The sequence below is a fragment of the Methylobacterium gossipiicola genome, assembly GCF_900113485.1.
In the GTDB taxonomy this organism is placed as follows: Bacteria; Pseudomonadota; Alphaproteobacteria; order Rhizobiales; family Beijerinckiaceae; genus Methylobacterium; species Methylobacterium gossipiicola.
The window spans coordinates 170,763-286,105 of record NZ_FOPM01000001.1 but is presented as its reverse complement, the minus strand read 5'-3'; the positions used below and the strand labels follow the sequence as shown (position 1 = coordinate 286,105).

The window sequence follows — 115,343 nt, the reverse complement described above, 5'->3', positions numbered from 1 at the left end:
GGCCACCACGACGCCGGGCAGCGCCGGCGCCAAGGGCCGCTTGCCGACCAATGCCCACGCCTACGCTCCGGCCGCCGCCGTCGCTCCGTTCCCGATGGCTGGAAAAAGCCCGGCGCGTCTCGCTTCCGTCGACGGTCCCCGCACGGAATCGGCGCCCAAGACCGTGTCGGGCGCGAAGGTGACGCCCACCGCCTGGGTGATCCAGCTCGGCGCCATGGACGACGAGGACAAGGCGAAATCCATGCTGGCCGAGGCCCGCAACCGGGCCGGCGGCTCCCTGTCGAAGGCTGCCCCCTACACGGTGAAGGTCGAGCACGGCGGGGCCACCCTGTACCGCGCCCGTTTCTCGGGCTTCTCGGAGCAGGACACCGCGCAGGATGCCTGCAACGCTCTGAAGCGCAGCGGCTTCTCCTGCTTCGCGACGCGGAGCTGAGCGGCTGGCCGATCTCGTACGGGTCGGCCCGCACGGTCCCTGCCCGTCCGGCGGGGCGCCCCCACCATCCGTAAGAATTTCCCCTGGCACGCGCGTGGAGTATCAGCGATGTCGGTTCGTCAGCCTGTCCCGGGCCGCGTTGACGCGCGCCGCCTGCTCGGCAGTTCCCCCCTGGTCGGGGTGGAACCGCTTCATCAACCCTCGGTGCGCCGCGCGGATACTCTCCAGGGACGCCCCGCGCTCAAGCCCCAGGATCTCATAAGCCTGCTCCTGCGTCATCGCCCCTGGGTCCGCCGGGCGGCGCGGCCGCGGGTCGGCATCCGCATCAGCGTCTACACGCCCGCCGGGCGCCCGGCGGTGGAAATTCGTCTGTAGCCGCGCCCTCACCCGAACCCGGTCGACGAGGGCACGCCAGCGACGGCGTAGCCCCGTCTCGCCTTCGAGGCACCACAATCCGGCGGCCGCCAGGATCACCCCGAGTTCGGGGCGGCCCCGGATGAGGACGAGGCCGGCGACCGCCAGGGTCGCGTAACCGCCGATCCGCAGAATCAGGCGGCCCTGCGCGGCCGGCGCGCGTCGCAGGGCATTGCGCCAGAGCCACCAGAGCAACAGAAGGCCGAAGCCCGCGAGAAGCAGGGTCATCGGCCGAAGCCGTAATCGGCGCTCACCCGGCCACCGACCCTAAGGCGGACGCCGCCGACATCCCGGAACCCATTCGTCTCACGCGCCTCTGGTCGCGGACGCGCCGCGCAATCCGGCCGGTCGGGAAAGCGCACGCCCTCGGGCGCATCCTGCGGACAGGGATAGGCCCGGCGCGAGGCCGTCCCCTCGCCCGCCTGGGCGGCCGTGACCAGAAGACCGGCCAAACTCATCAAGATTCGCAGGTCCGGGTGCATCGGTCGCTCTTGCGTGCGCGTGGGGCTTTCGGCCCGCAGACCCGATCGCCGACTGGTTTCGCGAGATGTTACGCGATCCCGCTGGTGTGGAAAACATCCAGCGCCTCTTGGCTGGATCGGCGCCCGACGTGGCCGCAGGTCTTCCCGATCGATCACGGTCCTGCCACCGACGTGAAACGCCTCGATGCCGCTGAGCACGATTTCGTCGATCGCCCCCGCGTACCCGGCCTGACGAGACGTAGCGTCTCGCTCCTACCGTCCCCCCTGATGCATGGGACCCCTGATCCGTGGGCGGCGATCCCGATGAACGATGCGGCTCAGCGCCGGGCTTCGGCGACATCCGTGGTGGTCACGCGCACCCGCCGGGTATGTCCGTCACGCTCCACGGTGAGATCCAGGGTCGCGTCGACGCCGGCCGTCGCCAGGGCGGCGGTGAGATCGGCGAGGCGGTGAACAGGCCGGTCGCCCGCGGCCACGATGATGTCGCCGAGGGTCCCGGTCTGGAGATCGACGCCGCGCAGGCCCGCTTGCGCGGCCGGCGAGCCCCGCAGCACCCGCATCACCACGACGCCGTCGATGCCCAGGCGCGCGGCGATGGCTTCCTGCCCGGCGATGATGCCGATGCCCGGATTGCGGGTGCGTCCGTTGCGGATGAGTTCTGGCACGACGCGGTTGACCACGTCGACGGGGATCGCGAAGCCGATGCCGGCGCTCGCGCCGGAGGGCGAGAAGATCGCCGTGTTGACGCCGATGAGGCGTCCGGCCGAATCGAGGAGGGGGCCGCCGGAATTGCCCGGATTGATCGCCGCATCGGTCTGGATGACGCCCGAGAGCTCGCGGCCCTCGGCGGTGGGCAGGCGGCGCTGGAGGGCGCTGACCACGCCGGTGGTGAGGGTGTGGTCGAGGCCGAACGGATTGCCGATGGCGTAGACGGCCTGCCCGACCTTCAGATCGGCGGACGTCCCGATGGCGAGGGGCGGCGGCGGCGTGGTGCGGCCGAGTTGCAGCACGGCGAGATCGTAGCTCGGGGCCGTGCCGACGATGCGGGCCGGGACCACGGCCCCGGTGGCGAGGCGCACGGAGACGGTGGCACCGCCCTGAGCGGCGGAAGCCACGACGTGATTGTTGGTGACGATGTGACCCGCCGCGTCCCAGACGAAGCCCGTACCCGTCTGGGATCCGCCGCCCTCCTGCTCGGCCCCCTCCTCCGCCTCCGCTCCGAACGGGGAGCGTCCTTCCGTGGCGGCCTGCACGAAAACGTGAACGACGGACGGGCTCGCCCGGGCGAACAGCGCGACGGTGGCGGCCTCCGCCGGCGCCAGCTCGCCCCGCGCGGTGATCGCCCTCGGGGCCCGCGCGGAGAACAGAAATGCCGTCACGTAGGGCTGAGCCACGAACAGCGCGAGCAGGAGCAGCGCCGCCCCCAAGGCGATCCGCGTAAAACGGTCCCGCATCCCCATCCTCTTCCACACATTGGGATAAATCTTATGTTGCACCGCGGCATTAACCGCGCGGTGACTCTTATCCCCTCAACTGAAGCCAAGGGCGGAGCCGAAGCGGGTGCGACAGCACACCGTTCAATCCCGAAGCCGAGGCTAAAACCCGCCTCCAGGACGAGCCACGAAAAGACCCGTTACACGACAAGTCAGAAGCGCTGAAGCAGATCATGGCAATTCGATGAAATTTCCATCGTCTTTGCTCGCACCACGACGGACGCAAGCTTCTCGATTGCGTCCGAAATAAGCACCGATCCGCCTCAGTGATGCTGGCATTCCCGACCATCGTCCCGCTGCGGCCGTTCAGGTTCACCTGTCTATCACAGGCCGACCGGACAGCCGGTATCGCGGGGAACCTCCCCTCTCGATCAAGGACAAGGACCCATGGAAACCGAAGCCCTCGAACGCCCGGCCGACCTCACCATCTGGCGGACCACCCCGGTCTCGTCGCCGGTGGCCCAACCGTTGCGTTACGACACCCTGCGCGAGGCCATCAAGGCCGCCGCCGGCGCCCTCACGGACCCCGCCAAGCAGCCGTGGATCATCACCGAGGAAGGCGAGATCCTCTCCCCGAACTGGATCCGCACTTATCTGAACTGAGCCCGTTCGATGCGGTCCCGGCCGACATCGACCGGCTGGCCCTCCCCGCGAGCCGACCACCGGATATCCCGTGGCCGGCTCACGAGGGTGACGAGGACGTACGAGACGATCATCAAGAGATACCACGAGCCGAACTTGCCCCATGCGACCATTGCCCAGGCGGCGTGCTGGTTGGGGTAGAGCCAGATGCGGCTCGCGGTACCGATATTCTCAGCGATCCAGATGAAGAGGGTCACGAGCAGGAAGCCGATGACGAGCGGCATCCGGCGATGAACGTGCCAGATCTTGAAGTACACGGTCGTTCGCCCGAACAGCAGGCCGGACAGGGCCATGAGCGGCAGGCGCATGTCCCACATCACGTGATGCGTGAAGAAGTTGAGGTAGATCGCCCCGGCCAACGGTAGGGTCAGGCGAAGGGGCGGATGCCGGGTGAAGCGGAAATCGAACAGCCGCCAGACTCGCGCGATGTAGGAGCCGATGCTTGCGTACAGGAAGCCGGTGAAGAGCGGGACCCCGGCCAGGCGCAGGACGCTCGCCTCGGGATAGACCCAGGATCCGACGGCGGTCTTGAACACCTCCATGATCGTGCCGACCCCGTGATAGAGGGCGATGACCTTCGCTTCCTCCCAGGTTTCCATCCTGAGCCACAGCAGGGCAATCTGAATCCCCACCACCGCGAGGGTGAGGGCGTCGTAGCGGCTGACCCCAGCGTCTTCGGTATAGAACAGATAACTCGTGATGAGGAGGGCGCAGATCAGGCCGCCGAACAGGCAGGCCCAGGCCTGTTTCACGCCGAACCGCAGGAATTCGTAGAGCCCGGCGACATACGGACCACGGGTGAGAGCCCAGGCGCCGAGCCGTTCCTCCGCCGCGACGAAGTGAGCGAGCGGCGGCCAAGTCCGTGCGGCGCTGCCCTCCATGACCGGCCCCTCGCGTCTTGGTGTCTCCCACAAAACTCCCGCCGGACCGTCGTCTTCGGGGCGAGAACCGTCCCTGGGCGGGAGTTTTGTGAGGCACTCTTATTCGGGCGCCGTCCCTACAGATGGAAATCGAAGGGTCGAGCCCCATCCCTATCCTGCCTGACGGACACCGCGCAGAAAAAAGGCCGCTCCTGAGAGCGGCCCGAAGTCTAGGGAGGAAACGCCCAAGAAGGGCAACGGGAGCGCGACGCCATCGCGTCCCCGCAATGCACAATCTAGTGTGCATCGCACAAAGCGCAAGCGCTAAAATGGCCGAGCTTCGCTTTTCGGTCCATGGAAGCGCAGCGCCGATCCGTTTCACGCCTGCGCGAGCAGCCGGGCGATCTCGGCCCGCAGGGGGGCGCCGAGGTCCTCGCGCTCAAGGGCATAAGCGATATTCGCGGTGAGGAAGCCGAGCTTCGAACCGGTGTCGTAGGTGCGCCCCTCGTAGCGCATCCCGAAGAAATCTTGCGTCTTGGCGAGTTCGATCATCGCGTCGGTCAGCTGGATCTCGCCGCCGGCGCCCTTGCGGCCGTGGGACAGCACCTCGAAAATTTCCGGCTGGAGGATGTAGCGGCCCGAAATGATGAAGTTCGACGGCGCCGTGCCCTGCTTGGGCTTCTCGACCATCCCGTTGATCTCGAAGGTCTGGCCAAAGGTCTGGCCGACACTGACGATGCCGTACTGGTGAGTCTCCTCGGGCTTCACCTCTTCGACGGCGATGACGTTGCCGCCGTGACGCCCGTAGGCGCCGAGCATCTGCTCCATGCAGCCGCGGCTGAGCATGTCCGGCAGGAGCACGGCGAAGGGCTCGTCACCGACGATCTCGCGGGCGCACCATACGGCGTGACCGAGGCCGAGGGGTTCCTGCTGGCGGGTGAAGCTCGTCTGCCCGGCGGCCGGCAGGTCGCGTTTCAGATCCTCGTAGGCCGCCTGTTTTCCACGCTCCTGCAGCATCCGATCGAGTTCGAACGAAATGTCGAAATGGTCCTCGATGACCGCCTTGCCGCGCCCGGTCACGAAAATGAAATGCTCGATGCCGGCCGCGCGGGCCTCGTCGACCACGTGCTGCACCACGGGGCGGTCGACGACGGTGAGCATCTCCTTCGGCATCGCCTTCGTTGCCGGAAGGAAACGGGTCCCGAGGCCCGCGACGGGAAGGACGGCCTTGCGAATCGGTTTCATCGAACGGGATCCGGAATTGAGGAGTGTGGAGCGAGCCTGGAAGGCGACACACGATCGCATTCCGGGACGGATGACACAGCGTGACAGTAAGACGGCATAACTGATGCAAAGAATTTTCGATATATCGTCCTCGGGCGGCGCAAGGGATAACGATCATGGCGGTTCTGGTGACGGGTGGGGCCGGTTACATCGGCAGCCATATGGTCCTCGCGCTCCTCGACGCCGGCCATGATCGGGTCGTCGTCCTCGACGACCTCTCGACGGGGTTCGATTGGGCCCTGCCGCCGGAGGTGGAGCTCGTTGTCGGCGATGTCGCCGACCAGGCCCTGGTGGCCGAGACCATCCGCCGCCATGGCATCGATGCCCTGGCGCATTTCGCCGCCCGTATCGTCGTACCGGATTCGGTGGCGGACCCCCTCGGCTACTATTTCGCCAATACGGTGAAGACTCGTGCCCTCATCGAGACGGCGGTTCGCGAGGGCGTGCGCCACGTGATCTTCTCGTCGACGGCCGCCGTCTACGGCGAACCCGATGTCGTGCCGGTGCCGGAGGATCTCGTCGCCGCCCCGATCAATCCGTATGGCCGCTCGAAGCTCATGAGCGAGTGGATGATTGCCGACGCCGCGAAGGCTCACGGCTTCACCTACGTCATCCTGCGCTACTTCAACGTGGCGGGCGCCGATCCACGCGGGCGCACGGGGCAATCGACGCCCAACGCCACCCATCTCATCAAGGTCGCCACCCAGGCGGCGCTCGGGCAGCGCAGCCATCTCGACGTCTACGGCACGGATTACCCGACGCCCGACGGTTCGTGCCTGCGCGACTACATCCAGGTCTCGGACCTCGCCGACGCACACCGTGTCGCCCTCGACCATTTGCGCAACGGCGGCGAGAGCCTGACGATGAATTGCGGCTACGGCCAGGGCTACTCCGTCCTGGAGGTGATCGACGTGGTCAAGCGCGTCTCGGGGCGGGATTTCGAGGTGCGGCTGTGTCCCCGCCGGCCCGGCGACCCGGCGCGGATCGTCGCCCAGGCGGACCGGATCCGAAACCTCGGGTGGACACCGCGCCATGCCGATCTCGACGGCATCGTCGCTCAGGCGCTGGCCTGGGAGGATGCCCTGACGAAGCGCAACCGCCTGTGAAGGTCTCTTTCCTCGGTTTCGCCCTCCTCTTGGCCACGGCGGGCGCCGCCACGGCCGAGACGGCCCGGCCCGCCCCGGCGGCGCGGTCCGCGCAGGATCTACGCGCGTTCATCGCGGCCCTGCGCCCCGATGCCCTCGCGCGCGGCGTTTCACCCGCGACCTTCGCGGCGGCCTTCGCCGGGATCACCACCGCCGATCCCACCATTCTGGCCCGGACCCGGGGCCAGGGTGAGTTCGCCCGGCCGGTCTGGGATTATCTGGTCGGGGCCGTCTCGACTGGCCGGATCGCCCGCGGGCAGGCCCAGGCAGCGCGGCTCTCCCCGACCCTCGCTGCCATCGAGGCGCGTTTCGGCGTGCCACGCTGGGTCGTTCTGGCCTTCTGGGGCGTGGAATCCGATTTCGGCGCCAGCGCCGGCACGGTGCCGACGGTCCGGGCGCTCGCGACCCTCGCGCAGGCCGGTTTTCGCGGCACCCTGTTCCGCGAGGAGTTGCTCGCCGCCCTGACGATCCTCGAACGCGGTGATATTACGCCGGGCGCCATGAAGGGGTCCTGGGCCGGGGCCATGGGACAGGTCCAGTTCCTGCCGTCGAGCTTCCTCGCCCATGCCGTCGATTTCGACGGCGACGGGCATCGCGACATCTGGAACTCTCAGGCCGACGCCCTCGCGTCCATCGCCAACTATCTGAAGTCCCTCGGCTGGAATCCAGCGGTCTCCTGGGGCTACGCCGTCACGCTGCCCCCGACCTTCGACCTTACCGCCTACCGCGCCGACCTGTCGGACTTCGCGGGCCGGGGCGTGCGGCGGACGGATGGAAAACCCCTTCCAGCCTCGGGCAATGCCAATCTGTTCCTGCCGGGCGGCCTCGGCGGCCCGGCCTTCCTCATCACCGACAATTTCGAGGTGATGCGGGCCTACAACACATCCGATTCATACGCCCTCGCGGTCGGCCATCTCGCCGATCGCCTCGCAGGTGGCCCGCCTCTCGCCGCGCCCTGGCCGGCTGGAGCCCGCCTCGACAAGGCCGGGCTCCAGGCTCTGCAGACGGGTCTGTCGGCCCGCAACCTCTATACCGGCGACGCCGATGGCCGGGCCGGGCCGAAGCTGCGCGAGGCCGTGCGCCGCTATCAGATCGAACAGGGTTTACCGGCGGACGGCTACGCGACACCCACCCTCCTCGATCACCTCCGGGGACGTCCCTGACGTCCCCGGCGCGTCCTCGCCCCGTCCGAACTGCGTTTGCTTCCCTTTGGACGGACGCAGTTCGGTTGTCCTCAAGCGCCGCGCAGCCTTCGTAGTGCGGTTTTCGCTCCGATCGTGGGGAGGCCGTATCAGGCCGCGCGAACGGAAGCGAGGAAGCGGCGCACCTCGGCGGAGAGGTGTTCCGACTGCCGCGACAGGCCCGAAGCCGAGGTGAGGACGTGAGCGGCGGCGGCCCCGGTGGCTTCGGAAGCCCGCGCCACGTTCGTGATGTTGCCGGTGACTTCAGACGTGCCGTGGGAAGCCTGGGCGACGTTGCGCACGATCTCCTGGGTCGCGGCACTCTGTTCCTCCACGGCCGCCGCGATGCTCGCCGCCACCGCGTTGATCTCACGGATTCGTCCCGTGATGCTGCCGATGGCCGAGACCGCCTGATGGGTCACGCCCTGGACCTGCCCGATGCGCTGGCCGATCTCCTCCGTGGCCCGCGCCGTCTGGTTGGCGAGTTCCTTCACCTCGGACGCCACCACGGCGAAGCCGCGCCCGGCCTCCCCGGCCCGCGCCGCCTCGATGGTGGCGTTGAGCGCCAGGAGGTTCGTCTGGCCCGCGATGTTCGAAATCATCCCCACCATGGCACCGATCTGCTCGGCGGCGTGGCTGAGTTCCTGCACGAGGCGCGTAGTCTGGTCCGCTTCCGCCACGGCCGCCTGGGCCAGCCCCGCCGAGCCGGTCACCTGCCGCCCGATCTCCTGCACGGAGGTTCCGAGTTCTTCCGCCGCCGCCGCCACGGTGCCGACATTGGCGGCGGCCTGCTCCGCCGCCGCCACGACCGTCGTCGAGGTCTCTGCCGTCTGGCTAGCATTGGCGGTCATCTGCTGCGCCGTGCTCTGGAGTTCCGCCGACGAAGCCGACACCGTTCCGACGATCCCGCCCACGGCCCGCTCGAAGCCATCGGCGAGTTCGACCATCGTGCGGCGACGCTCCGCCGCCGCCGCAGCTTCGGCGATGTGATGGCGCTCCGCCTCCTCGGCGGCCTTCTGGGAGACCATCGTCTTGATCTTGTCCACGGCGCGACCGAGGGCGCCGATCTCGTCGCCGCGCCGTGCCTCGGGAATCGCGGCATCGATGTCGCCACCGGCCATGCGCTCGAGCACCGCCACGAGGCGGCCGAGGGGCCGTTGGATGTTCAGCATGAGCAGGACCGCCGCTGCGAGCAGGCTCAGCAGCATGGCGACACCCGCGGCGAGGCCGAAGCGCGTCGCAGCGTCGACCTGATCGGAGGTCGTCTGCATGGCTTTGCTGGTGAAACCATGCGCGTTGGCCACGGCTTCGTCGATCATCGTTTCGGTCTGACCGATCCGATCGACGATGGATTTCCGCAAGGTTCCGGCGGCAGCCGCATCGACATCCCGCCCCCGCAAGTCGGCTCGGCCGAGCTCGGCATAGTTTCCGACGGCCGTGGCGAGGTCCTGAAGGGCTCTGGCGCTATCGCGCAGAACCTCGGGCTTCAACGCCAGGGCGATGGGCCGATCGAGGCCACGAACCGCCGCTGCGGCGACCTTACCGGCATCCGATACGGCCCTGTCGGCTTCGGCGCTCGTCCGGGCCAGATCGATACCGCGCAGGTCGATCTGGAGACGGCTCAGGGCGACCTGCGCCTGCGAGATCCCCGAGAGGATCGTCTGTTCGCGCGCCACGGCCTCCGTCGCCTCGGCAATCCGGTGATTGCTGCTCCATTGATTATAGACGACGCCGACCGCGAAGACGGCGGTGATGGCCGACGAGAGGATGAGCTTGCGGCCAATGGTCAGACTGTTGGGCATGGCGATCAGAAACCCATGGGGCAGAAATTACGCCCAAATATCTATGGATCACCTCAGAACAAATCGTTAATATCTTAAACGCTTCCCTATTTATAAGTCTAAATCTATTTTCGATTTGGTCAGGCAATGAGAAATTTTCCGATCTGAGCAGATTTTCTCAGATCGAATCGGTTGAAGGAATGACGAAGTCTCACGCGTTTGATTCGAATTGCGATGGCGAGCGATCCGTCGAGGGCGAGCACGGGATGGCTTCGAAAGTCCGATCCCCGAAAGAAGTTCCCGACCGATCTGAGATTTTCGCGTGGCGACACCGCCGGGCGACACCGGCCTACGCTGCATGCTCCTATCGGGCGGAGACCGCGGCGCGTACGCTTAGACCTCCGGACGTTCCTCGGTTAAGATACGGGCAACCGCCGGCTCGGTCCGGCATCAGGCAAAGGCTTTCCATGACGGTGCCGGCTTCGCGCGCGGTTAGGTCCGCCCTGACCGGCCTCATTCTGGCCTTCGGCGCGGCGGCTCCCGCCGCGGCGCAATGGGGCGATTCCTACGATGCGCCCTCGCGCCGGTCGCGGGACTATTATCGCGATGACGGGGGCTATGCCTATGGCGGGCGCCCCGCCAATCGCCGCTATGCCCCGCCGCCGCAGGAGGCCCCCCGCCAGTTCTACTGGCCGTGGGAGGACCGCCCGCAACAGGCCCAGCCGATGCCGTCACCGTCGCGGCGGCTGTCGCCCCGTCCTCGGACGCCGGTCTACGCCGATGAGCCGCGTCCGGCGCGGCGCAAGCCACACCCGGCCCCCGTCATCGCCCAGCCGAAGCCCGCCGTTCCAAAGGTCGAGCCGAGGACTCGGATCGCCGTGTTTGGCGACTCCCTCGCGGGCTCCCTGGGCACCGGCCTGTCCGACGTGTTCGAGGACAACACCGAGATCGGTGTGGTCGACCGCTCGCGCGCCGATAGCGGCCTCGTGCGCAGGGATCTGGTCGATTGGCCGAAAGCCGTCGAAGACTACCTCAAGACCACCCCGAAGGTCGCCTATGCCCTCGTGATGGTGGGTGCCAACGATCGCCAGCCCATCCGCGACGGAGACCAGACCGTCGAGCCCCTGAGCGAGCGTTGGCGCCAGCTCTACGGCGAGCGGGTCGAAGCCTTGGTCAAGGTCTTCACCGATCACGCGATCCCGCTGGTCTGGGTCGGCGTACCGCCTATGCGCAGCGAAAGCCTGACCAAGGATCTCGCCGAAATCAACGATATCGCCCGTAAGTACGTCACCAAGGCGGGCCAGACCTACGTCGATATCTGGCCGGGCTTCGTCGACGACCGCAACCGTTACGCCGCCACGGGGCCGGACCTCGAAGGCCAGGAGGCGAAACTGCGGGCCGGGGACGGCGTGCATTTCACCAAAGCCGGTGCCCGCAAGCTGGCGCATTTCGCCGATGTCGAACTCAAGCGTCTCATGGGGACGGGCGCGCCGCCCGCCGCCCCCGTGGCGACGGCGCCGACGGCTCCCCCGGAAGGTGAAGCGCCGCGCCTCGACGATGCCGCCGCCATCGATCGGCAGATCACCGCCATGCTGCCGAGCCTGCCCGAACCGCCCGGCATTCCGGCCCTGCCGGTCAAGCCAGCCGCAGGTCCCGTGGTGCCCCTGAGCCGGGGCGAAATGACACCCGGCGGCACCCTGGTGAGCGGACGCCCCCGTGATGCCGACCCATCTGGCAACGTGGAGCGCGCCCTCCTGCGTGGGGCGGCACCCACCACGCAACCGGGCCGGGCCGACGATTTCCGTTGGCCGCCCGGTTGATTGAATCGCCGGACCCCGGCCTTTGTGCTGCGTTCAGCGCGGCAGGACGCTGGCGCCCATGAGCGCCTCGTCGATGGCCCGCGCCGCCTGCCGGCCCTCGCGGATCGCCCAGACCACGAGGGATTGACCCCTGCGCATATCGCCGGCGGCGTAGATCTTCTCGTTGGATGTCCGGTAATCGACGGTGTTGGCCGTGACGTTGCCGCGCTTGTCCATGGCGACGCCGGATTCCTCCAGCAGGCCCTTGCGGACGGAGCCGGCAAACCCGATGGCCAGGAACACGAGGTCGGCGGGCAGCACGAATTCGCCGCCCGGGATCGGTTGACGCTTCTCGTCGACGCGGGTGCAGACGACGCCGGTGACCTTCCCCTTCTTGCCCTCGAGCCGAAGGGTCGCCGCCTGGAACTCGCGCTCGGCGCCCTCGGCCTGACTCGACGAGGTCCGCATCTTGGTCGGCCAGTACGGCCAGACCGAGAGCTTGTCCTCGCGCTCCGGAGGACGCGGACGGATATCGAGCTGGGTCACCGACAGAGCGCCCTGCCGGAACGAGGTGCCGACGCAATCGGAGGCCGTGTCGCCGCCGCCGATGACCACAACGTTCTTGGCGGTGGCGAGGATCGGCTGTTCGCCGTTGCCCGGCATCGGCTCGGCGCCGACGCGACGGTTCGACTGGACGAGGAACGGCATGGCGTAATGCACGCCAACGAGATCCTGCCCAGGCAGTTGCGGGTTGCGCGGATCCTCGGCACCACCAGCGAACAGCACGGCGTCGTGCTCGGCCGTGAGTTCGTCCAACGGCTTCGTCACGCCGACATTGACGCCGTAATGGAAGCGGACGCCTTCGGCCTCCATCTGCTTCACGCGCCGGTCGATGTGGCGCTTCTCCATCTTGAAATCGGGAATGCCGTAGCGCAGCAGGCCGCCGGCCTTCGGCTCCCGCTCGAACACGTGGACCTCGTGACCGACGCGGGCGAGCTGCTGCGCGGCGGCGAGGCCCGCCGGGCCGGAGCCGATGATGGCGACCTTCTTGCCGGTGCGGTGCGAGGCCGGCTCGGGCTTCACCCAGCCGGCGTTCCAGGCCCGGTCGGCGATGGCCTGCTCAATGGTCTTGATCGCCACCGGCTGGTTCTCGAGATTGAGCGTACAGGCTTCCTCGCAGGGGGCCGGGCAGACGCGGCCGGTGAATTCCGGGAAGTTGTTGGTGGAGTGCAGATTGCGCGCCGCCTCTTCCCAGTCCGACTGGAAGACCAGCTCGTTCCAATCGGGGATCTGATTGTGGACCGGGCAGCCGGTATCGCCGTGGCAGAACGGGATGCCGCAATCCATGCAGCGGGCCGCCTGCTTCTTCAGGTCATGTTCGTCGAGGGGCAGCGTGAACTCGCGAAAGTGCCGCACGCGGTCGGCGGCGAGCTGATACTTCTGCTCCTGCCGGTCGAATTCGAGAAAACCCGTAACCTTGCCCATGACCTAAAGCCCCACTTGACCCAAGCGCTCCACGCGAAGCGGAGATCGAATTTTCTTTTCGCGAGCGCGCCCGCGCTGACCTCAGTCCATTCATCGACCGCGAGCATCGACGATCCCGCAGGCCGCTCGCAGCCCGGGCCCGTCACCGGACACCGCCGCGTGCGGCGGGAGCCTGCTCCTGTCCGAGGACGATCCGACTCCGATCTGCCTCGGGTCGTCCCGCGCGCCGGATCGAAGATCCGGCGCGCCTTGTCTTACTCCGCAGCCACCGGCATCCGGGCCTGTTCCATCTCGCGCAGGGCCCGGCGGTACTCCACCGGCATCACCTTCACGAATTTGGTGCGGTAGCCGGCCCAATCGTCGAGAATCGCCTTGGCACGCGGGGAGCCCGTGTACTTCAGGTGATTGGTGATGAGCTGGCTCAGGCGCTCTTCGTCGTGTCCCGACATATCGGCGAGGATGTCGACCCGCCCCTTGGTCTCGAGGTCGCCGTCCTGGTGGAAGCGACGCATGATATCGTCCTCCTCCTCGATGGGTTCGAGATCGACCATGGAGAGGTTGCAGCGGGCGGCGAAGGAGCCGTCCGCATCGAGCACGTAGGCGATGCCGCCGGACATGCCGGCCGCGAAGTTGCGGCCCGTCTCGCCGATGGACACCACGACGCCGCCGGTCATGTACTCGCAGCCATGGTCGCCCATGCCTTCGACCACCGCGATGGCGCCGGAGTTGCGGACGGCGAAGCGCTCGCCGGCCGAACCGCGGATGTAGCACTCACCCGCGATGGCTCCGTACAGAACGGTGTTGCCGGCCATGATCGTGTGCGTGGCCGGCGCCTTGAGGGCGTCGGACGGGCGGATGATGAGCTTACCGCCCGACAGTCCCTTGCCGACGTAATCGTTGGCGTGGCCCGTGAGCACCACGGTGACGCCCGCCGCGAGCCAGGCGCCGAAGCTCTGGCCGGCGGTGCCGGAAAGATTCACCCGGATGGTGTCGTCGGGCAGGCCCTCGTGGCCGTAGCGCTTGGCCACTTCACCCGACAGCATGGCACCGGCGGTGCGGTCCGAGTTCTTGATCACGTCGTCGACGACGACGGCCTCGCCGCTCTCCAGGGCCGCCTGCGCTCCCGCGATGAGGCGCCGGTCGAGCACGTCGTCAATGGGATGCTTCTGGCTCTCCATATGCCGGATCGCCACGTGCTCCGGCACCTCGGGGCGGTGGAACAGCTTCGAGAAGTCGAGTCCCTTGGCCTTCCAATGCGCGATGACCTCGAGGGTGTCGAGGTAATCGGCCCGACCGATGAGGTCTTCGAGCTTGGTGAAGCCCATGGCCGCCATCAGCTCGCGCAGCTCCTCCGCCACGTAGAAGAAGTAGTTCACCACGTGCTCGGGCGTGCCCTTGAAGCGCTTGCGCAGCACGGGGTCCTGCGTCGCCACCCCCACCGGGCAGGTGTTGAGGTGGCACTTGCGCATCATGATGCAGCCCGCCGCGATGAGCGGCGCGGTCGAGAAGCCGAATTGGTCGGCGCCCAGCAGGGCGGCGACGAGGACGTCGCGGCCCGTGCGGATGCCGCCATCGGCCTGCAGCACCACGCGTCCGCGCAGGTGGCTGAGCACCAGGGTCTGCTGGGTCTCGGCGAGACCCGTCTCCCACGGACCACCGGCGTGCTTGATGGAGGTGAGGGGCGCCGCCCCCGTGCCGCCGTCGAAGCCCGAGATGGTGATGTGGTCGGCGCGAGCCTTGGCGACGCCCGTGGCCACGGTGCCGACACCGACCTCCGAGACGAGCTTCACCGAAACGTCGGCCTGCGGATTCACGTTCTTCAGGTCGAAGATGAGCTGGGCCAGATCCTCGATGGAGTAGATGTCGTGATGCGGCGGCGGCGAGATCAGGCCGACGCCCGGGGTGGCGTAGCGGACCTTGGCGATCTTGGCATCGACCTTGTGGCCGGGCAGCTGGCCGCCCTCGCCGGGCTTGGCGCCCTGCGAGACCTTGATCTGCATCATGTCGGAATTGACGAGATATTCCGTCGTCACGCCGAAACGGCCCGACGCCACCTGCTTGATGGCCGAGCGGCGCGAACGCCCGTCGGCCATGGGCTTGAAGCGCTCGACCTCCTCGCCGCCCTCGCCCGAGTTCGAGCGACCGCCGAACGAGTTCACGGCGATGGCGAGCGTCTCGTGCGCCTCCTTCGAGATGGAGCCGTACGACATGGCGCCCGTGGCGAAGCGCTTGACGATGTCGGCGGCGGGCTCGACGGCGTCGATGTCCACGGGCGCGCGGCCGAGTTCGGCCGCCTGCTTGATGCGGAACAGGCCCCGGATGGTCTTGAGGTGGCTCTCCTGCTCGTTCACCAGGCGGGCGTATTCGCGGTAGCGCTCGGGCAGGCCGAGGCGCACGGCGTGCTGCAGCGTCGCCACGGAATCCGGCGTCCAGGTGTGGCTCTCGCCGCGCAGGCGGTAGGCGTACTCGCCGCCGACATCGAGGGCGTTGCGGTACACCGGCGCGTCGCCGAACGCGTCCTTGTGCCGACGCGCCGTCTCCTCCGCGACCTCGGCCATGCCGATGCCCTCGATGGTGGTGGCCGTGCCGAAGAAGTCCCGCGCCACGAAGGCGGAATTCAGCCCGATGGCGTCGAAGATCTGCGCGCCGCAATAGGACTGATAGGTCGAGATGCCCATCTTGGACATGACCTTCAGCAGGCCCTTATCGATGGACTTGATGTAGCGGTAGACGATCTCGTCCGGCGTCAGGTCCGGCGGGAACTCGTCCTTCATGGCGATCAGCGTCTCGAAGGCGAGATACGGATTGATCGCCTCGGCGCCGTAGCCGGCCAGACACGCGAAGTGATGGACCTCGCGCGGCTCGCCCGATTCCACCACGAGACCGACGGACGTGCGCAGGCCCTTGCGGATCAGGTAATTGTGCACGGCGGCCGTGGCGAGGAGGGCCGGGATCGCGATGCGATCCGGGCCGACGCCGCGATCCGACAGGATGATGATGTTGTAGCCGCCGCGCACGGCGACCTCGGCCCGGTCGCACAACCGGTCGACGGCTCCCTCCATGGCGGCCGCTCCGGTCTCGGCCGGGAAGGTGATGTCGAGGGTGCGGGTGTCGAAACGGTCCTCGAAATGCGAGATCGAGCGGATCTTCTCGAGGTCGCCGTTGGTGAGAATCGGCTGACGCACCTCGAGGCGCTTGCGGCGCGACGCACCCTCCATGTCCAGGAGGTTCGGGCGCGGCCCGATGAACGAGACGAGGCTCATGACGGCCTCCTCGCGGATCGGGTCGATGGGCGGGTTCGTGACCTGCGCGAAGTTCTGCTTGAAGTAGGAATAGAGCGACTTCGGCTTGTCCGAGAGCGCCGAGAGGGGCGTATCGGTGCCCATGGAGCCGACCGCCTCCTGGCCCGTCACGGCCATGGGAGCCATGAGGAGCTTGAGGTCTTCCTGGCTGTAGCCGAAGGCCTGCTGGCGATCGAGGAGCGACACGTCCGAGCGCGAGGCGCGGGGGATGACGGGCTTCAGGTCCTCCAGCACGATCTGGGTGTTCTTCACCCACTCGGCATAGGGATGGGCGGCGGCGAGCTCGCTCTTGATCTCCTCGTCGGAGACGATGCGGCCCTTCTCCAGGTCGATGAGCAGCATGCGGCCCGGCTGCAGGCGCCAGGACTCGACGATCTTCTCGTCGGGGATCGGCAGCACGCCCATCTCGGAGGCGAGCACCACGAGGCCATCATCGGTGACGAGGTAGCGGGCCGGACGCAGGCCGTTGCGGTCGAGCGTCGCGCCGATCTGGCGTCCATCGGTGAAGCACACGGCGGCCGGGCCGTCCCACGGCTCCATCAGGGCGGCGTGGTACTCGTAGAAGGCGCGACGCTCCTCGTTCATGAGCGGGTTGCCCGCCCACGCCTCGGGGATCAGCATCATCATGGCGTGGGCGAGGGAGTAGCCGCCCTGCACGAGGAATTCGAGGGCGTTGTCGAAGCACGCCGTGTCGGACTGACCTTCGTACGAGATCGGCCACAGCTTCGAGATGTCGTTGCCGAACAGCTCGGAATCGACGCTGGCTTGGCGTGCCGCCATCCAGTTCACGTTGCCCCGCAGGGTGTTGATCTCGCCGTTATGCGCGACCATCCGGTAGGGGTGCGACAGGCGCCAGGTCGGGAAGGTGTTGGTGGCGAAACGCTGGTGCACGAGGGCGAGACCCGAGACGTAACGCTCGTCCTGCAGGTCGCGGTAATAGTCGCCGAGCTGGGTGACCAGCACCATGCCCTTGTAGACGATGGTCCGGGTCGACAGTGAGACGGGGTAGTAGATGTCGGCGCGCGGGTCCTTCAGACCGTAGACCTTGTTGGAGATCACCTTGCGGGCGATGAACAGGCGGCGCTCGAACGCATCCTCGTCGGGGATGGCGGCCGGGCGGCCGATGAACACCTGCCGGTGATGCGGCTCGGTCTCCTTGACCATGACGCCGAGGTCGCTCGGGTCGACGGGCACGTCGCGCCAGCCGAGCAGGGGCAGCCCCTCCTCGAAGAGCGCCTTCTCGACGATTTCTTCGATGAGTCGACGGACCTCGGCGTCCTTCGGCAGGAAGAACTGGCCGACCCCGTAATGGCCGGGCTCCGGCAGGGTGATGCCGAGGCCCTCACACTCCGCCTTGAAGAAGGCGTGCGGGATCTGGGTGAGGATGCCGCAGCCGTCGCCCATCTTCGGATCGGCACCGACGGCGCCGCGATGGTCGAGGTTCTTCAGGATCTCGAGACCCTGGGCGACGATGGCATGGGTCCGCCGGTCGTGCATGTCGGCGACGAAGCCGACGCCGCAGGCATCGCCCTCGCGGGCCGGATCGTACAACCCCTGCGCCTTCGGCAGGGCTCCATCACGCACGATCAGCGGCGCACCGCCGTCGCGGGTGGCGGGAACCGACGCCTGAAGCGCCCCGAACTCAGCAGATGCGACCACGCTTTCCATCCCTCGCCTCCGACGTGCTCGCTCGCGAGCATGTTTCGTGCCCAAGCGCCAAACGGCGCCCGGGTGCATCACTCGCCAGCGTCGGCTCTCGGCGGGTCTTCGTCGTGAGGGGACTTCGGTGAGGAAGCGCCCGTGACCCGCGGGCGCGACGCCGGCTTGAACTCAAGCCGTGCGGGCCCAAATCACCCCACGGGTGATCGCTTTGGAATCTCGTTTGTTCGCCGGAAACGTCACCCGCGGAGATCCTTGGCCGTCCGGGAAGCCAGCGTCCCGGGAATGGGACAGCCTTGCTGTCCTAACGATGGAAAGTGACAGATTTTAAACGCTCCAGCAAGAGGCGTACCGCAATCGTGCCCCGCATTTTCCGCGCGCGCGCACGTTTCCGTGGACGTTTCGTTGCCGCAGCCGAAAACGATCCACGGACGGCATGACAGAAAGCCGCCCCGAACGCCCCGCAATCCCGCCCCAATCCGGGGTTTAACAAACCCTTGCCGGACACAAGCGGCATGCGGGGCGAGGCCCTCGCGGAGATCCACCGGAGGACCCGCGCCAACAGCGGGCCTCCGGTTTCGAAGACATTGAACGAGGGGCCATGCGAGGTTTGATGAACGCGCGCGGCGACATTCGAGCCCGCCGTCTCCGAGGCGCGACATTGGCATGCGGTCTCGCGTTTCTCGTCCTCGGCTCCGGGATCGGGGCGGCTCAGGAGTTCGACGACCCTGACGGCGCGATGCCCCCCCGCGCCGTGGTTTGGCGGCTGGCCGACCGCGGCTTCACCGCCGTGTCCCGACCGCGATTCGATGGCCGCACCTACGTGGTCGATGCCGACGATCCCTACGGCGAACGGGTTCGTGTCTTCGTCGATGCCTATGACGGCGCCATTCTGAGACGCCAGCGTGTCGGCCCGCCCCTGATCGCCGCCCCCATCGGAGCGCCGCGCTCGGCCCCCGGATACGGATGGACGGAAGAGGATGCAGCGCCGCGTCGCCCGATTCGCGAGGCCGAGCGAATCCTGCCGCCCGTCGACCGTAACGCACCGGCCCTACGCCGCACCTTACCGGACGTCGCGCCCTCGGCCCGGCCCGGCACGCCGGACCGCAATCCGATGGGTCTGAATCCCGACGCGAAGAATCCCGACCCGAAGATACGTCCCGAAGCGCCGGTGAAAACGGCTCGCCTGCCCGGCACGCCGAAGCCAAGCCTGCCGCGTGCGAGTGCGCCCGCCCCTAAACTGTCCGAGACGCCCCCGGCGCCGTCAGCCAGTGAGGCGTCGCCAGCCATCGGGGATACACCGAAGCCTGTCACCCCGGCGACGAACGTCACCGCATCCACGCCCGCCGCGACACCGTCGAGCACGACGAAGGCCGCCAAGGATTGGAAAGATCCCCCGGCCGAAGGAAAGAAGCCGGTTCGGGTGATCGGCGGCGCCACAATGGTTCCGGGCGCCACCGAGACCGCCAAGGATTGATGCCGGTTCAGCCGGCGTCGCTGGCCCCGGCGCCCTGAAGGGCGGGATCGTGGGTCGCGGCACGGACCGGGCTGTTGGATTGCGGCGGCTCTTCGGTGATGGCTTTCAACGCTAGGGGATCGAGGCCGCTCCCCTCCGTCGGGCCGAAATTCTCCAGGGCATGGCGCATCTTCGGCGTCCAGAACGCGACGATGTGCTTGTGAATGCCGGCCACGGCCTCTTCGTCCGGATAGGAGCGGAAGAAGGAGGCGATCTGGTTCGCCATGCGAACAAGTTTCTGGTCGGAGGTCAGGGCGCTCATGGGGACGCTCGCGTCAAGAAAAATTGCGTTTCAGGGGGTGGCGAGGATCAGGCGCTCACGGCCGGTAAAGACCGTGAGGGTGTCGGATCGAGCGATGGCGCAGAGGGTGATGCCGTGCCGTCGGGCCCGGTCGATGGCCAGAGAGGTCGGCGCCGAAATCGCCACCACCACGGACGCGCCGAGGCTGGCGGCCTTCTCGATCATCTCGAACGAGCAGCGGCTCGTGATGACAACGAAGCCGGTGGCCGGATCGATGCGGTCCCGCATCAGGGCACCGATGAGCTTGTCGAGGCCGTTGTGGCGCCCGACATCCTCCCGCACGGCGACCAGGGTCCCATCGAGATCGGCCCAAGCGGCAGCGTGAACCGCGCGGGTCTGCCGGTTGAGCACCTGGGCGTCGCCGAGGGCCGCAAGAGCCCGTTCCACGGCGGCGATTTCGACGACCACCGAGGCGGCGGCCTTGGTCTCCGCCATGGGCAGGGCGGAGAGATCGTCGATGCCGCAGACACCGCACCCGGTCCGTCCCGAAATGGCACGCTTCCGGGCAAGGTGCTCACGCAGGCGGCCCGGCGCGAGATCGACGAGGAGGCGTAAGCCGCCCTCGCCGTCTTCCACCGTCACGCCCCGAATCTCTTCGGCCTCGGCGACGATCCCCTCCGTCAGGCTGAACCCGTAGGCGAAATCCACGAGGTCGGCCGGCGTGGTCATCATGACCGCATAGGGCACGCTGCCATAGACGAGGTTGACCGGCATCTCGACGGCGAGGTCGCGCGTATCGGCGCGTGCCACCGCGTCGTCATACGCGACCACGAGGGTCGGGACGCGCCGGGCCGTTTCGACCGACGCGTCCGCCTCTCCTGTGCCGTGGCTATTCGGCGGCATTCAACTGCGTCGCGATCCGGGTCAGGGAGAAATCCTCCTCGTAGAATTTCGCCTGCCAATCGGACGGCCGGTTGGTGCGCCGAACCTGCACCGCCGTCACCTTGTATTCGGGGCAGTTGGTCGCCCAGTCCGAATAGTCGGTGGTGATGACGTTGGCGCCGGTCTTGGCGTGGTGGAACGTGGTGTAGACCACACCGGGCTGCATCCGCTCGGAGACCACTGCCTTGAGGGCGATATCACCGGAACGGCTCTCAAGGGCCACGAGATCGCCGTCGACGATGCCGCGAACCTCGGCATCGAAGGGGTGGATCTCCAGCACGTCCTCCTCGTGCCAGCGCGAGTTCTCCGTGCGGCGGGTCTGCGCGCCGACATTGTACTGCGACAGAATGCGTCCCGTGGTGAGGATGAGGGGGAAGCGCGGTCCCGTACGCTCCTCCGTCGGGACGTATTCAGTGATCATGAACTTGCCCAGCCCCCGCACGAAGCGGTCGACGTGCATCATCGGCGTCCCGCGCGGGGCGGCGTCGTTGCACGGCCACTGGATCGAGCCGAGTTCATTGAGCTTGGCGAAGCTCACGCCCTTGAAGCTCGGGGTCAACGCCGCGATCTCGTCCATGATCTCGGACGGGTGGGTGTAATTCATCGGGTAGCCGAGGGCATTGGAGAGCAGCATCGTGCCCTCCCAGTCACCGACGCCCGACAGGGGCGGCATCACCTTGCGCACGCGGGAGATGCGACGCTCGGCATTGGTGAAGGTCCCGTCCTTTTCGAGGAACGACGCGCCCGGGAGGAAGACGTGGGCGTACTTCGCCGTCTCGTTAAGGAAGATATCCTGAATGACGATGCACTCCATCGCCATGAGACCGGCGGTGACGTGGTGCGTGTCGGGATCGGACTGGGCGATGTCCTCACCCTGGATGTACATGCCCTTGAAGGCGCCATCGACGGCCTCGTCGAGCATGTTGGTGATGCGCAGGCCCGGATCCTTGTCGAGGGCGACGCCCCACAGGGATTCGAAGGTCTCGCGGGTGGCGTCGTCCGAGACGTGGCGATAGCCCGGCAGCTCGTGCGGGAACGAGCCCATGTCGCACGAACCCTGGACGTTGTTTTGGCCGCGCAGGGGATTCACGCCGGCGCCCAACATGCCGATGTTGCCCGTCGCCATGGCGAGGTTGGCCATGCCCATGACCATGGTCGAGCCCTGGCTGTGCTCAGTGACGCCGAGGCCGTAATAGATGCCGGCGGCGCCGCCCTTGGCGTAGAGGCGCGCGGCCCCGCGCAGCTGGATCGGATCGATCCCGGTGAACTGCTCCTGGGCTTCGGGCGAATGGCGCTCGTCGGCGACGAACCGGGCCCAGGCCTCAAAGTCGGCGAGGTCGCAGCGCTCGCGGACGTAAGCCTCGTCGATCAGCCCCTCCGTAACGATGACATGCGCCATGGAGTTGATGAAGGCGACGTTGGAGCCGGGCTTCAGGGGCAGGTGGAAATCGGCCTTGATGTGGGGCGACTTCACGAGGTCGATTTTTCTCGGGTCCGCAACGATCAGTTTCGCACCTTCCCGGAGGCGCTTCTTCATACGCGAACCGAAGACCGGGTGACCGTCCGTCGGGTTGGCGCCGATGACGAGGATCACGTCGGAATGGGCCACGGACGCGAAGTCCTGGGTGCCGGCCGAGGTGCCGAGCGTCGACATCAGGCCGTAGCCCGTGGGCGAGTGGCAGACGCGGGCGCAGGTGTCGACGTTGTTGTTGCCGAAGGCGGCGCGCACGAGCTTCTGGACGAGGTAGGCTTCCTCGTTGGTGCAGCGCGACGAGGTGATGCCGCCGACCGAATCCTTGCCGTACTTCGCCTGGATGCGTTTGAACTCGGAAGCCGCGCGTTCGATGGCGACCTCCCACGACACCTCCTGCCAGGGATCCGTGATCTTCTCACGGATCATCGGCTTGGTGATGCGGTCCTTGTGGGTGGCGTAGCCGTAGGCGAAGCGACCCTTCACGCAGCTATGGCCCTCATTGGCCTTGCCGCCCTTGTAGGGGACCATCCGCACCACGCGGGTGCCCTGCATTTCGGCCTTGAACGAGCAGCCGACACCGCAATAGGCGCAGGTGGTGATCTCGGAATGTTCGGGCTGGCCGTGCTCGATGATCGACTTCTCCTGGAGCGTCGCCGTCGGACAGGCCTGAACGCAGGCGCCGCAGGAAACGCACTCGGATTCCATGAAATTCGTCGGGCCGGCGGCGACGCGGCTGTCGAAGCCACGCCCCTCGATGGTCAGGGCGAACGTGCCCTGCACCTCCTCACAGGCGCGGACGCAGCGGTTGCAGACGATGCACTTCGACGGATCGTAGGTGAAGTACGGGTTCGACGTGTCCTTCGGCAGGTACTGCTCGGAGGTCGGCTTGACGTGGTTGGCCCCGTCATAACCGTAACGCACCTCGCGCAGGCCCACGGCGCCGGCCATGTCCTGCAACTCGCAGTCGCCGTTGGCCGCGCAGGTGAGGCAGTCGAGGGGGTGATCGGAGATGTAGAGTTCCATCACGCCCTTGCGGAGCTTGGCGAGCTTGTCCGTCTGGGTCGAGACCACCATGCCGTTCTCGGCCGGCGTGGTGCAGGAGGCCGGGGTGCCGCGACGGCCCTCGATCTCCACGAGACAGAGGCGGCAGGAGCCGAAGGCTTCGAGCGAATCCGTCGCGCACAGCTTCGGGATCTGCGTGCCCACGTGCATGGCGGCGGCCATGACCGAGGTCCCGGCCGGCACGGTGACGCTCATGCCGTCGATGGTGAGGGTGACGGTCTGCTCGGACACCCGGATCGGGGTGCCGTAATCGATCTCTTTGATGAGGGCCATGGGTCGCGCCTCCTTACTCGGCGGCAACGGACATCTGTCCGCCGCGCGTGAAATCCTCGGGGAAGTGGGTGATCGCGCTCATGACGGGCATCGGCGTGAGCCCGCCCATGGCGCAGAGCGACCCGTCGGTCATGACGTCGCAAAGATCGGCGATCACCGCGAGATTCGCCTCCGCGTCGGTGCCGGCGATGACCTTGTCCATGGTCTCGACGCCGCGCGTCGCGCCGATGCGGCATGGGGTGCATTTGCCGCAGGATTCCACGGCGCAGAACTCGAAGGCGAAGCGGGCTTGCTTTGCCATATCCACCGTGTCGTCGAACACCACGATGCCGCCGTGGCCGACGAGGCCCTTCTGGGCCGCCATCGCCTCGTAATCGAGGGGCGTGTCGAGGAGGTGATCGGGGAAGTAGGCGCCGAGGGGGCCGCCGACCTGAACCGCCCGCACCGGCCGCCCACTCTGCGTGCCGCCGCCGAAATCCTCGATGATCTCGCGGAGCGTGATGCCGAAGGCGTACTCGATCAGGCCGCCGTGCTTGATGTTTCCGGCGAGCTGGATCGCCAGGGTGCCGAGGGAGCGCCCCATGCCGTACTCGGCATAGGCCTTGGCGCCGTTCTCGAGGATGTACGGCACGGCCGTGAAGGTCATGACGTTGTTGACGAGGGTCGGCTGGCCGAGAAACCCCTTGAGGGCCGGGATCGGCGGCTTGGCGCGGACGATGCCGCGACGGCCTTCCAGGCTCTCCAGCAAGGAGGTTTCCTCGCCGCAAATGTAGGCGCCGGCGCCCAACCGGACCTCGAGGTGGAAAGCCTTGCCCGAGCCCAGAACGTTGTCCCCGAGCACCCCGGCCTTGATGCCGTTGGCGATGGCCTCCTTCAGGGTCGCGAACGCCTGCGGGTATTCGGAGCGGAGATAGATGTAGCCCCGCGTCGCGCCCGTCGCGATGCCCGCGATGGTCATGCCCTCGATGAGGTTGAAGGGATCGCCCTCCATCATCATGCGGTCGGCGAAGGTGCCGGAATCGCCCTCGTCGGCGTTGCAGACCACGTATTTCTGCGGCGCTTCCGCCAGCATCACCGTGTTCCACTTGATGCCGGCCGGGAAGCCGGCGCCGCCGCGTCCGCGCAGGCCCGACTCCCGCACGGCGGCGACGATGCCGGCGGCATCGAGCTTGAGGGCGGCTTCGAGCCCCTTGTAGCCGCCATGCGCCCGGTAATCCGCGACGGAGACGGGATCGACGACGCCGCAGCGCTGGAATGTCAGGCGATGCTGACGGGCGAGATAGGGGATCTTCTCGGGGTCCCCGAGACGAAGCAGATGTTCGCCGCCTGTCACCAGATCGGCATCGAGAAGGGCATCGACATCAGCGGGGGTGACGGGACCGTAGGCGACGCGCCCCTCGGGGGTGCCGACCTCGACCATGGGCTCCAGCCACAACAGGCCGCGCGAACCCGTGCGCACGATGGTGACGTCGAGGCCGCGGCGCTCGGCGCCGGCGAACAGGGCGCGGGCGACGCGGTTGGCGCCGAGCCCGAGGGCGACGGCGTCGCGGGGAACGTAGAGGGTGATGCTCATGACTTCACCTCGGCGAGGGCCGATTCGAGGGAGTCGGCGGTGAGCCGCGCCAGGGGCTCGTCGTCGACGAGGGCGCCCGGACCGTTGGCGCACAGGCCGAGGCAGTAGACCGGCTCGACGGTGACCTTCCCGTCCGGCGTGGTGCCGTGCCAGTCGATCCCGAGGCGGGCGAGGATATCGGCGTGGAGCTTGTCGGAGCCCATGGCCTGGCAAGCCTCGGCCCGGCACAGCTTCACCTGATGCCGGCCCGCCGGGGCACGACGGAAGTCATGATAGAACGTGATGCAGCCGTGAACCTCGGCACGGGACAGGTTCAGGGCGTCGGCGATGAGCGGCACGGCGCCCTCATCGACGTAGCCGAACGTCTCTTGGAGCGCGTGCAGGATCGGAAGGGTCGCCCCCTCCAGATGCAGATGTTCGGCGATGATCCCGGCGGCGCGGGGCTCGCTCCAGGGCTCGTTCGGCAGCATTGTTCCACCCGGATTGGTCTTGTTCTCGTTCCAAGGTGGTATATCGCCGAAGGGGAATCAACCGTGCCTTTCCGTTGAACGACAACGAATTTTTGTCGTAACTCGATTGTGCGACGCAAAAATCTGTAGCGACCGAAAGGTCAGAGGAAGGTCAGAGGATGGCAATATCCTGCGCGATTCCAGCGGCTGAAGCGCGGGCCTCGACGATGAGTGCGGCGCACAAGGGCGTCATCGGCTCCCGCTCGGGAACGACGAGGCCGATGAGGTGGCTGACATCGGGCTCCACGATGGGCACCGCCCGCACCCGATCACTGAGTCGGAAGCTGTCGGCGAGGACCGCCGGCATGATGCTCGCCCATTTCGCCGTGCGGACATGGGTCAGCAGCACGATCATCGAGTTCGATTCGAGGAGCGGCGGCGACGAACGTCCGACACTCGTCAGATGCCTATCGATGATCCGGCGATTCTGCATGTCGGGCGTGAGGAGACACAGGGGAATGCGCGCCACCTCCTCCCAGGTCACGGTTTCACGGGCGCCGAAGACACCGTCCACGGCGGTCAGCAACCGGTAGCGCTCGCGATAGAGTGGCACGGCGGTGAGGCGCCCGAGGGGCTCGTTCTCGAGATAGGTGATGCCGGCATCGATCTCGAGGTCGGCGATGAGACGCCCGATCTCGCCCGACGTCGTGGACTGAACGGAGAACCGGACCTCGGGATGCCGCGTTCGGAACGGCGTCGTCAGGGCCGCCACGATGGGAGTCGCGGTCGGGATCGCAGCCAGGCGAAGGGTGCCGGCGAGGCCGCGACGCAGGCTCGCCACCTCGTCCCGCATGGCCCGGGCATCGGCGACGATCCGGCGTGCCCATTCGAGGACGCGCTCGCCCTCGGGGGTGAAGCCTTGGAAACGCGAGCCGCGCTGCACCAGCATGACACCGAGGCGCTCTTCCAATTGCTTGACGCCGGCCGACAAGGTCTGCTGCGACACGTGACAGACTTGCGCCGCCCGGCCGAAATGGCGCTCCCGCGCCAGGGCGAGGATGAATTCGAGACGTTCGATCACGGCCCGGCCCGTCCTTTTAATCCACCCGGTCGCGAGGCTTGGCGCACCCTGCCATCACCCGGGAAAAATCGCGCCGTCACCCCTTGCATAACGTGCGGAAGTGGCCCCGATGCGACGCTGTTGCGGTTGCATGACCACGGTCCATGTGTTCTGTCACGCCCATCGGCATCCAGGGTGGGAAACTCCGTGGCATGCCGCAACACCCGCAGAATGCACTTGCGCTTTGATCTAAATATCGCAAGAGGCGCGGGGACAATCGATCACGTCATGGGGAGCCGAGAGAGGCAGATGCGGACGACGCAAGCGCAACACCGGTCAACATGGGGGCTTGCCGCGCTTGGCGCCGTCCTCGTTTCGTCGTCCTCCGCCCTGGCGGCGGGCATCGGCCAACCCGAGCCCTGGCAGATGGGCCGTCAGGTGCCCGTCACCGAGAACGCGCGGGACATCCTGACGTTCGAACACGGCATGCACTGGCTGTCGTTCGGCATCTCGGTCTTCGTGCTCGGGTTGCTGCTCTACTGCATCTACCGTTTCAGCGAGAAGGCGAACCCGACGCCCTCGAAGACCACGCACAACACGCTCATCGAAGTGGCCTGGACCATCGTTCCGGTTCTCATCCTCGTCGCCGTCGCAATTCCCTCGTTCCGCCTGCTGCGCACGCAGCTGTCGGACCCGAAGGCCGACGTGCTCGTGAAGGTGATCGGTCACGCTTGGTACTGGTCCTACGAGTATCCTGCCGTCGAGCAGGGCGGCGGCTTCACGTTCGACGCCAACCTCGACGAGGACAAGCAGCCCAAGCTCCTGGGCACCGACAACGACATGGTCGTGCCCGTGAACAAGATCGTAAAGATCCAGGTCACCGCCGCCGACGTCATGCATTCCTGGGCGATCCCGTCCTTCGGCTTCAAGATCGACGCCGTTCCGGGCCGCCTGAACCAGTTCTGGTTCAAGGCCGACCGCGAGGGCACCTATCACGGCCAGTGCTCGGAGCTCTGCGGCGCCCGTCACGCCTACATGCCGATCACCGTCCAGGTCGTGAGCGAGGAGGCGTACGCCAAGTGGCTCGCCGAGGGTAAGACGAAGTTCGCCCGGATCGACGCCGACACCTCGAAGTTCGCTGCGGCCCGCTGAAGGCCCGGCCGGACCGGGTACGCCCGCTCCGGCTTCACGCAAGAGATTCAAAGAGAAACCTGGACTGAGGTCTATCCATGGCTAACGCCGCAGCACATTCGGGGCATCACGACGCCCACGATCACAAGCCCCCATTCTTCTCCCGCTGGTTCCTGTCCACCAACCACAAGGACATCGGCACCCTCTACCTGCTGTTCGCCTTCTGCGCGGGCATCATCGGCGCGTTCCTCTCCTTCGGCATCCGCATGGAGATGGAGGAGCCCGGCCTGCAGTACTTCTCCAGCCCCGGCACCTACAACGTGTTCGTGACCGGCCATGGCCTCATCATGGTGTTCTTCATGGTGATGCCCGCCCTCATCGGCGGCTTCGGGAACTGGTTCGTGCCCCTCATGATCGGCGCGCCCGACATGGCGTTCCCGCGCATGAACAACATCTCGTTCTGGCTGACGGTCGTGGGCTTCCTGAGCCTCGTCTGCTCGCTGTTCGTCGAAGGCGCTCCCGGCGCCAGCGGCGCCGGCACCGGCTGGACGGTCTATCCGCCGCTCTCGACCTCCGGCCATCCCGGCCCGGCCGTTGATTTCGCGATCTTCGCGCTCCACCTCTCGGGCGCCGGCTCGATCCTCGGCGCCATCAACTTCATCACCACGATCCTGAACATGCGCGCGCCGGGCATGACCCTGCACAAGATGCCGCTGTTCGCCTGGTCGATGCTGGTGACGGCCTTCCTGCTGCTCCTCTCGCTTCCGGTTCTCGCCGGCGCGATCACCATGCTGCTCACCGACCGCAACTTCGGCACGACCTTCTTCGATCCGGCCGGCGGTGGTGATCCGGTGCTCTACCAGCACCTGTTCTGGTTCTTCGGTCACCCCGAAGTGTACATCATGATCCTGCCGGCCTTCGGCATCGTCTCGCACATCATTTCGACCTTCTCGCGCAAGCCGGTGTTCGGCTACCTCGCCATGGCGTACGCCATGGTGGCGATCGGTGTCGTCGGCTTCGTCGTGTGGGCCCACCACATGTACACCGTCGGCCTCTCGCTCCAGACGCAGTCCTACTTCGTGTTCGCCACCATGGTGATCGCGGTGCCCACCGGCGTGAAGATCTTCTCGTGGATCGCGACGATGTGGGGTGGCTCGATCCGCTTCACCGCCGCCATGCATTGGGCCGTCGGCTTCATCTTCCTGTTCACCGTCGGCGGCGTGACCGGCGTGGTGCTGGCGAACTCGGCCGTCGATAAGTACCTGCACGACACCTACTACGTGGTGGCCCACTTCCACTACGTGCTCTCGCTGGGCGCCGTGTTCATCATCTTCGCCGGTATCTACTACTGGTTCCCGAAGATGACCGGCCACATCATCCCCGAATGGGCCGGCAAGCTGCACTTCTGGCTTGCCTTCATCGGCGCGAACATCCTGTTCTTCCCGATGCACTTCCTCGGCCTCGCCGGCATGCCGCGTCGCTACGCCGACTATCCGGAAGCCTTCGCCGGCTGGCACAAGGTCTCCACCTGGGGCGGCCACATCTTCGCACTCGGGATGGTGGTGTTCTTCATCGGCGTTGTGCTGGCGCTCCGTTCCAGCAAGCGCGCCGCCGCCAACCCGTGGGGTGAGGGTGCGACGACCCTCGAGTGGACCCTGTCCTCGCCCCCGCCCTTCCACCAGTTCGAGACCCTGCCCCGCATCGTCGACGAGCCGGGCCACCACTAAGAGAGCACTCGCTTTCAGGATTGCGGGGACTGCGCGAGCGGTCCCCGCTCTTTCCCGGATGCCCGGCCGCGAAGCGGTGGGGCATCCCGAAAAGGGCGGCGCCAAGCAGCATCGGTCGATGCCGGCGCGATCCGAAAGCCCCTAGGACAACCGTAGTCGAGCCCCCATGACGAGCCTGTCGAACAGCCTGTCCGCTGACGCCGAGCCGCACCCGGTCACGATGGCCGTCGGCGGCGAAGTCTCCGACTTCTTCGCCCTGCTGAAGCCCCGGGTGATGGTGCTGGTGATCTTCACCGCCCTCGTCGGCATGGCGGTGTCGAACGTCCACATCCAGCCCGTGGTGGGGTCGATCTCGCTCCTGATGATCGCCGTCGGCGCCGGCGCGTCCGGCTGCCTCAACATGTGGTGGGACGCCGATATCGACGCGGTGATGACCCGCACGGCCAAGCGGCCGATCCCGGATGGGCGCATCCAGCCGGGCGAGGCCCTCGCCTTCGGCATCGTGCTGTCGGTGGGCTCCGTCCTCGTCCTCGGCCTCGCCTCCAACTGGCTCGCCGCAGGGCTCCTGGCCTTCACCATCGTGTTCTACGCGGTCTTCTATTCCATGTGGCTGAAGCGCGCGACGCCGCAGAACATCGTCATCGGCGGTGCGGCCGGCGCCCTCCCCCCGATCATCGGTCAGGCCGTGGTCACGGGTACGGTGGGCATCGAATCCATCGTCCTGTTCCTCATCATCTTCATCTGGACGCCGCCGCACTTCTGGGCGCTAGCCCTCATCAAGTCGGGTGAGTACGCCAAGGCCGGCATCCCGATGATGCCGAATGTCGCCGGGCCGCAATCGACCCGCCGTCAGATCATTTACTATTCCCTCATCCTGTTCCCCATCGGCCTCGCCCCCGTCTTCCTCGGGTTCGGCGGCCTGCTCTACGGCGTGACCGCCCTCCTGGGCGGCCTCGGCATGCTGGCCTTCAGCGTCCACGTCTTCCGCAACCGCGAGGGCGAAGCGGAGCGCAAGGCGGCGCTGGGGATGTTCGGTTTCTCGATCCTCTACCTGTTCCTCCTGTTCTCGGCCCTGCTGTCCGAGCACAGCCTCGGCCTGTTCCGCGCGGTGATCGCATGATCGAGCCCCGGCCCCGGCCCCTGACGCCGGAGGAAACGCAGCGGCGCCGCAAACGGTCACTGGCCATCGCGGCGGTCCTGTTCACCCTGGTGGCGATCTTCTACGTGCTGACCATCGCGAAGCTCGGACCTCAGGTCCTCAATCGCGCGCTGTGAGGCGCGGCGACGGAGATACCATGACCGACCGCTCCCCATCGACCCGCAAGGCCGCCGTCACGGCCTTCGCCTGCGCCGGCATCGCCTTCGGGATGATCGGCCTCGCCTTCGCGTCGGTGCCGCTCTACAACCTCTTCTGCAAGGCGACGGGCTTCGACGGCACGCCGCGCCAGGGCTCCGCGCCGGCAGCGGCCGCGACCGACGACACGATGCTCGTCCGGTTCGACACCAATGTCGCCTCGGGTCTGCCCTGGCGCTTCCAGGCCGAGTCGCCTCAGGTCGCGGTGCATCTCGGGGAGACCAAGACGGTGTTCTTCCGCGTGAAGAACACCGGTTCGACGCCCTCCACCGGCATCGCGACCTTCAATGTCCAGCCGGGCCTGATGGGTGCCTACTTCGTCAAGATCGAGTGCTTCTGCTTCAATGAGCAGACTCTGCAGCCGGGCGAAGCCATGGATTTTCCGGTGGTGTTCTACATCGATCCCGCCCTGCGGCAGGATTCGAACACCGCGCATCTCAGCGAGATGACGCTGTCCTACACCTACTTCGCCTCGAAGAACGGGCAGCCCACGGCCGCGCTTGCGACACCAGGCGGCACGCAGAAGAAGTCGAATTTTTGACGCTCCGGCCCTGTTTTCAATGCCCCAAGCGTGACAAGAGAGCGCCGGGCTGATTAAGGGTTTGAGCGTCGAGACCGGGTATCCGGTCCAACCGAAACAACGAGAGAGCCCTGGAACCGCATCGCGGTCGGGGGCCTGGGGTCAGGAGAGACGTTGAGATGGCCGAGGCGCACGCCAAGAACCACGATTACCACATTCTCGCCCCGAGCCCGTGGCCGCTGATTGGCGCCTTCTCCGGCTTCCTGATGGCGTTCGGCGCCGTCTTCTGGATGAAGAGCCTCACCATCGGCACCCTCGCGCCGGGCGCCTACATCTTCGGGGCCGGCACCCTCGGCGTTCTCTACACCATGTATGCCTGGTGGAAGGACGTGGTGCACGAGGCCAATCAGGGCGACCACACCCGGGTGGTGCAGCTCCATCACCGCTACGGCATGATCATGTTCATCGCCTCCGAGGTGATGTTCTTCGCCGCGTGGTTCTGGGCCTATTTCGAGGCGGCTCTCTACACCGCCGACCCGATCCAGGCGACCCGCGTCGACTTCACCGGGGGCACCTGGCCGCCGAAGGGCATCGAGGCGTTCGATCCCTGGCACCTGCCGCTCCTGAACACCCTGATCCTGCTCACCTCGGGCACCACCATCACCTGGGCCCACCATGCCCTGCTGAACGACGACCGGAAGGGTCTGAAGTACGGCCTGTGGCTGACGATCATCCTCGGTGTGCTGTTCTCGGCTTGCCAGGCCTACGAGTATGCCCACGCCCATTTCGGCTTCTCGGGCAGCATCTACTCGGCGACCTTCTTCATGGCGACGGGCTTCCACGGCTTCCACGTCATCATCGGAACGATCTTCCTCGCGATCTGCCTCTACCGCGCCTATCTCGGCCAGTTCACCGTGCGTCAGCACCTCGGCTTCGAGTTCGCCGCCTGGTATTGGCACTTCGTCGACGTGGTGTGGCTGTTCCTGTTCGCTTCCATCTACGTCTGGGGTTCGGGTGTCGGCCACGCCGCTCACTGACCGTTCGCAGTCCCGCACTGCATGAGAGCCATGAAAGGGCGGCGCGAGCCGCCCTTTCGCATGTGGAAGACAATTCTGTCCCCATATCCTATCGAGCCCGTATGATGGGGGCTTGAGGAGTACGCATCTTGGACGCAACGCGGCCGCTTCCCCCGCCTATTCCCACCGGCCTGCGCGGCCGCTGCCCCCGTTGCGGCGAGGGCCACATGTTCAACGGATTCCTGACCTTCGCGCCGTCCTGCGAAGCCTGCGGCCTCGACTATTCGAACTTCAATTCCGGCGACGGCCCGGCCTTCTTCGTCATGTCCATCGTGGGTACCGTCGTGGTCGGTCTCGCCCTGTGGCTGGAGATCGCCTACGAGCCGCCCATCTGGGTCCATGCCCTCGTGGCCGGCACCCTGTCCGTGGGCCTGAGCCTCGCCATCATCCGCCCCCTCAAGGGCGTGCTCGCTGCCCTGCAATTCGCCAACAAGGCCGAGCAGGGACGCTTCCGCTAGTGCCCGCCATTCGGCCCGGCGCCGCGCGCGCCCTCCTGGCGCCCGGTCTCGCTTCCCTGATCTGCCTTGCGATCCTCCTCGGCCTCGGCGTGTGGCAGCTCGACCGCAAGGGACAGAAGGAGGCGCTCATCGCCCGTATCCTGGCTCGTTCGCAGGTGGAGCCGCCCGGCGCGCTGCCCCTCGCGGCCGCCTGGAATCCCGAGACGGACGAGTTCCGCCGGGTTCGGGTCACCGGCACGCTCCTGAACGACCGCGAGACCCTCGTGCACGGTCTGGCGGCCGGCGCCACGCCGGGCCGCGCCCTGCAGGGCTACTACGTTCTGACGCCGCTGCAACTTCGGGAGGGCGGGACGGTCCTGGTCAATCGCGGTTTCATCCCGACCGAGCTCAAGGCGCCGACGAGCCGCGCCGCGGGCCAAGTCTCCGGCGAGACCACGATCACCGGCATCCTCAGGGGTTCCGAACCCCGCACCCTATTCGTACCGGCCCCCGATCCGGCTCGCCACGAGTGGTTCAACCGCGACATCGCGGGCATCAGCGCGGCTGCCGGCATCGCCGATCCCCTCCCCTACCTCGTCGAGGCCGACGCCACACTCAATCCCGGCGGCTGGCCCAAGGGGGGGCAGTTGCGCGTCGATCTGCCGAACAACCACCTGCAATACGCCTTCACGTGGTTCGGCATCGCCGCCTGCCTCATCGGCGTCTTCGGGGTTTTCGCATGGAAGCGCCTGTTCGATCCGAACGACACGGCCTGAGGCGGCCGAGGGCAGCGGTTGCCCGCGACGGCGGGCGCCCTATTCTCGAAAAGGAGAAATCCTCGGAGCCCCGCCCATGCGCGCCGCGATCCCGCTTCTGGTCCTCGGTCTCACCATGGGCACGGCTTACGCCGCCGACGAAGCCGATCGGGACGCCGCCCGCGCCACCGTCACGCGCCAGATCGAGGCGTTCCGCAAGGACGACGCGACCACCGCCTACGCTCAGGCCGCGCCTGCGATCCAGGGGATGTTCCCCTCCCCCGATACCTTCCTGGCCATGGTTCGGCAGGGTTACGCCGCCGTTTATCGCGCCCGCAGCTTTAAGATCGACCGGGTCGAGGATGTCGGCACGGGCGGCGTCGCCCTCGGGGTTACGGTGCAGGACGAGTCGGGCGCCGATTGGCTCGCCCTCTACACCCTGGAGAAGCAGCCCGACGGCGCCTGGCGCATCACCGGGTGCCAGCTGACGAAGGCGCCGGGCACCAGTGCCTGATCGGCCGCAGGGCGGGTTCGCCATAGGTTTCGACAGGCCGGACGGGTTGGTGTAGATGGAGCCCCTTCCCGGAGGCCCCTTTGCTTCACGTTTCGACCCGCGGCGCCTCTGCGCCCCTCTCGTTCTCCGATGCTCTCCTCGCCGGCCTCGCCCGCGACGGCGGTCTCTACGTGCCGGAGAGCTGGCCTCAGCTTTCGCGGGAGACCATCGCGGGGCTCGCCGGCCTGCGCTATGCCGACGCCGCCAAGATCGTCCTGCGCCCGCTCATCGACGGCGAGATCGAAGACGCCGATCTCGACCGGATGATCGAGGAAGCCTACGCGACGTTCCGGCATCCGGCCGTCTGCCCCCTGACCCAGCTCGACGACAATCTGTTCCTGCTCGAACTCTTCCACGGGCCGACGCTGGCGTTCAAGGACGTGGCGATGCAGCTCCTCGGGCGGCTCATGGACCATGTCCTGCGCGCGCGCGGCACCCGAGCCACCATCGTGGGCGCCACCTCGGGCGATACGGGCTCCGCCGCCGTCGAGGCGTTCCGGGGCCTCGATCAGGTCGACATCTTCATCCTGTTTCCGGAGGGGCGCGTCTCCGAAGTGCAGCGCCGGCAGATGACCTCGGTGGGGGCGGACAACGTCCACGCCATCGCCATCGACGGAAATTTTGACGATTGCCAGAACATCGTCAAAGCCCTGTTCCAGCACGCCGAGTTCGCCGATGCTGTGAAGCTCTCGGGCGTCAACTCCATCAACTGGGCCCGCGTCGCCGCCCAGGCGGTCTACTACTTCACCGCCGCCGTGGCGCTGGGCGCCCCCCACCGGCCGGTCTCGTTCGCCGTGCCCACGGGCAATTTCGGCGACATCCTTGCCGGCTGGGTCGCCAAGCGCATGGGCCTGCCCATCGAGCGTCTGATGATCGGCACCAACGCCAACGACATCCTGGCCCGCACCCTGGAGCACGGGGCCTACGAGGTCCGGGGCGTCCAGCCCACCACCTCGCCGTCCATGGACATCCAGATCTCCTCGAACTTCGAACGGCTGCTGTTCGAGGCCCTGGGGCGGGATTCTTCGAGCCTTGGGCGCCTCATGGCCGGCCTGAAGCAATCGGGCGGCTTCACCCTCGATCCGGCTGTGCTCGACACCGTCCGCGCCGAATTCGATGCCGCTGCGGTGCCCGAGGACGCCGTGAAGGCCGAGATCGCCCGAACCTTCGCGGAGACGGGTCAGGTCATCGATCCGCACAGCGCCATCGGGGTCCATGCCGGGCGCCAACTCCTTGATCGGGACCCGCGCACACCCGTCGTGGCGCTTGCCACGGCGCACGCCGCGAAGTTCCCGGATGCGGTGTCCGAGGCCGTGGGCGGCGCACGCCCGGCCCTGCCGCCTCACCTCGCCGACCTCCTCGACCGCAAGGAGACGTTCTCGCGCCTCGCCAACGATCAGGCGGCGGTGGAGAATTTCATCCGCACCCACGCCCGCATCACCAAGGCCGGCTGACGCCATGAACCAGCACTTCGCCACCCACGGCGCCTCCCCCGACCTGCGGATCACCCGCCTCGACAACGGGGTCACCGTCGTGACGGAGGCGATGCCGGGTGTCGCCACGGCGACCCTCGGCGTCTGGGTCGGCGCGGGCTCGCGCCACGAGCGGCCCGAGGAGAGCGGCCTCAGCCATCTCATCGAGCATATGGCGTTCAAGGGCACCAAGACGCGTTCGGCCCGGCGCATCGCCGAGGACATCGAGAATGTCGGCGGCGACATCAATGCCGCCACCAGCGCCGAGGGCACGAGCTACACCGCCCGGGTGCTGGGCGAGGATGCCGGCGTCGCCCTCGACGTCATCGGCGACATCCTCACCGACTCGGTGTTCGACGCCGGTGAGCTCGCCCGCGAGAAGAGCGTGATCCTGCAGGAATACGCCGCCATCGAGGACACGCCCGACGACGTGGTTTACGAGGCTTTCACGGAAGCCGCGTTCCCGGACCAGCCCATGGGTCGCCCCATCATCGGCCGGCCGGAAACCATCAACAGCTTCGACCGCGCGGCCATCGAAGCCTACATCGCCCGCGAATACACGCCGGACCGCATCGTCCTGGCGGCGGCCGGCGCCATCGGGCACGACGCCATCGTGGACGCGGCGCAACATCATTTCGGCAGCCTAGCGTCAGCGATCCCGCCCGAGACCGTGCCGGGTGTCTATGGCGGCGGTGAGAAGCGCATCCAGAAGAAGCTCGAGCAGGCCAACGTGGTTCTCGGACTGCCCGGCCTCTCGTTTCGCGATCCGGACTACTACGCCCTCCACATGTTCACCCAGGTGCTCGGCGGCGGCCTAACCTCGCGCCTCTGGCACGAGGTGCGCGAAACTCGAGGGCTCGCCTACGAGATCCAGGCGTTCCACTGGGCGTTCCACGATTGCGGCCTGTTCGGCATCGGCGCCGGGACCTCGGGCGGCGATCTCGGCCAACTCGTGGACGTGACCCTGGAAGCCACCACGCGCGCGGCCCGCGACGCCGACACCATCGAGGTCGCCCGCGCCAAGGCGCAGCTGAAGGTTTCTCTCCTGTCCGCCCTCGAAACGCCGGGTGGGCGCATCGAGCGCAACGCCCGGCAGATCCTGGCCTGGGGTCGGGTGATTCCGGCGAGCGAGGTCATCGCCAAGGTCGACGCCGTCACCGTCGAGGATGTCCGCGCCGCCGGCGTGAAGCTCCTCTCCGGCGCCCCGACCCTCGCGGCCATCGGCCCGATCAAGAAGCTGCCGCCCCTGGAGCGGATCGCCGCCGCCTTGCGCGCCGCGTGAGGATCGCGGCCACGGCTTGTTTTAGCCGCAAAGGAACGTGATCCAGCGGACACGCCGCCCGCGGCAAGAATCCGTGGGCGCTTTCGCTCAGGCCAGTTCCCCGCCTTGTCGGTGGAGGGCGCCGCCGATACGACTCAGGTCCTCGACCTGAGCCGTAGACGTCTTACAGCCCCGACCGGCCGGAACCTTCGCCCGTTGCGTCAGATCTTTCTCGTCATCACCGCCATCCTCGCGGCCCTGTTCGGTGCCTTCGGCCTCTCGGCGCCGGCGCAAGCCGTCGAAGCCGTGCGCGTCACCCTCGACGCCCCGGCCATCGACCTGACGCCGATGATCGAGCGCTATCGCTCGGACGGTGACCTCATCCAGATCTCCACGGCGCCGGGGAAGGACGGGATCGTCCGCCGCATCGTCGTCAAGGCGCGCGACACGGGTGCCCGTCCCGACTGGATGGTGTTCGCCCTCACCAACGACACCGACGAGCAGATCGACCGTGTCCTCGTCGCCCCGCATTTCCGCCTCGTCGGCTCGGGCGTGATCTGGCCGGATCTCGGCGGCTCGCGCATCGCCGCCATCACGGCGAGTCAGGGTATCCGCCCGGAACGCGACGAGAATCCGGAGGCGGACCAGTTCGTCATCACCCTCGATCCCGGCGCCACCGTCACGTACGTGGCCGAGCTGCGCGGGCCTAACATTCCCCAGGTCTACCTCTGGGACCAGGAAGCCTATCGCAAGAAATCCACCGGCCTGACCCTCTACAAGGGCATCATCATCGGCATCGCCGGCCTACTGGCTTTGTTCCTGACGATCATCTTCGTGGTCAAGGGCGCGATCATCTTCCCCGCCGCCGCCGCCCTGGCGTGGTCGGTGCTGGCCTATGCCTGTATCGATTTCGGCTTCCTTCAGCGCGTCCTGCCCGTCACCGAGGTGGCGGAGCGGATCTACCGCGCCTCGGCCGAGGCGGTGCTCGGTGCCACCCTGCTGGTGTTCCTGTTCGCTTACCTCAACCTCAGCCGCTGGCATGTGCGCTACAGCCATGTTGCTTTCTTCTGGCTCGCGTTCCTCGCCGGCCTCGTAGCCCTCGCGGTATTCGATCCGCCCGTGGCCGCCGGGGTGGCGCGCATCTCCATCGCGGCGGTGGCCGGCGTCGGCCTCCTCCTCATCGTCTATCTCGCCGCCCATAACGGCTACGACCGGGCGATCCTGCTGATCCCGACCTGGCTTCTCCTCCTCGTCTGGGTGGTGGCGGCGGGCTTCGCCATCACCGGGCAGATCGGGTCGGATCTCGTGCAGCCGGCCCTCATCGGCGGCCTCGTCCTCATCGTCATGCTCATCGGCTTCACGGTGATGCAGCACGCCTTCGCGGGCGGAGGTCTCACCCATGCCCTGGTCTCCGACACCGAGCGCCGGGCCCTGGCCCTCACGGGGGCCGGCGACGTGGTGTTCGATTGGGACGTCCCCGGCGACCGCGTCTTCGCCGGCCAGGAGATCGAGGGGCAGCTCGGCCTCAAGCGCGGCGCCCTCGAAGGCCCGGCGGTGAACTGGCTCGCCCTCGTGCATCCCTTCGACGTCGAGCGGTATTCGGCGGCCCTCGATACGATCATCGAAGAACGGCGCGGCCGGATCGTCCACGATTTCCGCCTGCGCTCCACCGCCGGCCCGTATTACTGGTACCGCCTCAAGGCACGGCCGGTGATCGGCACCGACGGTGAGGTGGTTCGGGTGGTGGGCACCATCTCGGACGTCACCGAAGCGCGCACGGCCGAGGAACGGCTCCTGCACGATGCCGTGCACGACAGCCTCACCGGCCTGCCGAACCGCGAATTGTTCAAGGACCGTCTCGACGCCGCCTTGGCCTTCGCCAGCCAGGACCCACGGCTGAAGCCGACCACCATCGTCCTCGATATCGACCGGTTCAAAGCCATCAACGACGCCATCGGCCTGTCCGCCGGCGATTCGATTCTTCTCACCCTGTCGCGCCGCCTCGGCCGGCTCCTGCGACCGCAGGATTCCCTCGCCCGGGTGGCCGGCGACGAATTCGCCCTCATCCTCCTGTCGGAGCGCGAGCCGGAGCGGATCCTCGCCTTCGCCGAGATGATCCGCAAAGCCATCGCGACGCCGATCACCTACGCCGATCGGGAGATCTTCCTCACGGTCTCCGTGGGCCTGGTGCTGCACGAGGTGGCGGCCAACACGAAGCGCGACGTGGTGTTCAAGAACGCCGAGATCGCCATGATCCAGGCTAAGCGCGGCGGCGGCGACCGCATCGAAGTCTACCGCTCCGATATGCACACCGAGCGCAGCGACCGCCTGATGCTCGAAGGCGACCTGCGCCGATCCATCGAGCGCAACGAGATGAAGGTGCTGTTCCAGCCCATCGTCCGGCTCGAGGACCGCACCGTGGCGGGCTTCGAGACCCTGCTGCGCTGGGACCATCCCCGCCTCGGGCGCATCCCGGCCGCGACCTTCATGCCGGTGGCCGAGGAATGCGGCTTCATCGTCAATCTCGGCGTCTTCGCCCTCGAGCGCACGGCCCTCGAACTCGCCGCGTGGCAACGCTCCCTCGACGTGGAGCCGCCGATCTTCGCCACCGTCAATATGTCGTCGCGCCAGATCCTGCGTCACGACCTCCTGCACGATGTGAAGACCACCCTGGCCCGCTCCGGCGTGCTGCCCGGCTCCCTCAAGCTCGAACTCACCGAGAACCTGGTGATGGAGAACCCGGAATACGCCGCCCAGATGCTCGCCCGCATCCAAGACCTCGGCGCCGGCCTGTCCCTGGACGATTTCGGCACCGGCTACTCGGCGCTCTCGTATCTCCAGCGGTTCCCCTTCGACACCATCAAGATCGACCAGTCCTTCGTTCGCCAGATGGCGACGGGGCGCACGGCAATTCTTCGCTCCATCGTGAAGATGGCCCAGGAACTCGGCCTCGCCATCGTGGCCGAGGGTGCGGAATCCGAAGCCGACGCGCAGGCCCTCGCCGAACTCGGCTGCGAGTATGCGCAGGGCTTCGCCTTCGGCGAGCCGATGTCGATGCTCCAGGCCCGGCAGCTCCTCGGGGCGGCCCCGGAGGCCGCCTGACCCGGCAGCGATCGTCGCCGCAGCGTCCTTTTCACGAGACTGCGACGGATGGATTTAAGGCTCCCTTAACCATGATCCGCCATTGTCCCATGACGGTAGGCCGGGTTCGAATGGCCGTGCGAGGGGGATCAGTTGATGGCCGAAGCCGCATTCAAGGATGAGGACGGCTCCGAGTCCGAGATGGTCCGGCGCCTGATGGCCCGGTCGTTACGCCTCGTCGAGGCCCCCGTCGCCGAGCCCGACGCGCACCGGCCGCCGCCCCTGGCGTTCCTTCGCGACCGGGCTCCGCCGCCATCCGCAGAGCTCGAGCGCCTCAAGACCGAACTCATGGTCATGAAGGCCGTGCTGCGCGCCCAACAGACCGAGGTTGTCCAGCTCCGCGCCTGCGTCGCCGCCCTGGCCACTTCCGAGTCGGAAGAACTGACCCCCGAGGCGCAAGCCGTGCAGCTGCGCTGGGCGGCCCTCGTCGACCGTCTCCTGAACCTTTCGCACTGATTGCATTTCCGCGACGCCCGATGCGCCGCCTGGCCCCATTCGAGGGATGACGATGAGCGCCCGCTGCTCCCTCGTGGTGAACGGCAAGTCCGTCCGGATCTCCACGGGTGACACTCCCCTGGAAGCCGCCCTGGCGGATGGTGTCATCGCCGCGCCGCCCGGTCTTCTCGGCCAGGGGGCCGGCCCCCTGCCCCGCAGGTCGCAAGCCCGTGGCCACCGCTCCGAGGCGATGAAGGTCGCCGCACCGCGTCCCGGCCTCGTCGAGCGACCCGACTCGCTCGCCGCTCCGGTGGTCAAGCCGGTGCCGGTCCAGAAACGCTCCGGCACCGTCACGCAGATCCTGCCCCTCAGCGCCCACACTCTCGAGGTGGTGGTGACGATCACCAAGCGCCTGGCCTTCGAACCGGGGCATGGCGTGGTGGTGACCTTCGAGGGTTTCGAGCCCGTGACCCTCTATCCGACCCTGCGGATCGACGGCGCGGCCGAGCTCAACGAACTCGTCTTCCATGTGCGCTTGACCGGCGACCGCTCGGCCCTGCCCGACGCGTTCGGGGAGGAAATCGTCCTCGACCATCCCGTGAAAATCAAGGGGCCGGTGGGGCGGGGCTTCTATCGCCCCGGTGGCGGCCGTCTCGTCCTGGTCGCGGCCGAAACCGGGTTCGCGCCGATCTGGTCCATCGCCCGCGCCGCCCGCTACATCGAGCCGGCCCGCGAAGTGGCGATCCATGTCGGCGCCCGCGATCCCCTGGACCTCTACATGCGGCCATCCTTCGACTGGCTCCGCGCCACGGGCGTCGGCCGCCTCGTCCTCGTCGCCGACCGTAGCCGCCAGCGCCCGCCGGACGTTCGCCCCGGCCCCCTCACAGCCCATCTGCCGTCCCTGCGCAGCACCGACGTGGTCCATGTCGCGGGCGATGCCTCCACGGTGGGCGCCGTCGAGGTTCTGGCCGCCGCCGCCGGCGCCCGGTGCTACCCGATTCTCCTCGACGCCAAGCCCTGACGACGCGACCCGGCCCCATCGTCGAGGGGGCCGGGCTTTGCGTCGGCCTATTCCCGGTCGAGCTGTCGCACGGCGCCGCGCGCCGCGCTGGTCGCCAGCATGGCGTAGGCGCGCAGGGCCGTGGTGACCCGACGCTTGCGCGGCTCGGCCGGCTTCCATCCGGCCGCGTCCTGTGCGGCGCGGCGTCGTTGGAGTTCGGCATCGTCCACGGCGAGGTGAATGCTGCGGTTGGGAATGTCGATCTCGATCCGGTCGCCATCCTGCACGAGGCCGATGAGACCGCCCTCCGCCGCCTCCGGCGAGACGTGGCCGATGGAGAGGCCCGAGGAGCCGCCCGAGAATCGACCGTCGGTGACGAGGGCGCAGGCTTTGCCGAGGCCCTTCGATTTCAGGTAGCTCGTCGGATAGAGCATCTCCTGCATGCCGGGACCGCCGCGCGGCCCCTCATAGCGGATCAGCACCACCTCGCCGGCCTTGACCCGTCCGTTGAGGATGGCATCCACGGAGGCGTCCTGGCTCTCGAACACCCGGGCGGTGCCGGTGAAGGTGAGAATCGAGGCGTCCACGCCCGCCGTCTTCACGATGCAACCGTCGAGGGCGAGGTTGCCGAACAGCACGGCGAGGCCGCCATCCTGCGAATAGGCATGGGCCGCCTCGCGGATCACGCCGCCCGTGCGGTCGAGGTCGAGATCCTCCCAGCGCGCCGACTGGCTGAAGGCGACCTGGGTCGGCACGCCGCCGGGCGCCGCCTTGTAGAAGTCCGACACCGTGGCGCTGCCCGTACGCCGAACGTCCCAACGGTCGAGGGCCTCCCCGAGGGTCCCGGAATGGACGCTGCCGGCCTTCGTGTCGATGAGGCCGGCCCGGTCGAGTTCGCCGAGGATCGCCATGATGCCGCCGGCCCGGTGCACGTCCTCCATGTGGACATCGGCCACGGCCGGCGCGACCTTGCACAGGACCGGCACGCGCCGGGACAGCCGGTCGATATCCGCCATGGTGAAGGGCACCTCCGCCTCGTGGGCGGCAGCCAGAAGATGCAGCACGGTGTTGGTCGAGCCGCCCATGGCGATGTCGAGGGTCATGGCGTTCTCGAAAGCTGAGAAGCCGGCGACGGAGCGGGGCAGGACGCTGGAATCGTCGCCCTCATAGTAGCGCTTGGCGAGGTCGACGATGAGGTGACCGGCCTCGACGAACAGACGCCGGCGGTCCGCATGAGTCGCCAGAACCGAGCCGTTGCCCGGCAGCGACAGGCCGAGAGCCTCCGTGAGGCAGTTCATCGAATTGGCCGTGAACATGCCCGAACAGGAGCCACAGGTCGGGCAGGCCGAGCGCTCGATGGCGGCCACGTCCTCGTCCGACACCCGGTCGTCGGCGGCCGCCACCATGGCGTCGACGAGATCGAGCTTCTTGATGACGCCCTTCAACTGAACCTTGCCGGCCTCCATGGGACCGCCCGAGACGAACACCGCCGGAATGTTGAGGCGGAGCGCCGCCATCAGCATGCCGGGGGTGATCTTGTCGCAGTTGGAGATGCACACCATCGCGTCAGCGCAGTGGGCGTTGACCATGTACTCGACGGAATCGGCGATGAGCTCGCGCGAGGGGAGCGAGTACAGCATCCCATCATGGCCCATGGCGATGCCGTCATCGACCGCGATGGTGTTGAATTCCTTAGCGACGCCCCCGGCAGCCTCGATCTCGCGGGCGACGAGCTGGCCGAGATCCTTGAGGTGGACGTGGCCAGGAACGAACTGGGTGAAGGAATTCACCACGGCGATGATCGGCTTGCCGAAATCGCCGTCCTTCATGCCGGTGGCGCGCCACAGGCCGCGGGCGCCGGCCATGTTGCGGCCATGGGTGGTGGTGCGGGAACGATAGGCAGGCATCGCATCTCTCTCTGTTCAGCCGGCTTTTGCGGGCGAGAGGCGATGCGGCGCAAGGGCCTTCGTGGAATGTCTCCAGACAGATTCAGCCTTCGTCGCCGAGCCGAGACGAAGGCCGATGGTTCAGGCGGCCCGTGCCCGCAGGGAAGCGCCGTTGCCGAAGGCGCGGGCATAGAGGGAGGCGTAGGTAACAGCCGCCTCGTCCCACCCGAAGGTGCGCGACATGGCCGTGCGGCGCATGGCGTTGAGGCGCTTCTTCTGACCGAAGGTATCGAGGGCTCGCCGAACCGCGCTTGCGAAGCCGCAGGCGGTGGCTTCGCCGAAGGTGAAGCCGGTCACGCCGTCCTCCACCGTATCGGCAAGGCCGCCGGTGCGGTGCACGATGGGCAGGGAGCCGAAACGCTGAGCATACATCTGCGCGAGGCCGCACGGTTCGAAACGCGACGGCATCAGGAGAAAGTCGCTGCCGGCGAACATCCGGCGGGCATCCTGCTCGTTGAAGCCGACATGGACGCCGACGGAATCGGGATGACGCCGGGAGAGATCGCGCAGCGCGTCCTCGAACCGGCTCTCGCCCTGACCGATCACCACGAGCTGACCGCCCTCGGCGACGATGGTCTCGGCGGCGCCGAGACTCAGGTCGATCCCCTTCTGGTGGACGAGGCGGGACACGATGGCGAAGAGCGGACCGCGCGACACGGCGAGGCCGAACTGGCGGCGCACGGTCTCGGCGTTGGCGCGCTTGCCCTTCCAATCGTCCGCCTCGAAGCGGGTGGCGAGGTGGGGGTCCGTGCGGGGATCCCAGCTCTCGTCGATGCCGTTGAGGATGCCGGCGAGGCGGCCCTGCGCGGCGCGGGTGCGCAGGAGACCGTCGAGGCCGCAGCCGGCGCCCGGCGTGGTGATCTCCCGGGCGTAGGTGTCACTCACCGTGGTGACGTGCGAGGCGTAGTAGAGACCCGCCTTGAGGAACGAGAATTGCCCGTAGAACTCGACGCCGTCCATCTGGAAGGCGTGGTCTGGCACGCCGAGGCGGCCGAGGGCGTCACGGGAGAAAAGGCCCTGATAGGCGAGGTTGTGGACGGTGAGGATGCTCGGGACCCGCAGGCCGGCCCAAGCGAGGTAGGCCGGGGCCAGGGCGGCCTGCCAATCGTTGAGATGGAGGAGGTCGGCGCTCCAGGCAGGGTCGGCGCCGCGCGCGATTTCAGCGGCCGCGAGACTCAGGCGAGCGAAGCGCAGATCGTTGTCATGGAAATCACCCTGGCCGTCGCCGTAGGGCGTGCCGTCGCGCTGGTAGAGTTCGGGGCTGAGAAGCACATAGATCTGCAGGCCGTCCCCGGTCTCGACGAGGCCCAGTTCGCAGGGCGGGATGCCGGCGTGGCCGGGCAGCTGCCCGACGACGGGGATGTGGTCGAACCGCTCCACGACTTGGCGATAGCCGGGGATGAGGATGCGGATATCGTAGTGCCGTCGAAGAGCGCGCGGCAGTGAGGCGGCGACCTCGCCGAGACCACCTGTCTTGACGAAATCCGCCATTTCCGGCGTGGCAAAGAGAATACGGGGCTGATGAAGGGGGGGCGCCTGGTTCGCGAAGAGACCGGAGGCAGGGGTGTCGGACGAGGCCGGCGATAGCATGAAATCCCGGCCACTTTGGGCTGTTCGTGCGTTCCGGGCAGAATTGCCCGCAATCAAAGACACCATCATGAACGCCCCCGGAATGCGTTGGTTCCGCTGCGACGCACAATCTAAGCCATAAATTTGGTTACCGCTTTCCTGCTATTTCGGCAATGCAACAGGCTGGCGTCGCAAAAAATTCAGGAGGGGTTCAGAGTCGCGGGCGCGCGCGACATTTGCCCGCATAATCATGCGCCCTCCTGCGGGCCCTGCGCAGAATGAGCAGGTCCGCCATGGTCGGCGACGTTCGAGAACGGACCGTCGCATGGTTCGCCAGACCCACGACGAGCCCCTGCGCCGACCGGGCACAACCTGCCTGCGAAATGTTCAGGTTCGCCGAGGTCGCTCAGAATCGCATCACGAAACCTTCCTTGCATACAAGATTGGCACGCTGAGTATGCGAGATTAAGCCGATCTTCGGAATTATGACGCTTGGCTGCGCACCCATGCCGCATTCACCCAACCTTCAACCAATCCCTGTCTCATTGTCGCGCCGATTCGATGCGACGGATGATGGAACCGTACCGAAGGGTTCGGCCCTATTCGCACGGGCGGAATGAGGGCTCGCTGCCATGGAGCATCGACCCCGCGCCGCGTGACTTGAACACTTAACGGACGTGGAACCGCGACGGTTCTCGCCCGGGAGCTTTGAGGGGGATCGTGACGTGTGGAATGAGAAGCTGACCGCGCCGGGGAACGCCGAGGATGCGACCATTGCCGAGGCTGTGCATCGCACGGCGGCGGGCGCTCCTGACCAGGCACCCGCCCAGCCGTTCGCACGGGCCACACCGGTCACCGCCCCGTCGAGCGCCGCCGTGGCGGAGTTGCGCGAAGCGATCCTGGCCAAGCTCGCCTATGCCATTGGCAAGACGCCCCAGACGGCCCGCGAGCGCGACTGGTTCGCCGCCACCGCCCTGGCCCTACGGGACCGCATCGTCGACGCCTGTCGGGCGGGCGCAGGACAGGTGCCGAACAAGCGGGTCTATTATCTCTCCCTCGAATTCCTCATCGGCCGTCTCCTGTCGGACGCCATGAACAACCTCGGCCTCGTCGAGACCACGCGGGCCGCCCTGCGCGACCTCGGGATCGAACTCGATTCCGTCGAGGGCGCCGAACCCGACGCGGCCCTGGGCAATGGCGGCCTCGGGCGTCTCGCGGCTTGCTTCATCGAGAGCATGGCGAGCCTGTCGATTCCGGCCATCGGCTACGGCATCCGCTACGACCACGGCCTGTTCCGGCAATCCCTGGAGGATGGCTGGCAGAAGGAGGCACCCGAGACCTGGCTCGCCGAGGGCAACCCCTGGGAGTTCGTGCGCCCGGAGGCGACCTACACCATTGGCTTCGGCGGCCACGTCACCATGCAGTCGGTGTCGGAGGGGGTCATTCGACGCCAATGGCATCCGGCCGAGACCGTCCGGGCGGTCGCCCACGACGTGCCGGTGGTGGGCTGGCGCGGGCGCCACGTGAACACCCTGCGTCTGTGGAAGGCCGAGGCCGAGACCCCCGTCGAGCTCGCCCGCTTCAACGGCGGCGACCATGTCGGAGCCGTGGCGGCGCGGGCCCGCGTCGAGGCGATTTCGCGGGTGCTCTATCCGAGCGATTCGTCGGAAGCCGGCCAGGAGCTGCGCCTGCGCCAGGAATACTTCTTCACCTCCGCTTCCCTGCAGGATCTCGTGCGCCGGCATGTGGGCGAGCGCGGCGACCTGCGCTCCCTGCCCGACCACGCCGCGATCCAGCTCAATGACACCCATCCGGCCATCGCCGTGCCGGAACTGATGCGGCTCCTCATCGACGACCACGGCCTGACCTGGGAGGATGCCTGGCACGTCACCACGAACACCCTCGGCTACACCAACCACACCCTGCTGCCCGAGGCTCTGGAGACGTGGTCCGTCGATCTCATGGAGCGGGTGCTGCCGCGCCATATGCAGATCATCTACCTCATCAACTGGATGCACCTCGAGGAACAGGGCCGGCACGGGCGCGCGAACGCCGCGCAGCTCGCCTCCGTGTCCCTCATCGAGGAGGCCAACGGCAAGCGTGTCCGCATGGGACACCTCGCCTTCCTCGGGGCGCGTCGGGTCAACGGTGTGTCGGCCCTGCACACGGATCTCATGCGCTCGACGGTGTTCAAGGATCTGCACGCCCTCGACACGGATAAGATCGTCAACAAGACCAACGGCATCACCTTCCGCCGCTGGCTGCACAACTGCAATCCGGAGCTGACGCGGCTCGCCGTCGAGACCGTGGGCGAAGGCGTCCTCGACCGGCCCGAACTCCTGACAGGGCTCGCCGACCACGCCGCCGATGCGGGGTTCCAGGCGCGCTATCGGGCCATGCGCCGGGCGCGCAAGGAGGCTCTCGCGAAGGTGGTGGCCGAGCGCACGGGCATCGCGGTCGATCCCGAGAGCCTGTTCGACGTTCAGATCAAGCGCATCCACGAATACAAGCGCCAGCTCCTCAACGTCATCGAGACCGTGGCGCTGTATCAGGCGATCAAGGCCGAGCCGAACCGCGACTGGACACCGCGGGTGAAGATCTTCGGTGGCAAGGCGGCGCCGAGCTACGTGCAGGCCAAGCTCATCATCAAGCTCGCCTGCGATGTCGCCCGGGTGGCCAATGACGATCCGGACGTAGCCGGCCGCCTCAAGGTAGTATTCCTGCCGAACTATTCGGTGAGTCTCGCCGAAGCGATCATTCCGGCCGCCGATCTCTCCGAGCAGATCTCCACCGCGGGCATGGAGGCGTCGGGCACCGGCAACATGAAGCTGGCCCTGAACGGGGCCCTCACCATCGGGACCCTCGACGGCGCCAACATCGAGATCCGCGACCATGTGGGCCCGGACAACATCTTCATCTTCGGCCTCGATGCCGCCGGGGTCCAGGCCCGGATGGACGAGCCGGATTACGCGAAGGCCGCCATCGCCGCCTCGCCGCGCCTCGCCGCCGCCCTCGACCTCATCGGCTCGGGCGGCTTTTCGCCCGACGATCCGAACCGGTTCCGTCCCATCGTGGACAGCCTCGTCCACGAGGACCGCTATCTCCTGACGGCGGATTTCGACGATTATTGGCGCGCCCAGCGCGCCGTCGACGCCGCCTGGAACGATCCGGCCGCCTGGTGGCGCAAGGCCATCCTCAACACCGCCCGGATGGCGTGGTTCTCCTCCGACCGCTCGATGCGCGAATACGCCGAGGAGATCTGGCGGGTCCGGGTCGCCTGAGGCGAATCACGCGCAACATGGAAAAGCCCGGCCGATGCGAATCGGCCGAGCTTTTTCGAGTCCGGAGGACGGGACGGTCTAATGCGCAGTGCCGAAAGCCGCGTGCAGCAATCCCTGCTGGGCCGCCACCGGGCTCATCACCGGCAGCGCGGCCGGGCGCTCGGCGGTGATCAGGCCATCGAGGTGGAGGATGCGGGCATGCATCCGGCGCGAGCGCACGATGAGATCCTGCAGGCGTGGCGGAAGGAGGCCGAACACGTCGGCCTTGAACGGCTCGGTCGCGGCGAGGCGCACCCGGGTCTTTTCCTCCAAAGCCTCGTCTGGCGTCAGCTCGCCCTCGGCCACGGCGCGCTGCACGAGAAGCCAGGAGGCGATCTGCATGAGCCGGGTCGTGAGACGCATGGTCTCGCCAGCGTAGCTGAGCGTCCCATCCCGGGACATCAGGCGCGATTCCTCCCGGCCCTCGCCGTCGAGGTAGGCCGCAGCCTCCTCGACCAGGGTCATGCCTTCGCGGAACAGCGTTCTGAAGGCGTCGGAGGCGACATAGGTCTCACCGAAATTGACCGAGTCGCGCTCGTCCCGGAATGTCACGTCGAGTCCGTTCATGTTGCCTCCTGCGTGGCGTCCGGCTGACCGATCGTCCGAAAATGGACCATCGCCGTCGCCTTTCCGGTGGGATGTGCAACGGTAACGCCGCCGGGACGCAAACGCGCCCTTAACCCTGTTTTAACCTTAACGGCGAGAGCCGGATCGTGGCTCCGAAGACCGTCTTTGCGTTGACTCCGGGGCGGTCATCCGTCATAAGCCGCGCCATCGCGACGCGGCGTCCTTCGGGGCGCTCTTCGCGCTTGCAGATACATCTGGACGCGTGACGGGGCCTGCACTGGCGGTGAAGCCTGCGGCACCCATCCTCGGCCATCGGAGAGTGCCCCGTGAAGAGAACCTATCAGCCCAGCAAGCTCGTGCGTAAGCGTCGTCACGGCTTCCGCGCCCGCATGGCCACCGCCGGTGGCCGCAAGGTGATCGCGGCTCGCCGCGCCCACGGTCGCAAGAAGCTGTCGGCCTAAGGTCGACGAGGTCACGCGCCGCCACCGTGCGGCGCGTCGCGGATGACATCGGCTCCGGGCCGTAAGAACGGAGCTGTCGTGGCGAAGGGTGCCGTGTCGAAGATCGGACGGTTGACCCAGCGCGCGGACTTCCTGGCCGCCGCAGGCGGACGGCGCTTCCACACGGAGCGCTTCTCCGCGCAGGGACGCCTGCGTGGCGGTGATGCGAAAGCCCCGGATGGGGTCCCGGCGGACCCCGAGGGTCTGCGCATTGGTTTCACCATCACCAAACGGGTCGGCCACGCCACGGAGCGCAACCGCATCCGGCGGCGTCTTCGTGCTGCCCTCCGGGCGACGGCCGACGATCTTCCGTCCCCCGCCGCCGATGTCGTCCTCATCGCCCGTCGACCGGCCCTGTCGGCGGAATTCGCGACCCTGATCGAAGATCTGCGTCGGGCCGTGCCCGTCGTAACCAAGCCCCAGACCCGCAAGGACACGGATACTCGAGCGCAGGGGTCTTCGCCCCGGCGTGGTCGCGGTAAACCCGGGTCCGACAAGCCGATCTCCCACGGCCCCGCCGCTGGCGCGAAGCCCACGATGCCGCTATTGGCCTCTGGCCCAGGGGCCGACGCCCCGCCGGGCCGCGCCCCGGCGCCCTCCCCCATTCCCAACGCATGCGACGGACCGACCGATGGGTAATGACAAGACGAACATGATCGTCGCGATCGCCCTGTCGCTGGCGGTCCTGCTCGGCTGGAACTACTTCATCGCCGCCCCGCGCGTGGAGCAGCAGCGTCAGGCCGCGTTGCAGAACAAGGCCGCGACCACGCCCGACGGCGTACCGAGCCCGAGCCCGAAGGAAGGCGGCCCCTCAGCCCCCGTTCCCGGTACCGTGCCGGGTGCGCCCGGCGCCGTGGGTGGCACGGGCGCCATCGAACCGCGCGAGGCGGTGATCGCCCGCTCGCCGCGCGTCACCATCGACACGCCGGCGCTCGCCGGTTCCATCGCCCTCAAGGGCGGCCGGATCGATGACGTCCTGCTCAAGAACTACCACGAGACCGTGAGCGACGAGAGCCCGCGCATCGTGCTGCTCTCGCCCATGGGCACGGCCAATCCGTATTATGGCGAATTCGGCTGGGTCGGCCAGAATGCCGGCCCCCTGCCGGGCAGCGATACCGTGTGGACCGCCGACGCCACCACCCTGACGCCCGGCAAGCCCGTCACCCTGACCTATGACAACGGCGCCGGCCTCGTGTTCCGACGCATCGTCGCGGTGGACGACAAGTTCATGTTCACCGTCCGCGACGAGGTCGAGAACAAGGGCTCGGCCGCCGTCAGCCTGTATCCGTACGGCCTCGTCTCGCGCTGGGGCAAACCGACGACCCAGGGCTACTACGTGCTGCACGAGGGCCTGATCGGGGTGCTCGGCGCCGATGGCCTGCAGGAATACACCTACGATCACCTCGCCAAGGAACCGCTGCTCGGCAACGCCACCACCCGTGGTAAGACCTGGACCGGCGTCACCGGCGGCTTCGTCGGCATCACCGACAAGTACTGGGCCGCCGCCGCGATCCCCGATCAGGCCGCGCCCTATACCGGCAGCTTCACCGAGCGCACGGACGGCGCCACGAAGGTCTACCAGACGAGCGTGCTCGGTGGTGTGCGCGTGGTCGATCCGGGTGCCACGGCGACCGCGACGCAGCAGCTCTTCGCCGGCGCAAAGGAAGTCAACACCATCAACGCCTACCAGAAGAATCTCGGCATCGAGAAGTTCGATCTGATGATCGACTGGGGCTGGTTCCACTTCATCACCAAGCCGATGTTCCGGGCTCTCGACTTCTTCTACCATCTGTTCGGCAATTTCGGCGTCGCGATCCTGGTCGTGACCCTGTGCCTCAAGATCCTGTTCCTGCCCATCGCCAACAAGTCCTACCAGTCCATGGCCAAGATGAAGGCTGTGCAGCCTGAGATGGCCTCCATCCGCGAGCGCTACGGCAACGACAAGCTGAAGCAGCAGCAGGCGATGATGGAGCTGTACAAGAAGGAGAAGATCAACCCGGTGGCCGGTTGCTGGCCGGTGCTGATCCAGATCCCGGTGTTCTTCGCCCTCTACAAGGTTCTGTTCATCACCATCGAGATGCGGCACGCGCCGTTCTTCGGCTGGATCAAGGACCTCGCCGCCCCCGATCCGACGAGCCTCCTCAACCTGTTCGGCCTGCTCCCGTTCGCCGCGCCGGATATCGTCCATCTCGGCGTCTGGCCCATCATCATGGGCATCACGATGTTCATCCAGATGAAGATGAACCCCGCGCCGCCGGACCCGGTCCAGGCGCAGATCTTCACCTTCATGCCGATCGTGTTCACCTTCATGCTCGGCTCGTTCCCGGCCGGTCTGGTGATCTACTGGGCCTGGAACAATACCCTTTCGGTGATCCAGCAATACGTCATCATGCGCCGCAACGGCGTGAAGGTGGAGTTGTGGGACAACCTGCGAGGGACCTTCCGCCGAAAGCCCGCCGACAAGGACGCCCCGGTCAAGGGCTGATCTCCCCGGACTGCAGTTCCGGCCCTGACGTTTCCCTCTGTCCTCCCCGTCCCGGCGGGGAGGACTTCCTGTTTCTCGCGTGTCGGCTCGGAAGGCGGATGCGCCTCTCCGAACGGTCCTCAATCCCATGTCTCAGGCCGAAGACGACGCGCTCCTCGAATCCGGTCGCCTGCTGTTCGCGGGTGCCGCCGACTTCATCGCCTCCGCCCCGAACGTGCCGGCCCTGCCACCGATGAAGGGCGTGGAGATCGCCTTCGCGGGTCGCTCCAACGTCGGCAAGTCGAGCCTCGTCAACGCGCTCACAGGGCGCAACACCCTGGCGCGGACCTCGCACACACCCGGCCGCACGCAGCAGCTCAACTTCTTCGATATCGGCGGCCGCCTGACCCTCGTCGACATGCCGGGCTACGGCTACGCGGCGGTGGAGAAGACCAAGGTCGAGGCCTGGACCGACCTCATTCACAACTACCTCAAGGGGCGCGCCAACCTCGCCCGGGTGTTCATGCTCATCGACTCGCGCCACGGCCTGAAGAGCATCGACACCGACGTCCTCGACGGCCTCGACAAGGCGGCCGTGAGCTACCAGGTGGTCCTGACCAAGGGCGACGCCCTCAAGAAATCCGAGATCGAGGCCCGCATCGCCAAGACCCGCGAGGCCCTGTCGAAGCGGCCCGCCGCCTATCCGGAAATCCTCATCACATCGAGCCGCGACGACCGTGGTGTGCCGGAACTGCGCGCCAGCGTCGCCCGGCTCCTGGCCGAGCGGGGCGCCTGATGGCCCGGGCGGAGCGCGGCCTCCTGGCGCTGGGGGCGCTCGCGGGGCTCCTGGGCGTCGCCGCGAGCGCCGCGGCGACCCATATGGCGGGGACCGACAGCCTGAAGACGGCAGCCCAGTTCCTGCTGTTCCACGCGCCCGCGATCCTCGCTTTGGCGGGCCTGTCTGCAATGGGACTGACCCACCGTCGCCTGACGCGGCTCGCCGGCGCCGCCCTGGTGCTGGGGCTGGCCCTGTTCTGCGGCGACCTCGCCCTACGGGCGCTGCACGGAACGCCGCTGTTCCCCATGGCCGCCCCGACGGGCGGCTTCCTGCTCATGGCCGGCTGGCTGTTCGTGGGTGTGGCGGCGTTGATCCCGGCCAAGCATGAGGCGCGCTAGCGCTGTGACGCAATCACTTCGTTCCTGCGCCAGAGCACGAGGCTTTTGTTTTTGCATCAAGTTTCCCAGACACGGCTGAAGCCTCCGTCTGGATCGATGCACGAGGCGCCCTCTCCTCGTCGGGGATCCTGAAGCAAGTCTATCGGATGAGCGGCGGCAGCGGTGGCTGCGTCCCCTCAGGCAGGGCGGTGCGCGCCATGTTCATGCTCATGGCGAGCAGGGTGTAATACCCGTTGATCCCCGCCATCTCGATGGCCCCCTGCTCGCCAAACGTCGCCACGGCGCGGGCATAGGTCGGATCGCTCACCGCCTTGTTGTGGTGGAGCTCCGTCGAGAAGGCGTAGACGAGGGTTTCCTCCGGCCCCATGGCGTCCGGCCGACGTCCTTCCCGGATCGCCGCGACGATCTCAGGGTCGAGCCCCGCCTTGAGGGCGATGGGCGCGTGGATGTGCCACTCAAGCTGCTGCGTCCATTCCCGCGCTGTGATGAGGATGATGAGTTCGCTCAGCCGCAGGGGCAGCACGCTGCGATAGCGCAGGTGTAGCCCCATGTTGCTGGCGTTGGTCATCAATTCCGGACTGCGCAGGAGCGGCACGAACGGCCCGAACACCGGGGTTTTCCGGGCCGCGAGGAACTGCGCCGCCGCGGCCTTCTGGGCCTCATTCATGGATTCCGCCGGAATTTCGGGCAGGCGGTCCTGAGCCATGGCGGATTGGGTCCCGAGCAGGAGGAGCGACAGCACCGGCAGGATCGTGAAACGCATGATTTTCCTCCTCGGGTCCCGAGCCGTGCCCTACGGCATGACTGGCGGGTGATACGTCAGGGTGAAGGCCAGGGCCCAGAGCAGGAACAGCACCACCGGCAGGTGGATGATGAGTTGCAGGAAGCTGAAACCGACGATGTCGCGGGCTTTCAAACCGAGGATGCCCAGCAGCGGCAGCATCCAGAACGGGTTGATGAGGTTCGGCAGGGCTTCGGCCGCGTTGTAGACCATCACGGCCCAGCCGAGATGGACCTGCAACTCGTTGGCCGCCTGCATCACGTAGGGCGCTTCGAGCAGCCACTTACCGCCGCCCGAGGGCACGAAGAAGCCGAGCACCGCCGAGTAGACCCCCATGGAGATGGGGAAGCTGCCCGTGGTGTTCAGGCTGACGAAGGCGTGGGTGATGACGTCGGAGACGGAGGTCCCGGCGGCGTTCTTCGGCCCCGTCAGCATGGCCGAGATGGCGGCGTAGAACGGGAACTGGATGAGCACGGCGGCGGTGGCCGGCACGGCCTTGCCCACGGATTTGAGGAAGTTCTTCGGCCGCCAGTGCAGGAGCAACCCGAGGGTGAGGAACAGGAAGTTGTAGGTGTTCAGGCTCGAGATCGCGGTGATCCAGGATTGCCGCGCGAATTCCTGCACGAGCCAGCCGACCGCCAGGATCGCCAGGAGCAGGGTGAGGATCGGGGAATGTTCGAGCCATTCGCTCGGCTGGCGGGGACGCGTCGTGTCGGGCTTCTCACGGGAGACGTCGACGCCCATGGATTCGGCCGTGACGGCGCTGGCGGGACCGGGCGCCGAGACATACGCGATGACGATGGAGATCACGAACAGCACCACGGCGATCAGCATCGATTGCCAGAGGAAGATCGTTTCGCTGAACGGGATCACGCCGGTGATGGCCAGCAGGTTCTTCGGCAGGCTCGCGGCATTGGCCTGAAGCTGGGCGGCCGAGGAACTCAGGCCCATGGCCCAGGTGGCCCCGAGGCCGAGATAAGCGGCGGCGCCGGCCGCCCGGTAATCCATCTTAAGATCCGTGCGGCGGGCGAGCGCCCGCGCCAGGAGGCCGCCGAAGATGAGGCTGAGGCCCCAGCTCAGGAACGACGACAGCATGGTGGCCGCTGCCACGAGGCCGACGGCGCCGCGCCCGCTCTTCGGGATCGCCGCGAGGCGGTCGATGAGCGCCTGAACCGGCGGGGCGGTCGCCACGACGTAGCCGCCGATGGTCACGAAGGCCATCTGCATGGTGAACGGAATCAGGCTCCAGAACCCGTCTCCGAAGCTCTTGGCGATGGCGGCCGGGGTCGCCCCGTTGGCCAGCGCCCCGAGGGCCACGATCACCACCGCGATGGCGACGAACACGAACGCGTCTGGAAACCACTTCTCCGCCCACGCGGTGAAACGAATGCCGAGGCGGGACAGCGTCCCCTCGGCGACCGGCTCGCCCGTCGGACCACCGGATGGGCGGGGTGTATGGGACATGGGGGGATTTCCGTGGTCGTCCGAGGGATGGACCCGCATCTTGCGCAAACGCCTGCTTCGCTCAAGCTCGCCCGCCGGCTCATGAACACGTTCGTGCCGAGCGACCGGGCGAGCCGGCATTTGCGGTTCCTTTAAAGTTGTCGACGCAGGACTCGGTGGCGAGCCTCGGATCGCCGGGCAAAACTCGGCGTGCCGCAATCGAGCCCCTGGGCACAGACGGACGAAACGCGATGGTCAAACCCGCCCAGAAAGTCGATCTCGACCGCATCTCGGGCACCCGCCGGTCGACGGGGCCGATCGTGCGCGACCTGTCGCGACCGACCTATGAATCGGCCCCCGTGACCACGCGCGGACGGGCTTTCGGCAACGGGTGGACCTGGCTCGTCGTCACCCTCGCCAATCTCGCGCTCTTGCTCGTCGTGGCGTTCGCCGCGGTGGTGGGGCCACCCGTCCTGGAGTGCCGCGAGCGGGCCAAGACCGGATTCTTCACCGGCCAAACCCTCATGGGATGCGTCGACGAAGCGACGCGCCGACGCATGGAACACCTCGAGAACTGGATCGGGACGGTCCTGCGCGGCTCCGGCCGCTGAGCCCCCGCCACGGGTCGAGCTCGCGCGGAGCAAGCCCCTTGGTGGGAAGGACCCGCTTTCGCGGCGGCCTGGCGCCTGGCGCGGCGAAAACGCTTGAAACGGGATCGCGACGGGGCTATTTGTTCGTTATCAGTTCTGGTTGCAGTCTCGAGGCTGCGGTTCGGGAGTGGGCCCCACCGGGTCCGCTCTTTTTTATTGCCGCAACGCTTCGTGCCACCGGACCCTCTCTCGCAAGGCCGGATTCCAGGCGCAGCATGGCGGACACTTCCGAAAAACGTCTGATCACCGAGACCGGCGTCGCCGCGCGCGTCGTTCAGGTCATCGAGGCTTCCATCGAGGGCCTGGGCTTTCGGGTGGTCCGCGTGCGGGTCACCAGCGCCAACGGGTGCACGGTGCAGATCATGGCCGAGCGTCCGGACGGCACCATGTCGGTGGATGATTGCGAGACGGTGAGCCGGGCGATCTCGCCGCTCCTCGATCTCGACGACCCCATCGGCAAGCCTTACTACCTCGAAATCTCTTCCCCGGGCATCGACCGCCCCCTGGTCCGCGCCATCGATTTCGAGCGTTGGGCCGGCTACGAGGCCAAGATCGAACTCGCCGTGCCCCTCGACGGGCGCAAGCGCTTTCGCGGCATCATCCGCACGCCCAATCCCGATGGACTGACGGTGCCCATCGACCTGCCCGACGTGAAAGAGGGCCTGCCGAGCCGCATCGATCTGCCCTTGCGCGACCTCGGCGATGCCTATCTCGTGCTCACGGACGATCTGGTCCGCGAATCCCTGCGCCGGGGTGGCGGTCCGCCGCCGATGCTCGACGACGACGAGGAGTTCGAGGACGAGGCGGAGGACGAAGACGGCCCCGAGGCCGAGCCCGCCCCGCTCAAGAAAAAGATTTCCCGGCCGCTGAAGCCCAAGGCGTCTCAGAAGCCGAAGCCCGTGAAGGTCGAGACCGAAGAGAGTCTCGCCATCAAGGCCCAGAACAAGGCCAAGCCCATCCGCACCAAGGCGGTGCGGCTCAAGGACGACGGGAAGCTCCACTAGGCGGATCGGACCGGAGGCCCCTCCCCCGGTTCGACGCGACATCGCTCGAAGCGCCGGCCCCACCCGGTCCGACGCCTGCTCATGCCCCGGTCGCGTCGGGCCAACCCGCCGCGACCGTGAAAATCCACGACGAAGAGAAGGACGAAACCGATGGCCGTCGTCAGCGCCAACAGGCTCGAACTCCTGCAGATCGCCGAAGCGGTCGCGCGCGAGAAGGTGATCGACCGCTCCATCGTCATCGACGCCATGGAGGAGGCCATCGCCAAGGCCGCCCGCTCGCGTTACGGCGCCGAGACCGACGTTCATGCCGAGATCGACCCGAAGACCGGGGCCCTGCGCCTGTCGCGTCACCTCGTGGTGGTGGACGAGGTGGAGAACGATGCCCGCGAGGTCACCCTCGATCAGGCGCGCCGCTACAATCCCGGCGCCCTCGTGGGAGACGTGATCTCCGATACCCTGCCGCCCTTCGATTTCGGGCGCGTCGCCGCCCAATCGGCGAAGCAGGTAATCGTCCAGAAGGTGCGCGACGCCGAGCGTGACCGTCAGTTCGACGAGTACAAGGACCGGATCGGCGAGATCGTGAACGGCCTCGTCAAGCGCGTCGAGTACGGCAACGTCATCGTCGATCTCGGGCGCGGCGAGGGCATCGTGCGCCGCGACGAGATGATCCCGCGCGAGACCTTCCGCCCCGGCGACCGCATCCGCACCTACCTTTTCGACGTGCGCCGCGAGGTCCGTGGGCCGCAAATCTTCCTCAGCCGCTCGCATCCGCAATTCATGGCCAAGCTCTTCGGCCAGGAAGTGCCCGAGATCTACGACGGAATCGTCGAGGTGAAGGCGGTCGCCCGCGATCCCGGGTCCCGCGCCAAGATCGCGGTGATTTCCCGCGATGGATCGATCGATCCCGTCGGCGCCTGCGTGGGTATGCGCGGTTCGCGCGTCCAGGCGGTGGTCGGCGAACTCCAGGGCGAGAAGATCGACATCATCCCGTGGTCCGAGGATCAGGCGACCTTCATCGTCAACGCACTCCAACCGGCGGAAGTCGTGAAGGTGGTGCTCGACGAGGAGGCCGACCGCATCGAGGTGGTGGTGCCGGATGACCAGCTGTCGCTCGCCATCGGCCGTCGCGGCCAGAATGTCCGCCTCGCTTCGCAACTCACGGGCTGGGACATCGACATCCTGACGGAGGCCGAGGAATCCGAGCGCCGTCAGAAGGAATTCGCGGAGCGCACCGCGGTCTTCATGGAAGCCCTGGACGTCGACGAGACCGTGGGCCAGCTCCTCGCGGCGGAAGGCTTCCGCAGCGTCGAGGAGATCGCCTATGTCGAGCCCGGCGAACTCGCCAATATCCAGGGTCTCGACGAGGAGAGCGGCACCGAGATCCAGGCCCGCGCCCAGGATCACCTCGCCCGCGTCGAATCGGAGTTCGACGCCAAGCGCCAGGAACTCGGCGTCCAGGACGAACTGCGCGAGATCGACGGCATCACCACCCCCATGCTGGTGGCGCTCGGCGAGAACGATGTGAAGACCATCGAAGATCTGGCCGGCTGCGCCACGGACGACCTTGTGGGCTACACCGAGGGCCGTGGACCCGAGGCCACGCGCCATGCGGGCTACCTCGACGGTTTCGAGGTCTCCCGGGCCGAGGCCGAAGCCATGGTGATGGCCGCCCGTCTCCATGCCGGCTGGATCGAGGCTCCGGCCGAAGCCGCCGAGGGCGAGGCCGAGACCGACGAAGCCGAGACGCCCGCCTCCGCCTGATCGCACGCGGTCGATTCGAACGGAGGGATGGTCGAGCGCCGTCCCTCCGCTATTGTCATAGACGCCTCGCCGTTCCTCAGGACCCCATGGACTCCACCCCCGAACATCCGGCGGACGATGCGCCGGACGCGGATTTGAGCGATGCCCTCGATGCCGGGCTCGGCCGTGGCCGCCAGGGTGCGGAGCGCACCTGCCTCGTCACCCGGACCAAGCGCGCGCCGAAGGACCTCGTCCGTTTCGTCGTCGCCCCCGATGGGACCGTGGTGGCGGACCTGCATGCCCGTTTGCCCGGACGCGGCGCCTGGCTCACGCCGACGCGGGCGGTGGTAGCGGAAGCCCTGAAAAAACGCGCCTTCCAGCGGGCGTTCAAGACGAAGGACCTCGTCGCTCCGCCCGATCTCGCCGACCGAATCGCCGCCGGTCTGCGGGCCGATCTGCGTCAGTCCCTCGCGCTCGCCAACAAGGCCGGCTGCGTGGTGGCGGGATTCGCGAAAGTCGAAGCCGCCATCGGCGACAGGGCCGGTGTCGCGGCGGTGATTCAGGCCCATGACGGCAGCGCCGACGGTCGCCGGAAGATTGTGGCGGCCTTGCACCGGCGCCATGGCGATGCCATATCGCGAATTCCTGTTATCGATAGCCTGTCCAATGAAGAATTGGGCGTGGCCTTGGGCAGGGATCATGTGATACATGCGGCTCTCGTCGCAGGAGTCGGAAGTTCCGGCTGCCTTGCGCGTTGGCGTCGGCTCCGCTCCTTCGAAGGTTTGGCGACGACGGCCGAGGAGGCCGGTTCCGTCCGTTATGGGCAAGCCGCTTCCGATCTGCACGACGACGAAGTGACGGATTTGCCCGGCGCACAGCAGTCTGCCGGTTCACGGGACGATGGAAACCCTCAGGGTTTGGACTGAATGAGCGATACGAACAATCCGGGCGACAAGACGCAGGCGAGACCCCCTTCGAAGCCGCTGTCCTTGAAGCGTCCGATCGAGCAGGGAACGGTGCGTCAGAGCTTCTCCCACGGCCGTACCAAGCAGGTCGTGGTCGAGACGGTCAAGCGCCGTGTCATCGGCGCGGCACCGGCCGCACCGGCGCGCGAGACGACACCCGTCGCCCCGGCGACGCGGGTGGCGCCGCCGCCCCCTCCCGCAGCCCCCCGGCAGGCCCAGCGTTCCGCTTCGGGCGTCGTGCTGCGCACGCTGAGCGAGCAGGAGAGCAACGCCCGCGCGGCCGCCCTCGCCGACGCCAAGCGTCGCGAGGCCGAAGCCAAGCAGCGCGCGGAGGCTGAGGCCGCCGCCGAGCGTGAGCGTCTGGCCGCCGAGCAGCGTGAGCGCGAAGCCGCCGAGGCGAAGAAGCGCGAGGAAGAGGCCCGCCGCCGGCAGGAAGAAGAGGCGCGCCTCGCCGCCGCCGAGGAGGCCCGTCGCGCCGCCGAGGAGGCCGCCAAGGAAGCTTCGAAGGAAGCTGCGAAGCCCGCTCCGGCGCCCACCGTTTCGAGGACGGCGCCGATGCCGGCCGCTCCCACCATCGTGCGTACGCCGCCGACTCCGCCCCGCGCGCCGGCCGCTCCCGCCGCTCAGGCTGCGCCCCGGCCGGCTCCCGCCCCGGCCGCGCGGCCGCCCCTGACCGCCCGCCCGGCCTCTTCGGAGCCGCGCAAGACCATCACGGCGGATGTGCGCAAGCCGCGTGATCTGAACTTTATGGCGCGCCCCGCGCCGGCTCCGGAGCCCGAGCCCACCGCGCCGACGGCGGCCACCGCCGCGCGCCCGGCGGGTGCCGCCACCACGGCCCGTACCCCGGGCCGTCCCCAGGCCGCCGAGGAGGAGAACGAGCAGAAGCGCGTGATCCGCCGCCCCGGTATGCCGCTCAAGATCATCACGCCGCCCAAGACCCCGAAGCAGCCGGGCGGTGACCGAAATCGCGGCCGTCTCACCATCGCCACGGCGACCTCGGGCGAGGACGAGCGCACGCGCTCCGTCGCTTCGTTCCGCCGTCGTCAGCAGCGCATGAGCGGTCACCGTCAGGTCGAGCAGAAAGAGAAGCTCTCCCGCGAGGTGACGATCCCGGAGACGATTACGATTCAGGAACTCGCCAACCGCATGTCGGAGCGGGCCGTGGACGTGATTCGCCTGCTGATGAAGCAGGGCCAGATCCACAAGATCACCGACGTGATCGACTCGGATTCGGCGCAGCTCATCGCCGAGGAACTCGGTCACACCGTGCGCCGCGTCGCGGAGTCGGACGTCGAGGAGGGTTTGGTCAGCGACGAGCCGGATCTGGAGGAGGATCTCGATCCCCGTCCGCCCGTGGTCACGATCATGGGTCACGTCGATCACGGCAAGACCTCGCTGCTCGACGCCATCCGCAAGACCACCGTGGTCTCGGGCGAGGCCGGCGGCATCACCCAGCATATCGGTGCCTATCAGGTCGCAGCGCCGTCCGGCGACATGGTCACCTTCATCGACACCCCCGGCCACGCGGCCTTCACCTCCATGCGCGCCCGTGGCGCCAAGGTGACGGATATCGTCGTGCTCGTGGTGGCGGCCGATGACGGCGTCATGCCCCAGACGGTGGAGGCGATCTCCCACGCCAAGGCAGCGGGCGTGCCCCTCATCCTGGCGATCAACAAGATCGACAAGCCCGAGGCGAACCCGCAGCGGGTGCGCACGGAGCTGCTGCAGCACGACATCCAGGTGGAATCCATGGGCGGTGAGACCCTGGAATTCGAGGTGTCGGCCAAGACCGGCGACGGCCTGTCCGATCTGCTGGAAGGCTTGCAGCTGCAGGCTGAGATCATGAACCTGCGCGCCAATGAGCAGCGTGACGGCGAGGGCACGGTCATCGAGGCCAAGCTTGATCGCGGTCGCGGCCCCGTGGCCACGGTCCTGGTCCAGCGCGGCACCCTGTTCACCGGCGATATCGTCGTCGCCGGCGCCGAGTGGGGTCGCGTCCGCGCCCTCATCGACGACAAGGGTGAGAACGTGCCCTATGCCGGCCCTTCGGTCCCGGTGGAGGTACTCGGCTTCAACGGTACGCCGGATGCGGGCGACCGCGTCGTGGTGGTGCCCAACGAGGCCCGTGCCCGCGAGGTCACCGAGTATCGCGCCCGCCAGAAGCGCGAGCGCATCGCCGCCCGCACGGGTGGTGCCAACCGTTCGCTCGTCGACATGATGCGCGATCTCAAGGAAGGCGCCGGTCGCAAGGAACTGGCCCTCGTGGTCAAGGGCGACGTGCAGGGTTCGGTGGAAGCCATCACGGGCGCTCTGGAGAAGCTCGGCAACGACGAGGTGTCGGCGCGCATCCTGCTCTCGGGCGTGGGCGGCATCACCGAATCGGACATCACCCTGGCGGAGGCGTCCAAAGCCGTCGTCATCGGCTTCAACGTGCGGGCCCACAAGGAAGCGCGCGAGTCGGCCGAACGAAACGGTGTCGAGATCCGCTACTACAACATCATCTACGACCTCGTGGATGACATCAAATCGACCCTCTCGGGCATGCTGCCGCCGACGCTCCGCGAGGAGCGCCTGGGCGAAGCCCAGATCATCCAGATCTTCGACGTGTCGAAGGTCGGCAAGATCGCGGGTTGCCGCGTCACCGACGGCGTGGTCCAGCGTGGCGCGCACGTTCGCCTCATCCGCGACAGCGTGGTCATCCACGAGGGCAAGCTCGCCCAGCTGAAGCGCCTGAAGGACGACGCCAAGGAAGTCATCTCGGGCTACGAGTGCGGTATGTCCTTCGAGAACTTCCAGGATATGCGGGCCGGCGACACCATCGAGTGCTACCGCGTCGAGGAAATCCGCCGGACCCTGTGACGGAACGGTTGTGTTCGGAGATCAGAAGGGGGCCGCAGCCAAAGCTGCGGCCCCCTTCTTCGTTCGCCGACTGAATTAAGCTTAAGCAGAAGTTTACGTGGTCACTGGGGCGACCGCCTCGGACGAACCCCCGCCCCTCCAGTATGGTGCCGGGCAACGAACCGATCCCGAGTTTGGCGGAGCCTTCCATGCTGCAATCCTACGCCCTGCGACGGGCGCTGACGGACGGAAAATATCGCAAGATCTTCGTCGAGCGCCTCACCGAACCGCTGCACCTGAACATCCTGTCGGCGGGTGTCGCGCTGTTCGGCAGCTACCCGGCCAAGGTGGCGTTCGATCTCGTGGTGCGCCAGCAATACGCTTACCCGATCCTGTTCGCCGCTCAGTCGGCGAAGAAGCTCGGCATCCAGCGCATCGTGGTGCTCGAATTCGGCGTCGCCACCGGGGCCGGCCTCCTCAATATGTGCGAGCTCGCGGCGCGCACGGAAGCGGCCACGGGCGTGCTCATCGATGTGGTCGGATTCGACACCGGCTCCGGCATGCCCCCGGCCGTGGACCATCGCGACCTGCCCGAATATTTCCAGGAGGGTGACTACCCGATGGATTTCGAGGCCCTGCGCCGCTCCCTACCGCCGCGCTGCCGGCTCATCATCGGAGATGTCGCGGAAACGATTCCCGGTTACCTCGAAAGTGTCCGGCCGGACGCGCCCATCGGTTTCGTGTCGGTGGACGTGGACTATTATTCCTCCACGGTTCGGACCCTGCCGGTGCTCGACGGCGAGCCCGAACAGTACCTGCCCATCGTGCCGGTCTACCTCGACGACGTCGGCATGGACGGGTGCAACCCGTGGAACGGGGAACTCCTCGCCGTGGCCGAGTTCAACGAGGCCCGCCCCTTACGCAAGATCGCGCCGTTCAATCTCCTGCGCTCGAAGCGTATCTTCAAGAACGCACAGTGGATCGACCGGATGTACGCGGCGCATATCCACGATCACCCCACCCGTACCCCGGCGACGGCAAAACGTGCGCAACGGGCCTATATCTCGAACGAGTATTTGCGCTAGAAGAGGCGCTCTCGACATCCGCTTCGGTCCAGCCAGCGTCCGTTTCTCCACGGCGGCGATCGATGCTCCGTTTCAGCGACGCCCGGCTGACGGCCTTCCCTCGAGGTTCCCCCGTGGAGCCCCGGGAGTGGTCGTCATCGGTCGTTTCGACAAGACGATCAGAACCGCCCATGGCCCAGAAACAGACCCCGACCGGACCGACGCAGCGTCAGCAGCGCGTGGCCGAGCTGATTCGCCACGCCATCGCGGAGGTCCTTCAGCGCGGTGACGTTCAGGACCCGGTGTTGAGCGCGCACGTCATCACCGTGCCGGAGGTGCGGATGTCGCCGGACCTCAAGGTCGCCACGGCCTACATCATGCCGCTCGGGGGCCAGAACGAAGGTCCGGTGATCGCCGCCCTCGAGCGCAACAAGAAGGTCCTGCGCCAGGAGGTCGCCCGCCGGGTGAACCTCAAGTTCGCGCCGGACCTGCGCTTCCTGCGCGACGCGACCTTCGACGAGGCCGACCGGATCGACGCCCTCCTGCGCACGGACAAGGTTCGGCGGGACCTCGACACGGTGAAGCCCGACGCCGCGGGTTCCGATCCCGACGCCACCTGATCCGTTTCCTTCAGAACCGCCGGGCGGGTCTCGCGCGTTCCCCCGAGGGGACGCCGGGCCTGCCCGTGCCATTTTCTCGAACCATCAAGACCGGACGGCCCCGGCTCCGCGCACGCCGTCCCCGACCGAGGACAGCATGATCCACGACGACACCGCCATCGACTCCCCCGACGAAGCTGCTCCGGCATCCATCGGCTCGGATGACGCGACCGGCACCCCTGGCCCCGCTGGGGGCCGCCGCCAGCCGCGCGGAGGCCCGCGCCCCGACCGGCCGAAGCGCCGCGACGTCAACGGCTGGGTGATCCTCGACAAGGGGGTCGGGATGACTTCGACCCACGCGGTGGCCGTGGTGAAGCGGGCCTTCAACGCCAAGAAGGCCGGCCATGCCGGCACCCTCGATCCCCTGGCCTCGGGCATCCTCCCCATCGCGCTGGGCGAAGCGACCAAGACCGTCCCCTTCGTCATGGATGGCCGCAAGGCCTACGTCTTCACCGTGACCTGGGGCATCGAGACCGACACGGACGACGCCGAGGGACGCCCCGTGATGACGAGCGATGCGCGCCCCGAACGCGAGGCCGTGGAAGCCGCCCTGCCCCGCTTCATCGGCGCAATCGAGCAGGTGCCGCCGCGCTATTCGGCCATCAAGATCGCGGGCGAGCGGGCCTACGACCTCGCCCGTGATGGCGAGGTGGTGGAACTCGTGGCCCGGCCGGTGCAGATCGATCACCTCGCCGTGGTCGAGCATGACGGGCAGCGTACGGTGATCGAAGCCCAGTGCGGCAAGGGCACCTACGTGCGGGCGCTGGCGCGCGATCTCGGGCGGGTGCTCGGCTGTTATGGCCACGTCTCGGCCCTGCGGCGCACCCGCGTCGGTCCCTTCACCGAGGCCGAATCCTGCCTTGCCGCGACTTTGGAGGAAGCCGGTCCCGATGGGAACGGGCCGCACCTTCATCCCGTCGAGACAGCTTTGGACGGTCTCCCCTCCGTGGCGGTCTCCCGTGACATGGCCCTGCGCCTGATGCGAGGCCAGCCGGTGATCCTGCGCGGGCGTGACGCGCCGGTGGAGGGCAAAGCCTTCGCGACCTGCGGCGGGATTCTCGTCTCGGTGGGCGATGTCGAGCGCGGCGAACTCGTGCCGCACCGGGTGTTCCATCTCGGCGGCACGGCGCCTCAACGCGGCTGACGACGCCTCACGGTAAGGCAACGAACGGGATTCCGAAGGGGTCACCCCTTCGGCGGGTGTCGGGCAGAGCCCGACACATTCAACGCCGGGCATACCTCCCAGGCATCGCCTATTCCGCAAGGTGGAAACCGCCCCTCGGGGCGATGCTCAGCGAAGCGGCAACCCGGTCTCGATAACGCGAGCCCAGAGCGAGGCGCCGTAGGGCGCCGCCGCGTCGCAGAAATCGTACTCCGGATGGTGCAGACCGGCGCTGTCGCCGTTGCCGAGGAAGATGTAGGCGCCCGGGCGGTGGGCGAGCATGTAGGCGAAATCCTCCGCCGCCATCATGGGTGCCACGTCCCGGTCGACCGCCTCCTCGCCCACGAGATCCGCCGCCACGTCGGCGATGAAATCCGTCTCGGCCGGATGGTTCTCCGTCACCGGATAGCCGCTGCCGAAATCGATGCTGCCCCGGGCGCCGAACGCCGCCGCGACATGGATGACGATCTCCTCAATGCGCCCCCTCACCAGGGTCCGGACAGGCTTCGACAGGGCCCGCATGGTGCCCCGCAGGGTCACGCATTGCGGCAGGACGTTGAACGCCTCACCGGCTTCCAGGGCACAGACCGAGACCACGGCGCTGTCCAGGGGATCGACGGCGCGGGCGACGATGGATTGCAGGGCGACCACGATGTGGCTCGCGACGAGGACGCTGTCGATGGCCGCGTGTGGCTGGGCGGCGTGGCCCCCCCTGCCCTCCACCGTGATGGTGAACCGGTCGGTGGACGCCATGATGGGGCCGGGCCGGATGGCGAAGTGCCCCAGGGCCAGCCCCGGAATGTTGTGCATGCCGTAGACGGCTTCGATGCCGAACCGCTCCATCATCCCGTCGCGGACCATAGCCTCGCCACCGCCGCCGCCCTCCTCCGCCGGCTGGAAGATCATCACGGCGGTGCCGTCGAAGGCGCGGGTTTCCGTGAGATAGCGGGCGGCGCCCAGCAGCATGGCGGTGTGGCCGTCATGGCCGCAGGCGTGCATCTTGCCCGGCACCGTCGAGCGGTAGGGTAGATCGCGCACCTCCTGGATCGGCAGGGCGTCCATGTCGGCGCGCAGGCCGATGGCGCGGTTCGAGCCGTGCGCCCGCCCCCGGATCACCCCGACGACGCCGGTGCGGCCGATGCCGGTGACGACCTCGTCGCAGCCGAAGGCCCGCAGCTTGTCGGCGACGAAGCCGGCCGTGCGGTGCACGTCGTATTGCAGTTCCGGATGGGCGTGGAGATCGTGCCGCCAGGCGGTGATCTCCGGCGCCAGGGCTGCGATCCGGTCGAGGACGGGCATGGGCGAGACTTTCACGGGGCCGTTCGGTCCCGACACGGGTTTCGCGTCGGGAATCAGATCGTCTTCGGTTGATCACCTCGGATCGGACAAAGGCGAAGGGCTCCCTCTCTTTCCGGGAAAGGGGAACCGCGCCCGCAACGGATCAAAGGGATCAGCCAGAGACAGGGTTAGGAGAACTCAGCAAACAAGGGGCCAGACGTGCGGTCAATGCCGCGGCTTCGCCGAAAGCCGTGAATTCGAGCGGTCCCGCCTTCAGGCCGCCCGGCGCAGCCGCAGGGCGTTGGCGAGGACGAAGGTGCTCGATAGGGCCATGGCACCCGCCGCCAGGACGGGCGACAGCAGCGGTCCGCCGAACGCATGGAGCGCACCCGCCGCCACGGGTATGAGGGCGACGTTGTAGGCGAAGGCCCAGAACAGGTTCTGGCGGATGTTGCGCATCACCGCCCGTGACAGGCGGATCGCCGTCACGAGCCCGTCGAGGGCGCCCGACATCAGCACCACGTCGGCACTCTCCACGGCGATGTCCGTACCGGTGCCGATGGCGATGCCGATCCCGGCTTCGGCCAGGGCCGGCGCGTCGTTGATGCCGTCGCCCACGAAGGCGACGGCGCCGTGGCGCTCTCTGAGCGTCCGGACGGCCTCGACCTTGCCGCCGGGCAGCACCTCTGCGAACACCGCGTCGATCCCGAGGGTTCGGGCCACCCCCTCGGCGGCCCCGCGGCCGTCGCCCGTCACCATGGCGACGGCGAGGCCCTGCCGCTTCAATTCGGCCACGGCCTCGGGCGCGCCGAGCTTGATCGGATCGGCGACGGCAAGGAGGGCGGCGAGACGCCCGTCGACGGCGACGTAGAGGGGGCTGCGGCCCTGAGCAGAGAGTGTTTCGGCCTGCGCCGCGAGGGACTCCATCCCGACCCCGAGGCGGGTCATGTGGCGGGCCGCGCCCACGGCCACCGCCCGGCCGTCGACGTGACCGACGAGGCCGTAACCGGGCACGGCCTCGAACTCCGTGACCGCCCCGAGGCCGAGGTTGCGCTCTTGCGCCGCCGCGACGACGGCGCGGGCGATGGGGTGCTCCGAACGCGATTCCAGGGCGGCGGCGAGACTGAGGGCTTCGCCTTCCGCAACACCCGGCGCGGGCAAGAGGTCCGTCAGGGTCGGGCGGCCCTCCGTCAGCGTGCCGGTCTTGTCGAGGGCGACGATGCGGGCCTCGCGCAAGGCCTGAAGGGCGGCTCCGTTGCGAAACAGCACGCCGCGCTCGGCGGCCCGGCCGGTGCCGACCATGATCGAGGTCGGCGTCGCCAGCCCCATGGCGCAGGGGCAGGCGATGATGAGCACCGCGATGGCGTTGACGAGGGCAAAGCCCAGGGCCGGGCTGGGGCCGAGGGCGAACCAGGCGAGGAAGGTGAGCACGGAGGCCGCCATCACGGCGGGCACGAACCAAGCGGTCACCCGGTCGACCAGGGCCTGGATCGGGAGCTTGGCACCCTGAGCCGCCTCCACCATGGCGACGATGCGGGCGAGCGCCGTCTCGTCCCCGACGGCGCCAACGGTGAGATCGAAGCTGCCGGTGGTGTTGAGGGTGCCGCCGATGACGGGGGCACCGACACCCTTGGCGACGGGGACGGGCTCCCCCGTCACCATGCCCTCGTCGACGTAGCTCGCGCCCGCCACCACGGTGCCGTCGGCGGCGACGCGCTCGCCGGGGCGGACCCGCACGACGTCGCCGCGGCGCAACTCCGCCTGCGGCACCGACAGTTCCACCCCATCGCGGATCACGCGCGCGGTCGAGGGCGCGAGGCCGACGAGGCGCGCGATGGCGGCCCCCGTCCGGCCCTTGGCCCGCGCCTCCAGGGTACGCCCGAGGAGGATGAGGGTGACGATGAGCACCGCCGCCTCGAAATAGAGATGCGCAGTGCCCGGCGGCAGCCACTGCGGCGCGAAGGCCGAGACCAGGGAGTACAGGTAGGCCGCGCCGGCCCCGAGCGCCACGAGGGCATTCATGTCGGGATGGCCGCGCAGCAGGCCCGGAACCCCGAGGGCGAAGAAGCGCCGACCCGGCCCGGCGAGGACCAGGGTCGCCAGAACGGCCTCGATCCAGGCGACCACGCCCGCCCCGAGATTTGCCTCCACCGCGTGGTGAAACGCCGGAACGGCGTGGCCGCCCATGTCGAGCACGACGATGGGTGCGGCGAGAATTGCGGCGGTGACGAGGTCGCGCCTCAGGGCGGCCGCCTCGGCGGCCCGGCGCTCACCGGGATCGGACGGCTTTGCGTCGCTCCTTGCCTGCACCTCGTAGCCCGCCCGGCGCACGGCCTCGGCGAGGGCAGCGAAGGTGACGACGCCCTCCGGGTGGTGGACGATGGCTTGGCCCGTGGCGAGGTTGACGGTCGCCCCGGTCACGCCCGGAACGGCGCCCAGGGCCCGTTCGGTCCGGGCGACGCAGGAGGCGCAGGAGAGCCCCGACACCGCGAACGCCGTCGTCGCCTCCGGCACCGCGTAGCCGGCCCGGACGATGGCCTCGACGGCGGCCCCAGTCTCGGCCGGATCGAGGCGCAGATGCGCGCGGCCGGTGGCGAGGTTGACGGCGACATCCGAGGCTCCGGGCAGAGCCCGCAGGGCGCGTTCGACCCGGCCGACACAGGAGGCGCAGGACAGGCCCGACACGGGAAGATCGAGGGGAACGGAGGCTGCGGAGCGTGCGGTCGCGGTCATGTCCCCTATGTGGGACTTACCGTCCCCGAACGGTACACGAGGTGATGCGGGCTCCGCAGAGCAGGCCGGCGTCCCACGCGGTCGTCCGGCCACTACCCTGCCGGAGCCGCCTCGTCGGGCTCCGCCACGAAGGCGGGCAGGAAGGCCCGCACGGTGGTGCCGGCCCCGATCGTGCTCTCGATGACGAGGCGGCCCCGGTGGCGATTGACGATGTGCTTGACGATGGCGAGGCCGAGGCCGGTGCCGCCCTGGTCGCGGCTCGACGCGACATCGACCCGGTAGAACCGTTCGGTCAGGCGAGGAATGTGCTCGGGCGCGATACCCGGTCCCTGGTCGCGCACGGCGAGAATTACCTCGGCTCGGCGCGGCACCGGCTCCGCCACGCGGGCGACCGAGACGACGACCCGTCCGCCGCTGCCGCCGTACTTCACGGCGTTCTCCACGAGGTTCTCGACCACGCGCAGGAGTTCGTCCCGCTCCCCCGGTACCGGGTGGGGGCCGTCCGTCTCCAGGGTGAGTTCGACGCCGCGCTCCCGCGCGAGGGGGCCTTGCGTCTCCACCATCTGGCGGGCGATCCGCGCGAGGTCGACGGCCTTCGTCGGCGCCACATGCTCGCGCAGCTCGATGCGGGACAGGGACAGGAGATCGTCGACGAGGCGCGCCATCCGGTGCGCCTGGGTCTTCATGATGACGAGGAAGCGCTCCCGCGCCAGGGCGTCGTTGCGCGCCGGCCCCTGCAGGGTCTCGATGAAACCCAGCAGGGAGGCGAGGGGCGTGCGCAGTTCGTGACTGGCATTGGCGACGAAATCGACGCGCATGGCTTCCAGGCGTCGGGCCGAGGTGAGATCGCGCAGGAACAGCACGACGTTCGTCTGGCCATCGGGCATCGGCAGGGCGCCGAGCTGCACCTCGAAGGCGCGCTCCGTCGGGACGCGGGTGGTGTAGAGCGTCTTCAGGGGGGCGCCCGTGCGCAGCACCTCCTCGATGCCGTCGAGGACATCGGGCGCCCGCAGGGCGAAGGAGAGCGGGTGGCGCAGCTTCAGGGCCGGCAGGAGGGCGCGCGCGGCCGGGTTGGTCTCGATGACCACGGCCCGCCGGTCCACGAGGATCACCGGGTCGGGAATGTTGGCGAGCAGGGCTTCCGCCACGGAATGCCGGGTTCGGGCGGCCGCCTCGGGCGTGACTTGGATTCGCCGGCGGAACAGGCCGCCGATGAGACCGCCGAGGCTCATGGCCGCGAGGGAGGTGGCGATCCACGGCCCGTCGAGGGTGCCGCGCGCCCATGCGAACAGGCTCAGGGTCGTGCTCGCGCATGCGGCGGCGGTCCAGGCGGATCGACGCGCGCCCCGTGCCATGCTGTTCCCCCGTGCCGGCCGTCCTCAGGCGGCGAACCTCACGTCCCCTCGGCCCGGCGTGAACGGCCGGCGCGGACGCGCTTTACCACCTCGTAAGCCCCCAACATCAACAGGGCGATGACGAAGGGCACGAGGTAGTAGCAGACGCGGAACAGCAGCAGGGAGCCGAGCACCTGATCGCGCGGCAGGCTGGAGAGAGCCAGCAGGATGGTCGCCTCGAACACTCCGAGGCCGCCCGGCGCATTCGAGGCGATGCCCAGCATGGCGGCGAGAACGTAGATCGCCACGAAGGTGGTGAAGCCGATGGAGGTCTCGGCCGGCAGGAGAACGTACAGGGTGGCGGCGGCGGCGCAGACATCGCCGATGCCCACCACCATCTGGCTCAGGGACACGGAGGCGCCCGGCAGTTCGAGGCGCCAGCTCTTCACCCGCACGCTGCGGCGCTTGAGAGAGACCCAGGCGAGGTAGGCCACCACCGACAGGAGCGCCGCAAGCCCGACGCCCTGGTTGAGGCGGATGCTCGTGAAGGTGAGTCCGGCGAGTTGCCCAGCCTCGGCGATGAGGCTCAACCCCAGCACGACCCCCATGCCGAGCCAGAAGGTGAAGCCGGCGATCACCGTGAGGGCCGCGATCTTGGCCGCGCTCAAGCCCCGGCCGGAATAGATCCAGTACCGGATGGTGCCGGCCGTCAGCAGGGGAAACCCGAGGGTGAAGCTGACGGCGTAGCTCGTGAACGAGGCGAGCGCCGTCGTTCGGTACGGCACTTTGATGCGCAGCTGGCGCAGCGCCAGGGCGTCGTAGCAGGTCAGAAACAGGTAACTGACGGTGACGAACAGGAAGGCGAGGCCGAGCTGAGCGGGCGTCGCCGCCGTGAAGGCCGCGTGCAGTTCCGCCCAGGTGACGGTCTCGACCAGCCGCCACAGGACGTAGAGCGAGACCGCGAAGATCACGATGCTGGCAATGGTGCCGATCCAGGCGTAGCGGCCCTTGAACGACCGTTTCGCGGTGGGGACATCGCTGACTTCGCCGGCCGGCACGGCATCGGCGATCGCCTCGGCCTCGCCGAGCTTCTTGTGCTGTCCCGCAAAGTTCATCGTGTCGGCGTCCGCCTCCGCCGGGCGCCCCGCTCGGCCTTGGCGGCGGCATGGGTGTTCCGGGCTTGTGCCGGACCGCGGCCCGTCGTGCGCATTTAGGGGCATCGGCCGGCAATTGCCAGCGAAGGACCGATCTTGCCCGTGGGCAGGGCTTCTCGTGTCACACGAGAAGGGCGGCCGCCTCGGCCAGCCCCGCGCGGATTCGCATCGCCACATCGGGCGACGTGCAGACGTAGGTCGGGCTCGGATGCGGCACGGCGATCACCGGGCAACCGGGGCGCAAGGTCTGGAGCGCGGGGCGGCTCAGGCCGGCGACGCGGCCGGCGAGGACGACGACGGACAGACGCGGCAGGCAGGCGAGCAGGGGATCGAGATAGGGCGCCGCGGCGACGATCTCGCTCCGGCCCGGCGCCCGGTTGCGGGCGCCGGGCGCGTGGATCACCCACGGAACCGCATTCCAGATCAGGGTGTCGATCCGGGCGAGGCCCGCTTCGCCGAGGAAGCGGAACAGGTTGGCGGCCGTACCCGTGGGATTGTCGCGCGACACGAACCCGGTGCCCCGGGGACCGGGCGTCTCCAGCAAGAGAAGAAGCCGCGCCCCGGCGCCACCGTCGAGGGGATCGGGCTCCGGCACGGGGGCTCCGCGCTCATCGGCGATGCGACGCGCGAGAGCCCGCAGGGGAACGAGATGCGCACCCGCGAGGAGATCGCGGCGGGCCGCGAGGCAGGCCACATCGCCGAGGGTCTTCGGCCTATCCGGCATCGCCGAGGGCACGGGCGAAGTCGCCCGGCAGGACGCCCTGGCGCCGGAAGCGCTCCATCCCGCCTTCACGCTCGAGTTGCAGGCCGAGGTTGTCGGCGCCACCGAACTGGAAGCCGAGCTGGCTCGCATAGGCGGCACAGGCCACACGCTTGGCCGCCTGCGCCGCCGCGTCGAATGGAACGGCCTCGACGGGGAGATCGGCGAACCGCTCGGCCAGGGGCTCGCGCGGCACGGCCTCGCGGACCGTGTAGGGAAAGTCGCGCCACCACAGGATCGGCGCCCCAGGGGCCAGGGCATCGAGGGCGTGCACGACCTGGACGTGATCGACGTGGCCGCCGACCGCCTGGGGCGCCAGGATGAGATCGGGCGCGGTCTCGGCGACGAGGTCACTCAAGGCGCGGATGAGGTCGGGTACGATGCCATCGTCCGCCCGAACCTCGGCGAACAATTCCGCCGGGCTGGCATAGCCCCGGTGGGGCGCCTCGCGGAACGGTAGGTGGCGTGGCGGCGCGAGGCCGAGGGCCGCGGCGGCATCGCGGTCCTCGGCCCGGCGCAGGGCCATGTAGTCGATGTCGGGCGAGAGCCCCTTGTCGGTCTGGCACGCCAGGGCGAAGCCCTTCGGGTCCGGCACCGAGGCCGTGAACACCGTCACCAGGGTGACGCGCCAGCCCGCCCGCGCCATGAGGGCCAGGGTGCCGCCGCAGGAGAAGGCCGCGTCGTCGAGATGCGGCGAGAGGGCGAGGGCGGACGGCATCAGAGCAGGTGCGGCTCGGCGCGGAACCGGCAGGCGGGATCGTGCGGCAGGTCGCTGGCGAAATCCGTCGCCGGCCGCGCACCGGCGATCGTCCCGTAGACATCCATGATCTGGCGGCCGACGGCCCCCCAGGAATAGACCCGTCGGCACTCCTCCAGGCCATCTCGGGCTAGGCGCTCGCGCAAGGCCCGATCCTCGATCACCCGCGTCAGAGCTTCGGCGAGGGCAGCGACGTCGCCGGGCTGGACCATCAGGCCGTTCTCGCCGTCGCGCAGGCAGTCCGAAACGCCGACCGAATGGGTCGAGACCACGGCGAGGCCCGCCGCCATGGCCTCCAGGATGGTGTTGGAGAACCCTTCGGCATAAGTCGGCGACACGAACACGTCGGCCCGGCGATAAAGGTCCGGCACGGTGTCGTAATCGGCGTAGCCGGTGAAGCGGATCTCGGAGTCCGAAAAATGGAGTTCGGCGGCGCGGGCCTTCGAGGATTCCACGTCCGGGCCGATGCCTGAGATGATCGCCTCGAAGGGCACGCCGCGTTCGCGGATCAGCCCGAGGGCGTCGATGAAGTCGAGGACGCCTTTCCGGCGGTCGACCCGGCCGTGGTAGAACAGCCGCACGGGGCCGGAATGGTCGCCGGGGCCGGGCGTGAAGCGGGTCGTATCCACCGCCCCCGGCACGATGGTGAAGCGGGCGGGGTCCGAGCCGAGGCGGTCGCAGACCTCGTCGACGAAGGAGGCGCCACCGATGAGCAGGGCGTTGGCATGGGCCAGGACCTCGCACATGGCGACCCGGTGGGTCTCACAGCACGAGCCGACCCAGTGGCCGTCTCCGCCCTGGATCGACACCACCGTGGGCACGCCGATGGCCTTGGCGGCGAGCAACGTCGCCCATCCGGTGGGGTAGCCGTATTGGGCGTGCAGGATGTCGAAGGGTTGTTTGGCGTGTTCGGCCCGGATCGTCGCCACCATGGTGTCGATGTCGCGCTCGAAATCGCCGTTCGTCTGCTCACCCACCTGTTCGAGGCCGATGACCTTGACCCCCGGCACCGGCGGGGGCGGGCCGCCGCCATAGACGCGGGTCCCGAAGGCGTCGCCGCGATATTGCGAGATCATCGTGACGTCGTGGCCCGCGGCCACGAGTTCGCGCAGGAGGTTCTGGGCGTAGACGCTCATGCCCGAGATGGCGGGGAAGTAGCGCCGGCTGACGAAGCAGATTCTCAAAGGCCCGGCTCCGCGTTGGGCGTGCGGCACGTCCGCAGGAAATCGAGGGCGGCCGGGACCATGACGTCGGCCCGGTGGCTCTCGCGGGAGAGTTCGACGCAGATCAGCTTGGCAAAGCCGATGGCGTCGAGGGCGTTCAGCACCCCCGGCACGTCCATGTCGCCCTCGCCGAACGGCAGGTGAATGTGCTCGCCGCGCTTCATGTCCTCGATGGCGACGGTGCCGATGCGCTCGGCGAACTCGGCCACGGCCACGGCCGGATCGCGCTCGCCGGTGACGAGGCAATGGCCTGTGTCGAGGGCGAGGTGCAGGCCGTCGATGTCGAGGGCCGCGAAATCGTCGAGGGTCTCGATGAGCATGCCGGGCTCGGGCTCAAGGCACGCGACGACACCCTGGCGGCGGGCATAGGCGGTGACTTCGGCGAGCCCCTCGTTCAGCCAATGACGGGCCTCTGTCCGGTCGATGCCGGGCTTCGGGACACCGGCCCAGAACGAGACCGCTTCCGCGTGAAGGATCGCCCCGATGTCGACGGCCCGCTTGAGGAAGCCGACGCGACGCGCCCGGCCGGCTGCGTCGCCGGTCACCAGGGTGGGCTCGTGCTTGGCCTTCGGGTCGAGGAGGAAGCGGGCACCGGTCTCGATCACCACCCCGAGGCCGAGATGCTGGAGCCGGCTCGACAGGCTTTCAGCCTCCTGCTTCCAGTTCTCCGCGAACGGATCGAGGTGGTGGATGTCGAGGGTGAGGGCGATGCCCTGGTAGCCGGACTCGGCAATGAGATCGACGGCGTCGGCGAGGCGGTGATTCGCCGTGCCGTTGGTGTTGTAGGCGAAACGCAGGCTCATGCGCCCCTCCCCTGCTGGCGCAAGCGGAACGGGGCGTGGTGCGATTCCGGCTCGCGGTAGAGCGGGTAATGCGCCCCCACGATCCGGTCGGCCAGCGCCGTGTCGAACAGGGGCTGTCCGCCGAAGCGCTCCAGGGCTTCCGGCGTCAGGCGCACGGGGCGCAGGGTCTCGCTCGCCTCGCCGAACCGGATCAGCGGGTGATCGCGCTCGATGAGCTTCTGCGTATTGCGCTCGCCGATGCGGTGGTAGCTCATGGTCTCGACTTCGAGCCCCGGCACGATGGCCTTGACCACGCCGACGCCGCCGCCGGGCGGCGCGCAATCGACGTAGAGCACATCGAAGCCCGCCTCCTCCAGGCGCTCGCGGGCGATGCGGCCACGGGCGTGACCATCGGGGGCCGGGGTCGTTGGCAGGTCGGTGAACTTCTTGGTCGAACGCTCGGAATAGACGGTGTCGCGCAGGGTCGCGGCGAGATCCTCGGCCGGCAGCACGATCCAGTCGAGCATGGCCTTGAGGGCGCGGCTCTCCTCGAGGTCGAGGCTCGGCAGGGCCTTATCGATGAAGGCCTGGACGTAGCCCGGCGGGGTCACGCGCTCGGCGAAGGACAGGGGACCGTGGCCGAAGGCTTTCCGCACCCGGGCGGCCTGGAATTCGAGCAGCGCCTTGCGCAAGGCCCGCTCGCGGTCGGGGTCGCAGGCTTCACCGCACGCCGAGAGTGCGATGGGGACGGGGGTGTCGGCGAGGTTCCGGTCGTGGCCGACCACGTAGATGTTGGTGAGGCCGAACTGGTCCGTGGCGAATTTCGGCAGGGCCTTGATGCCCAGGGCGTCGAGGCGGTCGAGCATGCCGCGCGTCTCGGGGCCGAGGCCCTCCGACAAATCGAGCATCACGCCCTGGTCGAGGGCCCGGAACAGCAGGCCGTTGCCGTCGCGCTGCAAGAGTTCAAGGAGGCCGTGGCCGAGGGCGAAGTCGGTGTCCGGGCCGGCGCCCAGGCCGTTGGTGATGAGGTTGGTGAAGGGCTTGTAGCCCTCCGACAGCTCGAAATAATCGGTGGCCGCGATGTCGAGGGGCATCCACACGGACTCGCCCGTGCGGGCACGGATGGCGGGCGTCCATTCGAGGACGGTATCGCGGCCGACGGAGCTGCCGGCGGGCAGGCACAGGGTCAGCGGATCGGCGACGCTGCCGGCCCCGAACACTTTCACGAGGTCGGTGTAGGAGCCGCGTTCCTTTTTGCGCGGCATGACCGCGAGCGACGGCATCAGGTTCTCGGCGATCTCCGCCACGGCGCCGATGAGCGCCTCCTCGTCCGTCGCGCCGTAGCCGATGCCGCTCGGCATGGCGCCGACGAAGAACGGATCGTCGAGGAACAGCGAGACGAACCAGACCGGGATGCCGGTGCGGTCGAGGGGCGCCAGGGGAAAGCCGACGATGCGGCCCTCGGGCAGGATGTCGAGATAGGCGCGCACGGGCTCGGGCAGGCTCGCCGGCAAGCCTTCGATCCGCCGCTTCGCCCCGTAGGTGTAGGCGCGCGGGGCGGTGACGCGCGGATTGCGGGCTCGGGCGTCCTGATCGTGTTCGCTCACGTGATGATCCGTCCTCAGGTCAGGGCGTCGTAGGCGCGGGCCAGGAGCCGCATGGTGTGGAGGTCGCGGGGGGCGCTGTAGGCCGCCCGCTCCTCCGGGTGCCGTAGGGCCGAGCCGAAGGCCCGCACCTGTTCGAGGAAGGGCGAGGCCGCGCCGTCGAAGGCGATTGGCTGCGCCTGCCCCGTCGTCCCATCGATGAAGGTGAGGCTGCCGCCCGCCACCTGCCCCATGGTGTCGATCGCTGTGAGTTGGCCTGCGGTGCCGGTCATCTCGAGGCGCCGGCGCGGCAGGGCGTCGGGGCAATTGTACGCGACGTGCAGGTTGGCGAGCACGCCGGATCCCGTCCGTCCGATGAGCAGGGCTCCGTCGTCGACGGCGTAGTCCTGGGCGCGGGCCTGCGTGAGGGCGGCGAGATCGACGATGGATTCGCCGACCAGGAAGTCGACGAGATCCAGGCCGTGGGGCGCCAGATCCATCAGGGCGCCGCCGCCAGCCTTCTTCGGATCGATACGCCAGTTGTCGTGACCGGCGACCGAGGTCCAGGCCCGGGGCAGCCAACAGGCGTAGACGATCCGCACGGCCGTGACGGTGCCGAGGCGGCCTTGAGCGATCCAGTCGCGCATGGCGCGGTGGGCCGGGTGGTGGCGCTGGTCGAAGGCGGTGCCGTAGAACGTCCGGTTGTCGGACACGGCCATCGCCATGGCCTCGGCGTCGCGCAAGCTCGCCGCCATGGGCTTTTCGCACAGGATCGCCTTACCAGAGGCGGCGAGCGCTTCGATGGCCTCGCGGTGGAGATGGTTGGGGGTCGCGACGTAGACTGCCTCGATCTCGGGATCGGCCACGAGATCGGCGAGGTCGGCATAGGCGCGGGCACCCAGGGCCTCCGCCGCCGCCCGCGACTCCGCTCCGGGATCGGCCACGGCGACGAGGCGATGGCCGGCATCCCGGATGCCGGGCGCCATGTAATCACGCGCGACCCAGCCGAAGCCGACGATCCCCCAGGCGACGGACATCACCAACGCTCCGGTAGATCGACGTATTCGCGGGTCCGGACGCGCTCCACCCCCGGCGCAGCAACGCCGCCGGCCCAATCGAGAGTCTCGGGACCTTCGGAGTGAACCGGATAGGTGGCGAGCCCGCCATATTCCGCTTCGTAGCGCTCGGACGGCCAAGCGATGCGATAGCCGCCCGCCGGATCGGGGGCGTAAAGGGGATTGAGGCGCAGACGCGTGCCGGCGCGCGGCAGGGTGATGCCATCGACGATGGCGCGCGGTGCGGGCCGCATCCCCGGTCCGGCGACCACGGAGAACGCCTCGACCCCGGTGAGCTCGCTCGGTGCACGTGGCGAGGGGGCGCGGGCCTCGACCAGGGCACGCATCAAATCGGCGTCGTCGTACACGAGACCGTCGGGAAACAGCTCCTCGATCTCCGCCGCCGAGACGGCACGGCCCGCCGAGAAGCCCGGCCTGCCGCTGTTGTGAATGTGGCTCAGGACGAGCCAGCCATCGTCACCGGCGTTCTGGCGCAGGTTGTCGAGCACGTCCGCCTTGTCGTCGAGGAAGTAGAACGCGTCGTTGCAGACCACGAGATCGACGGGCGCTTCCGGGATCGGCCAATGCGGCGACCCGGCATCGAAGCAGACGAGTTGCGCGCCCGTGCCCACCACCCAATGCCGGGCGACCCAGAGCTTGGCGAACACCACATCCGCCCCCGCGACCTTGAGACCCCGGAGGGCGAACTCGCGCAGGTAATGCCCGATGCCGCAGGCGAACTCGAACACACAGACGGGATCGTTCCAATGGGCCTCGAGCAAGGCGAGGCCGGCGAGATAGGTCGGGTCACTCCAGCGATGGACGAAGTAATCGCCGACCCGGCCCCAACCGAGGAGGCGCACGGCATCCCGCAGGGTGAGCTTTTCCCGGTCGCGCACGAGTTCGTGAAGATCGAGGGGATCGGCCGACGGGCCGGTCCACCAATCGTCCTGATCGGCGAGCAGACCTTCCAGGGCGAGGTCGGCCTTGCCCGCGTCGAGGAGTTCGAGGGTCCGCAGGACGAGGTCGGACCGGCCCGTCCGCAGGTAGGGAATCCCGTCGATGACCGGCCAGCGCGCCCCCGTCCCGGCGTCGCGTAGGGAGTGGGGCGTGTCGGCCTTCAGGGACTCGCCGGTCTCCGGCGAGAGGAGTGCGAAGGGAATCATGGCGCTGTATCCGCGTGATCGACGGTTCGGATCACGGAATATGCATGTCCGTCAGGACACGATCGTGAAACGCCTTCACCGGACCGGCATGGACCAGTTCCATGTCGTCGAGAACGGTGCCCATGGTCAGTTCGGCGGCGCGCAGGTGCTGGGCGATCTGGAGGACGCGATCGATGCAATCGGCGGCGTGGAAGGCACGCCCCTCTGCCGTGGCGTCGTCGGGCAGGACCGTGCGGGCCCGCTCCACGGTCTGGCGCAGGGTGGGGTCGAGTTCGTCGAGGGCCCAGGCTGTAATCCGGGCCATGATCGGGCCGAGGTGATCGCCGAGCAGCATCTCACCGGTGAAGCCCGCGTCCGGCATCGCCGCATTGTGGAAGTGGTGGCTCATGGCGGCGAGGAACACGAGGGTCGGATCGGCCCGGTAGAACGGGCTCAGCACGACGCCGTAGACCGCCACCATGAGACAATGCTCGGCGTGGTTTTCGGGCGGCTCCAACAGAATGCGGGGCTTGCCCGGGCAGGTGACGCCGGCGCGGGGCTGGTGCGCCAGGGCCGCGACGAAGGCCGGTAGGGGGCCGGGCACGACGGAGCCGGGCTCGGTCAGGCGCGCGCGCAGGCGGTCCCGTAGACCGGCCTCGACGCTCTCCGTCACCGCATCGAACCCGGCGACGAGGACACCCGAGGCCGCCCCGTGGTCGAGGCCGGCGGCAGCGAGGAATGCCGCGTCGAGGTCGCACAGGCGCGCGGCCGCGAGCGCCTTGGCGGTGATGTCGAGGGCGACCTCCTCGGCCAGGGCACCGCCCGTGAGGGCGCCCCAGCCTTGCGCGAACAGGCGTTCGGCAATGGAGCCCGTGCGGCCGGCGGAATGGACCCGCTTCAGGTCGTTGAGTTCGACGAGGAGCGGGCGCAGGGCGAGGGGAGCGGCGGGGCCGCCCCCCGAAGACGTGGCCATCAGTTCACGCCGAGCCAGTCGAGGAGCATGGTCTGCTGCTTGCCGAAATCGTGCTCCGGACCGTGGCCGTTCTTGACCATGGGCGCCTTGAAGAACGACGAGAGCTGCTCCTGCACGCCGCCGTCGCCGCGCGACTTCGCCAGATCGAGGACGCGGGCGATCTCGATGACGAGGGGGGCGGCCAGGATCGAGTCCTTGCAGAGGAAGTTGACCTTGATCTGCATGCGCTGACCGAGGAAGCCGGTGACATCGATGTTGTCCCAGGCTTCCTTGTCGTCCCCGCGCGGGCGGTAATAGTGGATGTGCACGAGGTGATCCTCGACGGGGTAGCCGAGGATCGAATCCAGCACCGTGCCCTTGGTGTTGAGCTTGGACTGGAGAGAATCCTTGTCGTTCAGCGCCAGGCCGTCGCGGTTGCCGAGGATGTTGGTGGAGAACCAGCCGTCGACGTGGAGCGCGCGGGCCTTGAGGGCCGGGGCCAGCACCGTCTTCATCATGGTCTGGCCGGTCTTGCCGTCCTTACCCGCCACGGGAACGTTCAGCTCCTTGGCCATCTCCAGCAGCGCCGGCACGTCGGCGGCGACGCTCGGGGTGAAGTTGGCGTAGGGCACGCCGCTCTTGATCGCCGCATAGGCGTAGAGCATCGCCGGGCTGATGGATTCGTCGCTGGAATCGAGGCCCTTCTCGAAGGCGGCGGCCGAGTTCAGGGTCGCGGCGGACAGGTCCGGCCAGCGCTCCGTCGAGGCGAGGTTGATCACCACCACGTCGTCGAGGTTGCTCTCGGTCTTGAAGCGGCGAAGGTCGCTCGCGATGACCGAGACCGCCTCGCGGTGGTCGGCGGCGACGATGCGGTTGGCACCTTCGATGTTCTTGCAGAATTTCGCGCTGCCGACGGCGGGCCACGGCTTGATGCCCTTGAGCACCTGGGCGCCGTTCTCGATGTCCTGCTGCGAGAGCACGCCGTGGCCGGCGGCGGCAGAGGCGAGATCGTCGTCGTTCAGGTCCCACCCGGCGAAGACCAGATCCTTGTAATCGGCCAATCCGGCCACGGAGAGACCGGCCAGGGGCAAGCCGTCGAGGCGGTTCGATCCGGATTTGATCATTTCGATGCCTGCGATGGCGGTGGTGGCGACGGCGCCACCCATGCCAACGAACGCAACGCCGACGCGGCGACCGGTCTGCATGCTCATTGGAAAAAGGCTTCCTTCAAGGGATCCACGGGAATTGCCGCTCCACGTGCCGGAGCCTCCCGTTCAGTCTTAGCGAAATGGACCACATCCGCGTCCTGCCAAGCCCGGCGAGAGACGCTTTTTTGCCGCGGTTAGCCTGAACGCCCGCCGAACACTTCGTTAAATCTTCGTGAAAACAGAGCCTTAACCAGACGTTAAGCGTGCCACGGTTGAATCACGGGGCTGTCCCATTCTGGTCACAGCGGGCGGCGAAACCTCGCCGCGCTGAACAATCGAAGCCGCGCCCATGAAGGCAGCGGCACGAAAAAGGACCAATGATGGGGGTTTTCCCGGAGCCGGCGCCCTGCGCCGACGACGTGAGCCGTCTCGTGCCCAACGAGACCTTCGACGCAGATTCCACCGTGGCCTGGCTGCCACGGACCGAGCGCCGCGCGCGCCGGACCCTCGCCAAAGCCGGGCGCCAAGCCCTCGCCACCCTCGTGACGGGCCTCGCCGTCGGAGCGGCCCTGCCACAGAATGCCCTGGCTCCCGCCGCCTCCGCCCATGCTCGGATCGACGAGCGCGCCATGACGGCGCAGACCACAGCCCGCGCGCAACAACCCCACAATGCGCAGGAATGGGCAGGGGTTCCCATCGTCGAGCAAGAACCTGCGACCCTCGCGCTCATCGCCGAGGACCTCGCCACCCTCGCCCCGGTCCGCGACGCCGCCGGCACCGAACGCCTGCGCTTCGGCGACATGGCGGTGCCGCGCGAGATCGTCGAGACCATCCTGCGCGCCGCCGGCGAGACCGGGGTCGATCCGGTCTACATGATGGCGCTCGCCGACAAGGAATCGAGCTTCTCCACCACGGTGAAGGCCTCCACCTCCTCGGCCGAGGGCCTGTTCCAGTTCCTGTCCGGCACCTGGCTCGAACTCATCCGCACCTACGGCGCCCGTCACGGCCTCGCCGACGAGGCCGCCGCCGTGACGGGGCGCGGCAGCGCCATCACCATCGCCGATTCCGCCGTGCGGACCCGCGTCCTCGCCCTGCGGCAGGACCCCTACGTCGCCGCCCTCATGGCGGGCGAACTCATCAACCGCGATCGCGGCCGCATCGAGCAGCGCATCGGCCGCGACCTCACCACGGCGGAACTCTACTTCGCGCATTTTCTCGGCACGGCGAGCGCCGGCCGCTTCCTGGCCTTGAGCGCCGAGAAGCCCGGGCAGGTCGCCCAGCACGCCTTCAAGGCCGCGGCGCGCGCCAATCGCAGCCTGTTCACCGAGAAGACCGGCAAGGGCCGGCGCAGTCTCACGGTGGCGGAAGTCCGCCAGAAGATCGGCGGCATGATCGACCGGCGCCTCGACCAGTACGAGGGCGTCGCGGCCCTCGCCGCGCCCGAGGTGAAGGTGGAACTGCCGGCCATCGACGCCGGAACAAGTGAAGAGCCCACGGTCCAGCGCGTGCGCATGAGCGACGCGACGCCGGCCGAGTGAGTCCGGTGGCGGCCGCCGCGCCGCCTTCGGGTGCGCGAGGTCAATGCGCCATCGGCGCATCGCCGTGGGGTTCGGTCCGGCTGAGGATGAGGGCCAGGGGAATCAGGGCGCTCGACAGGAGGCACAAGGCCCAGAACACGTCGATGTAGCTCAGATAGGCCACCTGCGTCTGGAGTTGCAGCCCGATCCAGGCAACGGCCTGCCGCTGCGCTTCGACGGCCGCCGTCCCGTGCGAGACGAAATACGCCGTCGCCGCCCGAAGGGTCTCTTGATAAGCGGGGTTCGGCGCCGTGACGGCCTCGACGAGCCGGCTCTGGTGGAACTGCTCGCGGGTGGCGAGCAGGTTCTGCGCGAAGCTGACGCCGATGGAGCCGCCGACGTTGCGGGCGACGTTGATGAGGGCGGAGGCCTGATCGATCTGCGATTTTGCGATGCCCTCGTAGGAGGCCGCTGTGATCGACAGAAAGATCATCGGCAGGCCGATGCCGATGTAGATCCGCGACCAGGCGAAGAACCAGAAGCTCGATTCGCCGGAGAGGCGCGTGAGGTCGTACATGGCCAGGGCCACCATCGTGGCTCCGGCGGCGATGAGGTATTTCGGCTGGGTCAGGTTCATGACCCGGCCGATCACCAGCATCACCGCGACGGTCACGAGGCCGCCCGGCGCGAGGGCGAGGCCCGCCAGGGTCGCAGTGTAGCCGAAATATTCCTGCACCAGTTGCGGCAGGAATTGCGTGGTGGCGATGAGGATCGCCCCGGTGGCGAGCATCACCACGAAACAGGCGCCGAACTGGCGCCGGCCCAGCAGTCTCAAGTCCACCACGGGGTTCTTGCGGGTGAGTTCCCAGGGGATCATCGCCACGAAGGCGAGGATCGCGATCGTCGCGAACACGATGATGAATGTCGACCCGAACCAATCCTTGCGCTGCCCTTCGTCGAGCACGACTTCGAGCGATCCGAGGAAGGTCGCGACGAGGAGAAACCCGACGAGATCGAAGCGGATGCCCGCCTTGCGGCGCCGCTGCCGCGCCTCCGCCGCCCCCGGAGAATCGCGCAGGAGCACGTGCATCAGGCCGAGGGCCGCGAGCCCGACCGGTCCGTTGATGAGGAAGCACCAGTGCCAGGACGCATTGTCGGAGAGCCATCCGCCGAGGGTCGGCCCGATCACGGGCGCCACCACGACGGCGAGGCCGTAGAGGGCGAAGGCCTGCCCCCGCTTCGCCGGCGCGAACGAATCGGCCAGGATCGCCTGGGCCAGGGGCGCCATGCCGCCGCCGCCGAGCCCCTGCAGGACCCGGAAGGCGATGAGAGATTCGAGGTTCCAGGCAAACCCGCACAGGACCGAGGCGACGGTGAACAGCGCGATGCTGAACATGAAGAACGCCTTGCGGCCGAATAGCTCGGCGAGAAAGCTCGACGCCGTCAGCACGATGGCGTTGGCGACGAGGTAGCTCGTCACCACCCAGGCCGCTTCGTCCGGCCCTACGGCGAGGCCGCCCGCGATGTAGCGCAGGGCGACGTTGGCGATGGTGGTGTCGAGCACCTCCATGAAGGTCGCGAGCGACACCACCATGGCGATGGCCCAGGGGTTGGTGCCGCCGGACGCCGCGCGCGCTTCGTCGCCGGCCGCGGCCGTCGCGGCGCTCATTGCACGTGGATCTTCGGCACCACGGACATACCGGGTCCGATGGAGACGTCGGTGGGCCAGCCGTCGACGACGATCTTCACGGGAATGCGCTGAACGACCTTCACGTAATTGCCCGTGGCGTTCTGCGCCGGCAGCAGGCTGAAGGCCGTGCCGGAACCGGGCTGCACGGAGGCGACGTGGCCGGTGATCTTTCTATCCGGGTAGGCATCGATCGCGATCTCCGCGCGCTGACCCGGCCGGATCCGGTCGATCTGCGTTTCCTTGTAGTTGGCCGTCACCCAGATGTCGTCGGGCACGAAGGTGGCGAGCGCCTGCCCCGCCTGAACGAAGGCGCCCTTGGCACCGGAGAGTTGCACGATGCGTCCGGGCTGGGCCGCCGTCACGGTGGTGTAGCCGAGGTTCAGGGCCGCCTGCGCCGCTTGCGCACGGGCCTGAGCGAGGCTCGCCGACGCCCCGGCCTTCTGCGCCTCGAGGGCCGCAACCCGGGTCTTCGCCACGTCGAGGTTGGCGCGTGCGCTTTTCAGGGACGCCTGCTGCTGCGCGAGGGTCGAGGTGGTGGATTGTTCCTGCTGGACCGTGCCGGCGCCCCGGTCGGCGAGGTCGCGATACCGGGCCGCCTCCTCCTGCGCGAACTTCAGGGAAGCCTCGGTCTGGGCGACCTGCGCCTCGGCCGCCGCGACCTGCGCCTGCTGGCCTTGGATCTGCGCCGCGAAGTCGTCGATGGACGCCTGGGCGGAGGCGATCTGCGCGCGCGCCTGATCTTGCGCGACATCGTAGTCCCGCCGGTCGATCTGAAACAGGGTCGCGCCGGCCGCCACGTGCTGGTTGTCGGTCACCGGCACATCGACCACGTAGCCCGAGACCTTGGCGGCGATGGGGAATTGCCGCGCATCGACGAAGGCATCATCGGTGGTCTCGAACGGGTGAAGGGCGAGCAGCCAGTAGGCGTAGGCACCGGCCGCCAGCGCTAGGAGCCCGAGGGCGACGAGGGCGGCTCCGAGGGGATGGCGGCGGACGATTCCCGGCCCGTGCCCCCGGCTCGACGCCCCCTTGCCGGCGTCTGTGTTCGCGGTACCCCGCTCGCCGCGTGCCTCGGCTTCGGTCGGTCCGGGGGCACCGCGGGCGTGGGCCAGTCCCTCGGGGGTCGATTGCGCCGATCGGCTCTCACGCGTTTCAAGCATTGGGTCTTACGTCCGTCGTCAGACGGGTCGGTTCCTGCGGGATGCTTCGGCACCACGATCCCGGCCCCGTTCCTAATAAAGGCCAAGCTCTGTTCGAGTTCCGCCGATGTGATGATATCCTCCATCCTAGGTTGGGTCTCTCAAGGCGGAGAAACTCAGCTCGGTGACCGGACGCGGATCGGCGACCAGACTTGGCCGGACGATCCCGGTCGAGTAACGGATGATCCGGCATCGTCCGGCGCACGGGTGCCGCCTTCGCCTCAAGATGGTTGTCCATGGCCCATTCCGATCCGGACCGACCGAGCCCGGAGAAGCCGCGCCCTGGGGAGAGCCCGCCCGATGCCGGTGCGGCGGCACGGGAAGCGGCCGCCGCCGCGCGGACCTTGGTTCGCCAGCTCGGCTACCTCGGTGGCAGTGCCGCGCGCGGGCTCGGGCGCCGTCTCACCGGGATGGTGCGGGCAAACCGCAAGGCAGGGCACGACACGGGACCGCGTGCGATGAAACCGGCGCGCCAAGCCGCCGCCCCGGCCGTGATCGCTCAGGCCCAGCGGCGGCGCCCGATCCTCCCGGCCCTCCTCGCCCTCGTGGGTCTCCCCCTGGCGCTCCTCGCCGGGCTCGTCCTCTACAGCTTCGCCACCCTGCCGCCGCTGGGCGGCGTCGCGGCGGAGACCGGGCAGCGGGCCCTCACGGTGGAGGCCGATGACGGCCGGGTCTTCGCCACGCGCGGCACCTTCCAGGGCCAGAAACTCACGGCGGCCGACCTGCCGCCGCGCATGGCCCAAGCCATCATCGCCATCGAAGACCGGCGCTTCCGCTCGCATTGGGGGGTCGATCCACGAGGGTTGGTTCGCGCCCTGTGGCGCAACGCCACGGGCGGCGGCATCCGCGAGGGCGGCTCGACGATCACGCAGCAATATGTCCGCCTGACCTCCCTCACCCAGGAGAAGACCCTGCGGCGCAAGATACAGGAAGCGTTCCTGGCCCTGCGGGTCGAATCCACGATGTCGAAGGACGACATTCTTCTCGGCTACCTCAACACCGCGTATTTCGGGGCCGGCGCCTACGGCCTCGATGCCGCCGCCCGGCGCTATTTCGGCAAGGGCGCCAAGGCCCTCACCCTGCCGGAATCCGCCATGCTCGCCGGCCTCGTCCGGGCGCCGTCGCAGCTCGCCCCAACTCGCAACTTCGGCGGCGCCAAGGAGCGGGCCGACGTGGTGCTGCAGGCCATGGTCGAGACCGGGGCGATCACGGCGGCCGAGGCCGACAAGGCCCGGGCTGAGACGGTGACGCTGCGCACCCCGCCCGAGACGCCGCCGGGCACCAACTACTTCCTCGACATGGTCTCGGCCGACGCCAAGCGGCTCGCCGACACCAGCGGCGACGTCACCGTGCGCACCACCCTCAACCTCGATCTCCAGAGTCTCGCCGAAGGCGTCGTCGCCCGGCGGATGGATGCGGAGGGCAAGAAGAAGAAGGCCGGTCAGGCCGCCATGGTGGTCATGAACAAGGAGGGCGCCATCCTAGCCATGGTGGGCGGGCGCGACTACGAGGAGAGCCAGTTCAACCGCGCCATCCAGGCCAAGCGCCAGGCCGGCTCGTTGTTCAAGCTGTTCGTCTACCTCACGGCCTACGAGACGGGGTTCACGCCCGAGACCGTGCTGGTCGACCGCCCGACCCAGATCGGCGATTGGGAGCCGCAGAATTCCACGGGTCGCTTCAAGGGCGCGATGCCCCTGCGCACGGCCTTCGCGCAATCCGTCAACACCGTGGCGGCGCAGCTCGCCGACGAGGTCGGCATCCCGGCGGTCATCGCCACGGCGCGACGCCTCGGCGTCACCTCCGAATTGCCCAACGTGCCGAGCCTCGCCCTCGGCTCGGCGGAGGTGACCCTGCTGGAGATGACCCGCGCCTATGCGGGCGTCCTCGCGGGTCTGGCCCCCGTCGAGGCCTATGGCGTCCACGCCATCCGGGGCGGTGCGCCGCAGCCGCTCTATCTTCGCCCCGAGACGCGGGGCGGCAAGGCCCTGCCGACGGAGGCGCGGGCCATGATGCTCGAGTCGCTCCAGGCCGTGGTCGATGGCGGCACCGGCAAGGGCGCCCGGGTTTCCGGCCTGCCGGTGGGGGGCAAGACCGGCACCACGCAGGATTACCGCGACGCCTGGTTCATCGGGATGACGCCGGATCTCGTCGTCGGCGTCTGGGTCGGCAACGACGACAATTCCTCCATGAATCGCGTCGGCGGCGGCGATATTCCGGCCTCCCTGTTTCGCGACTTCATCCAGCGCGCTTCCGCCCAGATGGCGCGCGGGCGCAAGCGCACCTCGGCGGCACGGGCCGAACCGGCCCCGGCGACGCCTCCGGTCCCGCCCCGCGAGGTGGCGTCCGCTGCCGGCACGGCCATCGGGGGCGTGCCCGACGTGATCGACACCGGAACCCTGGCGTTCCGGGGCCGCACGGTGCGGTTGCTCGGGGTCGATGGCGAAGGCGGCGCCCTCGCGCGTCAGCTCGCCCGTTACCTGCGCCGCCGCGACGTCGTCTGCACCCCCGCCACCGGGGATGGCGATCCTGCCCTGCGCTGCCAGATCGATGGGAACGACCTCTCGGCCATCATCCTGGCGGCGGGCGGCGGCCGGGCCTCCGAGGACGCGCCGGCCGATCTCCTGGCGGCGGAGGAACAGGCCCGCTCGGAGCGGCTCGGCCTGTGGGGACGGGAGCGCTGAGAAGGCAGTCTAGCGGAACGGCGGTTCGTCGAAGCTCCGCAGTTTCCGCGAATGCAGGCCGTGCCGGTCGGCCCGCAGGAGATCCAGGGCGGAGAGACCGATGAGCAGGTGCTCGGCCACCGCCCGCTCGTAGAAGGCGTTGGCCGCGCCCGGCAGCTTGATCTCGCCGTGCAGCGGCTTGTCGGAAACGCACAGCAGCGTGCCGTACGGGACCCGCAGGCGGTAGCCCTGGGCCGCGATGGTGCCGCTTTCCATGTCGACGCCGATGGCCCGCGACAGGTTGATCCGCCGCCGCTCCTGCGAGAAGCGCAGCTCCCAATTCCGGTCGTCGTAGGTCACCACCGTACCGGTGCGCAGGCGGCGCTTGAGGGCATCGCTGGCCTCGCCCGTGATGTGAGCGGCGGCGGCCTGGAGGGCGAGCTGGACTTCGGCCAAAGCCGGCACCGGCACGTCGGGCGGCACGAGTTCGTCGAGGATGCGGTCGCGGCGGAAGTAGCCGTGGGCCAGCACGTAGTCGCCGATGGTCTGCGATTGGCGCAACCCCCCGCAATGCCCGACCATGAGCCAGCAATGGGGCCGAAGCACCGCGAGATGGTCCGTGATGGTCTTGGCGTTGGCGGGACCGACGCCGATGTTGACCAGCGTCGTGCCCTGCATGGCACCGTCGGGGCCGCGCGCCACGAGGTGATAGGCCGGCATCTGCGACTTGTGCCACGGCGAGGCAGCCACGAGGGCGGCGGGATCGGCGGTGGCGGCCTCTGCCCGCGAGACAGCGATGCCGCCGGGAAGGATCAGGCGCTCGAACCCCTCCTCACCGCTGGCCAGCCGCTCCAAACCGTGGCGAATGAAGCCGTCGACGTAGCGATGGTAGTTGGTCAGCAGGATCCACGGCTGCACGTCGCGCCAGTCGCAGCCGGTGTAGTGGACGAGGCGGCGAAGGGAATAATCGACCCGGATGGCGTCGAACAGGGCCAGCGGCCGGGGCGCATCGGCCAGGTCGTGCCACAGGCCGTCGGCGATCTCGTCGCCCACCACGGAGAGCAGGGGCACGGGGAAATAGGTGGCGAGGTCGCGGGGCGTCACCCCGGCGCGCCCGAGGTCGAGGCCGGGTTCGAGGACGTAGGGATACGGGATCTCCTGCGCGCTCAAGCCCACTTCGAGGCTGACCCCGTAATCGCGAACGAGGGGCCGCAGCTGGTCGAGGAGGTAGCCGCGAAAATGCGCGGGCTGCGTGACCGTGGTGGCGTAGGTTCCGGGAGCCTGGAGCTTCGCCGTTGCGCGGGAGACCCGCGGCATCGGCCCGCCCGGCTGATAGGTGAGGCGCAGTTCCGGATAGCGGAACCGGAGCCGCTCCGTGGCATCGGGGGCCGGGCCGCCGTCGAGGTAGCGAGCCAAAGCCGCCTGCAGGGCCTCGATCGCCCCCGCGTAGAGGGCGGCGAGCCGGTCCACGGCGGTCTCGGGATCGGGGACCGATTCCATCGGTCGCAATTCGTCGCGGATCACGGTGTCTCCTCGCTGAATTCTTCGCGAGATGTACACCGCCGCCCGGCGCGGTGCGACCGGATCGAGCTTGCGAGGGTGACAGGAAGCGGCCGACATGCGGCTTTGCACCGGAGCCCCACCGTGACCGCACCCGTCGAACGCCGCCCCGGCGAGGAGACCCTCGTCCTACCAGACGCCTACGACGCGGGCGTCTACTTCATCGGCCGTATCCGCACGCCGTGGGCGGAGCGCTGGGATTGCCCGAAGAACGGTCTTCAGACGGACGCCGTCTGCACCCTGATCCTCGATCCGGCCTACGGCCCGGGACTGCAGAACCTCTCGGGCGCGAGCCATCTCATCGTGCTCTACTGGATGGACGAGGCCGCGCGCGACATCATCCGCCAGCGTCCGCGCCATGCCGACGGCACGCGCGGCACCTTCTCCCTGCGCTCGCCGGCCCGGCCCAACCCCATCGCGCTGTCGGTGGTGGAGAATCTCGGGATCGAGGGTCCCTCGGTTCGCGTTCGCGGCCTCGATTGCCGCGACGGCACCCCGCTCCTCGACATCAAGCCGTATTACGCGTCCACGGATGCGCGCCCCGACGCGACGGTGGCGCGCGCCGGGGCCGCTTGAGCGAAGCCGAACTCAGCCATTTCGGAGGAGTTGAAACGGCGTTCGACCGATCAGGCCGCGTGAACCTGCCCGTCCGCCCCGTGGACCTTGCGGGGCGTGCCCTTCGGCGGCGCCTTGATCCGATACCAGCCGACATAGAGGGCGGGTAGGAAGAACAGGGTCAGGAAGGTGGCGGCCAGGATGCCGCCGATCATCGCGTAGGCCATCGGCCCCCAGAAAACCTCGCGGGCAATGGGCACGAGGCCGAAGCTCGCCGCCGCGGCGGTGAGGAGGATCGGCCGCATGCGGTGGCATGTGGCGTCGACCACGGCGTCCCAGGGCGCCAGCCCGTCGCGCTCGTACTCGTCGATCTGGGTCACGAGGATCACCGAGTTGCGCACGATGATGCCGATGAGGGCAAGGACGCCCAGGATGGCGACGAAGCCCATGGGCTTGTCGAACAGCAGCAGGGCGGCGGCGACGCCGATGATGCCCAGCGGCGCCACGCTGGCGACGAGGAACAGCTTCTGGAAGCTCTGAAGCTGGATCATGAGGAACACCGCCATGGTGAGCAGCATCACCGGCGCCACCGCCGCGATGGGACCCTGGCCCTTGGCGCTCTCCTCCACGGCACCGCCCACCGCGAGGGTGTAACCGTCCGGCAGACTCTTGGTGAAGGCCGTGATGTCCTTGTCGAGTTCCGTCACCACGGTCTGCGGCTGCGTGCCATCGGAGATGGAGGCCCGCACCGTGATGGTGGGCAGGCGATTCCGGCGCCAGACGATGGGCTGTTCCAACTCGTACCCGATGGTGGCGAAGGCGAGAAGCGGCACGACGTTGCCGTTGGCGAGCGGGATCTGCAGGGTCGCGAGGGTGTCGAGGGAGTTGCGCTCCACCGCCTGGGCGCGGCCGACCACGTTGACGAGGTAGATGGCGTCGCGCACCTGCGTGATCGCTTGGCCCCCGACGATGCCGTTGAGGATGCCGGCGATGTCCTCGGAGGTGACGCCGAGCTGGCGGGCCTTGTCCTGGATGATGTCGACCTTCAGCACCTTGCCGGGCTCGTTCCAGTCGAAGGTCGGGACATTGAGGTGCCCGTTGGCGCCCACGATGCTGGCGAGCTTGAGGGCGTGGCCGCGCAGGGCCTGGAGATCGGGGCCGCTGAGGCGGTACTGCACCGGGCGCCCCACGGGGGGCCCGAGATCGAGGGAGTGGATGAGGAAGTCGGTGCCGACGAATTGTTCGCGCGCCAGGGCTTCGAGCTTCACCTTCATGCGCTCGCGGGCCTCGATGGACTTCGTCTCGATGACGATCTGGCCGAAGAAGGCGTTGTCGAGCTGCTGGTCGAGGGGCAGGTAGAAGCGCACGGCGCCCTGTCCGACATAGGAACTCCAGCGCGCGATCTCAGGATCACCCTTCAAGGTGGCCTCGAACCGGTCCATCTGCGCCTTGGTCTCGGCGATGCTGGCGTTCTGCGGCAGGGTCATGTCGACGAGGAGTTCCGGTCGGTCGGACGCCGGGAAGAATTGCTGCTGCACGTGGCCCATGCCGACCAGGGCCGCCGCGAGAAGGCCGATACAGGCCGCCACCGTGGTCCAGCGCCAGCGCATGGCGACGAGCAGCATGGCGGAGAAGGCCCGCATGACGCGGCCCGGCTGATCGTGCGGCTTGTGCTTCATGGTGGCGGGCAGGAGCTTCACGCCGATGAGGGGCGCGAACAGGACCGCCACCACCCACGAGACGAGGAGCGAGGCTGCGATGACCACGAACAGGCTGTAAGTGTACTCGCCCGCCGAGGAACCGTTGAAGCCGATGGGCAGGAAGCCCGCAACCGTCACAAGGGTACCGGTCAGCATCGGGAAGGCCGTGGAGGTGTAGGCGAAGGTCGCGGCCTTCTTCAGGCTGTCGCCGACCTCGAGGCGCGCGACCATCATCTCGACGGTGATCATCGCGTCGTCGACGAGCAACCCGAGGGCGATGATGAGGGCGCCCAGCGAGATGCGCTGGAGGGTGACGCCCATCACCTGCATGACCACGAACACGATGGCCAGCACCAGGGGGATCGACAGGGAAACCACGAGGCCGGCGCGCCAGCCCAGACTCACGAAACTGACGGCGAGCACGATGACCACGGCTTCGACGAGGGCCTTGGTGAAGCCGCCCACCGCCTCCTCGACGATTCTGGGCTGGTCCGACACGAGGTGGATGCCGACGCCCACGGGCAACTCGCCTTCGAGCTTGCGCATCCGCTCCTTCAGGTCGTGGCCGAAGGTCAGGAGGTTGCCGGAGGGCTGCATGGCGATGGCGAGGCCGATGGCCGGCGCGCCGTTGTAGCGGAACAGGGCGGTCGGCGGATCGGTGTAGCCGCGCGAGATCTCGGCGACGTCGGACAGGCGGAAGAACCGGTCGTTGACCCGCAGATTGATCGCCCGGAGGCTGTCTTCCGACACGAATTGCCCGCCGACCCGCACCGAAACCCGCTCCGGCCCGGCCTGGATCACGCCGGAGGGCGCGATGGCGTTCTGGCTCTGCAGGGTCTTGATCACCGAGTTCATGTCGAGGCCGAGGCCCGCGAGCTTGCGCACGGAAAAGTCGAGGTAGATCACCTCGTCCTGGGCGCCGAGCAGCATCATCTTGCCGGCATTGGGGACGGATTTTAGGTCGGCGCGCACGCGCTCCACGTAATCGCGCAGCTGGCGCATGCTGAGACCGTCGGCCGTGAAGGCGTAGATGTTGCCGAACACGTCGCCGAACTCGTCGTTGAAGAACGGCCCCTGCATCCCTTGCGGGAACGTGCCCTTGATGTCGCCGATGCGTTTGCGGACCTGATAGAAGATCGCCGGAATGGTTTTCGGCGGCGTCGTCTCGCGCAGTTGCACGAACACCGTGGCCTGACCCGGCGTGGTGTAGGAGCGGCTGAAATCGACGGCGTCGATCTGCTGCAACTCTTTCTCGATGCGCTCGGTGACCTGATCGAGGGTATCGCCGATGGTGGCGCCGGGCCAGCGGGCCTGCACGATCATGGTCTTGATGGCGAAGGGCGGGTCCTCCTCGCGGCCGAGCTTCCCGTAGGCGAGCACGCCGGCGAGCATGGAGATCAGCATGAGGAACCAGACGAAGGAGCGATGCTCCAGGGCCCATTCCGACAGGTTGAAATTTTTCACGGGGTCAGTCTCGCGAACCGGGTCAGGGCGTGGCGTCGGGCAGGCGAACGGCCTGGCCCTCGCTCAGCGAATGGATGCCGGCCACGACCACGCGCTCGCCGGCGGTCAGGCCGTCCGTGACGGTGGCACGCCCCGCATCCCGCTTCGCCACCGTCACGGCCCGGCGGCTCACGGCCTTGCCGGCGGCATCCACGAGCCAGACGAAATCGCGATTCTCCGCCGTCAGGATGGCGGCCGAGGGCAGAGGAAAGTAGGGCGCGACCCGCCGCGACAGGGAGACCGTGAGGGTCGAGCCGAGGCGGAAGGCCGGGGACGGCGCCAGCAGGGTCATGCGGATGCGGCGTGTACGGGTGATCCTGTCGGCGAACGGGGCCGTCTCGCGGACGCGGGCCGTGGCGGTCACGTCGGGCGCGCTCTGCAGGGCGACGGTGAACACCGCGTCCTTCGGCATCGCGCCGACGAGGTCTTCCGGGATATCGACCACCGCCTCCCGCTCCTCCGGACGGGCGAGGGTGAGCACCGCCTGGCCGGCGCTGAGCACCTGACCCACTTCCGCCGAGCGCACCGTGACCACACCGTCGAAATCGGCGTGGAGTTCGGTATACCCGATCTGATCGCGAGCCTTCTGCAGGCTGGCCTGCGCCTGGGCGAGGCGGGCTTGGGCGGTGTCGCGGCTCGCCACGGCACTGTCGAGCTGGGCCTGGGTGACGTTGCCGCCGGCGAGCAGCTTGCGCCGACGGCTCTCCGTGGCGCTCGCATTCTCGGCCTGGGCCTCGGCATCGGCAAGATCGGCTTCCGCCCGCGTCAGGGCGAAGCGTGGCACCACGGGATCGAGGGCGGCGAGGCGCTGCCCCTTCTTAACGACATCGCCCACGGTGACGTCGCGGGCGACCATGCGCCCGGCGATCTGAAAGCCGATCTCGGATTGGTAGCGCGGCGCGACGAAGCCCGCAAAGGGGCCGAACATCTCCGTGGCGACGGGCTTGGCGGTGACCGTCAGGACGGGGCGGACGGGCGGCGGACCGGCCTCCTGCTCGGGCTTGCAGCCCCCGAGGGCAAGGGCGGCGGCGAGGGCCAGGATGGGGCGGCGCAGCATGGGGCGGATCACCGGGCGGCTCCGAGGATCTGAGCCACGGCCACGGTCTGCCCCGGCCGGAGCAGCTGGATGCCGGCGATCACCACCTCCTCGCCGGGCTCGACGCCACTCGCCAACGCGATGGTGTCGGGGGCGTAGCGCTCCAGGGTGACGGCGCGCGGCGCGACCGTGCCGGTCTTGGGGTCGCGCACCCAGACGGCGGGGCCATTCTGCCAGCGGTAGAGGGCCGACCACGGCAGGACGATGGCCTCGCGGGGATGGAACTTGCCGGTGCCGATCACCACGGCCCCGAGGGACATGGCGGGCGGTGTCGATTCGAGGCCGACCTTCACCCGCACGGTCCCGGAGGCGGCATCCACGCTCGGCGAGATTTCCCTTACCCGGCCGACCGCCGTCACCGTCGGATCGGCCTGGAGGGCGATGGCCACGGTCTCGCTCTCCGGGGGCGCCGCCAGCACCGCCTCGAAAATGTTGAACACGGCGTCGCGCGGCCCGTCCTGGGCCATGGTCATCACGGTCTGGCCGGCCTGCACCACCTGCCCCACCTCGAAGGACCGGCTGAGGACGATGCCGTCCACCCCGGCCTTGAGATCGGTGTAGGAGAACTGCTCCTGCGCGGTGCCGAGGGCCGCCTTGGCGGAGTCCACCGCCGCCTGGGTGGTGCGCAACTGCTGCTCGGCGTCATCGTAGCTCGGGCGGGTGGTGTAGCCGCTCGCCATCAGGCTTTCCTGACGCTTGAAGTTGACCCTGGCCTGGGTGAGCAGGGCTTCGGCCGAGGTCAGGGCCGCCTGCGCGTTGGCGAGGTTGGCGCGCTGCTCCTGCGGATCGAGGCGGGCCAGCACCTGATCGGCCCGGATGTGATCGCCGACCTCGACGAGGCGCGCCGCGATCTTACCGGGCGCGCGAAAGGCGACGTTGACCTGCGACTGTGCCTCGATGTCGCCCGTGAAGATGAGATCGGAACTGATGGTGGTGCGCTTGGCCACCACCGTGCGGACCAGGGCGAGTTCGGGTCCCGTCCCCGCGCCGGGCTTGGCCTCTTCGGCCCTGGCCGTGGCGAGGCAGGCGACGAGGGTGATCGTAAGACCCAAGGGGCTCACCCAGGGCCGGACCGCTGAAAACCCCGTCATCGCTTCCCGCCCGTCCCGCCCGTGCCCCTATCGGCGACGATCCATATCGGCTATCTTACCAACCGTCCAGACGGTTTTGAGTACAGGCAGGGCGATGACGAAGGCGCGCACGCGGCGCGAAGACCGCCCGGCAATCATCCTCGACGCCGCCGAACGGCTCATCCGGCGTTCGGGGACACGCACCCTCACCATCGATGCCGTGGCGGCGGAAGCGTCCTTGAGCAAGGGCGGCGTGCTGCACCATTACGGCTCCAAGGATGCCCTGATCCAAGCGCTCGCCGAGCGCAAACTCAGCGTTATCCGCGACAGCATCGCGGCCCACGAGGCCGAGCAGGGACCCGATCCGGCGGCCCTCCCCCTCGCCCTCATCGCCCATGCCCGCCAGATTTACGCGGACGAGGAGGGTTTTCCCCGCGCCCTGCTCCTCGCCTCGGCGGAGAACCCGGAAGCCTTCGCGGGCTTCAATGCCTTTCTCAAGGAGCGTCTCGCGCAGATGGAGGACGTGGCCTGCTGCCCCGGCGCCGGGGCGGTCCTCACCTTCGCGGCCCTCGGCCTGCTGCTGACGCGGACGCTGGGCTTCCACACCATCGAGGGGGCGGACCTCGCCCGGCTGTTCGACGCCATGGAGCGGATCGCCCGAGACTTGCCGAAGGGTGGCACCGATACCGGACCTCGATGAGCCCGGCTCAGAGAGGTTTTTGATAGGAGAAGATGTGACGCTCACGCCTGCGCCGCCAGGGCCTCGAACACGAGGGCGTGGCGGGCCGCGAGGGCATCGATATCCGTGGCGTAGCCGCCCCCGATCACCGCCACCAGGGGAATGCCGCGCGCCCGCGCCGCCGCGACCACATGCCGATCCCGGGCGGCCAGCCCTGCATCCGTGAGGGCGAGGCGGCCGAGGCGGTCGTCGCGGTGGGGATCGACGCCGGCATTGTAGAAGACGAGATCGGGCGCGACGGCGTCGAGCACCGGGCCGACATGGGCCTCCAGGGCCGCGAGATACCCGGCATCCTCAAGCCCGTCGGGCAGACCGACATCGCGGTCCCCGGGGATCTTGCGCGTCGGATAATTCTTCTCGGCATGGAGCGAGAGGGTGAAGAGTTCGGGCGTCTCCGACAAGCAGTCGGCGGTGCCGTCGCCCTGGTGAACGTCGCAATCGACCACGACGGCACGGGTGATTCGGCCCTCGCTCAGGAGGGTCCGGGCCGCGATGGCGACATCGTTGAAGATACAGAATCCGGCCCCCGTCTCGCGCCGGGCGTGGTGACTGCCCCCAGCGGTGCTGCCCGCGAGGCCGTGCGCCAGGGCGAGGCGGGCCGCCAGAAGGGTTCCGGCGACGGAGGCCCGCGAACGGGCGAGTACGCTGGCTTCCAGGGGCAGCCCGATCTCGCGGGCGACGGCGCGGGGCACGTCGAGGGCGAAGATCGCGTCGACATAGGCGCGGTCATGCACTCCGGCGATGAGGTCCGGCCCCGCCGGCTCCGGGCGAACGAAGCCGCGGGGCGCCAATCCCTTCGCGGCAACGACCTCCGACAGGCGGCGATACTTGCCCATGGGGAAGCGATGCCCGTCCGGGAGTGTCGCCTGATAATCCGGGTGGTAGACGATGGGAGGAACTCCCACGCGAACATCCTCCGCAGCCTGCCGCGCGACCGTCATACGATTGAAGCGGAGCGGCTGTTAGGCCCGTCACGATGACGGGGGCGCGGCACGATGTCGGCCCTTCGCGGGGGAGATTCGACGGATGCTGGACGACGCCTGGACCGGGACGGACCTCGCCCTCGTGCTGTGCCTCGCCCTGACCCTCATTAACCTCGCGAGCCTCGGTCTCGCGGCCCTGCGCCTCGGGGGCCGGCGGAGCGCCTCGATCTTCCCGGCGGAGGCGCCCATGTCCCTCGTGCGCCCGGTCTGCGGCGTCGAAGCCTTCAGCGAAGAGATGCTCACCCGGGGCTTCCGCCTCGCCCATCCGAACTACGAACTCATCTTCTGCGTCGCCGACCGGGCCGACCCCATCGTGCCCCTCGTCCGCCGCCTCATGGCGGCGCATCCGGATATCCCGTCGAGCCTCATCGTCGGCGACGAGCGCGTCAGCGACAATCCCAAGCTCAACAACTGCGTGCGTGGCTGGGAAGCGGCGCGCCACGATTGGGTGGTGCTCGCCGATTCCAACGTGCTGATGCCGCCGGACTACCTGCAGCGCCTGCAGGCGGCGTGGCGGCCCGATACCGGCCTCGTCTGCTCGACGCCCATCGGGGCGCGGCCGGACGGCTTCTTCGCCGAGGTCGAATGCGCCTTTCTCAACACCCTGCAGGCCCGCTGGCAATATGCCGGCGAGGCAGTCGGTCTCGGTTTCGCCCAGGGCAAGAGCATGCTCTGGCACAAGCCGTTCCTTGACGCGCGAGGCGGTATCCGGGCGCTGGCCGCGGAGATCGCCGAGGATGCGGCGGCGACGAAACTAGTGCGGGCGGCGGGCGCACATGTCCACCTCGTGGCGAGCCCGTTCGAGCAGCCCCTGGGCCGGCGCCGCCTCGCCGAAGTCTGGTCGCGCCAGTTGCGCTGGGCCCGCCTGCGGCGGGTGACCTTCCCGGCCTTCTTCGCGCCCGAGATCGGCACCGGTCCGATCCTGCCCTTCGGCCTCGCCCTGCTGGCGGCCCCCTCCCCGACCCTCGCCGGCTGGCTGTGCGGCCTCGCCGCCCTCTGGTACGCTGCGGAATATGCCCTTGCGTTCCGGGCGGGCTGGTATCGCGGGCCGCGCCTGCTCCTCGCCTTCCTGGTGCGCGACACCCTGTTCCCGGCGATCTGGGCCGGGGCCTGGATGCGGGGCGCCATCCTGTGGCGTGGCAACGCCATGGATATCCGCCCCAAGCCCCCTGCCCGCCTGCGGACACGGCCCACGGCGGCCTGAGCTTCCGGGGCGCGACGTGCCCTGGTAAACCGGGCCATGAAGATCGGCATTCTCGAGACCGGCAACCCACCCGAGCGCCTGGCAGCGAACTACCCCACCTACGGGCGGATGGTCGCCGACCTCGTCGGCCCCGGCCACGCCTACACCCACTACCCCGTGCTCGATGGCGTGCTGCCGGCCGACGCATCGGTCGAGGATGCGTATCTCGTCACCGGCTCACCCGCCGGGGTCTACGAGCCCCTGCCGTGGATCGCCGCCCTCGTGGCATTCCTGCGGTCCGTCCCCGCAACGACGCCCCTCGTCGGCATCTGCTTCGGCCATCAGGTCATGGCGGCGGCCTTCGGCGGACGAGTGGCGAAATCGGAGAAGGGCTGGGGCCTCGGCCTGCACACCTATGCCGTCCACGAACGCGCGCCATGGATGGACGATGCCACGGACATCGCCGTCCCGGCGATCCATCAGGATCAGGTGCTCGAAAAACCGCCCGGCGCCCGGACGCTCGCCGGCAACGCCTTCACGCCCCATGGCGTCCTCGCCTACGACGAAAGGCGGGCGCTCTCGTTCCAGGTCCATCCGGAATTCACGGCCGACTACGCCACCGCCCTGATCGCCGGGCATCGCCCGGAGGTGCCGCACGTGCCGGCAATTCACGAAACCGCTCTCGCCTCGCTCACACGTCCGGGCGATGGGCCGCGCCTCGGCGGCTGGATCAGGCGCTTTCTCGAAACAGGGACTTGAGGGGGGTGCGGGTGGTCAAAAGCGACGCACTCTGCGAGCTGGCTTACGCTTGCGATAGGCTCGCCAAGCCGCCGAACTCAATGTCTCCCAGGGTGCAGGGCGAGAGGGGCATCTGGACCGTCTCCCGAAGACTATGCCCGTCGAAGCGTTTTCAGGGTCGGCGGTAGGCCCAGACGCGGGCGGGGGGCAGGTTGAGCCAAACGCGGTTGGAGCGGCTCGCCGTGTAGGTGCCGGCGTCGCAGCGTTCGGGGATCGGTGGCACCACCGCGTAAGTGAACTGCACGAAGGGCGCGCCCGGCTGCATCAGCGCATGGGCGGCGTTGAGGAGACCGAGGCGCTGTTCGAGGGGCTTCGTGAACAGCGGCAGGCTCGACACCGTGGCGGCGGCTTTTTCACCGATCAGGGCGCCGACCGTAGCGGTGATGTCGTAGGCGTCACCCTGCACGATGGTGGCGCGGGGGAACCGCGTCCGCAGCAGGCGACAGAAATCCGGGCTGTACTCGATCAGGATCAAGCGCTCCTGCTCGATGCCCCGGCGAACCAGGGCTTCCGTCACCGGGCCGGTGCCGGGTCCGAGTTCGATCACCGGACCGGGTGTGCGCGGATCGACGTAGGACGCCATGGTGCGGGCGAGCATCTTGCCCGACGGCGTTACCGAACCGGTGACCAGGGGCCGCTCGAACCACGAGCGCAGGAAGCGGGCTTCGTCTTCAAGGGAATCGCGGCGGGGGCGCTTGACGGCGGGCGCAGCGTCCAGGGACGTGGAGAGGAGCTTGGTTCTGGGACGGCGGAGCGGCGGCAAGACCCTAGGCCCTCAGATCACGGGTTGGGAAGGAAAGGCTAGACGCCGAAGGCTCCGGACAGTCAAGCCGACATCCGGAGTCCGGCGTTGGTCCGCCCGCCGGTTCGGCCGAACGATGCGGTCCAGCCACAGGCACAACCGGCGACGACGCGGTTCGATCCAGCCGCACGGTCACTGGCGTGCGGCACCGCCGCCGAAGCCGTCGAAGAAATCACGGACCTTCGAGAAGAACCCGGCGCTTTCCGGATGATTGTCGTCGGAAGCCGACTGGCCGAACTCCTGTAGCAATTCGCGCTGCCGCTTGGTGAGATTCTGCGGCGTCTCGACGAACACCTGGATGTAGAGGTCGCCGACATCGCGCGAGCGCAGCACCGGCATGCCCTTGCCCTTGATACGGAATTGCTTCGCCGTCTGGGTCCCGGCGGGGATTCGAACCTGGGTCTGGGATCCGTCGATGACCGGCACGGTGATCTCACCCGAGAGGGCCGCCGTCACCATGTTGATCGGCACCCGGCAGAACAGGTCGGCGCCGTCGCGCTGGAAGAATTCGTGTGGCTTGATGGAGAGGAAGACGTAGAGGTCGCCGGCCGGACCGCCGCGCAGGCCGGTCTCACCCTCGCCGGCGAGGCGAATGCGCAGGCCGTCATCGACACCCGCCGGCACGTTGATGGACAGGGTGCGTTCGCGGGTGACGCGGCCGCTGCCCGAGCAGGCGCCGCACGGATCGTCGATGACCTCTCCGCGCCCGTGGCAGGTCGGGCAGGTGCGCTCGATGGCGAAGAACCCCTGCGCCGCCCGCACCCGGCCGTAGCCGCCGCAGGTCTGGCACGGGCGCGGCTTCGAGCCGGCCTTGGCGCCCGTTCCGGAGCAGGTCTCGCAGGTGACGGCGGTCGCCATCTTGATGGTCTCCGCCTTGCCGGCGAAGGCCTCCTCCAGGGTGATTTCGAGGTTGTAGCGGAGATCCGCCCCACGCTCGCGGGTCGAGCCGCCGCGCGCACCGCCCCCCGCCGCGCGGCCACCGCCCGCCGCCCGTCCGTCGCCGAAGAAATTGTCGAAGATATCCGACATGAAGTCGCCGAACTCGTTGCCGAATCCCGGACCACCGCCGCCCTGCTGGAAGGCGGCATGCCCGAAGCGATCGTAGGCCGCGCGCTTCTGGCCGTCGGAGAGGCATTGATACGCCTCGTTGATTTCCTTGAACTTGATCTCGGCTTCCGCATTCCCGGGATTGCGGTCCGGATGATAAGTCATGGCGAGCTTGCGGAAAGCGACCTTCAGCTCACTGTCGGTCGCGGTCTTGGAGACGCTCAGAATCTCGTAATAATCCCGCTTCGACATACCCGTTCCTACCGTCCCCCGATGCGCCGGTCCGCATCGTCATCGTCACCAGACATGGCGCGGGGCCGGATCGCTCCGGCCCCGCGTCGATTGCGAGGCGTTATGCCCGCTTCTTCTGGTCCTTGTCATCGACTTCCTGGAAGTCGGCATCGATGACGTCGTCCTTCTTGGCATCGCCGGTCGGCGCCTCGGCACCGGCCTCGCCCGCCTGATTGGCGGCGTACATGGCCTCGCCGAGTTTCATCGAAGCCTGCATCACGTCAGTGGTGCGCGCCTTGATGGTCTCGACGTCGTCGCCGTCGAGGGCCGTGCGGAGCGAGGTGATCGCCGTCTCGATGGCCGCCTTGTCGTCGGCCGAGACCTTGTCGCCGTACTCCTTCACCGACTTTTCGGTGGCGTGCACGAGGCTCTCGCCCTGGTTCTTCACCTCGACGAGTTCACGGCGCTTCTTGTCCGCCTCGGCATTGGCCTCGGCGTCCTTGACCATCTTCTCGATATCCGCGTCCGAGAGGCCGCCCGAGGCCTGAATGCGGATCTGATGCTCCTTGTTCGTCGCCTTGTCCTTGGCGGTCACGTTGACGATGCCGTTGGCGTCGATGTCGAAGGTCACCTCGATCTGCGGCATGCCGCGCGGGGCCGGCGGAATGCCCATGAGGTCGAACTGGCCGAGCAGCTTGTTGTCGGCCGCCATCTCGCGCTCACCCTGGAAGACCCGGATGGTGACGGCGTTCTGGTTGTCCTCGGCCGTCGAGAAGGTCTGAGACTTCTTTGTCGGGATCGTGGTGTTGCGGTCGATGAGACGGGTAAACACGCCGCCCAGGGTCTCGATGCCCAGCGACAGCGGGGTCACGTCGAGGAGCAGCACGTCCTTCACGTCGCCCTGGAGCACGCCGGCCTGCACCGCCGCGCCGATGGCGACGACCTCGTCCGGGTTGACGCCCTTGTGAGGCTCCTTGCCGAAGAACGACTTCACGACTTCCTGGATCTTCGGCATGCGGATCATGCCGCCGACGAGCACGACCTCGTCGATCTCGGAGGCCGAGACGCCGGCATCCTTGAGCGCCTTGCGGCAGGGCTCGATGGTGCGCTGGACGAGATCGTCCACTAGGCTCTCGAACTTGGCCCGGCTGAGCTTGAGCGCGAGGTGCTTCGGGCCGGAGGCATCGGCCGTGATGTAGGGCAGGTTGATCTCGGTCTGGGTCGCCGAGGACAGTTCGATCTTGGCCTTCTCGGCAGCCTCCTTCAGGCGCTGCAGCGCGAGCTTGTCCTTCGTCAGGTCGATGCCCTGCTCACGCTTGAACTCCGCCGACAGGTACTCGACCACGCGGTTGTCGAAATCCTCGCCACCCAGGAAAGTATCGCCGTTGGTCGACTTCACCTCGAACACGCCGTCGCCGATTTCGAGGATCGACACGTCGAAGGTGCCGCCGCCGAGATCATAGACCGCGATGGTGCCGGACTTCTTCTTGTCGAGGCCGTACGCGAGGGCCGCGGCAGTGGGCTCATTGATGATGCGCAGCACTTCGAGGCCGGCGATCCTGCCGGCATCCTTGGTGGCCTGACGCTGGGCGTCGTTGAAGTAGGCAGGCACCGTGATGACGGCCTGCGTCACCGGCTGACCGAGATGGGCCTCCGCGGTCTCCTTCATCTTCTGAAGGGTGAAGGCCGAGATCTGCGACGGCGAATACTTCTTGCCGTCGGCCTCGACCCAGGCGTCGCCGTTGTCGCCGCGCACGATGGAATAGGGCACCAGGCCCTTGTCCTTCTGGGTCATGGGGTCGTCGTAGGTGCGGCCGACGAGACGCTTGATGGCAAAGAAGGTGCGCTCGGGGTTCGTGACCGCCTGGCGCTTGGCCGGCTGGCCGACGAGGCGCTCGCCCTCGTCCGTGAAGGCGACGATGGACGGCGTGGTGCGGGCACCTTCCGCGTTCTCGATGACCTTGGGCTGCGAGCCTTCCATGACGGCGACGCAGGAATTGGTGGTGCCGAGGTCGATACCGATAACTTTACCCATGGTGGGATCCCTTTGTTGTGCTGGTCAAGCAGACCGCCGAGCCCCGAAGCAGCTCGGCCCATGGCAGTGGAGACTTGGCTGTGAGAAACTGAAGATTGGCGAGCGGGGTCGGGACCGGACCGGGCGTCGAAGAACGCTCAGGCTCGGGTCATAATCCCGCGTCCCGCCGCATATAAGAAGGGTGATGCGGGGCCGCAAGGCGATGAGAACGGCGAACCGAACGGATCGGCCGCATCCGCGTTATCCCATTCTCCTGATTGAGGGATCGGCGCCGCGACCATGACTTTTCCGGTGCGCGCGACCCATCTCTTGTTGTACCGATGCCACGTTCAAGCCATGGCCCGCATGGTAGTTTGAAGCCAGGCCGATTTCGCCTCAAGCTCCTCCGGCCGGAAAGTCCCGATGCCTCCGTTGAACCGCGCCCTTCTCCTTGCACCCCTGTTGTTCGCGATACCGGACGCGGCCCATGCGCAGAACTTCTTCGAGGAGTTGTTCGGGATCGGGCGGGCCGCCAAGCCGCCGGTGCCGCCCCGTGGTGTTCCCGGTGGCCCGGTGCCGGGCGCCCCCGTCGCCCCGCCGCCGGGCGAGGCGCCCCCCGCCGTCGAGGCGCCCCGCGCGCCCCCGCCGCCGAAGCAGCCCGTGGTCCTCAAGGCACCGTCCGAGGACAACGTCATGGGGCAGGAATTGCTGCGCAACGGCCTCGACGGAAACCTGAAGCTGGAGAAGACCGGCGGCACCGTCACGGCCCGCCTGACCCTTCCGGGCACGAAGGTGTCGTCCCCGGCCGAGAGTTGCACGGTGCCGTGGAACGACGGCGCGCCCGCCACCCTGACGGCCGAAGGCCGCCCCGATGGCCTCGCCCGTTTCGACGGGGCCGGCGCCGCCTGCCCCCTGCGGTTCGAGGTGGTGGAGGGCGGGGTGTTCGTGACCTCCCTCTCCGGCTCCCCCGTCTGCACCGTGGCGGCCTTGGACTGTGCCGCCGCGCCGACGGGTTTGTGGGGACCGGCCGCCGCCACCCTGATCCCGCGTTCGGCCGAGTTCGACACGGCGCGCGGCACGGCCGACCGGGCGGTACGCGAAAACTACAAGCTCATGACCCAGCGGGCGAAGGGGCAGGATGTCCGCCCCATCGTCACCGAGCAGGCGGCGTTCTCGTCCGACCGCGAGCAGACCTGCCGGACCTATGCGCGCGAGGGTGCCCATGGCTTCTGCAACCTGCGCTTCACGGAAGGCCGTGCCCTGGCGCTGGCGACACGCCTCGGCGTCAACACCGCCACCGCCGCCCCCACGGCCTCGGCGGCGCCCCGCCCCCGCCGCAAGCCACAAGCCCCGGCCGTCGAGGGCATGAATCCCGACGCGGGCGGCGCGCCGGGTTTTCCGGAGTAAGGGTTTCCAAAGGGATCATCCCTTGGCCGGGTGTCGGGCCGAGCCCGACGAACCCGGCCTCAAGCGTGGCCGGCGGTCACCGACAGCATGGCCGGATCGACGCCGATGCCCCGCAGGGTGCGCTCGTATTTGGCGTCGAGGGCCGTGTTGAAGATGAGGTCCGGATCCGCCGGGCAGGTGAGCCAGCCATTGGCCAGGATCTCGTTCTCGAGCTGGCCCGGTTGCCAGCCGGCATACCCCAAGGCCAGCACGGCGCTGGCCGGGCCGTCGCCATTGGCAATGGCGCGCAGGATATCCACCGTGGCGGTGAGGCAGATGCCGTCGTCGATGATCAGAGTCGACTGATCGATGTGGAAATCGTCCGTGTGCAGGACGAAGCCCCGCTTGGCGTCGACGGGGCCGCCCATGAGCACGGGCATATGACCGACCCGCTCGCGCAATCGGATGGCGTCCGCCTCCTTGGCGACATCGAGCTGAATCAGCAGGTCCGGCATGCTGAGATTGCCCACCGCCTTGTTGAGGATGATACCCATGGCCCCATCGGCCGAATGGGCGCAGAGATAGATGACAGAGCGCGCGAACCGCGCATCCGTCAGGCCCGGCATGGCGACGAGGAACTGACCGTCGAGATAGGCCGGCTCGGCCTTCGGGGAGGATGGGGTCTGCATGGGCCCATGCTACGCTCCTCGGGCGACGGGTCCAAGAACCAAACGCCGGGGCAGGACGACGAACCGAGCGGTTCGACACAACGATGCACCAACCGCCATGTGCACGGCCCCGGTCGTCGCCTCGACAGCCCCGGAGGCGCGGGATAGACCGATGGCGAAAACGGGCGCCGCGCCCTCAGGAGAGCACCCATGACCATTCAGGTTGGCGACCATCTGCCCCAGGTGACCTTCCGCGTCAGCGGCAAGGACGGCCCCGAGGCCCGCACCACCGACGACATCTTCAAGGGGCGCCGCGTCGTCCTCGTCGGCGTGCCGGGCGCCTTCACCCCGAGCTGCCATCGCAATCACCTGCCGGGCTTCGTCGAGAAGCAGGCCGAGATCAAGGCGCGCGGTGTCGACGCCATTGCCATCACCTCCGTCAACGATGTGTTCGTCCTCGACGCTTGGCAGAAGGCGAGCGGCGCCGAGGGCCTCGAGTTCCTCGCCGATGGCAACGCCGAATTCGCCAAGGCGATCGGTCTCGAAATGGACGGCACCGGCTTCGGCCTCGGCCCGCGTTCGAAGCGCTACGCCGCGCTGGTGGAAGACGGCGTGGTCCGCATCCTCAACATTGAGGATTCGCCCGCCAAGACGGAAATTTCCGGGGTGGATGCGCTGCTGAAAGTGCTCTGAGACGTCGAATAGACTTGATTGAAAAGGCCCGGCGCCCAGCGCCGGGCTTTTTCTATTTTGACATGAATCAAGATTGTCATCCTGGGGCCGCATAGCGAAATCCGGCACCCGCGATCCAGAGCCCTCGACCTCGGAAAGCCGGCTTTCGTTCGCGGCTCTGGATTCCGAGTCCCCCCCCCGGAATGACAGCGGGATGGATTACTCCACCCAGCCGTAATCCCCTGCTCCCGTCACCCCGCGATGGAACGTCAGGCGACGGTCGTATTCCAGCGGGTCCTTCGGCTGTACCAGGGCGCCGGGCGGCACGTTGAGCCAGTCGACGAGGCGGGTGAGGAGGAAGCGCAGGGCCGCGCCCCGGCAGAGGATCGGCAGGGCGGCGACCTCGTCGGCTCCCAGCGGCCGCACGGCCTCGTAGCCGGCGATGAGCGCCGCGCCCCGGTCGCGGTGGAAAGTACCGTCCGCGTCGAAGCACCAAGCGTTGAGGCAGATGGCGAGGTCGTACGCGAAGGCGTCGGTGCAGGCGAAGTAGAAGTCGATGAGGCCCGAGAGGTCGTCGCCGATGAAGAATACGTTGTCGGTGAAGAGATCGGCGTGGATCACCCCCGAGGGCAGCCCACGCGGCCAGCCGGCCTCGACGACGGCGAGATCGCCGCACACCCGCGCGGCCAGCCCCGGCGACACTCCGTCGGCCTGTGCCTCGGCGCCCCGGAACAGCGGTCCCCAGGCTTCGACCGACAGGTTGTTGTCGCGCCGCATGCCGAAATCGCTGCCGGCGGCGTGGAGCCCGGCGAGGGCGCCCCCGAGGGCACGGCACTGGTCGGGCGTCGGCCGCTTGACCGAGACACCCTCGAGGAAGCTCACGATCACCGCCGGACGGCCGCAGAGTTCGCCCAGCGCCACGCCGGCCCGATTGCGGATGGGCTGCGGGCAGGCGAGGCCGCGCGTGGCGAGGTGTTCCATGAGGTTGAGGAAGAACGGCAGGTCGTCCGCCCGCACCCGCTTCTCGTACAGGGTGAGGATATAGGTGCCGGCCGTGGTGTGCAGAAAGAAGTTGGTGTTCTCGACCCCCTCGGCGATGCCCTTGTAGGAGAGCAGCGTGCCGATGTCGTAGGCGGCCAGGAAAGCGGTCAGGGCCTCGTCGGAGACCTCGGTGTAGACGGCCACGGGCGGTTCGCTCGAACGTTCGGGGATCAAAATGCACAAGGGCGCCGAACGGCGCCCCTGTGGGTCGAGTCGGGGTCGGGCCGCTTATTCGGCGGCTTCGCTGCGCAGCTCGCGCGGCAGCGGGAAGGACATGTCCTCGACCACCGTCGAGACCGTGTCCACCGTCACGGTGTAGCGGGCCGCAAAGGCGTCGATGATCTCTTCCACGAGCACTTCCGGGGCCGAGGCACCGGCCGTGAGGCCGAGGCGGCGCACGTCCTTGAACGCGTCCCAGTCGATCTCCTCCGCCCTGAGCACGAGGCGGGTGATGGGGCAGCCGACGCGCTCAGCGACCTCGCGCAGGCGCTGCGAGTTCGAGGAGTTCGAGGAGCCGACGACGATCACGGCGTCGACCAGGGGGGCGACCTGCTTCACCGCTTCCTGGCGGTTGGTGGTGGCGTAGCAGATGTCGTCCTTGTGCGGCCCCGTGATGGTCGGGAACTTCTTCTTCAGGGCCTCGACGATGTGGTGGGTGTCGTCCACCGAAAGGGTGGTCTGCGTCACCCAGGCGAGGTTGTCACGATTCTCGGGCTCGAGGGCGGCGATCTGCTCCAGATCCTCCACCAGGGTGATGGAGCCCTTGGGCAACTGGCCCATGGTGCCAACGACTTCCGGGTGGCCGGAATGGCCGACGAGGAGCACGTGGCGGCCGCGCTTGTGATGGATCTCGGCCTCACGGTGAACCTTGGTCACCAGGGGGCAGGTGGCGTCGATGGTGGTGAGGCCGCGGGAATCGGCGTTGCTTGGCACGGTCTTGGCGACGCCGTGGGCCGAGAAGATCACCGGGGCGGAGCCGTCCGGCACCTCGTCGAGTTCACGCACGAACACCGCGCCTTTGCGCTTCAGGCTCTCGACCACGTATTTGTTGTGGACGATCTCGTGGCGGACGTAGACCGGGGGGCCGTAGATGGCGAGCGCGCGCTCGACCACGTCGATGGCCCGCACCACGCCGGCGCAGAAGCCGCGCGGGGCGCAGAGCAGGATCTCCAGGGGCGGCTTGTCGCCGGTCACGGGGGCGGTCTGGGTCGTCGAGAGGGCGTCGCTCATGATAACCGGGATGTGGCGAGGCTGGGTCGCCCCTGTCAACCGTTCATAACGCAAAACCGCCCGTGAGGCACGGGGCGCCCCATCAAACTCTTCGTTCGTGTCATGCACGCCCATCCATCGCGCGTTCCAGCACCGTGAAGATGCGCGGATCGGCGCAATGGGCGACGTTGAAGCGCAGGAAGCGCGTGCCGCCCCCCGAGGTGCTGAAGGCGGCACCGGGCGCCAGAACCACCCCTTCCGCCAGGGCCCGCCGGGCGACATCGCCGGAATCGAGTCCCTCGGGGAGGCGCGCCCACAGGAACAGGCCGCCGCGCGGCTCGGTCCAGAGGGCGAGGCCGCTCGCCTGCAGGCGACGGGCCGCGAGCCCCCGGTCCCGAGCGAGCTTGTCCCGGATCTCCGCGAGGTGCCGGCGATAGGTCCCGTCGGTGATGAGACGGTGCATGAGGGTGGCGGCGAAATGGCCGTTGCCGAGGCTGAGGGCCAGCTTGAGATCGACGAGGGGTTCGATCCAGTCCGGCCGCGCGGCGAGGAAGCCGCAGCGCACGGAGGCCGAAAGCGTCTTGGAAAAGCTGCCGACCTGGATCACCCGCTGCAACCCATCGAAGCCGGCGAGACGCGGCGACGGCTCGGGTTCGAGGTCGCCGAAGATGTCGTCCTCGATGATGAGAGTGTCGTGCGCTTCGGCGAGGCGCAGTACCCGGTGGACCGTCGCGGGCGTCAGGGTGCCGCCCGTGGGGTTCTGCAGGGCCGAATTGCCGAGGTAGAACCGGGGACGATGTGCCGCGAAGGCCGCCTCGAGGGCGGCGAGATCTGGCCCCGTGGGCGTGAAGGGTACGCCGACCACGCTGACCCGATGGGCGCGTAGGAGGGCGTGGTAATTGAAGTAGCAGGGATCGTCGACCACCACGGTGTCGCCGGGCGTCAGCAGAAACCGACAGAGGAGATCGACGGCCTGCGTCGCCGAATCGACGAGGAGGATCTGATCGGCATCCGCCGCGATTCCCTTCTCCTCCATGCGCCTCGCGATCTGCGCCCGCAGGGGCGCGAACCCCAGGGGCTGGTCGTAGCAGACGAGGCTGCGCGTCTCATCACGGGCGAGTTGGCGCAGCCCCCGGCGGATGGCCTCGTCGGGCATCCATGACGACGGCAGCCAGCCCGAACCGGGCTTCAGCAGATCCGGCCCGGCCTGCATCGATTGGCGGGTGATCCAGAGGGGATCGACGGCCCGGTCGAGTTCCGGCCCGACCGCCTTGAGACAGAGCGGCCGGGTCTTGCCGGCGACGTAGAAACCCGAGCCCCTGCGGGCCACGATGGCCCCCTCGGCGGCGAGGCGGTCATAGGCCTCCACCACCGTCGATTTCGACACGCCCATGACCTCGGCGAAGCTCCGCACGGAGGGCAGACGGGCACCAGGCCCGAGTTGACGGCTCGCGATGCGCTCGGCGATGGCCCGTGTCGCCGTCTCGACCAGGGTCGGGGCGGCGTGGCTATGAGCGGTCATTGGTTTTGTCCCGGCATCTGTACGGTCCTTCCGTCCGGACAATTTTGCCAAACCGTACGGCACTGTCCCTGTCGGGGCCAGCCCTTCCGGCCGATGGTCGCGCCATCGAACAGGGAGACACACCATGACCGGCGCGACGATCCAGACTGCACGGGCGGCCTTGCCGACTCGCCTCACCCTCATCGATCGGGCGCGGGGCCATGCCGTGGCGCTCCTCGCCGCCATGGCGGACGGCCTGTCGCGCGCGGCCCTCAACGCCCGCGTCCTGCGTCAGCTCGGGGCCATGTCCGAGCGCGAACTCAAGGATATCGGCCTCGTGCGCCAGGACGTGTACGATGCCGCCGCCCTCCCTCGCGACGGCGACGCCACGAACCTGCTCCTGGCGCGCCGGGCCGAGCGAAAGGCCGCGCGGCGGGCCTGACGGGATCGAGGATCGGCCCTGGACGTGCCGATTGGCACCCGGGGCGCAGGGGAACCGTCGGCGACGTCGATCCCACAATGGTGATCCGGCCCAAGGGGATTATAAAGAGCCCTCACGACGCATCCGCCCAAACCCGGGTCCCGCAGGCAGGATCGGCGGCACCTGGGCTCCCTGTCCGTGATCGCCACGATCCCTTCGGCGATCGCCGTGATCGGGACCGGTCCCCTCCCGCCCAGGATTCGCATGGCGAGCCCCGCGACCCACGTCAGCTTCCTGCCGCCGGTGCTGACCTTCCTGTCGGCGGCGGTGATCGGCGTCCCGATTTTCCGGCTCATCGGCCAGAGTGCCGTGCTCGGCTACCTTGTGGCGGGCGTCGTCATCGGGCCGTTCGGGTTTTCCCTCATCGCCGAACCCGAGACGGCGGCGAGTGTGGCCGAACTCGGCGTGGTGCTGCTGCTGTTCATCGTCGGCCTCGAATTGCAGGTGTCCCGCCTCGTTTCCATGCGGCGCGACATCTTCGGCCTCGGCACGGCGCAGCTCCTCGTCTGCACCGCGATGCTCGCCGGAATCGGTTTCCTGTTCGGCCTCACACCTTCGGCCGCCTTCGTCATCGGCATCGCCCTCGCCCTCTCGGCCACCGCCGTCGCCCTACAGTTGCTGGAGGAGCGCGGCGACCTCGGCACCCCGTATGGCGGACGCGCCTTCGCCGTGCTGCTGTTCCAGGACATCTCCGTCGTGGCGATCCTCGCCCTGATGCCGCTCTTCGCCTCCACGGGCGGCAGCGGCGGCGAGGACTGGATGCTGTCCGCCCTGCGATCGACCGGGACCGTGGGGGCGGCGATCCTCGCCGTGGTGCTGGTGGGGCGCTATGGCCTCAACCCGTTCTTCGGCCTGCTCGCCGCCAGCGGCGCCCGCGAAGTGATGACGGCGGCGGCCCTCCTGGTGGTGCTCGGCACCGCGATGCTCATGGAGCATGTCGGCCTGTCCATGGCCATGGGAGCGTTCCTGGCCGGCGTCCTGCTCGCCGAATCGAACTTCCGCCACCAGTTGGAGGCCGATATCGAGCCGTTTCGCGGCATGTTGCTGGGCCTGTTCTTCATGAGCGTCGGCATGTCCATCGATGGCGGCCTCGTGAAATCCGAATGGCCGTGGCTGCTCGGCGCCACCGCCGGGGCGATCCTCATCAAGGTCGGGCTCGTCGCCGCCCTGTTCCGCCTGTTCGGCTCGCCCTGGCTCGATGCCGTGCGGGGCGGCGCCATCCTGGCACCGGCGGGCGAGTTCGCCTTCGTGCTCCTGCCCATGGGCGGCGAACTCGGCCTCGTCGACGGACCGAGCGGACGGTTCGCCATCGCGCTGGCGGCGCTCACCATGCTGGTCGGCCCCGTGGCGGCGAAAGCCCTCGACAGCGCCCTGGCGCGCCGCCGGGCCGAGCCCGACCTCGCCCTCGACCCGGTGGAATCCACCGAGGCCCGCGTCCTCGTCGTCGGGTTCGGACGCTTCGGCCAGATCCTGACCCAGGTGCTGCTCGCCGAGGGCATCGGCGTCACGGTCATCGACAAGGATGTCGAGCAGATCCGCTCCGCCTCGCGCTTCGGCTTCCGCATCTTCTACGGAGACGGCACCCGCCTCGACGTCCTGCGCGCCGCCGGCATCGGCCGGGCCGAACTCCTGTGCATCTGCGTCGACGATCCGGAAGCGGCCCTCAAGATCGTCGATATCGTGCACGAGGAATTCGCGAGTGTTCGAACCTACGTGCGGGCCTACGACCGCATGCACGCCGTGGAACTCATGAACCGCGACGTGGACTTCCAGCTGCGCGAGACTGTGGACTCCGCCCTCGGCTTCGGCCGGGCCACCCTGGAAGGTCTCGGCGTCGCCCCCGAAGCGGCGGCGGCGGTGGCTGAGGATGTGCGCAAGCGCGATATCGCCCGCCTCGTTCTGCAGCAGGCCGGTGCCCTCCCGGATGCGGCGAACTGGATGCGCGGGGTCTCGCAGATCAAGCCCGAACCCCTCACGGAACCGCGCCGCCCCTCGCGCGCCCTCAACGCCGAGACCCGCGACATCATCGGCAGCAAGGCCCGCGAGGCCGCCACCCACACCCTCGAAGCCCGGGACCTGCCCGCCGATGCCTGAAACCCAATCGGGGGCGGCCCGCTTCGTCAGCGGCTCGATCCTGCGCCACGTCGTGGTGATGAGCGCCACGGGCTCCGTCGGCCTCATGGCTTTGTTCGTCGTCGACCTGCTGTCGCTGCTCTACGTGTCGAAGCTCGGCGACCCGACCCTCACGGCGGCGGTGGGCTTCGCCACCATCGTGCAGTTCTTCGCCATCGCCATCAATATCGGCCTGATGATCGCGGCCGGAGCCCTGGTCTCGCGCGCCATCGGGGCGGGCGATCAGGCAGAGGCCCGGCGGCTTGCCACCTCGGGCACGATTCATGGCCTCATCGTCTCGGCCGTGCTCGTGCTGGCGATGCTGCCGTTCCTGCCCGTGTTCCTGAAGGCCATCGGGGCCGACGCCCAGACCCTTCCGGTGGCGACGCGCTTCCTCTGGATCACCCTGCCGTCGAACCTGCTCATGGGGCCCGGCATGATGTTCTCGGGGCTCCTGCGCGCCGCCGGGGCCGCACGGCAGGCGATGCTGGTGACCCTTGCCGGCGCCATTGTCACCGCCGGGCTCGATCCGCTGCTCATCTTCGGGGCAGGGCTCGGGGTGGAGGGGGCGGCCATCACCACCTGCTTCGCCAGGGCCACCTTTGCCCTCGTCGGCCTCTGGGGCGTGCGTCGCTTGGGTATGCTCGCCCGGCCGCGCGTGGCCGACATCGTCGCCGATGCACCCATCGTGTTCCGCATCGCCCTGCCGGCGGTGCTCACCAACCTCGCCCCCTCCGTCGCCAGCGCCTTCATCGCCCATGCCCTGGCGCAGTTCGGTGCCGTCACCATCGCGGGCAACGTCGTCATCGACCGCCTGACGCCCGTGGCCTTCGGCGGGTTGTTCGCCATGTCGGGCTCCATCGGGCCGATCCTCGGCCAGAACTGGGGCGCGGGTCGGTTCGACCGCATGCGCGGCGTCCTGCGCGACGGCGCCCTGGTGACAGCGGCCTACGTCGCCGTGGTCTGGATCGCCCTCGTCTTCGCCCGCGAACCCCTGACGCACCTGTTCGAACTACGGGGTCCGGCCGCCGACCTGTTCGGGTTCTTCTGTCTCGTCAGCGGCGGGGTGTGGTTCTTCACCGGGCTGCTGTTCCTGTCGAATGCCTCGTTCAACAACCTCGGCTTCCCGTTCTACTCGACCCTGCTGAACTGGGGCCGGGCCACCCTCGGCACCGTGCCGCCGGCCCTCCTCGGGGCACATTACTACGGGCCGAATGGGGTCATCGCCGGGGTCGGCCTCGGCTCGGTGATCTTCGGGCTCGCCGGCATCCTCCTCGCGTTCCGCACGGTCGGAACCCTGGAGGCGCGGGCCGCCGCCCTCCCCCCGCCGGAGCCCGAAGCGGTGACGGCCACGGCGGATGCCTCCCTCGCCGCCGGCCCGGCGCAGTCGGGCGTGCTGGTCTGACGGGGCGCCCAGTGAAAAAACCGTCGCAGACGAGCGCGGACCGGAAACAAACCCGTTCGGCCCACGTTCAATTTGCGATCTCCGAAGCAAACGGAGCCGGCCTTCCTCAACTCCAGGGTTTGACCATGCTCGCCGAGCAGACCTCCGCTCAGACCGCCCGCAAGACCCACCTCGACATCTACGACACGCACGCCCGCTCGACCTTCGCCGCCAGCCTCGGCGTCTCGGAGGACCGCCTGCGCCGGGCGGTTCACCTCGTTGGCTCGCGGATCTCGACCCTCACGAGCTATTTTCAGAAGTAGGCCGGCTCGGTTGGGCTTCGGTTTCGAGGGGGATGCCGGGCGCCGGCATCCCCTTTTTCGTGGTTGGCGGTCGGCCCTTGCCGATGGCGGCGAGGACCGCCCCGCCCTACCTCGTGCGGATCACGTCCCCGCCCTCTCGGACCGCCATGACCGACCAGCCCTCCATCACCGCCGCCATCCTCGTCATCGGCGACGAGATCCTGTCGGGGCGGACCAAGGACAAGAACATCGGCACCATCGCGGATTACTGCACGGCGGTGGGGATCGACCTGCGCGAAGTCCGCATCGTTCCCGATGAGCAGGACCGCATCGTCGCGGCGGTGAACGCCCTACGAACAGACTACACCTATCTCTTCACCACCGGCGGCATCGGCCCGACCCATGACGACATCACCGCCGACAGCGTGGCGGCGGCGTTCGGCGTCTCCATCGACGTCGATCCCCGCGCCAAGGCGATGCTGCTGGAGCGGCACAAACCGGAGGATCTGAACGAGGCCCGGCTGCGCATGGCCCGCATTCCGGCCGGAGCCGACCTCATCGCAAACCCGATCTCGAAGGCGCCCGGCTTCCGCCTCGGCAACGTCTTCGTCATGGCCGGCGTGCCGGCGATCATGCAGGCCATGCTCGACAACATCGGTCCGACCCTGGAGACCGGTCTCCGCGTCCTCTCCCATACCATTGAGGCCGGCAACCTGCCGGAGGGCACTTATGCGGGCGATCTCGCGGCCCTGGCGATAGCCCATCCCACCGTGTCCATCGGTTCCTATCCGTCGATGACCCAGTCCGGATTCGCCAATCGCATCGTGGTGCGAGGCAAGGACCCGGAGGCCCTCGACGCGGCCAAGGGCGACATCGAGGATTTGGTCACGCGCCTGCGCGGCTGAAGAGTCTCACGCCCGCAGGGCCGGCTTGCCCTTCACCGCCGCCGCCATGGCCTTGAGGTGGCGATTGAGGGCGGCGATCTCGTTCAACGCGATGGTCTTGTGGCCGTCCTTCACCGCACGCTCGATATCACTGACCTGCTCGGCCACGATGCGCTTCAGTTCGGCGGCGAG

94 protein-coding genes (2 of these 94 cut by a window edge) are annotated in these 115,343 nt (G+C 68.3%); 47 read left to right on the top strand and 47 right to left on the bottom strand.

From position 1 onward, the window contains the following. Positions 1 to 433, top strand: the final stretch of a protein-coding gene (locus BM249_RS01215; RefSeq protein ID WP_091968294.1) for a D-alanyl-D-alanine carboxypeptidase. 1,004 nt of this gene lie to the left of the window's left edge; only the last 433 of its 1,437 coding nucleotides appear in the window; its start codon lies off the left edge, out of view; its stop codon occupies positions 431 to 433. A gap of 102 nt (positions 434 to 535) precedes the next feature. Here BM249_RS01215 and BM249_RS01210 read toward each other — a convergent pair whose 3' ends face one another. The 3 genes from BM249_RS01210 to BM249_RS01200 all read right to left on the bottom strand — a co-directional run bounded on the left by BM249_RS01210 (position 536) and on the right by BM249_RS01200 (position 2,783). Beyond that, on the bottom strand, positions 536 to 1,075 hold the full coding sequence (locus BM249_RS01210) for a J domain-containing protein (protein ID WP_091968100.1): 540 nt from the start codon (positions 1,073 to 1,075) through the stop codon (positions 536 to 538). Further along, complete coding sequence (locus BM249_RS01205; protein WP_143103660.1) at positions 1,072 to 1,308, bottom strand: hypothetical protein; 237 nt, start codon at positions 1,306 to 1,308, stop codon at positions 1,072 to 1,074. Before BM249_RS01205 ends, BM249_RS01210 begins: the two co-directional genes overlap by 4 nt. A gap of 338 nt (positions 1,309 to 1,646) precedes the next feature. Beyond that, positions 1,647 to 2,783 carry a S1C family serine protease gene (locus tag BM249_RS01200; protein ID WP_091968094.1) on the bottom strand — a complete coding sequence of 379 codons (1,137 nt, stop codon included), beginning with the start codon at positions 2,781 to 2,783 and terminating at the stop codon, positions 1,647 to 1,649. A 426-nt stretch (positions 2,784 to 3,209) separates the two neighbouring features. Between BM249_RS01200 and BM249_RS01195 the strand changes: the two genes are divergently transcribed. After that, positions 3,210 to 3,425: a hypothetical protein gene (locus BM249_RS01195; protein WP_091968091.1), complete on the top strand. Its 216-nt coding sequence runs from the start codon at positions 3,210 to 3,212 to the stop codon at positions 3,423 to 3,425. On the opposite strand, the gene BM249_RS01190 is transcribed toward BM249_RS01195, so the two are convergent. Next, the gene (locus BM249_RS01190; protein WP_091968088.1) at positions 3,413 to 4,345 is read right to left on the bottom strand and encodes a DUF817 domain-containing protein; all 933 of its coding nucleotides are present in this window, start codon (positions 4,343 to 4,345) and stop codon (positions 3,413 to 3,415) included. The genes BM249_RS01195 and BM249_RS01190 overlap by 13 nt on opposite strands. A 357-nt stretch (positions 4,346 to 4,702) precedes the next feature. Further along, positions 4,703 to 5,569: a UTP--glucose-1-phosphate uridylyltransferase GalU gene (gene galU / locus BM249_RS01185; RefSeq protein ID WP_091968086.1), complete on the bottom strand. Its 867-nt coding sequence runs from the start codon at positions 5,567 to 5,569 to the stop codon at positions 4,703 to 4,705. Between the two features lie 155 nt (positions 5,570 to 5,724). Between galU and galE the strand changes: the two genes are divergently transcribed. Together galE and BM249_RS01175 are read left to right on the top strand one after the other, a co-directional pair. Then, the gene (gene galE, locus BM249_RS01180; RefSeq protein ID WP_091968082.1) at positions 5,725 to 6,714 is read left to right on the top strand and encodes a UDP-glucose 4-epimerase GalE; all 990 of its coding nucleotides are present in this window, start codon (positions 5,725 to 5,727) and stop codon (positions 6,712 to 6,714) included. Then, positions 6,711 to 7,916 carry a lytic murein transglycosylase gene (locus BM249_RS01175; RefSeq protein WP_091968079.1) on the top strand — a complete coding sequence of 402 codons (1,206 nt, stop codon included), beginning with the start codon at positions 6,711 to 6,713 and terminating at the stop codon, positions 7,914 to 7,916. The genes galE and BM249_RS01175 overlap by 4 nt, the downstream gene beginning before the upstream one ends. A gap of 128 nt (positions 7,917 to 8,044) precedes the next feature. Here BM249_RS01175 and BM249_RS01170 read toward each other — a convergent pair whose 3' ends face one another. Continuing rightward, positions 8,045 to 9,736, bottom strand: coding sequence for a methyl-accepting chemotaxis protein (locus BM249_RS01170; RefSeq protein WP_091968075.1), 1,692 nt, complete (start codon positions 9,734 to 9,736; stop codon positions 8,045 to 8,047). A gap of 446 nt (positions 9,737 to 10,182) precedes the next feature. On the opposite strand from BM249_RS01170, the gene BM249_RS01165 reads away from it, so the two are divergent. After that, a complete protein-coding gene (locus BM249_RS01165) occupies positions 10,183 to 11,535 on the top strand; it encodes an SGNH/GDSL hydrolase family protein (protein WP_091968072.1) in 1,353 nt (450 codons plus the stop codon). 33 nt (positions 11,536 to 11,568) lie between these two features. On the opposite strand, the gene BM249_RS01160 is transcribed toward BM249_RS01165, so the two are convergent. Together BM249_RS01160 and gltB are read right to left on the bottom strand one after the other, a co-directional pair. Then, positions 11,569 to 12,999 (bottom strand): glutamate synthase subunit beta, encoded by a 1,431-nt coding sequence (locus BM249_RS01160; RefSeq protein ID WP_091968069.1) that lies wholly within the window; start codon positions 12,997 to 12,999, stop codon positions 11,569 to 11,571. 254 nt (positions 13,000 to 13,253) lie between these two features. Further along, positions 13,254 to 17,969: a glutamate synthase large subunit gene (gltB, locus tag BM249_RS01155; RefSeq protein WP_091968067.1), complete on the bottom strand. Its 4,716-nt coding sequence runs from the start codon at positions 17,967 to 17,969 to the stop codon at positions 13,254 to 13,256. A gap of 730 nt (positions 17,970 to 18,699) precedes the next feature. Here gltB and BM249_RS01150 point away from each other — a divergent pair. Next, complete coding sequence (locus tag BM249_RS01150) at positions 18,700 to 19,437, top strand: hypothetical protein (protein WP_244528516.1); 738 nt, start codon at positions 18,700 to 18,702, stop codon at positions 19,435 to 19,437. 7 nt (positions 19,438 to 19,444) lie between these two features. Here BM249_RS01150 and BM249_RS01145 read toward each other — a convergent pair whose 3' ends face one another. The 6 genes from BM249_RS01145 to BM249_RS01120 all read right to left on the bottom strand — a co-directional run bounded on the left by BM249_RS01145 (position 19,445) and on the right by BM249_RS01120 (position 26,571). Then, positions 19,445 to 19,738, bottom strand: coding sequence for a formate dehydrogenase subunit delta (locus BM249_RS01145; RefSeq protein ID WP_091968061.1), 294 nt, complete (start codon positions 19,736 to 19,738; stop codon positions 19,445 to 19,447). Between the two features lie 30 nt (positions 19,739 to 19,768). Continuing rightward, entirely contained in the window at positions 19,769 to 20,620 is an 852-nt protein-coding gene (gene fdhD, locus BM249_RS01140; protein ID WP_091968058.1) for a formate dehydrogenase accessory sulfurtransferase FdhD, read from the bottom strand. Then, the gene (fdhF, locus tag BM249_RS01135) at positions 20,607 to 23,468 is read right to left on the bottom strand and encodes a formate dehydrogenase subunit alpha (protein ID WP_091968055.1); all 2,862 of its coding nucleotides are present in this window, start codon (positions 23,466 to 23,468) and stop codon (positions 20,607 to 20,609) included. Before fdhF ends, fdhD begins: the two co-directional genes overlap by 14 nt. 13 nt (positions 23,469 to 23,481) lie before the next feature. After that, entirely contained in the window at positions 23,482 to 25,041 is a 1,560-nt protein-coding gene (locus BM249_RS01130) for a formate dehydrogenase beta subunit (protein ID WP_091968052.1), read from the bottom strand. Beyond that, complete coding sequence (locus BM249_RS01125) at positions 25,038 to 25,511, bottom strand: formate dehydrogenase subunit gamma (protein WP_091968049.1); 474 nt, start codon at positions 25,509 to 25,511, stop codon at positions 25,038 to 25,040. Before BM249_RS01125 ends, BM249_RS01130 begins: the two co-directional genes overlap by 4 nt. Positions 25,512 to 25,662: 151 nt before the next feature. After that, positions 25,663 to 26,571 (bottom strand): LysR family transcriptional regulator, encoded by a 909-nt coding sequence (locus BM249_RS01120; RefSeq protein WP_091968046.1) that lies wholly within the window; start codon positions 26,569 to 26,571, stop codon positions 25,663 to 25,665. 288 nt (positions 26,572 to 26,859) lie between these two features. Between BM249_RS01120 and coxB the strand changes: the two genes are divergently transcribed. The 14 genes from coxB to BM249_RS01055 all read left to right on the top strand — a co-directional run bounded on the left by coxB (position 26,860) and on the right by BM249_RS01055 (position 41,433). Next, the gene (coxB, locus tag BM249_RS01115; RefSeq protein WP_091968043.1) at positions 26,860 to 27,702 is read left to right on the top strand and encodes a cytochrome c oxidase subunit II; all 843 of its coding nucleotides are present in this window, start codon (positions 26,860 to 26,862) and stop codon (positions 27,700 to 27,702) included. Positions 27,703 to 27,779: 77 nt separating this feature from the next. Beyond that, positions 27,780 to 29,408: a cytochrome c oxidase subunit I gene (ctaD, locus tag BM249_RS01110; protein ID WP_091968041.1), complete on the top strand. Its 1,629-nt coding sequence runs from the start codon at positions 27,780 to 27,782 to the stop codon at positions 29,406 to 29,408. A gap of 166 nt (positions 29,409 to 29,574) precedes the next feature. Next, on the top strand, positions 29,575 to 30,528 hold the full coding sequence (locus tag BM249_RS01105) for a heme o synthase (protein ID WP_091968038.1): 954 nt from the start codon (positions 29,575 to 29,577) through the stop codon (positions 30,526 to 30,528). Continuing rightward, complete coding sequence (locus BM249_RS21525; protein ID WP_177232291.1) at positions 30,525 to 30,683, top strand: hypothetical protein; 159 nt, start codon at positions 30,525 to 30,527, stop codon at positions 30,681 to 30,683. Before BM249_RS01105 ends, BM249_RS21525 begins: the two co-directional genes overlap by 4 nt. A gap of 20 nt (positions 30,684 to 30,703) precedes the next feature. Then, positions 30,704 to 31,303 carry a cytochrome c oxidase assembly protein gene (locus BM249_RS01100; protein WP_091968035.1) on the top strand — a complete coding sequence of 200 codons (600 nt, stop codon included), beginning with the start codon at positions 30,704 to 30,706 and terminating at the stop codon, positions 31,301 to 31,303. A 158-nt stretch (positions 31,304 to 31,461) separates the two neighbouring features. Then, positions 31,462 to 32,319 (top strand): cytochrome c oxidase subunit 3, encoded by an 858-nt coding sequence (locus BM249_RS01095; RefSeq protein ID WP_091968031.1) that lies wholly within the window; start codon positions 31,462 to 31,464, stop codon positions 32,317 to 32,319. 128 nt (positions 32,320 to 32,447) lie between these two features. After that, positions 32,448 to 32,816: a DUF983 domain-containing protein gene (locus BM249_RS01090; RefSeq protein ID WP_244528515.1), complete on the top strand. Its 369-nt coding sequence runs from the start codon at positions 32,448 to 32,450 to the stop codon at positions 32,814 to 32,816. Next, positions 32,816 to 33,571, top strand: coding sequence for an SURF1 family protein (locus BM249_RS01085; RefSeq protein WP_091968025.1), 756 nt, complete (start codon positions 32,816 to 32,818; stop codon positions 33,569 to 33,571). The genes BM249_RS01090 and BM249_RS01085 overlap by 1 nt, the downstream gene beginning before the upstream one ends. Before the next feature lie 76 nt (positions 33,572 to 33,647). Next, on the top strand, positions 33,648 to 34,064 hold the full coding sequence (locus tag BM249_RS01080) for a DUF4864 domain-containing protein (RefSeq protein ID WP_091968022.1): 417 nt from the start codon (positions 33,648 to 33,650) through the stop codon (positions 34,062 to 34,064). 80 nt (positions 34,065 to 34,144) lie between these two features. Next, positions 34,145 to 35,557 (top strand): threonine synthase, encoded by a 1,413-nt coding sequence (thrC, locus tag BM249_RS01075; RefSeq protein WP_091968017.1) that lies wholly within the window; start codon positions 34,145 to 34,147, stop codon positions 35,555 to 35,557. A gap of 4 nt (positions 35,558 to 35,561) precedes the next feature. Further along, positions 35,562 to 36,857, top strand: coding sequence for a M16 family metallopeptidase (locus BM249_RS01070; RefSeq protein WP_091968012.1), 1,296 nt, complete (start codon positions 35,562 to 35,564; stop codon positions 36,855 to 36,857). Between the two features lie 195 nt (positions 36,858 to 37,052). Further along, positions 37,053 to 39,938 carry an EAL domain-containing protein gene (locus BM249_RS01065; protein WP_091968008.1) on the top strand — a complete coding sequence of 962 codons (2,886 nt, stop codon included), beginning with the start codon at positions 37,053 to 37,055 and terminating at the stop codon, positions 39,936 to 39,938. A gap of 135 nt (positions 39,939 to 40,073) precedes the next feature. Continuing rightward, positions 40,074 to 40,433: a hypothetical protein gene (locus BM249_RS01060; RefSeq protein WP_091968005.1), complete on the top strand. Its 360-nt coding sequence runs from the start codon at positions 40,074 to 40,076 to the stop codon at positions 40,431 to 40,433. Positions 40,434 to 40,485: 52 nt separating this feature from the next. Beyond that, positions 40,486 to 41,433, top strand: coding sequence for a ferredoxin reductase domain-containing protein (locus BM249_RS01055; protein WP_177232290.1), 948 nt, complete (start codon positions 40,486 to 40,488; stop codon positions 41,431 to 41,433). Positions 41,434 to 41,480: 47 nt separating this feature from the next. Here BM249_RS01055 and ilvD read toward each other — a convergent pair whose 3' ends face one another. Both ilvD and glgA read right to left on the bottom strand, forming a co-directional pair. After that, entirely contained in the window at positions 41,481 to 43,319 is a 1,839-nt protein-coding gene (gene ilvD, locus BM249_RS01050; RefSeq protein ID WP_091967999.1) for a dihydroxy-acid dehydratase, read from the bottom strand. Between the two features lie 120 nt (positions 43,320 to 43,439). After that, entirely contained in the window at positions 43,440 to 44,948 is a 1,509-nt protein-coding gene (glgA, locus tag BM249_RS01045) for a glycogen synthase GlgA (protein ID WP_091967996.1), read from the bottom strand. Between the two features lie 704 nt (positions 44,949 to 45,652). On the opposite strand from glgA, the gene BM249_RS01040 reads away from it, so the two are divergent. Next, positions 45,653 to 48,208: a glycogen/starch/alpha-glucan phosphorylase gene (locus BM249_RS01040; protein WP_425284770.1), complete on the top strand. Its 2,556-nt coding sequence runs from the start codon at positions 45,653 to 45,655 to the stop codon at positions 48,206 to 48,208. A gap of 78 nt (positions 48,209 to 48,286) precedes the next feature. On the opposite strand, the gene rcdA is transcribed toward BM249_RS01040, so the two are convergent. Next, a complete protein-coding gene (gene rcdA / locus BM249_RS01035; RefSeq protein WP_091967992.1) occupies positions 48,287 to 48,814 on the bottom strand; it encodes a protease adaptor protein RcdA in 528 nt (175 codons plus the stop codon). Between the two features lie 326 nt (positions 48,815 to 49,140). On the opposite strand from rcdA, the gene rpmH reads away from it, so the two are divergent. The 5 genes from rpmH (at position 49,141) to BM249_RS01010 (ending at position 52,954) form a co-directional block, all read left to right on the top strand. Next, positions 49,141 to 49,275, top strand: a complete 135-nt coding sequence (gene rpmH / locus BM249_RS01030; protein ID WP_055947927.1) for a 50S ribosomal protein L34 — start codon at positions 49,141 to 49,143, stop codon at positions 49,273 to 49,275. A 93-nt stretch (positions 49,276 to 49,368) separates the two neighbouring features. After that, positions 49,369 to 49,953 carry a ribonuclease P protein component gene (gene rnpA, locus BM249_RS01025; RefSeq protein ID WP_091968292.1) on the top strand — a complete coding sequence of 195 codons (585 nt, stop codon included), beginning with the start codon at positions 49,369 to 49,371 and terminating at the stop codon, positions 49,951 to 49,953. Then, positions 49,946 to 51,799, top strand: coding sequence for a membrane protein insertase YidC (yidC, locus tag BM249_RS01020; RefSeq protein ID WP_091967989.1), 1,854 nt, complete (start codon positions 49,946 to 49,948; stop codon positions 51,797 to 51,799). The genes rnpA and yidC overlap by 8 nt, the downstream gene beginning before the upstream one ends. Positions 51,800 to 51,926: 127 nt before the next feature. Next, complete coding sequence (gene yihA, locus BM249_RS01015) at positions 51,927 to 52,574, top strand: ribosome biogenesis GTP-binding protein YihA/YsxC (protein ID WP_091967986.1); 648 nt, start codon at positions 51,927 to 51,929, stop codon at positions 52,572 to 52,574. Continuing rightward, on the top strand, positions 52,574 to 52,954 hold the full coding sequence (locus BM249_RS01010; RefSeq protein ID WP_091967982.1) for a DUF423 domain-containing protein: 381 nt from the start codon (positions 52,574 to 52,576) through the stop codon (positions 52,952 to 52,954). The genes yihA and BM249_RS01010 overlap by 1 nt, the downstream gene beginning before the upstream one ends. A 139-nt stretch (positions 52,955 to 53,093) precedes the next feature. Here BM249_RS01010 and BM249_RS01005 read toward each other — a convergent pair whose 3' ends face one another. Together BM249_RS01005 and BM249_RS01000 are read right to left on the bottom strand one after the other, a co-directional pair. Further along, complete coding sequence (locus BM249_RS01005; RefSeq protein WP_091967978.1) at positions 53,094 to 53,717, bottom strand: carboxymuconolactone decarboxylase family protein; 624 nt, start codon at positions 53,715 to 53,717, stop codon at positions 53,094 to 53,096. Between the two features lie 30 nt (positions 53,718 to 53,747). After that, positions 53,748 to 55,199: a short-chain fatty acid transporter gene (locus tag BM249_RS01000; protein ID WP_091967973.1), complete on the bottom strand. Its 1,452-nt coding sequence runs from the start codon at positions 55,197 to 55,199 to the stop codon at positions 53,748 to 53,750. A 230-nt stretch (positions 55,200 to 55,429) separates the two neighbouring features. On the opposite strand from BM249_RS01000, the gene BM249_RS00995 reads away from it, so the two are divergent. From BM249_RS00995 to truB, 8 genes are all read left to right on the top strand, one after another. Continuing rightward, entirely contained in the window at positions 55,430 to 55,789 is a 360-nt protein-coding gene (locus BM249_RS00995; protein WP_091967970.1) for a hypothetical protein, read from the top strand. Positions 55,790 to 56,043: 254 nt separating this feature from the next. Further along, entirely contained in the window at positions 56,044 to 56,832 is a 789-nt protein-coding gene (rimP, locus tag BM249_RS00990; RefSeq protein ID WP_091967967.1) for a ribosome maturation factor RimP, read from the top strand. Positions 56,833 to 56,982: 150 nt separating this feature from the next. Beyond that, complete coding sequence (gene nusA / locus BM249_RS00985; protein ID WP_091967964.1) at positions 56,983 to 58,593, top strand: transcription termination factor NusA; 1,611 nt, start codon at positions 56,983 to 56,985, stop codon at positions 58,591 to 58,593. Between the two features lie 86 nt (positions 58,594 to 58,679). Then, positions 58,680 to 59,498, top strand: a complete 819-nt coding sequence (locus BM249_RS00980) for an RNA-binding protein (RefSeq protein WP_091967961.1) — start codon at positions 58,680 to 58,682, stop codon at positions 59,496 to 59,498. Continuing rightward, positions 59,499 to 62,396, top strand: coding sequence for a translation initiation factor IF-2 (gene infB, locus BM249_RS00975; protein WP_091967958.1), 2,898 nt, complete (start codon positions 59,499 to 59,501; stop codon positions 62,394 to 62,396). 188 nt (positions 62,397 to 62,584) lie between these two features. Then, positions 62,585 to 63,460 carry a hypothetical protein gene (locus BM249_RS00970; protein WP_143103659.1) on the top strand — a complete coding sequence of 292 codons (876 nt, stop codon included), beginning with the start codon at positions 62,585 to 62,587 and terminating at the stop codon, positions 63,458 to 63,460. Positions 63,461 to 63,630: 170 nt separating this feature from the next. Continuing rightward, complete coding sequence (gene rbfA, locus BM249_RS00965) at positions 63,631 to 64,059, top strand: 30S ribosome-binding factor RbfA (protein ID WP_091967952.1); 429 nt, start codon at positions 63,631 to 63,633, stop codon at positions 64,057 to 64,059. A gap of 136 nt (positions 64,060 to 64,195) precedes the next feature. Further along, positions 64,196 to 65,242, top strand: a complete 1,047-nt coding sequence (gene truB / locus BM249_RS00960; protein ID WP_091967950.1) for a tRNA pseudouridine(55) synthase TruB — start codon at positions 64,196 to 64,198, stop codon at positions 65,240 to 65,242. A 147-nt stretch (positions 65,243 to 65,389) separates the two neighbouring features. Here truB and BM249_RS00955 read toward each other — a convergent pair whose 3' ends face one another. The 13 genes from BM249_RS00955 to BM249_RS00895 all read right to left on the bottom strand — a co-directional run bounded on the left by BM249_RS00955 (position 65,390) and on the right by BM249_RS00895 (position 81,227). Next, positions 65,390 to 66,559: a M20 aminoacylase family protein gene (locus tag BM249_RS00955; protein WP_091967947.1), complete on the bottom strand. Its 1,170-nt coding sequence runs from the start codon at positions 66,557 to 66,559 to the stop codon at positions 65,390 to 65,392. 252 nt (positions 66,560 to 66,811) lie between these two features. Then, complete coding sequence (locus BM249_RS00950) at positions 66,812 to 69,271, bottom strand: heavy metal translocating P-type ATPase (protein ID WP_091967944.1); 2,460 nt, start codon at positions 69,269 to 69,271, stop codon at positions 66,812 to 66,814. A 92-nt stretch (positions 69,272 to 69,363) separates the two neighbouring features. Beyond that, on the bottom strand, positions 69,364 to 70,626 hold the full coding sequence (locus BM249_RS00945) for an ATP-binding protein (RefSeq protein ID WP_091967941.1): 1,263 nt from the start codon (positions 70,624 to 70,626) through the stop codon (positions 69,364 to 69,366). A gap of 38 nt (positions 70,627 to 70,664) precedes the next feature. Continuing rightward, positions 70,665 to 71,720 (bottom strand): lysylphosphatidylglycerol synthase domain-containing protein, encoded by a 1,056-nt coding sequence (locus BM249_RS00940; RefSeq protein ID WP_091967937.1) that lies wholly within the window; start codon positions 71,718 to 71,720, stop codon positions 70,665 to 70,667. 160 nt (positions 71,721 to 71,880) lie between these two features. Continuing rightward, entirely contained in the window at positions 71,881 to 72,483 is a 603-nt protein-coding gene (locus tag BM249_RS00935; protein WP_091968291.1) for a uracil-DNA glycosylase, read from the bottom strand. After that, positions 72,473 to 73,237 (bottom strand): PIG-L deacetylase family protein, encoded by a 765-nt coding sequence (locus BM249_RS00930; protein WP_177232289.1) that lies wholly within the window; start codon positions 73,235 to 73,237, stop codon positions 72,473 to 72,475. Before BM249_RS00930 ends, BM249_RS00935 begins: the two co-directional genes overlap by 11 nt. Next, positions 73,237 to 74,460 carry a glycosyltransferase family 4 protein gene (locus BM249_RS00925; protein ID WP_091967934.1) on the bottom strand — a complete coding sequence of 408 codons (1,224 nt, stop codon included), beginning with the start codon at positions 74,458 to 74,460 and terminating at the stop codon, positions 73,237 to 73,239. Before BM249_RS00925 ends, BM249_RS00930 begins: the two co-directional genes overlap by 1 nt. After that, positions 74,457 to 75,302, bottom strand: coding sequence for a sugar phosphate isomerase/epimerase family protein (locus tag BM249_RS00920; protein WP_091967931.1), 846 nt, complete (start codon positions 75,300 to 75,302; stop codon positions 74,457 to 74,459). Before BM249_RS00920 ends, BM249_RS00925 begins: the two co-directional genes overlap by 4 nt. Continuing rightward, positions 75,299 to 76,888 (bottom strand): YcaO-like family protein, encoded by a 1,590-nt coding sequence (locus BM249_RS00915; RefSeq protein ID WP_091967928.1) that lies wholly within the window; start codon positions 76,886 to 76,888, stop codon positions 75,299 to 75,301. Before BM249_RS00915 ends, BM249_RS00920 begins: the two co-directional genes overlap by 4 nt. Before the next feature lie 14 nt (positions 76,889 to 76,902). Next, positions 76,903 to 77,901 (bottom strand): Gfo/Idh/MocA family protein, encoded by a 999-nt coding sequence (locus BM249_RS00910; protein ID WP_425284769.1) that lies wholly within the window; start codon positions 77,899 to 77,901, stop codon positions 76,903 to 76,905. Then, on the bottom strand, positions 77,901 to 79,085 hold the full coding sequence (locus BM249_RS00905) for a class I SAM-dependent methyltransferase (RefSeq protein WP_091967923.1): 1,185 nt from the start codon (positions 79,083 to 79,085) through the stop codon (positions 77,901 to 77,903). Before BM249_RS00905 ends, BM249_RS00910 begins: the two co-directional genes overlap by 1 nt. 31 nt (positions 79,086 to 79,116) lie before the next feature. Beyond that, a complete protein-coding gene (locus BM249_RS00900) occupies positions 79,117 to 80,037 on the bottom strand; it encodes a hypothetical protein (RefSeq protein WP_091967920.1) in 921 nt (306 codons plus the stop codon). Continuing rightward, positions 80,037 to 81,227 carry an inositol-3-phosphate synthase gene (locus BM249_RS00895; protein ID WP_091967917.1) on the bottom strand — a complete coding sequence of 397 codons (1,191 nt, stop codon included), beginning with the start codon at positions 81,225 to 81,227 and terminating at the stop codon, positions 80,037 to 80,039. Before BM249_RS00895 ends, BM249_RS00900 begins: the two co-directional genes overlap by 1 nt. A 317-nt stretch (positions 81,228 to 81,544) precedes the next feature. Between BM249_RS00895 and BM249_RS00890 the strand changes: the two genes are divergently transcribed. Beyond that, on the top strand, positions 81,545 to 82,702 hold the full coding sequence (locus tag BM249_RS00890) for a lysozyme family protein (RefSeq protein ID WP_091968289.1): 1,158 nt from the start codon (positions 81,545 to 81,547) through the stop codon (positions 82,700 to 82,702). A 40-nt stretch (positions 82,703 to 82,742) separates the two neighbouring features. Here BM249_RS00890 and BM249_RS00885 read toward each other — a convergent pair whose 3' ends face one another. Both BM249_RS00885 and BM249_RS00880 read right to left on the bottom strand, forming a co-directional pair. Then, positions 82,743 to 84,350 (bottom strand): DHA2 family efflux MFS transporter permease subunit, encoded by a 1,608-nt coding sequence (locus tag BM249_RS00885; protein ID WP_091967914.1) that lies wholly within the window; start codon positions 84,348 to 84,350, stop codon positions 82,743 to 82,745. Further along, positions 84,347 to 85,531, bottom strand: coding sequence for an HlyD family secretion protein (locus BM249_RS00880; protein WP_091967911.1), 1,185 nt, complete (start codon positions 85,529 to 85,531; stop codon positions 84,347 to 84,349). Before BM249_RS00880 ends, BM249_RS00885 begins: the two co-directional genes overlap by 4 nt. A gap of 275 nt (positions 85,532 to 85,806) precedes the next feature. Here BM249_RS00880 and BM249_RS00875 point away from each other — a divergent pair, with 275 nt between their 5' ends. Then, positions 85,807 to 88,251 (top strand): PBP1A family penicillin-binding protein, encoded by a 2,445-nt coding sequence (locus BM249_RS00875; RefSeq protein ID WP_091967908.1) that lies wholly within the window; start codon positions 85,807 to 85,809, stop codon positions 88,249 to 88,251. Between the two features lie 9 nt (positions 88,252 to 88,260). Here BM249_RS00875 and BM249_RS00870 read toward each other — a convergent pair whose 3' ends face one another. Continuing rightward, positions 88,261 to 89,754 (bottom strand): AMP nucleosidase, encoded by a 1,494-nt coding sequence (locus BM249_RS00870; RefSeq protein ID WP_091967906.1) that lies wholly within the window; start codon positions 89,752 to 89,754, stop codon positions 88,261 to 88,263. Between the two features lie 120 nt (positions 89,755 to 89,874). On the opposite strand from BM249_RS00870, the gene tsaA reads away from it, so the two are divergent. Next, positions 89,875 to 90,366 carry a tRNA (N6-threonylcarbamoyladenosine(37)-N6)-methyltransferase TrmO gene (tsaA, locus tag BM249_RS00865; RefSeq protein WP_091967904.1) on the top strand — a complete coding sequence of 164 codons (492 nt, stop codon included), beginning with the start codon at positions 89,875 to 89,877 and terminating at the stop codon, positions 90,364 to 90,366. A gap of 50 nt (positions 90,367 to 90,416) precedes the next feature. On the opposite strand, the gene BM249_RS00860 is transcribed toward tsaA, so the two are convergent. Genes BM249_RS00860 through BM249_RS00850 form a run of 3 tightly spaced genes read right to left on the bottom strand, consistent with a single transcriptional unit; the run spans position 90,417 to position 95,735 of the window. Next, positions 90,417 to 93,509 (bottom strand): efflux RND transporter permease subunit, encoded by a 3,093-nt coding sequence (locus BM249_RS00860; RefSeq protein ID WP_091967902.1) that lies wholly within the window; start codon positions 93,507 to 93,509, stop codon positions 90,417 to 90,419. Between the two features lie 22 nt (positions 93,510 to 93,531). Then, a complete protein-coding gene (locus BM249_RS00855; protein ID WP_091967900.1) occupies positions 93,532 to 94,605 on the bottom strand; it encodes an efflux RND transporter periplasmic adaptor subunit in 1,074 nt (357 codons plus the stop codon). Between the two features lie 8 nt (positions 94,606 to 94,613). Next, positions 94,614 to 95,735: an efflux RND transporter periplasmic adaptor subunit gene (locus BM249_RS00850; protein ID WP_091967899.1), complete on the bottom strand. Its 1,122-nt coding sequence runs from the start codon at positions 95,733 to 95,735 to the stop codon at positions 94,614 to 94,616. A 94-nt stretch (positions 95,736 to 95,829) separates the two neighbouring features. On the opposite strand from BM249_RS00850, the gene BM249_RS00845 reads away from it, so the two are divergent. Next, positions 95,830 to 96,414 (top strand): TetR/AcrR family transcriptional regulator, encoded by a 585-nt coding sequence (locus BM249_RS00845; protein WP_091967897.1) that lies wholly within the window; start codon positions 95,830 to 95,832, stop codon positions 96,412 to 96,414. A 41-nt stretch (positions 96,415 to 96,455) separates the two neighbouring features. Here the strand turns inward: BM249_RS00845 and BM249_RS00840 are convergent, their stop codons facing one another. After that, on the bottom strand, positions 96,456 to 97,358 hold the full coding sequence (locus BM249_RS00840; protein ID WP_244528514.1) for a histone deacetylase family protein: 903 nt from the start codon (positions 97,356 to 97,358) through the stop codon (positions 96,456 to 96,458). A 121-nt stretch (positions 97,359 to 97,479) separates the two neighbouring features. On the opposite strand from BM249_RS00840, the gene BM249_RS00835 reads away from it, so the two are divergent. Both BM249_RS00835 and BM249_RS00830 read left to right on the top strand, forming a co-directional pair. Next, positions 97,480 to 98,640, top strand: coding sequence for a ceramide glucosyltransferase (locus BM249_RS00835; protein ID WP_091967893.1), 1,161 nt, complete (start codon positions 97,480 to 97,482; stop codon positions 98,638 to 98,640). 36 nt (positions 98,641 to 98,676) lie between these two features. After that, entirely contained in the window at positions 98,677 to 99,378 is a 702-nt protein-coding gene (locus BM249_RS00830; RefSeq protein ID WP_091967891.1) for a glutamine amidotransferase-related protein, read from the top strand. A gap of 151 nt (positions 99,379 to 99,529) precedes the next feature. Here the strand turns inward: BM249_RS00830 and BM249_RS00825 are convergent, their stop codons facing one another. The 3 genes from BM249_RS00825 to dnaK form a co-directional block, all read right to left on the bottom strand. Beyond that, positions 99,530 to 100,180 (bottom strand): class I SAM-dependent methyltransferase, encoded by a 651-nt coding sequence (locus BM249_RS00825; RefSeq protein WP_425284768.1) that lies wholly within the window; start codon positions 100,178 to 100,180, stop codon positions 99,530 to 99,532. 171 nt (positions 100,181 to 100,351) lie between these two features. After that, positions 100,352 to 101,518, bottom strand: coding sequence for a molecular chaperone DnaJ (gene dnaJ, locus BM249_RS00820; RefSeq protein WP_091967888.1), 1,167 nt, complete (start codon positions 101,516 to 101,518; stop codon positions 100,352 to 100,354). 100 nt (positions 101,519 to 101,618) lie between these two features. Continuing rightward, a complete protein-coding gene (gene dnaK / locus BM249_RS00815) occupies positions 101,619 to 103,532 on the bottom strand; it encodes a molecular chaperone DnaK (protein WP_091967885.1) in 1,914 nt (637 codons plus the stop codon). Between the two features lie 402 nt (positions 103,533 to 103,934). Here dnaK and BM249_RS00810 point away from each other — a divergent pair, with 402 nt between their 5' ends. After that, complete coding sequence (locus BM249_RS00810) at positions 103,935 to 104,918, top strand: hypothetical protein (protein WP_091967882.1); 984 nt, start codon at positions 103,935 to 103,937, stop codon at positions 104,916 to 104,918. A 59-nt stretch (positions 104,919 to 104,977) separates the two neighbouring features. Here BM249_RS00810 and BM249_RS00805 read toward each other — a convergent pair whose 3' ends face one another. Further along, positions 104,978 to 105,586 (bottom strand): YqgE/AlgH family protein, encoded by a 609-nt coding sequence (locus BM249_RS00805; protein WP_091967880.1) that lies wholly within the window; start codon positions 105,584 to 105,586, stop codon positions 104,978 to 104,980. A gap of 189 nt (positions 105,587 to 105,775) precedes the next feature. Here BM249_RS00805 and BM249_RS00800 point away from each other — a divergent pair, with 189 nt between their 5' ends. Beyond that, entirely contained in the window at positions 105,776 to 106,258 is a 483-nt protein-coding gene (locus BM249_RS00800; protein WP_091967877.1) for a peroxiredoxin, read from the top strand. Between the two features lie 198 nt (positions 106,259 to 106,456). Here the strand turns inward: BM249_RS00800 and thrB are convergent, their stop codons facing one another. The 3 genes from thrB to BM249_RS00785 all read right to left on the bottom strand — a co-directional run bounded on the left by thrB (position 106,457) and on the right by BM249_RS00785 (position 110,009). Further along, positions 106,457 to 107,422: a homoserine kinase gene (gene thrB, locus BM249_RS00795; protein WP_091967874.1), complete on the bottom strand. Its 966-nt coding sequence runs from the start codon at positions 107,420 to 107,422 to the stop codon at positions 106,457 to 106,459. 84 nt (positions 107,423 to 107,506) lie between these two features. Next, complete coding sequence (gene ispH, locus BM249_RS00790) at positions 107,507 to 108,508, bottom strand: 4-hydroxy-3-methylbut-2-enyl diphosphate reductase (RefSeq protein WP_091967871.1); 1,002 nt, start codon at positions 108,506 to 108,508, stop codon at positions 107,507 to 107,509. Positions 108,509 to 108,608: 100 nt separating this feature from the next. Next, the gene (locus tag BM249_RS00785; RefSeq protein ID WP_091967868.1) at positions 108,609 to 110,009 is read right to left on the bottom strand and encodes an aminotransferase-like domain-containing protein; all 1,401 of its coding nucleotides are present in this window, start codon (positions 110,007 to 110,009) and stop codon (positions 108,609 to 108,611) included. A 124-nt stretch (positions 110,010 to 110,133) separates the two neighbouring features. Here BM249_RS00785 and BM249_RS00780 point away from each other — a divergent pair, with 124 nt between their 5' ends. The 5 genes from BM249_RS00780 to BM249_RS00765 all read left to right on the top strand — a co-directional run bounded on the left by BM249_RS00780 (position 110,134) and on the right by BM249_RS00765 (position 115,172). Continuing rightward, positions 110,134 to 110,430: a DUF1127 domain-containing protein gene (locus tag BM249_RS00780; RefSeq protein ID WP_091967865.1), complete on the top strand. Its 297-nt coding sequence runs from the start codon at positions 110,134 to 110,136 to the stop codon at positions 110,428 to 110,430. Between the two features lie 243 nt (positions 110,431 to 110,673). After that, positions 110,674 to 112,563, top strand: coding sequence for a monovalent cation:proton antiporter-2 (CPA2) family protein (locus BM249_RS00775; RefSeq protein ID WP_091968287.1), 1,890 nt, complete (start codon positions 110,674 to 110,676; stop codon positions 112,561 to 112,563). Continuing rightward, on the top strand, positions 112,556 to 113,986 hold the full coding sequence (locus BM249_RS00770; protein ID WP_091967862.1) for an MATE family efflux transporter: 1,431 nt from the start codon (positions 112,556 to 112,558) through the stop codon (positions 113,984 to 113,986). The genes BM249_RS00775 and BM249_RS00770 overlap by 8 nt, the downstream gene beginning before the upstream one ends. 125 nt (positions 113,987 to 114,111) lie before the next feature. Continuing rightward, positions 114,112 to 114,288: a DUF3606 domain-containing protein gene (locus BM249_RS21090; protein ID WP_143103658.1), complete on the top strand. Its 177-nt coding sequence runs from the start codon at positions 114,112 to 114,114 to the stop codon at positions 114,286 to 114,288. Positions 114,289 to 114,434: 146 nt separating this feature from the next. After that, positions 114,435 to 115,172 (top strand): competence/damage-inducible protein A, encoded by a 738-nt coding sequence (locus tag BM249_RS00765; RefSeq protein ID WP_091968286.1) that lies wholly within the window; start codon positions 114,435 to 114,437, stop codon positions 115,170 to 115,172. Positions 115,173 to 115,178: 6 nt separating this feature from the next. Here the strand turns inward: BM249_RS00765 and BM249_RS00760 are convergent, their stop codons facing one another. Continuing rightward, positions 115,179 to 115,343, bottom strand: the 3' portion of a protein-coding gene (locus BM249_RS00760; protein WP_091967858.1) for a hypothetical protein. The gene runs 15 nt beyond the window's last position; only the last 165 of its 180 coding nucleotides appear in the window; its start codon lies off the right edge, out of view — the gene reads right to left on this strand; it ends in the stop codon at positions 115,179 to 115,181.

Bases quoted from the DNA above. Each gene is read 5' to 3' on its own strand.
- BM249_RS01010 (WP_091967982.1), top strand. From the start codon at position 52,574: ATGGCCCGGGCGGAGCGCGGCCTCCTGGCGCTGGGGGCGCTCGCGGGG.
- BM249_RS00920 (WP_091967931.1), bottom strand. From the start codon at position 75,302: ATGAGCCTGCGTTTCGCCTACAACACCAACGGCACGGCGAATCACCGC.
- BM249_RS01125 (WP_091968049.1), bottom strand. From the start codon at position 25,511: ATGCTGCCGAACGAGCCCTGGAGCGAGCCCCGCGCCGCCGGGATCATC.
- BM249_RS00995 (WP_091967970.1), top strand. From the start codon at position 55,430: ATGGTCAAACCCGCCCAGAAAGTCGATCTCGACCGCATCTCGGGCACC.
- rbfA (WP_091967952.1), top strand. From the start codon at position 63,631: ATGGCCCAGAAACAGACCCCGACCGGACCGACGCAGCGTCAGCAGCGC.
- BM249_RS00880 (WP_091967911.1), bottom strand. From the start codon at position 85,531: ATGCTTGAAACGCGTGAGAGCCGATCGGCGCAATCGACCCCCGAGGGA.
- yidC (WP_091967989.1), top strand. From the start codon at position 49,946: ATGGGTAATGACAAGACGAACATGATCGTCGCGATCGCCCTGTCGCTG.
- BM249_RS00785 (WP_091967868.1), bottom strand. From the start codon at position 110,009: ATGACCGCTCATAGCCACGCCGCCCCGACCCTGGTCGAGACGGCGACA.
- BM249_RS00940 (WP_091967937.1), bottom strand. From the start codon at position 71,720: ATGAACTTTGCGGGACAGCACAAGAAGCTCGGCGAGGCCGAGGCGATC.
- BM249_RS01060 (WP_091968005.1), top strand. From the start codon at position 40,074: ATGGCCGAAGCCGCATTCAAGGATGAGGACGGCTCCGAGTCCGAGATG.
- ctaD (WP_091968041.1), top strand. From the start codon at position 27,780: ATGGCTAACGCCGCAGCACATTCGGGGCATCACGACGCCCACGATCAC.
- BM249_RS00835 (WP_091967893.1), top strand. From the start codon at position 97,480: ATGCTGGACGACGCCTGGACCGGGACGGACCTCGCCCTCGTGCTGTGC.
- BM249_RS00875 (WP_091967908.1), top strand. From the start codon at position 85,807: ATGGCCCATTCCGATCCGGACCGACCGAGCCCGGAGAAGCCGCGCCCT.
- BM249_RS00780 (WP_091967865.1), top strand. From the start codon at position 110,134: ATGACCGGCGCGACGATCCAGACTGCACGGGCGGCCTTGCCGACTCGC.
- infB (WP_091967958.1), top strand. From the start codon at position 59,499: ATGAGCGATACGAACAATCCGGGCGACAAGACGCAGGCGAGACCCCCT.
- BM249_RS01190 (WP_091968088.1), bottom strand. From the start codon at position 4,345: ATGGAGGGCAGCGCCGCACGGACTTGGCCGCCGCTCGCTCACTTCGTC.
- BM249_RS21525 (WP_177232291.1), top strand. From the start codon at position 30,525: ATGATCGAGCCCCGGCCCCGGCCCCTGACGCCGGAGGAAACGCAGCGG.
- coxB (WP_091968043.1), top strand. From the start codon at position 26,860: ATGCGGACGACGCAAGCGCAACACCGGTCAACATGGGGGCTTGCCGCG.
- BM249_RS00910 (WP_425284769.1), bottom strand. From the start codon at position 77,901: ATGTCCGTCGCCTGGGGGATCGTCGGCTTCGGCTGGGTCGCGCGTGAT.
- BM249_RS01100 (WP_091968035.1), top strand. From the start codon at position 30,704: ATGACCGACCGCTCCCCATCGACCCGCAAGGCCGCCGTCACGGCCTTC.
- nusA (WP_091967964.1), top strand. From the start codon at position 56,983: ATGGCCGTCGTCAGCGCCAACAGGCTCGAACTCCTGCAGATCGCCGAA.
- BM249_RS01080 (WP_091968022.1), top strand. From the start codon at position 33,648: ATGCGCGCCGCGATCCCGCTTCTGGTCCTCGGTCTCACCATGGGCACG.
- BM249_RS01055 (WP_177232290.1), top strand. From the start codon at position 40,486: ATGAGCGCCCGCTGCTCCCTCGTGGTGAACGGCAAGTCCGTCCGGATC.
- BM249_RS01005 (WP_091967978.1), bottom strand. From the start codon at position 53,717: ATGCGTTTCACGATCCTGCCGGTGCTGTCGCTCCTCCTGCTCGGGACC.
- ilvD (WP_091967999.1), bottom strand. From the start codon at position 43,319: ATGCCTGCCTATCGTTCCCGCACCACCACCCATGGCCGCAACATGGCC.
- BM249_RS01070 (WP_091968012.1), top strand. From the start codon at position 35,562: ATGAACCAGCACTTCGCCACCCACGGCGCCTCCCCCGACCTGCGGATC.
- rimP (WP_091967967.1), top strand. From the start codon at position 56,044: ATGGCGGACACTTCCGAAAAACGTCTGATCACCGAGACCGGCGTCGCC.
- truB (WP_091967950.1), top strand. From the start codon at position 64,196: ATGATCCACGACGACACCGCCATCGACTCCCCCGACGAAGCTGCTCCG.
- BM249_RS01165 (WP_091968072.1), top strand. From the start codon at position 10,183: ATGACGGTGCCGGCTTCGCGCGCGGTTAGGTCCGCCCTGACCGGCCTC.
- BM249_RS00955 (WP_091967947.1), bottom strand. From the start codon at position 66,559: ATGCCCGTCCTCGACCGGATCGCAGCCCTGGCGCCGGAGATCACCGCC.
- BM249_RS00830 (WP_091967891.1), top strand. From the start codon at position 98,677: ATGAAGATCGGCATTCTCGAGACCGGCAACCCACCCGAGCGCCTGGCA.
- BM249_RS00800 (WP_091967877.1), top strand. From the start codon at position 105,776: ATGACCATTCAGGTTGGCGACCATCTGCCCCAGGTGACCTTCCGCGTC.
- fdhF (WP_091968055.1), bottom strand. From the start codon at position 23,468: ATGGCCCTCATCAAAGAGATCGATTACGGCACCCCGATCCGGGTGTCC.
- BM249_RS00935 (WP_091968291.1), bottom strand. From the start codon at position 72,483: ATGCCGGATAGGCCGAAGACCCTCGGCGATGTGGCCTGCCTCGCGGCC.
- galU (WP_091968086.1), bottom strand. From the start codon at position 5,569: ATGAAACCGATTCGCAAGGCCGTCCTTCCCGTCGCGGGCCTCGGGACC.
- BM249_RS00900 (WP_091967920.1), bottom strand. From the start codon at position 80,037: ATGGCCACGTCTTCGGGGGGCGGCCCCGCCGCTCCCCTCGCCCTGCGC.
- BM249_RS01210 (WP_091968100.1), bottom strand. From the start codon at position 1,075: ATGACCCTGCTTCTCGCGGGCTTCGGCCTTCTGTTGCTCTGGTGGCTC.
- BM249_RS01130 (WP_091968052.1), bottom strand. From the start codon at position 25,041: ATGAGCATCACCCTCTACGTTCCCCGCGACGCCGTCGCCCTCGGGCTC.
- yihA (WP_091967986.1), top strand. From the start codon at position 51,927: ATGTCTCAGGCCGAAGACGACGCGCTCCTCGAATCCGGTCGCCTGCTG.
- BM249_RS00890 (WP_091968289.1), top strand. From the start codon at position 81,545: ATGGGGGTTTTCCCGGAGCCGGCGCCCTGCGCCGACGACGTGAGCCGT.
- BM249_RS01095 (WP_091968031.1), top strand. From the start codon at position 31,462: ATGGCCGAGGCGCACGCCAAGAACCACGATTACCACATTCTCGCCCCG.
- BM249_RS00855 (WP_091967900.1), bottom strand. From the start codon at position 94,605: ATGCTGCGCCGCCCCATCCTGGCCCTCGCCGCCGCCCTTGCCCTCGGG.
- dnaJ (WP_091967888.1), bottom strand. From the start codon at position 101,518: ATGTCGAAGCGGGATTATTACGAGATTCTGAGCGTCTCCAAGACCGCG.
- BM249_RS01000 (WP_091967973.1), bottom strand. From the start codon at position 55,199: ATGTCCCATACACCCCGCCCATCCGGTGGTCCGACGGGCGAGCCGGTC.
- BM249_RS00810 (WP_091967882.1), top strand. From the start codon at position 103,935: ATGCCTCCGTTGAACCGCGCCCTTCTCCTTGCACCCCTGTTGTTCGCG.
- BM249_RS00970 (WP_143103659.1), top strand. From the start codon at position 62,585: ATGCTGCAATCCTACGCCCTGCGACGGGCGCTGACGGACGGAAAATAT.
- BM249_RS00930 (WP_177232289.1), bottom strand. From the start codon at position 73,237: ATGCCGTCCGCCCTCGCCCTCTCGCCGCATCTCGACGACGCGGCCTTC.
- BM249_RS21090 (WP_143103658.1), top strand. From the start codon at position 114,112: ATGCTCGCCGAGCAGACCTCCGCTCAGACCGCCCGCAAGACCCACCTC.
- BM249_RS00905 (WP_091967923.1), bottom strand. From the start codon at position 79,085: ATGATTCCCTTCGCACTCCTCTCGCCGGAGACCGGCGAGTCCCTGAAG.
- BM249_RS00765 (WP_091968286.1), top strand. From the start codon at position 114,435: ATGACCGACCAGCCCTCCATCACCGCCGCCATCCTCGTCATCGGCGAC.
- BM249_RS01150 (WP_244528516.1), top strand. From the start codon at position 18,700: ATGCCCCCCCGCGCCGTGGTTTGGCGGCTGGCCGACCGCGGCTTCACC.
- BM249_RS01195 (WP_091968091.1), top strand. From the start codon at position 3,210: ATGGAAACCGAAGCCCTCGAACGCCCGGCCGACCTCACCATCTGGCGG.
- BM249_RS01105 (WP_091968038.1), top strand. From the start codon at position 29,575: ATGACGAGCCTGTCGAACAGCCTGTCCGCTGACGCCGAGCCGCACCCG.
- BM249_RS00845 (WP_091967897.1), top strand. From the start codon at position 95,830: ATGACGAAGGCGCGCACGCGGCGCGAAGACCGCCCGGCAATCATCCTC.
- BM249_RS00950 (WP_091967944.1), bottom strand. From the start codon at position 69,271: ATGACCGCGACCGCACGCTCCGCAGCCTCCGTTCCCCTCGATCTTCCC.
- BM249_RS00895 (WP_091967917.1), bottom strand. From the start codon at position 81,227: ATGAGCATGCAGACCGGTCGCCGCGTCGGCGTTGCGTTCGTTGGCATG.
- BM249_RS00980 (WP_091967961.1), top strand. From the start codon at position 58,680: ATGGACTCCACCCCCGAACATCCGGCGGACGATGCGCCGGACGCGGAT.
- BM249_RS00885 (WP_091967914.1), bottom strand. From the start codon at position 84,350: ATGAGCGCCGCGACGGCCGCGGCCGGCGACGAAGCGCGCGCGGCGTCC.
- BM249_RS01145 (WP_091968061.1), bottom strand. From the start codon at position 19,738: ATGAGCGCCCTGACCTCCGACCAGAAACTTGTTCGCATGGCGAACCAG.
- BM249_RS00805 (WP_091967880.1), bottom strand. From the start codon at position 105,586: ATGCAGACCCCATCCTCCCCGAAGGCCGAGCCGGCCTATCTCGACGGT.
- rcdA (WP_091967992.1), bottom strand. From the start codon at position 48,814: ATGAACGGACTCGACGTGACATTCCGGGACGAGCGCGACTCGGTCAAT.
- glgA (WP_091967996.1), bottom strand. From the start codon at position 44,948: ATGCTATCGCCGGCCTCGTCCGACACCCCTGCCTCCGGTCTCTTCGCG.
- fdhD (WP_091968058.1), bottom strand. From the start codon at position 20,620: ATGCCGCCGAATAGCCACGGCACAGGAGAGGCGGACGCGTCGGTCGAA.
- BM249_RS01170 (WP_091968075.1), bottom strand. From the start codon at position 9,736: ATGCCCAACAGTCTGACCATTGGCCGCAAGCTCATCCTCTCGTCGGCC.
- BM249_RS00945 (WP_091967941.1), bottom strand. From the start codon at position 70,626: ATGGCACGGGGCGCGCGTCGATCCGCCTGGACCGCCGCCGCATGCGCG.
- BM249_RS01200 (WP_091968094.1), bottom strand. From the start codon at position 2,783: ATGCGGGACCGTTTTACGCGGATCGCCTTGGGGGCGGCGCTGCTCCTG.
- BM249_RS00775 (WP_091968287.1), top strand. From the start codon at position 110,674: ATGGCGAGCCCCGCGACCCACGTCAGCTTCCTGCCGCCGGTGCTGACC.
- BM249_RS00850 (WP_091967899.1), bottom strand. From the start codon at position 95,735: ATGACGGGGTTTTCAGCGGTCCGGCCCTGGGTGAGCCCCTTGGGTCTT.
- galE (WP_091968082.1), top strand. From the start codon at position 5,725: ATGGCGGTTCTGGTGACGGGTGGGGCCGGTTACATCGGCAGCCATATG.
- ispH (WP_091967871.1), bottom strand. From the start codon at position 108,508: ATGAGCGACGCCCTCTCGACGACCCAGACCGCCCCCGTGACCGGCGAC.
- dnaK (WP_091967885.1), bottom strand. From the start codon at position 103,532: ATGGGTAAAGTTATCGGTATCGACCTCGGCACCACCAATTCCTGCGTC.
- BM249_RS00770 (WP_091967862.1), top strand. From the start codon at position 112,556: ATGCCTGAAACCCAATCGGGGGCGGCCCGCTTCGTCAGCGGCTCGATC.
- BM249_RS01160 (WP_091968069.1), bottom strand. From the start codon at position 12,999: ATGGGCAAGGTTACGGGTTTTCTCGAATTCGACCGGCAGGAGCAGAAG.
- gltB (WP_091968067.1), bottom strand. From the start codon at position 17,969: ATGGAAAGCGTGGTCGCATCTGCTGAGTTCGGGGCGCTTCAGGCGTCG.